The organism is Gillisia xinjiangensis, assembly GCF_046298265.1.
Classification (GTDB): Bacteria; Bacteroidota; Bacteroidia; order Flavobacteriales; family Flavobacteriaceae; genus Gillisia; species Gillisia xinjiangensis.
The window spans coordinates 173015-286328 of the sequence record NZ_JBKAHK010000006.1; the positions used below are offsets into that span (position 1 = coordinate 173015).

Genomic DNA, 113314 nt, shown 5'->3' on the forward strand with positions numbered 1-113314 from the left:
CACTATTAGGATCTTGTTCTTTTTCGCAAAAGCGACCAATTTTTCAAAAATCGTTTCATTTGCTGAAGCTCCGGTAGGCATATGGGGATAATTCACCCACATAAGCTTTACTTTGCTGAGATCTCTGCTTTCAATTTCTTCCAAATCCGGATTCCAGTTGGTTTCCTCTTTTAAATTATAATAAACAGGTTTCGCACCAACCAAATTGGTAACCGAAGTATATGTAGGATATCCGGGATTCGGAATTAAAACCTCATCGCCTTCATTTAAAAAAGCCATTGAAATATGCGTGATCCCTTCTTTGCTGCCCATTAAGGGAATGATCTCTGTTTCTGGATTAAGGTCTACGCGGTAATGATTCTTGTAAAATTCCTTAATCGCGTTCCTGAAATCCAGGGTTCCCCTATACGGCTGATATTGATGTGCGCCTGTATTGGTAAGCGCCAGGTTTAAAGCCTCTATTACCTGAGGTGGAGGCGGCAAATCTGGGCTGCCAATTCCAAGGTTTATAATATCCTTTCCGCTGGCTGAAAGCGAACGTACTTCCTGCAATTTTGTGGAAAAATAGTATTCCTGTACTAAATTTAATCTGTTTGCCTGCTCGATCATAAGCTGTTTTTATAAGTTCCCAACACATGTAATTGTTCTGTCATAACCTCAAGAATTTTCATCGCTTTTAGAAATTCTGAATGGTTTTCAAAGGTTACATCCACAAAAAATGAATATTTCCAGGGCGCTTCAATAATTGGCATACTCTGGATTTTGGTCATATCCATATCAAAATCCCGGATGATGTTCAATACCGAAACCAAACTTCCCCGCTTGCTTTCAAGTTCAAATTTCAAAGAAGCTTTATCGAGTTTATCTCCATTCGGTTCTTTCATTTTTTTACTGATGATCAAAAACCGGGTGGCATTGCTTTTTTTGGTATGGATTTCCTCAGCCAGTATTTCCAATCCAAATAATTTGGCTGCAGCTGTACTTGCAACAGCAGCAACATGTTTTAAGCTGTTTTGGGATATTCTTTTTGCCACTTCAGCAGTATCGGTATCTTCAATAAGTTTTATATGCGGATGTCCTTTAAAAAATTCCTTGCACTGCAACAATGCCATAGGATGCGAAAAAACCTTCTTAATCGTGGCAATACTTTGACCTGGCAATGCCATTAAATTCATATTGATGGGGATATAATGTTCTCCCACAATTTTTAAATTGTTCTCATCAATTAATGCGTAGTTAGGTAAAATGGAACCCGCAATTGAATTTTCGATTGCCATCACCGCCTCCTCGCATTCTCCTTTCACAAGACTGTCTACAAGTTCCCTGAAAGACATGAACTCCAGAACTTCCACATTTTCCCCATAGAATTCCTGGGCCACCAAATGATGAAATGAACCTTGTGCTCCCTGAATTCCTATAATTTTTTCCATTTTAAACATTTTAATAAAAAAAAATCCCGATGTTGCCATCGGGATTTGAAATATAATTTTTCATTTAATTACATGCCGCTCCCGATTCTATCTCTGTAATAGAAATAAAAGTAATAGAAAGCGTTCCAGGTAAGTAAATTGATCATTGTTCGTTTTGTATTTCGCTAATGTAGAATATAATTTTAAAAAATCGCAAAAAAATTTGTTTTTTATGCGAAACCGGTTTCGTTGGAACTGGTTTTTTTTCCACAGTTCATTCTGAACGAGCTTTTGGGCGAGGAAGAATCCATGCAGTGAGTGCACCGGGTAATCAAAAAATAATTTGATGGTTTATTGAAGTGTTTTCTGCTTTAGGTTCGAACAACTTTTCCAAAGTTTTAAACTTTGGAAAAGTTTCCGGGATTTCTTCCCTGCGTTCAGATGACATTTCAGGGTTGTTTTTGTTATTCTGAATGAGTTTTTGGATGGAGAATTAAACCCTCAATGACGGATTTATTATTACTTTTGAAAAAAAGCTTTCGCAATGTCAATTTCGGTTAAGGAATTATCTAAATTTTACGGGGATCAAAAAGCGCTCGACAAGGTTTCCTTTTCTATTCAGAAGGGTGAAATTGTTGGGTTTTTAGGTCCTAACGGAGCAGGAAAATCTACCTTGATGAAAATTCTTACCGGATTTTTATCCCCTTCAGAAGGGACTGCGAGTGTGAATAAATTTGAAATTCCGCAGGAGCTGGAAAAAGTTCAGCAAAGCATAGGCTATCTCCCGGAACACAATCCGTTATATACCGAAATGTATGTAAGGGAATATCTGGAATTTAATGCGGCTGTCTTTAAAACCGATAAAGCCAGAATTGAAGAGGTGATCCAACTTACCGGACTAACTCCTGAGGCAAATAAAAAAATCCATCAACTTTCTAAAGGCTATCGGCAACGGGTGGGTCTTGCCGCAGCTTTGCTGCACGATCCGGAAGTTTTAATCCTGGATGAACCCACCACCGGACTGGATCCAAATCAACTTATAGAAATAAGGAGTTTAATCCTAAACATCGCAAAAGATCTGCCAGATGGGCGGGCAGGAAAAACCATCTTTCTTTCCACGCATATTATGCAGGAAGTGGAAGCCATTTGTGACCGGGTAATCATCATCAACCACGGAAAAATTGTGGCCGATATGAAAATGAGCGAACTTCGGGATGACAGCATCCAGATTATCCACGTGGAATTTGATTACAGAATTGAGGAAGTCGCATTACAGGAAATGCCGCATCTTAGTTCTGCAAAGAATACCGGCGGATTTCATTACGAATTAAGATTTGATTCCAAAAAAGATATGCGCCCCGCGGTTTTTGACTTCGCCCATGATATGGGACTCAAAACCCTTCAGCTAAACCGGAAGACAAAAAATTTGGAAAACCTGTTTTCAGAATTAACAGCCCCTCCTTCCCCCTAACCCCCAAAGGGGGAACTTGTTTTTCACCTTCGGGAAAAGGAGAATTTTATTCCCCCTCGGGGGTTAGGGGGCTTTATTCAAAGATCAATTTCCCTGTATAAAATTCCTTCACCCGCACTATTGGAGGTCGGTTTTTAGAGATCACATCGCCGGTACTGCGTATTTCACCCTGAAGGGACTGCTGCGGATTGATGATCATTTTATTGGTGCCCCGGTGAAAGATATCATAATGTTGTACGATAAGATTTCCAGCTTCCAGCCTGGCATCTCCTGCCGCAAAAAACGCGTTGAAATTTTCAACCTTTCCGGAGAGAAAATAATTGGAAATATTATCGTTTGTGATCCTGAGATTTTCAACATCCAGTTCCAGGATAAAATCCCCATCGGTATGGATGGAAGAATCCCTTTCCTGATTTACAGATCGCAACCAGAGTTCTTCAAGCTTTAAAACACCTATGCTTTCAATGGCGCTTCCACTGCTGTTTTGCAACCATGTTAAATTAGGAACTGTTACAGTTACCTTTGTAATCCCATAATCCCTTATCAGGTTACAGGAATTTTCATCCCGGATACTCAAGCGCTTGTTCTCAACACTTACCGAAACATTCTTTCGTAAATTCTCCCCGGTTTCTATCTCCACACTTTGAACAGGTCCCTGCTTAATAAAGAGTTTCACCCTTTCATACACAATTATTTCCTCAAACGGAGCTACCTCAATCACTTCAGAAGTAATGGTTCCGGCCTTTTTGAAACAGCCGGGAGCATCTTCTGTATCACATCCCAGAAGTAGTAGCGACAGCATTAAATATCCAAATATCTTGTTCATAATCTGTATCCTAAAGTAAATTCAACGGCTTCTGCGTTGGCTGCATGAGACCTCACTGTTGCCGAAGCCCACCAATTTTCTGAAATCTTCCGTCTTAATCCCAGCCTGTTATAAATCCGCTCCACATAATCATCATACGGATAATAGGCATAGAATCCTACCTGGGTAATCAGGCTCAATTTATTAAAGGTGAGTTGATGGCCCACGAAAACCCCAACCCGTTTTGCATCTTCATCCCCACCGGTCTTTCCGGATGGAAAAGCTACAGACTGATAGTAAATAAATTCCTCCATGGCTTTGGATAAGAAAAACTCTGTCCCGGCCTGAAGCGTACTTTTCTTATTGATCACTTTATCGGCAAAAGCGGTTAAAGTAAGGAAAGGATATTGTTTGGATCCTATAATTCCGGTAGTATTGATCCCGCTTCTTAAGGCAAAGTTATAATGTACAGGTTCGGTATAGTTCTTTTCTTTTGGATCCTTCGGAATAAATTCGGGAATATTTTCGTGTTCCAACAAATAGTTTAACCCCAGGTTAAAGGTGAATGTATTAGCGCTGTTATTTGGAGATGTCATATCGGCATTAGAATAATGTATAAGGGAAACCCCGGCCTGCAATCCAAAACCTTTATAGATATTTTGCCTGTGATAATTTGCCATTAAATAGGTAGAACTCATCACGGAAGACCCAAAGGCATTGTTGATAAAATTATCGTCCGGATGATATGGATTGGTATTGTACGCCAATCCCTGGCCAATGCGAAACATTAAATTTCGTTTGAGGAAATAAAAATTAAAATGTGCATATAGTGCGTAAGTCTCGCCAAGAAACTGATTCTTCATATCCTGGTAGGTAAAGGAATATCCAAAATCGGGATAATTGTATCTGCGCTCCCAGGCTTCCAGGCCATAGGTTTTTTGGTTCAAACTCAAAATAACCCCGGTAGGATGCCCGGTGATTAGATGCGCAAGATTCGGACTATGCTCCATAATGGTTCCGTAAAAATAGTTGGCATCAAAAGCATAGTGTTTTTTGATCTCATTCTGGGAATGGGAAAAAGCATAGGAAAGCAAAAATAAGCAGAGAGTCATTTTTTTCATACGGGGCAAATCTACTATAAATACGACAAAATAATGCCTTTGGTTTAAACCTACCAAAAAAATCAATTCCCCCGGAGCAAGCTCAATAGCCCGATAAAAATTATACTACCCACTGGAGGGATTAAAATATAGCCGATGCTATTTTCTGAATATTAGTGCTTCTTCCCATCGAATAATAGTGCAGCACAGGAACCCCATTTGCTATTAATTCCCTGCTCTGATTGATACACCATTCAATTCCCACTTTATGCACCTCCTTGTTATCCCTGCATTTTTCTATTTCTGAAATAAGATCATCGGGAAAATCTACGTGGAATCTATGAGGAAGCACTGTTAATTGGTTTTTTGTCGCAATTGGCTTTAAGCCTGGTATAATTGGCACATTTATTCCACTTTTTCTGCATTTTTCAACAAATTCAAAATATTTACGGTTATCAAAAAACATCTGGGTTACTATATATTCTGCTCCGGCTTCCACTTTTTCCCTAAGGCGTTCAATATCCTTATCCAAATTAGGAGCTTCCATATGTTTTTCAGGATAGCCGGCAACCCCGATACAGAAGTCGGTTTTATTTCCGTTTTCCATCGCGTGATCGAGATATTTCCCGCTGTTCATCGCGCTTATTTGTTCTACAAGATCCCTGGCATAGATATTCCCTCCAGGCTCCGGACTAAAATAGGTTTCGCTCTTTACCGCATCTCCCCGTAATGCAACCACATTTTTAATTCCCAGGAAATCCAGATCGATCAAAAAATTCTCGGTGTCTTCCTTATTGAAACCTCCACATAAGATATGCGGAACTGCATCCACCTCATATTTGTTTTGAATAGCTGCACAAATTCCCACCGTACCGGGACGTTTTCTTACGATCTTCTTTTCAAGAAAACCGTTCTTCTGCTCGGTATAAACATATTCCTCCCTATGGTAGGTAACATCTATAAACGGTGGTTTGTATTCCATAAGAGGATCAATCGCATCAAAAATCGACTGAATATTCTGTCCTTTTAAAGGCGGTAGTATTTCAAAGGAAAATAAAGCTTTTCCATTTGAAGCTTGTATGTGTTCTGTAATTTTCATTAATCAGTTTTCTTTTTTTTCTAAACCAGACCTCACAGGTTTTTGAAACCTTTGAGGTCTTAAAATATTAATCTGCTATATTCGGACTCAGCCATTTTTCGGCAAATTTTAACGGCAAATCTTTTCTTTCGGCGAAATCCTTCACCTGGTCTGCAGTTATCTTTCCCAACCCAAAATAGCGGGCTTCGGGATTGGCAAAATAATATCCGCTAACACTTGAAGCCGGCCACATGGCAAGGCTTTCGGTTAATTTTACGCCGGTATTCTCCTCAACTTTCAACACTTCCCAAATGCTGATCTTTTCAAGATGATCCGGACAGGCAGGATAGCCTGGTGCGGGTCTAATCCCTTTATAACTTTCCTTGATAAGCTCTTCATTGCTAAGCTTTTCACTAGCATCATACCCCCAATCCTTTATTCTTATTTGCTTATGAAGATATTCGGCAAAAGCTTCCGCCAGCCTGTCGGACAATGCTTTTATCATAATCGAATTGTAATCATCGAGCTCCTTCTCAAATTCATCTGCCAGTTCCTGGGTTCCAAATCCGGTAGTAACACAAAAACATCCAATATGATCCTGAATTCCGGTTTCCTTTGGCGCTACAAAATCGGCTAAGGCAAAATTTGGCTTGCCCTCAAATTTCTTCAACTGCTGCCGGAGTGTCCTGAAAATCATCTTTTTTTCTTCGGAATTATCCTGATATGTTATCTCAATATCATCATCATTGACAGCATTTGCAGGAAACAATCCGTACACCGCTTTGGCTTTTAATAATTTCTCGTTCAGGATTTTTTGCAGCAGAAACTGTGCATCGCTAAACAAGGAAGTTGCCTGTTCGCCAACTACCTCATCTGTTAAAATAGCAGGATATTTCCCGTGCAATTCCCAGCTTCTGAAAAAGGGCGTCCAGTCGATGAATTCTTCAAGTTTTTTTAAATTAAAATCTTCGATTATTTGGATCCCCGGTTTTTTCGGATTTTTGATATTCGTGGTTTCCCAATCGATCTTAAATTTATTCTTTCGGGCTTCAGCTAAAGGAAGATACTCCTTCACTTTACCCCTTTTCAGAAAGTTATTTCTGAAAGTATCATACTCCATCTTGAGATCATCCATATATTTTTTCCGGGAGTTTTCCTTCAGCAAATTCCCCACAACGGTAACCGCCCTGGAAGCATCGTTTACATGGACTACCGCTTTTTTGTACTGCGGATCTATTTTTACCGCGGTATGCGCCCTGGAGGTTGTTGCACCGCCAATCAATAAAGGAACCGTGAAATTTTGTCGCTGCATTTCCCTGGCCAAAAAAACCATTTCATCCAGGGATGGAGTGATCAATCCGCTAAGGCCAATAACATCTACCTGTTCTCTTTTTGCTGTTTCAATGATCTTCTCCGGTGGAACCATCACTCCAAGATCTATGATCTCATAATTATTGCAGGCCAAAACCACGCCCACTATATTTTTTCCTATATCATGGACATCGCCTTTTACGGTTGCAAGAAGTATGCGGCCAGCCGAACCTGAACTTCGCCCTGAAACTTCTTCATCATAAGAGCCTTCGGCTCTTAAAATATCTTTTGCTTCCTCAATAAACGGAAGTAGGTACGCCACCGCCTTTTTCATCACCCTGGCCGATTTCACCACCTGTGGTAAAAACATTTTTCCGCTTCCAAAAAGATCTCCAACCACATTCATCCCTGTCATTAAATTGCCTTCAATAACTTCAATAGGTTGTGCGGCTTCCTGCCTGGCGGTTTCAATATCTTCCAGGATATAGGCGTCTATTCCTTTAACCAGTGCATGTGTTATTCGATCCTGCAATGGACTTTCCCTCCAGGAAAGATCCACCTTATTTTCCCTTGCAGTTCCCACCACCTGCTCTGCAAAGCTCAACAACCGCTCGGTGGCATCATCCCGGCGATCCAAAATCACATCTTCCACCCGCTCCAGCAAATCCTTTGGAATATTGTCATACACATCCAGCAAGGCAGGGTTCACGATCCCGATATTCATTCCCGCTTTAATCGCGTGATACAAAAAGACAGAATGCATAGCTTCCCGCACCGGATTATTTCCGCGGAAGGAGAACGAAACATTACTCACACCACCGCTTAAACTGCAATAGGGCAAATTTTCTTTTACCCAGCGAACAGCCTCAATAAAGTCGATGGAATTTCTTCGATGCTCATCCATACCCGTTGCCACGGGGAAAATATTAAGATCGAAGATGATGTCCTCCGGCGGAAAATTCAGCTTTTGAGTGAGAACCCTGTACGAGCGTTCTGCAATTTCAATTCTTCGCTCAAAATTATCAGCCTGGCCAACTTCATCAAAAGCCATCACCACAACTGCAGCACCATAGCGTTTTATCTTTTTGGCATGGCTTAAAAATTCCGCTTCTCCTTCTTTCAGACTTATAGAATTCACGATACATTTCCCCTGGACCACCTGAAGTCCGGCTTCTATAATTTCCCATTTCGAACTATCTATCATGATGGGAACGCGGGAAATATCAGGCTCGGCCATGATCAGGTTTAAGAACCTGACCATCGCTTCTTTTCCATCGATGAGGCCGTCGTCCATATTTATATCGATGATCTGGGCTCCGCCATCCACCTGATCTCTGGCAATATTCAGGGCTTCCTCAAAATTCCCTTCGTTTATGAGTCGGAGGAATTTTTTGGATCCTGCAACATTGGTGCGCTCGCCCACATTGATGAAATTGCTTTCCGGAGTGATAATAAGCGGCTCCAGACCGGACAACTTCAACGGACGCAATGCCCTTTTTTCTTCAGAAAAATCTGATGAATTTTTCGGTTGATTGCTATAGCTTTTTTGTTCCATTTCAGTCTAATATTTTTGAAGATTCCTGGCCTGAGAGTTTCCGTGGCTCGTAGCCTTCTGCCAAATCTGCCATAGCCTTAATATGCTCGGGGGTTGTGCCGCAACAGCCTCCCAGAATATTCACCAATCCCTTTTCCAGGTATTCTTTTATTTGATTCGCCATTTCCCGGGCAGACTCATCATATTCCCCAAAAGCATTTGGCAAGCCTGCATTGGGATATGCAGAAACATAAAAACCGGATTTTTGAGAAAGGACTTCAAGATGAGGGGTAAGTTGTTTTGCGCCCAAGGCACAATTAAAACCTACGCTCAATAAGTCCATATGGGAAATTGAAATAAGAAATGCCTCGGCGGTTTGGCCAGACAAGGTTCTCCCGGAGGCATCGGTAATAGTACCGCTTATCATCACAGGGATAGCACTGTTTAATTCTTCCTTGAGCTCATCTATTCCAAACAAGGCCGCTTTGGCATTGAGGGTATCGAATACGGTTTCTACCAGAAGAACATCTACGCCGCCGTCTATTAGCGCTCTTGCCTGTTGCTTGTAGGCGATTTTAAGTTCTTCAAAGGAGATCGCCCTGAAACCGGGATCATTCACATTTGGTGACATGCTGGCTGTTTTATTGGTAGGCCCGATTGCTCCGGCCACAAAACGAGGTTTTTGGGGATTTTCCTTAGTAAGTTCCTCCGCAACCTTTTTCGCGATCCTGGCCGATTCGTAATTGAGCTCGTGCACCAGTTCCTCCATTTTATAATCGGCCATGGCAATGGTGGTTCCTGAAAACGTATTGGTTTCCACAATATCGGCACCGGCAAGGAAATACTTGCGGTGAATTGTGGCAATAGCCTCCGGCTGGGTAAGGGATAACAGGTCGTTATTTCCCTTTAAAGAAACCGGCCAGTCTGCAAAGCGACTGCCGCGAAAATCTTCTTCAGAGAATTTATAGTCCTGCAGCATCGTGCCCATGGCACCGTCCAGAATAAGTATTTTTTTTGAAAGTATTTCTTCTAATTTTGACATTTTAAAAAAATTAAAAATTATCAAAAAAGAAGAGCGGGAAGAATTCTTTTTGTTATCTATCTGCACAATGCGTGCGGTAGAATGTAGCACCTTCTCCAGGGGAGGGTTGCCAAGGTTTCACAGGGTCTAATCCCTCAACCTTTCTTGATAACAGTATTATAAAATATAAATGAACTTAGTTTGGCAAATATAATGCTGGAACTTTAGAATGCAAGTTTTTTGTAGGAAAATTATGTTATTTAATGATTTCTCCGTTTAAATAAACATCATAACTGATCTCCGCAGTTTTTTCAAGCATCTTTGCCACCGAACAATATTTGTCTATCGAAAGATCTACCGCGCGTTTTGCCTTTTCAGGAGAAAAATCGCCTTTTAAAAATACATTAAGCTTAATGGCAGTAAAAACATTTGGAACAGCGCCATCTACCCTAAAACCTTCCACTTCCATTTGAAGGTCTTCCGGCTCTATATGTTGTTTCTTTAGAATCATCACAATATCGATCCCGCTGCAACCCGCGATTCCCATCAACAGCAGTTCCATTGGGCTTGCCCCCTGCGGATTCGGCTCCGATTTATTGTCTAAATAAACTACATCCCCGCGCTCATTTTTGGTTTCAAAATGATAGTGCTCGTTTAATCTTTTTAACCTGATCTTCATTTAACTGTATTTTGGGCAAAGTTAGGAAAAATCGCGCTTAAATGTGCTATGTAACAAACCCCCGACGTATTTAATTTTACGGTTTTCTGTAAGCGATATTAACATAATTTTAACAGATTTACTTAAAATGTAAAAAAGCTGATTTTAAACTGGACGTATTCCAAGAAAGAAAAGCTGGGATCCAACAAGTTGCCAATTATTATGACGAAATTTCTAGAATTAGCATATTACAATAACAGAGGTTTTATTTTTCCTAAATACCTTGAACCAACAACTGGCCCAAGTTTAGTCGGAATTCAAACTGACTACATTGATTTATCTGACAGCAAATATGGAGGAGAAGTTTTCCGAAAATCGGCAATGAATGTAACTCTCTTGATGAAATGTTTATTGATAATCGGTTATTTGGAAATAACATTAGTTCAATAAAGGAACCTTAATACCCCAAGCATTCAATCTTTAACAAATCTGGAAGAAGAAGAGCGGATTGGAAAGTTGATGATTACTACTCCAATTATTCGAATAGGAAATTCAAAAGGACTTCGTTTAAGTAAAACGATTCTGGAAAAATATCAAATAATCCTCAGGCCAATTGATTCCCCAAGAAAAAACTGGGAGGAAAAATTCAGGAAAATGGCTGAAAATGAAGATGATCAACTTCTTATGGACGATGTTTTTGAAGATGAAAATTTTGAGGAATGGAATTAAACCAATATTCCATTATTCTGGTTAATCTTGATCCCACGGTGGGAAGTGAGATTAAAAAAACCCTTCCCTGCGTTATCCTTTCTCCTGATGAAATGAATAGGTATTTGAGAACAGTTATCGTTGCCCCAATGAAGACAAATACCAAAAAATATCCAACTAGAGTTCCTGTTAAATCTTCCGGTAAAAAGGGAATGATCGCGATTGATCAAATTAGAACAGTTGATAAACAAAGAATTATAAAAGTCTTCGAATCCTTATCCAACGCTGAAATAAAGAAATGTAAAGAGGTGCTTAAAGAAACCTATGTAGATTAAGTATTCATTTCAATTACGGTTTACTTAAAATCCAATTTTTTAAAAAAAGAATTAACTTAGTTAGAAGCTTAGTTCCCCAAATTTGTTTCCTCCCTTTTGGGTTTAAATTTAACTCTTATGGAAACGCCATTTACAACAGAACAATTTTTTGAAGTATTTGAAAAGTATTTACTTATAATTCCAACTATTTGGTCATCATCGGCACCGGTGCAGCTATAAATTTTGGCGTTTATCAGGATTATTTTATGATATTTTTGGGATTATTGCTGATTTATACCTGATAAAAAGAAAAAAAATAGGTTATTACATCTAATAACTACACGCAATTTTTAATTCTATGGTTTCCCGTAAATAGTATTGGTAAAATTTTAATAGGTTTACAATACGTGTCTGCTTGATAGGTATAGATGAATGTTAAAACAAACAATTTAATAAATTGAAATGAAAAATAAATTTTTACTAATAATCTTATTACTTACATCCTCTCAGTATTCATTTTCCCAGGACAGGTTTGAAGGGGATTTAGATGTGATGACGTTTTTAGGAAGAGTTCCACAAAAAACGGAATCGAATTCTTTAGCCGATAATATTTTAACAAGATTATTCTATAATATTCAGCCTGAAAATTATCCGAAAATTGGATATTTAAATCTGAAAGGGGATATAGTTATTGAACCAAAATATAATTTTGGAACCGACTTTTATGGTGATTATGCCAATATAATCAAGGATTCTGTTTACGGTTATATCAACAAAGAGGGAGGTGAAGTTTTCATTAAAAAGTATGAAAAAACTTTCTTCTATTATGGAGATACTGGATATGCAATAAAAAACGGAAAATATGGCTTAATTAATAGAAAAGGTGATTCTTTAACCCCCTTTCAATACACAAACATAAGTAATTTTGGGTTTGAGCATTTCAGAGGTCAAACAGAGGTTAAAAGAGCTCATATTTTAGATGCTAATGGGAAAGTTATTTTTAATAGCGATTTGCAGTATGATATACGAAGTCACTATTTCGATTCCGATTCACTTTTTGTTTATCAGGAAATCATGGATGGCAATAAGATGAAAGGCCTTGTTAATATAAAAGGTGAAATTTTATGCAAACCCAAATATCAAGAAATCTACTTTATAAATGACAGTGAATTGTATGTAGCAAAACAAGACAACAAATTTGGTTTCATAAATAAAGTGGGGGAAGCTGTAATTCCGTTTATTTATGATGAGGTTGGACTTAATATCAATGAAAATCTCATAACAGCTCAAAAAAACGGGAAATGGGGTTTTGTTAACCGAAAAAATGAGGAACAGATTCCATTTATTTATGAAAAGGTCCATGCTTTTAAAGGTGGGAGGGCATTTGTTAAAAAAGGGGAATTTTATGGAGTTATTAATAAACAAAATATAATCAAAGTTCCCTTTAATTTAGAGAGAACTGGTTTTCAATTCTTTACAGAAAAATTAGCCCTGTTCAAGAAAGAAGAGAAATATGGTTTCATAAACAGAAAAGGAAAGATTAAAATTCCTGCAGTTTACGAGAAAGCCCTTCCCTTCTTTAATGATTTGGCTTATGTTGAATTAAATGGAGAAGCAGGATATATTAATAAAAATGGCGAAGAAGTAATTCCTATTAAATACAAACAGCTTTGGCTTGAAACCGAAGGAATAATAAGATTTGCCGAATAAAAGTTTGACTCAGTTGGGTAAACGGCGTCGACAAAACCTTAGGGAGCAAGCCCCTCACTAAGATTTTTGAATATGAATCGATTCATTTAAAGTATTCAAAGCCTTCTGCGCCTAAATCGGCAGCTTACAAACCTGAAAGCATACCTTTAACACAACATCACTTTACACGCCAAAGGCTTGAAACAGGAGGAAACAAAAAACCTGGTAAACAGCTAATTGTGAAAGCAAAACCACTTCAGGCCAGGGCCCGAAGTGGTTTTGATGTTTTTGAAGATTACCCAATACTTTGCACTACTTCTTTTTTTGCTTCTTTTTTGCTGCCATCAAATCCTTCTACGCCTCCAACAGTGGTATATTTCAATACATATTTTTTACCCGGATTGATAATTTGATAGGCGCTCTGGCACATGATCGCTGCTTCATGAAAACCGGAAAGGATCAGCTTTAGTTTTCCTTTATAGGTATTCACATCACCAATGGCATAAACACCGGGAATATTTGTTTGATAATCATAGGAATTATCCACTTTTATCGCATTTTTCTCAATTTTCAGTCCCCAGTCACCCATAGGGCCCAGTTTTGGTGAAAGTCCGAATAATGGAATAAAATCATTGATTTCCCTGAATTCTTCCCCACGTGCAACATCTTTATGCCGAATCACGACCCGCTCCAACCTGTCGGTTCCTTCCAAACCAACTACTTCAGCATTGGTTATGATCTCTATTTTGCCTTTTTTAGATAATTCTGAAACCCGTTCAACAGAATCCAATGCCCCGCGGAATTCGTTTCTTCGGTGCACCAGGACCACATCGGCAGCAACATCTGCCAGAAAAATCGCCCAGTCTAAAGCAGAATCTCCTCCTCCGGAAATGATCACTTTTTTATCCCGAAAAACTTCCGGATCCTTGATAAAATAGGAAACTCCTTTCTCCTCAAAATCGGTGATATTTGGGATAGGCGGTTTTCGTGGCTCAAAAGAACCAAGTCCGCCGGCTATTGCTACTACCGGGGCGTGATGCCGGGTGCCTTTATTAGTGGTTACTATAAAAGTGCCGTCCTCCTGTTTCTCAAGGGTTTCTGCGCGCTCTCCCAGGGTAAATCCGGGCTGGAAAGGTTTTATTTGTTCCATTAGGTTATTTACAAGGTCTCCGGCCAAAACCTCCGGGAACCCTGGAATATCATAAATGGGTTTCTTTGGATATATTTCTGAACATTGCCCACCCGGCTGGGGAAGTGCATCTATTAAATGGGTTTTTAATTTTAATAATCCCGCTTCAAAAACGGTGAACAATCCGGTTGGCCCGGCCCCTATAATCAGGATATCTGTCTTAATCATTTTATACTCTTTTTTACTTTTAATGCTTCAGTTATAGTATTCATCTGCTTAACTTTTTCTTCAAAATCACCCTTGATGGATTTTCGGTATTCATTTAAATTCTCTACCATCTCATTCACATTTTCAGGAATTACCTCTTCAAAGAATTCCCGAAGGCGCTTGGCCGTGGTAGGTGATTTTCCATTGGTGGAAATCGCGATTTTCACGTGGCCTTTATTTACGATGCCGCCCATATAAAAGTCACACAGCTCCGGGGTGTCGGCAATATTGGCAAGCAAATATCTTTTTTTAGCATGCTCATAAACCTTTTTATTGAGTTTTGAATCGTTGGTTGCCGCAATCACAAAATGCCGCTTCTTTAAATGTTTTCTTTTATACCTTCCTTTGGTCATTTTTATACCGTGCTTCTTTGCTAGGTCTGCGGTTTTCGGGAGGTACCAGGTTGCAATCATTTCCACCTGCGCATTCGGACTCGATTTCAGTAAAAAATGAAGTTTCTCATGGCCTACCTCACCACCACCCACGATGAGAATATTCAGCTTGTTAACCTTTAGAAAAACCGGGTATAATTCATTTCTTTCTTCCATAATTATGCTGATACGGTTTTTACTATTGGAAGGCATTTTAAATTCTTAAATACCGACCGAATTTGATGACTTTCCTTCACCACTGCTCCTATCACTATTATAGCAGGAGCTGTGAGTCCTTTTTCCTTCACCACTTTTTCAATGGTTTTAATGCTTCCAAAACCGGATTTTTCATTCGCAGTGGTTCCGTTCTGGATCACACCCACAGGAGTATCCTCTTTGCCAAACCGACTGAAAATTTTAACGATTTCCTGCAGTTTTGCCATTCCCATTAAAATAACCACTGTAGCGGTAGATTGTGCCGCAAGCTGAACGTCTTCTGAAAGTTTACGCCCGGAAGTGGTTCCTGTTATCACCCAAAAACTTTCTGAAGTTCCACGCTGGGTGAGCGGAATCCCGACGCTGGCCGGAACCGCGATAGAAGAGGTAATCCCTGAAACCATAGCCGTTTCCAAACCTTTACTCCTGGCAAAGTTGATCTCTTCAGAACCTCTTCCGAAGATAAAGGGATCACCTCCCTTTAATCGTACCACATGGCCGCGTTCCAGTGCATATTTAACGATGAGCGAATTTATCTCTTCCTGGGAATAGCTATGTTTACCCTTACGCTTGCCCACAAAAATATGCTCAGCCTGTGGCGCATATTCCAGCAATTCCCTGTTTATAAGCGCATCGTACAATACAACCTGCGCCGATTTCAAAGCATTTATTGCTTTTATGGTTATCAATTCCGGATCTCCCGGACCCGCTCCAACCACACTTAATTTTGGTGTATTATACATTTTGTACCTCCTTCGTTCTAAAGGCATCTGCTCTTTTAAGAAACAAATGCGCGTCATTTAAATATTTATTTGCAAAAACCTCCGATGGCTCATTTTCATTAAGCTGATATGCGAATTCTTTAAAAGTAGTGGAGAGTTCTATCTTTCCTGTTTCTACAAAAAACTCATCAAACTGTGCTATAATCCCGGCCTGGGTATTTGTACTTACATTTTCTGAAAGCAATAGTGCCTTGGCAGAATTCACAATGGAAGTATATGAGTGATAAATACTATCTGCCCATGCCTTTCGTTCCAGCGCACTTTTTGCATTATCAATTTTCTCCTCACTTTCAAAAAGCAGGGTTGCAATAAGATCTATTACCACTCCGGCGCATTCCCCAACTCCAACTGCCACTATATAATCCTCCTTATGACCCCAGTCCACAAATTCGTTCTCGGTAAGGTTTGAAGTGTCTGAGAGTTCTTTCAACAAATCGTAGAAATAGTTTTTTCCCTTGCGGTCATAATACGCTATGAATTTTTCTTCGGAAGTGGATTCAGCTTCAAAATCATTCAGTAAAATTCTAAGTGCCTGAGGTCCCCGTTTGCTGGGAACTTTAATAACTTTATCTGAAAATCGGCCCAGCCCATTTCCCAGCGTTCCTCCGCCCAGCAAGACCTGAAGTGCCGGAGCGACAGATTTTCCCACTTTTACAGACATTCCCTGGAAACCAATCTCTGCCATATTATGCTGGCCGCAGGCATTCATGCAACCGCTTATTTTAATAGTGATATCCTTCCCGTTTATAAATTGAGGATATTCCTCTTTTAAAACATCTTCCAGAACGCTTGCAATCCCTGTGCTGCTGGAAATTCCCAGGTTACAGGTATCCGTCCCCGGACAGGCGGTAATATCTACGGTTTTATTATATCCGGCTTCCACATAATCCAGTTTCTTTAATTCTAAATAAAAGAAAGGCAAAAATTCTTCCCGAACGTGGCGCACTAAAATATCCTGGCGTAAGCTAAACCTAAGTTCATTCCCGGCATATTTTTTAATCAAATCTGCCAGTTTTCTGGCTCCACCGGTGTAAAAATCCCCCAACGGAACCCGAATCCCAACAGCAAATAATCCCGCCTGTTTCTGCGGAAAAACATTGGTGCTTTTCCAGGTTTCGTATGCTTTAGTATCTATAATTTTTACCGAAGGAATCTCCACATCCTGAAGCGGAGGTGCGGCCTCAAAAAATTCCAAATCAAATTCCACTTTTTCCCTGGAAAGTGCTTGTTTCTGGTCTGCCACTAAATCCATAAAAGCATCTTTCCCGATGTCTTTTATTAAAAATTTCATTCGCGCTTTCAGTCGTTTAGACCTTTCACCAAACCGGTCAAAAACCCTTAACACCCCTTCAATAAGCGGAATTATTTTTTCAGCTTCAATAAAATCATATAACTCATCGGCATGTCTCGGCTGAGAACCCAATCCGCCACCCAGCATTACTTTAAATCCGCGTTTTCCATCCTTCAATTTGGCAATAAATCCAAGATCATGAATGTAGCTAAGGGCGGTATCCTCTTCAGAAGCAGAAAAAGAGATTTTGAATTTCCTTCCCATTTCCTGGCAAACCGGGTTTCTTAGAAAGAACTGAAACGCAGCATTAGCATAAGGAGAAACATCAAAAGCTTCCTCCACATCGATCCCGGCGGTGGGAGAAGCGGTAATATTACGCACGGTATTTCCGCAGGCCTCACGAAGGGTTATATCGTCTTTTTCCAGCTGTGACCATAGCTCCGGAGTCCTGTCCAGGCTTACATGGTGGATTTGTATGTCCTGCCTGGTGGTGATATGAAGTCTTCCGGTGGAATATTCATCAGAAACATCCGCGATGCGGCGTAACTGTTCTGAAGTCACTTTTCCAAATGGTAGTTTTATCCGTACCATTTGAACCCCGGCCTGGCGCTGTCCATAAACCCCACGCGCCAAACGAAGACTTCTGAATTTCTCTTCATTTGCCTTTCCTTCACGAAAAAGACGGATCTTTTTTTCCAGATCTATGATATCTTTTTCTACAATTTGATTTTCAATTTCGGTTCTGAAACTTTGCATAATCTTAATTTTTTAATCCCACCTGTGGGCTTACTTTTAATTTATAAAGCCTACTCCTGCGGTAGTATTGGTTTGAGTATCTATTAAAATAAACCGACCGTTTGCTTTATTGGAGGCATAGGAATCGGAAAAAATACTTTTGCTCAGGAGGATTGAAACCTTGCCTATTTCATTCATTTTTAGCACGGAAGAAGTATTCACCCCGGCATAATCTGTTGCGATGTGGGTTTCTATTTTGTCGATTTTCGCCAATATTTCATTGGTGTTATGCTGAAGCAGGTATTTATTTCCGGGCGAAAGTGCTTTTCCATCCATCCAGCAAATTGTTGCATTTAAGGTTTTGGACTGCTGCGGAATTTCATTTGATTTCACCAACATATCTCCCCGGGCCACATTGATATCATCTTTCAGGGTAATAGTTACTGAGCTTCCTGCCGGTGCTTCTTCAAACTGCTCATCAAAAAAATGAATTTTCCGGATAACAGAACTTGTAAGGGAAGGCAGGACGGTCACTTTATCTCCTACTTTTAAACTTCCGCCGGTAATTTTCCCTGCATAACCCCTAAAATCATGATGCTTCTCTGTTTTCGGACGAATTACGGTTTGTATAGAAAATCTGGTTTGTGCCTGCTCTTCAAAATTTCCAGAACTCACCTGCTCCAGGTGCTCCAAAATAGTATCCCCTTGATACCAGGGCATTTCCCTGGATTTTTCTGCTATATTCTCTCCCCAAAGCGCGCTTACCGGAATAAAGGTGAGTTGTTGCTCCTTAAATTCGCTTTTGGATTGGAGATCCTTTATATCTGAAACTATTTCATTAAAAACCCCTTCAGAATAATTCACAAGATCCATCTTGTTTACCGCCACGATCACTTCTTTTACCCGAAGCAGATTATTGATAAAAAAATGCCTGTAGGTTTGCTCAATAACCCCTTTTCTGGCATCGATAAGAATAATCGAAGCTTGTGAAGTGGATGCACCGGTAACCATATTCCTGGTGTATTCCACATGTCCCGGAGTATCTGCAATGATGTAGCTTTTATTTTTTGTTGAAAAATAGATATGTGCCACATCTATGGTAATACCCTGCTCGCGCTCTGCCACTAAGCCATCTGTAGCGAGCGAAAAATCAAGATAATCCAGACCATTTTTACGACTGCTTTTTTCTATAGCCTCAATTTTATCTGATGTAAGGGAATGGGTATCATAAAGCAATCTCCCTATTAAGGTGCTTTTCCCATCATCTACACTCCCGGCTGTTGCTATTTTTAATACTTCCATTAGGTTATTCTTTATATATTTATTACTTCCTGGCTTTTGAATGTTTTTAAATTAGCCACGAATGCACGAATGCTTATTATTCTTTACTTCAGATTTTCTTCGGAAAAAGTTTGCCACCAATGCACGAATGCTTTTTCGCTGATTTACTCCTGTCACTTGGCTCATCTAACTTTAAATTTTGAACCTTGAATTTTTTACTTTCTAACTTTCTAACTTTCTAACTTTTGAACTTTGAACCTTGAACTTTTTTATTCCCCCTTCGGGGGCTTGGGGGCTTTTAGAAATACCCCTGCTGTTTCCTGGTTTCCATAGCCGCTTCCGATCTTTTATCGTCTATTCGCGCTCCACGTTCTGAAATGGAAGAATCCCTTATTTCCTGAATAACCCGGCCTATGGTATCTGCATCCGATTCTACTGCGGCGGTACAGGTCATATCACCCACCGTCCTGAAGCGCACTTTTCGCTTTCTGGGAACTTCATCGGCCTCCCTGTACACATGCTCTGAAGCAGTCCAAAGAAATCCGTCCCGTTCAAATATTTCACGTTCATGTGAAAAATAGATGGAAGGAATTTCAATATTTTCCTGGGCTATATAATTCCAAACATCCAGTTCAGTCCAGTTGGAAATAGGAAACACCCGAACGTTTTGTCCAATCCCAATCCTTCCGTTAAGTATATCAAAAACTTCTGGTCGCTGGTTTTTCTCATCCCATTCCCCAAAATCATTTCTTACGGAAAAGATTCTTTCTTTGGCCCTGGCCTTTTCTTCATCCCTTCTGGCACCGCCAATACAGGCATCAAACTTATATTCTTCAATAGCGTTTAGAAGGGTAGCGGTTTGAAGCCCGTTTCTGCTGGAATACTTTCCCTTTTCCTCAATGGAATCCCCTTTGTCTATATCTGCCTGCACCTGTTTAACAATAAGCGTAAGGCCGAGTTCCTTTACCAGATTATCCCTGAATTCAATAGTTTCAGGAAAATTATGACCTGTATCTATGTGCATAAGCGGAAAAGGGATCCTGGAAGGATAAAATGCCTTTTGAGCCAATCGTACCAGGGTTATTGAATCTTTTCCTCCCGAGAATAAAAGCACCGGATTTTCAAACTGAGCAACTACCTCCCTGAAAATATAGATGGCTTCGCTTTCCAGCAGATTTTGATTTAATTTGATATTGGTTTTCATAGGTGTGATTTATTGTTTTAATGGCCATTGGTAAAATAGATTTTGGCATCGGGTTTTTCATTATGCTTATCGCTAATACTATTTTTTATGAGTGTAATCCACACTCTCTGTTGTCTTCTACTTTCGTGGGATCAAAATATTTAAACTCGTTAGGCAGTTTATGTGCTTTCAGGTATTCATCCAGCGCTTCATCACTCCAGTGATAAAAAGGACTTACTTTTAAAATTCCGTCGTTGCTGTAACTCAGGATATCAATACTATCCCTGAAAGCGGTTTGTCCTTTCCTTAAATTGGTAAACCAAACATCTGGTTTATGCTCACTCATCGCTCTGTGAAAAGGCTCCAGTTTTACCTGCTTTGTAAATTCTTCGTGCAGGGGATTATCCACCCGGGGAATACCTCCAAACAATGCATCCCTGTAAGCTGCTGTTTCCTTTGGGATATAGAGTTTCACATTTAAATCCAATATGTCAATCACCTTTTTTGCGTGAATATAGGTTTGAGGAGTATTATAACCCGTATCACACCAAATCACTTTTATTCCAGGTTCAAAACTGGAGCAGGCATGTAAAATGGCTGCTTCATAGGGTCTAAAATTCGTGGTAACAACAGGTTTTGAACAGTTATTTATAATCCACGGAATCAATTCTGAAGGGAGAATCCCTTTCAAATGCTTATTAAGTGAGTTTAATTCTCTTTCGCTAAATAGTTTCATCTGTAGATACTTATTATTTCGACTTCGCTCAATACAAGCGTTTTTTATTTATTGGTCTCCCGATAGCTATCGGGAGTAATTCGCATATCTTCATCGGTTTTTGCATCGGGTTTCCGTTATGCTCATTTCATGATTTCTCCTTTCCAAAATTTATCCTGTTCCATAGCCTTTCGTGCCCAAAATACAGAAGCATCTTCGTAATCAATTCTATAGAACCTATTGCCAGGGCTGTGTCGATCTCCCCGGTTAAAACCCAGGATATTATTATAGTGTCCAAAGTCCCTATAATTCTCCAACTAATCGCCTTTGTAATACTTCGCAAAGGATTTTCAGACGTTCTATCTGTTTTATATTTCTTGGTTGAACTGATATAATTTAAAAACATATACTATTATCTATTATCCTATAGGGTTACTATGTTATTGGCAAATATAATTCCCATACTAATGCAAAGCTTCCTTAATCGCCTAACATTTTTATTTTAACATTTCTATTAGAGTATTTTATGGAAGGTTTTTATTCTTAAAAGCCAGGTCAGCCAGGGTGTTATCTCCCAAAATTTTCAGGGTGCTATCCCTTACCTGGATCATTAAAAAATGTACTGAACAACTGGCCTCGTCCGGGCAATCTGCGCATTTTTCATAATAATTGAGGCTCACGCAGGGCAGCATTGCAATTGGACCTTCGAGCACCCTAATAACCTGTGTCATCCGGATCTCTGAAGGATCTTTGATAAGATAATATCCCCCGCCCTTTCCTTTTTTGGAGCCCAAAAAGCCCGATTTTCTCAAAATAACCAAAATACTTTCAAGAAATTTCAGAGAAATATTTTCATTTTGAGCGATTTCAGAAGTTTGCACCGGTTTAAGGTTTTGCTGCCTGGCAATATATGACAGCGCTTTGATCCCGTATTTTGTTTTCTTTGAAAGCATAAAGCGAATATAATTAATTAATCGTTTTATGGCCTGCTCTATAGTTCCCATTACTCTATTCTTTAAGTTAAACCCTCATTGAGGGTTTAAATCTCCGGGGCCGCTCTCTTTCCTCTTTCTTTTCAGGAATTTAAGGCCTGTTTCAAATCCCTAATAATATCATCCACATGTTCCAATCCCACCGAAACCCTCACCAAACCGGGATAAATCCCCGTTTCCTGCCGCTCTTCTTCACTCAGTTTACTGTGGGTGGTAGATGCCGGATGGGTTACTATACTTCGGGTGTCGCCTAAATTTGCAGATAAGGAGCAAAGTTTAATAGCATCTATAAAATTCCTTCCGGCCTCAATTCCGCCCTTTATTATAAATGAAACCACATTTCCACCTTGTTTCATTTGCCTTTTGGCTATTTCATAGTCTGGGTGCGACTTTAAAAAGGGATATTTTACACTTTCTATCCTTGGTTCCTTTTCAAGAAATTCGGCAACTTTTAATGCGTTTTCACAATGCCGGTCCAACCGTACCGCCAGTGTTTCCAAACTTTTGGAAAGTATCCATGCATTAAATGGCGATAAAGCCGGTCCCGTATTCCTTGAAAACAAATAGATTTCCCTTATCAAATCTGCTCTTCCCACTGTAACTCCTCCTAAAACTCTTCCCTGCCCGTCTATTAATTTTGTGGCAGAATGCACCACCAGATCTGCCCCGAATTTTATTGGATTTTGTAAATAAGGGGTCGCAAAACAATTGTCAATGATGAGTATAAGATTATGTTTTTTAGCAATCGCTCCCAGTTTCTCAAGATCCAGAATATCCAAACCCGGATTGGTAGGCGATTCTGCAAACAATATTTTGGTTTCAGGTTTAATTAAACTTTCAATTTTATCCACTTCGTCAACACTAAAATAACTGTGGCTTATCTTCCACTTTGGAAAATATTTGGTGAACAGCGTATGTGTAGATCCAAAAACCGATCTTGCCGAAATCACATGATCTCCGCTGTTAAGCAATGCTGCCAGGGTTGAAAAAATCGCCGACATTCCTGTTGCAAAGGCATATCCGGTTTCCGCACCTTCCATGGCCGCGATCTTATCCACGAATTCTGAAGTATTCGGATTGGAAAACCGACTGTAGATATTCCGCTCTTTTTCTTCTGAAAATGAAGCCCTCATGTCCTCTGCATCCTCAAATACATAACTGGAAGTTAGGTACATGGGAGCAGAATGTTCGAGATGCTGAGTCCTTTCAATCTGGGTACGAATAGCAGCTGTTTCAATGTTTTTGAACTCCATTATTTTTAGTTTTTACTGTTTTCAATAATTCCGGAAAGCTTCAGAATATCTGAAAGCACTCCACGTGCGGTAACTGCTGCCCCGGCTCCGGCTCCCTGGATCACTATGGGACGATCCCCATAAGATTCGGTATAAATTTCAAAGGAAGCATCGGCGTGTTGCAGGCTCCCAAAAGGGGACGTTTTCTTTTCATTTACCAGTTTTACCTCCAGGGAACCGGTTGCCACATCCAGTTCGCCAATATGCCGAATGACCTCATCCTGTTGCAAAGCTGATCTCAGATCCTGAAATCCGCTATTCAGATCCCCTTGATGTTTTCTGAAATTCTCCAAACTGCTGCCTCCATTCAAATGTACCGGCACCAGGTCCTGAATATTGATTTCTGAAAGTTCCTTTTTCAGCTGAAGTTCCCTCGCCAGGATCAATAATTTCCGTGCTACATCTTTTCCGGAAAGATCTATTCTTGGATCGGGTTCTGTAAACCCCTTCTCCCCGGCTTCGGTTAAAACAGCATCAAAGGATTTTTCAGATTCAGAAAAAGTATTGAAAATATAACTGAGGGATCCTGAAAATACTCCCCGGATCTTTGTTACTTTTTCTCCGGAAGCATACAGATTTTTTAAGGTTTCCACTACCGGCAATCCGGCACCCACATTGGTTTCATAAAAAAACTGCCTGTTGTACTTTTTCAAATCCTGCCTTAGTTTCAAATAGAATTCCGAAGAAAGTGTATTTGCCACCTTATTTGCGGCCACAATATTAAATCCATTCTTGATCAAAAGAGGATAATTCGCTACCAATTCATCACTTGCCGTAGCATCCACCGCTACCAAGTTTTCAAGTTCATGCCGCTGTAAATACTCAATAATATCCCTGAGTTTGTATGGCACTCCAAAGCTTTTAAAATTTGCTTCCCAGGAAGGCGTAACTCCCTTTTTCTCGAAAAACGCGGTATTGGAATTTACAATCACCGGTAAATTCAATTCGAGTTCCCCGTTCTCCCCAAGTTGTTTCTTTAAATTTAGTATTTGATTTATCAGCGTGCTGCCAACATTACCTACTCCAAAGAGCACGATGTTTATTGTCTTCATTTGTTGTTTTATTTGTGTGAAAAATCGGGTTTAAAAACCCTGCCAACTGGGCATTTTCGATTAAAAAGGCATCGTGTCCATGAACCGATTTGATCTCGTGAATGTGTACGTTTTTCTTCTGTAAAGAAAGATTCACAAAAGTTTCCCAGTTATCATCCGGCAGAAAAAAGCGATCGGAATTCACGGTAACTATATGAATATCAGATTCAACCTTAGCTGCAGCGCTTATATAGTCTCCGTTTCCGTTGCTTATATCAATGGTGGTAAGCAAATGGTTCATGAGTTTATAAGTCGCCAGTAGAAAACGTTCTTCCAGCTTATTCCCGTGATGCTCCAGCCAGCGTTCTATATTCCAGCTTTCATCATTTTGTCCAGACAAACTGCCAAATTTTGCTGTAAACGACTGCGGACTTCTGTAAAAGGTCATCGCATGCATCCTGGCATCTTTCACTGGTTCTGCCGAATTATTTAAAATCTGGTCCTGTACTTTACAAAGTGCCTTTACCCAATGCGTCGCCTTATAATCTGTGGCGATAGGAATAAGATGCCGAATCAAGGATGGCTTTAATACCGCCAGTTCCCATAATAATGCTCCGCCAATAGACCCACCAATTCCCGCAAATATTTCAGTTATTTCAAGCTGTTCAATTGTTATTGCAAATATTTTAGCGATATCCCGCAGCGTAAATTCCTTATAATTATGGAGCAAATGTGCCGACTTTCCGGTAAAACCATTCCCCGGCATATCCAGGGCTAAAATGGTATAATCCCGCGGATCTATACTTTTTCCATCCCCCACGATCTCATTCCACCATCCATTTTCCCCGGTTATTTCAGAATTTCCACTCAGGGAATGATTTACCAGAACGATAGGGGCTGTTCCGAATTCCCTTCCGAAAAACTGATAGCTTAAATGAATATTCTGGACAGTCCCTTTGCTATTCTCAAATTCTGATATTGTTATTTCCTGAAGCATGTTTATGTTTTTTACTGAAATTATTCCTGGCAAGGTACATCGAAAATCAAGCTTGGAATTGGTTTTCGTACTCTTTACCTCCTTCTTACAATACTACCTTTTTATCGATCTATGCAAAAGCCTGTTTCAACTCCAATTTCAGATCTTCCAGTCCTACCGAAAGGCGGTTTAAAATCCCTGTTGCGCTTCCCTAAGCTGCTGCCGGTTCTTTTAATTCCTGTACCAAATTTAGGGAAATTGGGGTTGGATTAAATAGGTTGTCTTGTACCGGGCAACGACTTTCAACAATCTCGATCCATTTTTTAATTTCTTCCCTGGACGCATCTGAGATAGGTTTTACAGTAACTTCAATCGCTTTAAAGCCTGCACGTTCTTTTGTGGAAGCACCAAGGTATTTATCGGCATCCAATGCTCCTGAAATTTCTATTTTCAGTGATTTAATTTCAATGTTCAGCTCTTTGGCAACGATACCACCAACTATATTTAGGCATCCGACGTAACCAGCCAAAATATACTCTACCGGGCATGGCCCTTCTAATTCCGGATTACTTTGGTTTTCGCCTATCCTTATTTCAAAATTTTGTGCCTTTACAACCAACTGCTCGGTTGGTTTTGAATTTCCTGACACTTTTATATTTACTACGTTCATTTTTAAATTGTTTTAAGGTTTTTAATATTTTTAAATGCTGCCTTTAAATCCGCTTTTAAGTCTTCAATATCTTCCAACCCCACCGAAAGCCGAATAAGATCTTTTGTAACTCCGGCAGCTTTTTGTTGTGCTTCGTCTAACTGCTGATGTGTTGTGCTGGCAGGGTGAATAATGAGGGATTTAGTGTCACCAATATTTGCAAGGAGTGAGAAAATTTTGGTTTCATCGGCCACCACTTTTGCCGATTCAAATCCGCCGTCTACTCCAAAGGTTACCACGCCACTTTGTCCTTTTGGCAAATATTCTTTGGCAAGATCGTAATACGGACTATCTTCCAGGCCTGGATAATTCACCCATTTAACCTCCGGTTGTTGCTTAAGCCAATGGGCCAATTCCAAAGCATTCTCACTATGTTTTTTGATCCTTAATTCCAGGGTTTCCAGTCCCTGTATGATTTGAAAAGCATTAAACGGACTCAAAGCCGCTCCGTGATCCCGCAATCCTTCGATACGCACCTTGGCAATAAAGGCAGCTTCCTTTAAAGCATCGTGGTATACAAGGCCGTGGTAACCGGCAGAAGGCTCTGTAAACTCCGGGAATTTTCCATTTGACCAGTCAAATTTCCCTGCATCAATGATCACTCCGCCTAAGCTTGTTCCATTTCCATTGATGTATTTTGTAAGGGAGTGGATCACGATATCGGCACCGTGCTCTATGGGATTAAGAAGGGAAGGAGTAGCTACGGTATTATCAACAAAAAGGGGAACTTTGTGCGCTTTGGCATGTTTGGAGATCGCTTTTATATTCAGCACATCCAGTTTTGGGTTCCCAAGGGATTCAATAAAGAACACCCGTGTATTTTCCTGGGCAGCCTTTTCAAAATTTTCCGGATTTGAAGGATCTACAAAAGTGGTCGTGATTCCAAATCTGGGTAAAGTAACGCTTAAAAGGTTATAAGTCCCACCATAAAGGCTGTTGGAAGCTACGATATGATCTCCAGATCTTAACAAGGTTAGCAGCGATGTATTTATTGCTGCCGTTCCAGATGCCGTCACTACCGCTGCAATACCACCTTCCAGGGAAGCAAGCCGCTGTTCCAGGATATCGTTGGTGGGATTGTTGAGTCGGGTGTAAATAAATCCGGGTTCTGCCAGTGAAAATAAATTAGCGGCATGATCGGAATCCTTAAATACATAGGAGCTGGTTTGATAAATTGGAACTGCCCTGGTTCCTCCGTTTACAGTTACATCGTGTCCTGCGTGCAGTGCATTTGTTGCAAATTTTTGTGTGCTCATGATTTTTAGTTTTAAAGGTTTGTGTTTAATTGATTTTTGATTTGTTGTTTATTAATTCGGTATTCGTTGATTCTGTTTATTTAGCCTCGAATGCACTAATTTTTTTCTTTTTTCTCCCCCTTCGGGGGTTGGGGGGCTTCAAAAAAAATCCCTTCAGCTGGATTGCCGAAGGGATTTAGAATTAAACTCTTTAGTTAATTACATCCTGAATTTCTGGCAATAGCGGGTTGGTGCGTACATCATACACATTTGCATCATACAACACATCATTTTTTCTATTGCGGAGTTAATTTTCATTTTTCAGTTTCTATTTTCGGTTTCCCGCTTTTTCTTATTTCGTTACTCTTTTCTCTATTTTCCTTTTCTCCCCCTTCGGGGGTTTGGGGGGCTTCAAAAAAAAAACCGCTGCGGTGGCAGCGGTTTTTTTTGCAATTCTTATAATTTAAGTTTTATGCAATTGAACGCGCTGCGGAATTTCTCCCCATCATACACATCATCATTTTGCAAATAAACTTGTACATTTTCTTGTTTTGAATTTTACAAATGTAACGACAGAAACTTTTAAAAAACAAATTATTTTTCAGAAAAATTAAAATAAAAATCAAAACTCCTTATAAACCTGGGCTTAGCGGGCATTAAAATTTTAAAAAAAATTCGCTCCTATTTTTTGAACTATATAAGTTCTTATAAAACGGGAATTTTTGTGCCAGGGATGGAGCGGTTGATGGAGCTCTCCCGGTTTTTTTTACCGGGAAGCGACCCGCGAGAGCCCGCCGTGAGCCGGCCTGACCGGATGGGAAGGCCTTTTGGCGAAACGGGGCGCCCAACACATTTTAAAAAGTTGCTAAAGGTGTATGCTATTCATTCAAATTTTATACATTTGCCCCTGATTGATTACAGGGTAATTTGACTGATTGCAACCCTTAAAAAAAGCTAAAGCAGTGTTATCTCCTCTAGCCTTTCACGTCAAATAGCCTTTTACTTTTAATTTAAAAATATTAAATGGCCTATTTATTTACTTCAGAAAGTGTTTCTGAAGGACACCCCGATAAAGTTGCTGACCAGATTAGCGACGCCCTTTTAGATAATTTCCTGGCTTTTGATGAAGATTCAAAAGTAGCTTGCGAAACCCTTGTTACTACCGGGCAGGTAGTTTTAGCCGGGGAAGTTAAAAGCAATACTTACCTGGATGTGCAGCACATAGCACGCGAAGTTATTAATGACATTGGTTACACCAAGGGAGCCTATAAATTTAGCGGGGATTCCTGTGGAGTGATCTCCCTTATTCACGAGCAATCCCAGGACATCAATCAGGGAGTAGACCGCGCCAACAAAGAAGAGCAAGGCGCAGGAGACCAGGGAATGATGTTTGGATATGCCACCAAAGAAACCGAAAACTACATGCCTTTGGCATTGGATATTTCTCATAAAATCCTGATTGAACTCGCAAAACTGAGAAGGGAAGAAAAGGATATCCCCTATCTTAGACCGGATTCAAAAAGCCAGGTGACTATAGAATACAGCGATGAAAATGTACCGCAGCGAATTGATGCCATCGTCGTTTCTACTCAGCATGATGAATTTGATGAGAATGATGAGCGAATGCTGGCCAAAATCAAGAAAGATATTATCGAGATCCTTATTCCGCGTGTGAAGGCTCAACTTCCGGAATACGTACAAAAATTATTCAACGATGAGATCACGTACCACATCAATCCTACCGGAAAGTTTGTAATTGGAGGTCCTCACGGCGATGCCGGACTTACAGGAAGGAAGATAATCGTGGATACCTACGGCGGAAAAGGCGCCCATGGTGGCGGAGCATTTTCCGGAAAAGATCCCAGTAAGGTCGACCGATCTGCAGCTTATGCGGCGCGACATATCGCCAAAAACCTTGTTGCGGCAGGGCTGGCAGATGAAATCCTGGTTCAGGTTTCCTATGCGATAGGAGTTGTACAACCAACTTCCATTTATGTTGACACCTATGGTAAATCCAATGTGAAAATATCCAATGGAGACATCTCCAGAAAGGTTGCTGAACTGTTTGACATGCGTCCTGCAGCGATAGAAAAACGTCTTAAACTACGAAATCCTATTTACCGTGAAACTTCTGCCTACGGACATATGGGAAAGGAACCACGTATAATTACCAAGATTTTTGAAAGTCCTTATAACGGAAAAATCACCCGGGAGGTAGAATTGTTTACCTGGGAGAAACTGGATTATGTAGATAAGGTAAAAGAAGCTTTTGGTTTAGCTTAAGATCCGGCTTAAAAAAACATACATAAACAATAAACCCCACAGTTTTAAAAACTGCGGGGTTTATTGTTATACACCTGTAATCCAGAGACTACATCCTGCTTGCCGGAGAACCTTTACGTTTGGAAATACGGCCTCTTTCCATTAATTTTTTAAATTCCTTAAGGTCGTTCTCAACGACTTTTTTAAAGGCAGGATTAAGCAATTTCGCTGCCATTTTTCCCGCTGTGCCTAAAGGTGGCCGGTACGTTATACTGGTTTCTACGATAGTGCTTTTCCTGTTTCCTGCATCGTGAAATCTCACTTCCCCTGAATTCTCTATTTCAGAATCTGGCAGTGATCTCCAGGCCAGCACCTGGTTGTCCTGCTCCCATATAATTTCGGCTTCCCATTCAATTTCCCCCATTCCACCCGGAACTTCGGCAACCCAATGAGATCTTTTACCGTTTATTTCATTAACCTCCTTAATATGACTCATAAAGTTAGGCAGGTTTTCAAGATTTCGCCAATATGCATACAGTTCTTCCTTTGGCTTTTTAATTACTAAAGTACTCTTAATCTCTACAATTTCTTTCTTATTTATGGCGTTTTTTCCTGAATTGGTGAGAGCCTTTGCTCCTTTATAAAGAAGTGCTCCCCCTGCAACAATTCCTAAAGCGGTAAGAAATTTGTTTTTGCTAACATCAAAATCTCCGTTTCCTTCATGATGTTGTCCCGTTGTTCCGCGGGATCCTTTAGATCCTCTCTTTTCATTTTGTGTTTCCATTGTTTCTGTTTTTAATTTATCCTTCTATTTTTTTTTAATTACCGAGGCAATTACATAGATTTTCGCAAGTGCATCTATCTAGAAAATCTGATTAGTTTAAATTTAAAACTCTAAGAATTAATGAATTACAAATTGATTATAAATTTTTATTAATGTTTCGGCTGTTTTCCTAAAAAATTAAAAGAAATATCCTTAGCAAAACCTGCTGTTCAATTTTAGAAGAGAGAAAAATTGACTAAAAACCCAAAATTTGTTCGGTTTTTTCTTCGGAAAGCTTTAACAAAAGTACCCGCTTTAAATACTTATTTTTAAGCAAATCTAAATAACCCCCTATGTCGCTATTCGGAAAAGTAAAAAATACGATCAGTTTATTAAAATCGGTTGATATGGATCAACTGGCAAATATCAGCAAGCACATTGATTTGCCGGAGGCCATGAATGCTCTTGGCGCCCTGGATGAGCGGCAGCTAAAGGGTTTGATGAAAATGCTGAAAACCAAAAAGAAAAAAGGAGAAAAGGACCTTCCTCCTGTCGATGGAGATTTTTATAACCTGGATCTTAAGCTTACACCAGAGCAACGGGAAATTCAGCTGAAAGTGAGGAGCTTTATGGAAGAGGAGGTGAAACCTTTGGTAAATGATCATTGGAACAGGGCTAAATTTCCATTTGAGATCATAGAGAAATTTGCGAAGCTCAATGTTGCCGGAGTGGCTTATGAAGGTTACGGCTGCCCAAATTATTCGTTCCTTATGGAAGGTATTATCGCCCAGGAAATCGCGCGGATAGATGTTTCAATTTCCACCTTTTTTGGAGTGCACAGCGGGCTTGCGATGGGATCTATTTATATATGCGGAAGCGAAGCACAAAAACAGGAATGGCTTCCGGCCATGCAGAAATTGGAAAAAATTGGTGCTTTTGGTCTTACCGAGCCTAATGTAGGTTCCGGAGTGGCAGGCGGAATGGAAACCACCTGTAGTTTTGATGGAGAGAACTGGGTGTTGAACGGACAGAAAAAATGGATAGGGAATGCCACATTTGCCGATGTGATCATTATTTGGGCAAGGGATGAAGACACAAACCGGGTAAAAGGATTTATTGTTCGAAAAGAAAATCCAGGCTTTAAAGCCGAAAAAATGGAAGATAAGATGGCGCTTCGTATCGTTCAAAACGCCCTTATTACATTAACCGATTGTAAAATACCCGAAAGTGATCGATTAAAACACGCCAATTCCTTTAAAGATACCGCAAAAGTGCTAAGAATGACACGTGCAGGAGTGGCATGGCAGGCTGTTGGATGTGCCCGGGGGGCTTATGAAAGTGCTTTGGGATACACTTTAAAACGCGAACAATTTGGGCGACCAATCGCTTCTTTTCAGCTTATACAGGATCATTTAGTGGAAATGCTTTCCAATCTTACCGCAATGCAAACCATGGTTTTCCGCTTATCTGAAATGCAGGATCAGGGAATTCTTACAGATGAACACGCCTCACTGGCCAAAGTGTTTTGCAGTATGCGAACCAGGGATGTGGTGGGCCGTGCCCGTGAGGTGCTGGGAGGAAACGGGATTCTGCTGGAATATGATGTAGCCAGATTTGTGGCAGATGCCGAAGCAATTTATAGTTACGAAGGAACAAAAGAAATAAACACACTCATTGTTGGACGGGCAATTACCGGATACAGTGCTTTTGTGAATTAATACGAATCCTACAAAAAAATAAAATGTCAGTACTAGTTATCAGTCCGGGAAGAGACCCGGAAGCCTGGGTTCAGGAATTAAAAAATCAACATCCCGGAATGCAAATATTCGCATATCCTGAAGAACATAATAAGGAAGACATAGAATATGCCATTGCCTGGAAACATCCGCGGGGTATTTTTAAAAATTATCCCAACTTAAAAGTAATCGCATCTATGGGCGCCGGTGTGGATCACATTACCAGTGATCCTGAAATCCCTAAAAATGTTACCATTACCCGTATCATAGACGATCAGCTTACGCTGGATATGAGCGCTTTTGTACTTGCTTTGGTGATGAATCATTTAAGAAACCTTTCTTTTCATCATAACCATAAATCCTGGGAACCAACAAATTATTTAAAAATTGAAGATCAGAATATCGGCGTAATGGGTGTTGGGGTTTTGGGAAGTGCCGTTGTTAAAACACTTACCAATGTGGGCTTTAAGGTTTCCGGATGGGCAACCCAACCAAAACCACAATCAGATGTAACAATATTTGGAAAAGACCAGTTGGATGAATTTTTAGGCCAAACAACGATAGTGGTTTGTCTTCTTCCGTTAACCCAACAAACCGAGAATATCCTGAACAAGGAATTGTTTAAAAAATTGCCAAAGGGAGCATATATCATCAACGTAGCCCGAGGACAGCACCTGGTGGAACATGATTTACTAGAAATGGTAGATACCGGACATCTTTCCGGCGCAAGCCTGGATGTTTTCCGAAAGGAACCGCTGCCGGAGGAACATCCGTTTTGGCAGCATCCGAAGATAAGTATCACCCCGCATATCGCCAGTGTTACCGACCCTAAAAAGGTAGTTCCCCAACTGGTTGAAAATTACATCCGGATGACAGAAGGAAAACCGGTAAAAAACATAGTGAAAAGAGAAAAAGGCTATTAAACTGTGAATTTTAAAATATAAACTATGAAAGAATTAAGGAATATTCTGGTCGCGGTTGATTTTAATGATGCCATTGGTGAATTGATGGGTTTTACTGAAAGTATCGCGTCAAAATTTGGGGCCAAGATCTGGGTTGTCCATGTAGCTGCCCCCGATCCTGATTTTGTTGGGTACGAACCGGGTCCGCAATACATCAGGGATTTTCGCGCAGATGAATTAAAAGAGGAACATCGAACCCTTCAAAAATTATCTGAGGCTTTTATAGACAACAATATAGAATCGGAAGCACTGTTAATACAAGGTTCTACCGTGGAAACCGTAATTGCGGAGGCCGAAAAATTAAAGGCAGATTTGTTGATCGTGGGAACACATAAACACAGTTTTTTCCACAATTTGCTGCAGGAGAGCGTTTCGCTGGAACTCTTAAAAAAGGGAAATATTCCCCTTTTGGCAATCCCTATAAGTGAAGCTTAAAAGAAGGTTTAGAAAATTTTTAATTTATATCTATAATTAAAGTGTTCTGAAAAAATAGAAATCAGACCTGAATGTTTCTCAGTTAATTAAAGTCTAGTCTTGCTTATTGGTTCTTGCCGTTACGCCAAAAGAGGAAGGATCCTGGCTCTTTACCGGACATTGCTGTTATTACTTTAATATAGGTAGCAACCCACCTTTTTTTAAACCGGTTTTTTTATCGATTTATACCATCATCAAAATTCAGTGAATTCCCGGAAATTATTTATCCTCTTTTAAAACACTAACCGTTACCAGTAACTGACCTACGTGGCGCTGAACATGCTCTGCAGCGTGAAAAAGCAACCCTATTACCGTAGAGGGCAACGCCTTTCTGCCAACTGTTCTGGACTGGGTTAACGTCGATGTATCAATAGATTTTAATTTGTTGATTGCGTATGCAATCTTCTCGTCTGAGATATCAACCAAATTTAACAGACTTGTTTGAATTTCCGGATTTCCTTCGTTTTTTAAGGCTGAAAACTGTGCTTCAGATAACTTTTTCCCTTCGGAATAGGTAAGCATTCTATCCATAACCCCGGTTATATGTTGAAGATGAAAACCCACAGAAGCCCTGCCGGCAGGCTTGTGCCAAAGTAATTCTTCGGGAAAATATTGTGTGTATTTTCGAATATCTTCACTGGCTTGCAATAACGCATGCGCTACTGGCTGCAGTAAATCTGGAATATCATCTATTTTTCCCCGAAGCCAGACTTCGGATTGGGAATTTGGTTTCATCATAGTTTTAATAGTTCAGAACGGTTTTATTACAAATTTAGAGTTTGAAAATTTAATCCGTCTTTGAGGGTTAAATTACGGAAAGTTCAAATCAAAATAACAGAATTTTATTTTTCAGAAATCCCGTTTTTTTTCATAAACAGGTATTTTATCATTTGCACAACCTATTAAGATTGATATATTTAAGACCCTTAAACATATAACATATGAAAAATTCAATCCTGATAATAATTGTTTTGCTCAACGGAATTTTAGTCCTGAATGCCCAAAACACGATCGAAGTTGAGGTCACCAATTTTAAATCAAATAAAGGCGCAGCTTATATCGGGCTTTATAACGCTGAAAATTCATTTTTGGAAAATGAATACAAGGGGCAAGTTGTGGAGATTAAAAACAAAAAAGCGGTTTTAATTTTTAATGATATTCCAGAGGGAACCTATGCAGTTTCAGTATTTCACGATGAAGATGATAATGGAAAACTCACCACCAACTTTTTAGGAATACCAAAGGAATCTTATGGTGCTTCCAATAATGCAAAAGGAATATTTGGACCCCCTAAGTGGGAAAACGCTAAATTTGAAGTCAGAAACGGAGTGCTTGTAAAACAGAAGATTTCTTTATGAAAGCGCCAGGGATTCTTCTGAAAAAAGCATTTTTAACGGCTACGGCAAACGGCTCGTTGCGGCTTGGTTATCTGAGTATTCCTCGGAAGTTAAAAATATAAATGGTAAAAAAACTTCCCGATACCAAAATGCAGCAATGACTTTTAGCGCAGGTTCCCAGCGATAATTAATCGTAGTGATGTCTACATTTTACTATTTGTATTTCCTCGTCAATAAATCGATAAATTAATCGATGTTCGCCATCAATCCTACGGGACCAAAAACCCGCATATTTATGTTTTAAAGGTTCGGGCTTTCCTATTCCTTCAAAAGGTGTACGGGAAATGTCTTTAAGTAAGTCATTAATTTTTTTGACTTTCTTTTTGTCAGTTTTTTGCCAATACAAATAATCCTCCCAGGATTCATCCACAAACTCATAACGCATATTATTCTTCAATTAAGTCTTGAGTGAATGATTTACCTTTTTTCAATTTCTCGAGCGCAGAATCCAGGCGTTTTTCATTTATACGTGATGAAAGTTCATAATTTGTTGCAATCAATGAGTTATATTCGTCAAGCGACATTATAACAACTCCAGAATCTTTACCCCGTTTTATGATAAGGGTTTCAAAGTTTTTGGCGACTTTGTCTAAATATGATTTGATATCTTTTCTAAAATCAGAAATGCTTGTAATCACCATAATATAAAATTTTGTACAAATATATGTACAAAATTTTATTATTTACGGCAATGTTGCGAGATTATTGCTGCTTGCCTAACCCCTTTTTTCTGTTACGTGCAAAGTTACCTTGCGTATTTTTAAATCTATTTTCTGCGCCAGGAAAAACGGCTCTCACAAATTCTTCAAAACATTCCCTATCTTTAGCCTTCTTAAAAATAATTATTATATGCTCCACAAAATTTTGATGACATTGCTACTCGTAATGTCCTCCGCAACCTTGCTCGCTCAGGAAAACACTACGCAAACAGACAGCTTAAAAAAAGATAAAAAGTGGGATGTTTCCAATCCGTACACCGATGACTGGAAAATAAACGAAGTTCCCTTAAATACCGATGAAGGAACCTGGATGAACCTGGATGTGAGTCCCGATGGAAAAACAATCGTCTTCGACCTTTTAGGCGATATTTACGCTATGCCGGTTTCCGGAGGGAAAGCCACTGCGCTTAGAAGCGGAATGCCTTATGAAGTCCAGCCCCGGTTTAGTCCGGACGGCTCAAAAATCTCCTTTACCAGCGATGCCGGTGGAGGAGACAATATTTGGGCGATGAATCCTGATGGCTCTGAAGCACAACAAATCACCAAGGAAGATTTTAGATTGTTGAACAATGCAGTTTGGACAGCCGATGGAAATTCCATCATCGCCCGGAAACACTTTACCTCCGGCCGGTCTTTAGGCGCGGGGGAACTATGGCAGTATCATCTTGCCGGAAGTGCAGGAATTCAACTTACAGAACGCAAAAACGATCAGCAGGATGTGAATGAACCATCTGTTTCGCCTGATGGAAAATACCTGTATTACAGTGAGGATATGTATCCCGGCGGGAATTTTCAGTATAATAAAGATCCCAACAAACAGATCTATGTAATTAAACAATACGATTTTGAAACCGGTGAAACCACTACGATTACCGGTGGACCTGGTGGAGCTGCAAGACCACAGGTTTCCGGGGATGGTAAAAAACTGGCATTTATAAAAAGGGTACGTACCAAAACGGTGCTGTACATTCACGATCTAGCTACCGGGGAAGAATGGCCGGTATACGATAAGCTTAGTAAAGACCAGCAGGAAGCCTGGGCGATCTTTGGTGTATATCCCGGATTTTCCTGGATGCCCGGAAATAAAGAACTCGTTATATGGAGTGAGGGTAAGATCAAAAAGATCAATATTGAGGATCTTAAAGTAACTGAAATTCCTTTTAGCGTTAGCAATACTATCAAAATTGCTGAAGCACATCATGCAGAGCAAGAGGTGTTTACCGAAACTTTCAATCCAAAAGTAATTCGTCAGGCGGTAACTTCACCTGATGGAAAAATACTTGTTTTCCACACGATTGGGTATCTGTGGAAAAAGAACCTTCCCAGCGGAAAACCTCAGCGACTTACCAAAGGAATTGATTTTGAATATGAACCTGCTTTTTCTGCTAACGGAAAAGAGATTGTATATGTAACCTGGGATGACGAAAATAAAGGAAGCATCAAAAAGACAGGGATTTCCGGTGGGAATCCTACAGATCTTATCACTGAAAAAGGGATTTACAGAAGTCCTTCTTTCTCCAATAACGGAAGTTTGATCGTATTTACAAAGGAATCCGGAAACGGAGATCTTGGCCAGACATTTACCAAAGAACCCGGAATTTATGTGATGAATTCAGATGGGAAAAATCTTCGGAAAATCAACAAACTGGGAGATTTCCCGGTCTTTAATAAGGATGGTTCCAGGATTATCTTTCAAACCGGGGGAACATTTTTTGGGAGCCTTGTAAAGAGTTTAAAAAGCATCGATTTAAGCGGGAATGATGAACGCACCCATTTCAACTCGAAATATGCCAATAGAATGGTGCCAAGTCCGGATAATAAATGGATCGTTTTTACCAATTTGCACAAGGCGTACGTGGCTCCTTTTGTATCAACAGGACAACCGGTGGATCTGGATGCTAAAACCAAGACTTTCCCGGTTACCCAAATTGCGAAAGATGCGGGGATGAATTTGCACTGGTCCAAAAACAGCAAAAATATTCACTGGACTTTAGGTGAGGAATATTTCACGAATGAAGTCGCCAATAGATTTACCTATCTGGAAAACTCACCGGATTCTATTCCGGAAATCACAGAAACCGGCCTGAAAATCGGCCTGGAAACCAAAACCGATGTTCCCTCAGGATCCATCGCTTTTACAAATGCCAGGATCATTACGATGGATGGCGATAAGGTTCTGGAAAATGGAACTATTATTATAACTGAGAATAAGATCGCCGCTATGGGAACTTCTCAGGAAGTTCAAGTTCCAAACAATGCAAAAGTGTACGATATGGCCGGCAAAACCATTATGCCGGGAATCGTGGATGTGCATGCACATGTAGGTGCTTTTCGTGAAGGCCTTACGCCAAAGAAACACTGGCCGGCTTATGCAAATCTGGCCTTCGGGGTAACAACTGCGCATGATCCTTCTGCTTTATCGGAAACCATCTTCGGAATTTCAGAAATGATCAAAACCGGAGAAATGGTTGGACCTCGTTTATTTTCAACCGGAATCATACTTTATGGAGCCGAAGGGGATTTTAAGGCGGAGATCAACAGTTTGGAAGATGCGAGATCGGCATTGAGAAGAACAAAAGCCTTTGGCGCGAATTCAGTGAAAAGTTACAATCAGCCAAGACGCGAGCAGCGTCAACAGGTAATGCAGGCTGCAAAAGAGTTAAACATGAATGTGGTTCCCGAAGGTGGAAGTACTTTTTTTCATAATATGAGTATGATCGTGGACGGACACACCGGAATTGAACATAATATTCCTGTTGCTCCCGTCTATAAAGATATTTATACGCTTTGGGGGAACAGTAAAACCGGTTATACTCCTACCCTTATCGTAAACTATGGCGGAATTAACGGAGAGTATTATTTCTACGAAAAAAGCAATGTTTGGGAGAATGAAAAACTGCTTAATTTCACGCCGCGATATATAGTAGATTCCCGTTCCAGACACCGTACTATGCTTCCGGAAGAAGAGTATCAACATGGTCCAATTTTGGTTTCTGAAACCGCAAAAGCACTTTCCGATATCGGTGTAAAAGTTAATCTTGGTGCCCATGGACAACTTCAGGGCCTTGGTGCGCATTGGGAATTATGGCTGCTTCAAATGGGTGGAATGACGAATATGGAGGCGCTTCAGGCTGCCACCATCAATGGCGCAGAATATCTTGGAATGCAAAAGGAAATCGGTTCTTTAGCCGAAGGGAAATTAGCCGATTTGATCGTGCTGGATAAAAATCCGCTGGAAGACATCAGGAATTCTGAAAGTGTTATTTACACCATGATCAATGGAAGGCTATATGATTCTAAAACCATGAACGAAATAGGAAATCACCCCAAAGAAAGAACAGATTTTTATTGGGAAAACAACAAATACAATGAGGCCTTCCCATGGTACAACAGTACCCAGAGTTTTACAGCTCCGGGGTGTACCTGCCAGGCAACGCATAATTAAAAAAATCAGCATTGATTGAAACCTTTTGTTCTAAAGAATGAATGCTTTCAATCAATGCTTTTTAATTTATACCTTTGAACCTAATTAGTTTCTACAATGATGAGACGCGTAAATATTAGAAACCCTTTTGGTTCCCAAAGAATAATAGATGAATCCCTTATCCGGGAACATTTGGCACTTGAACGTACGCGACTTGCAAACGAGCGTACCTTGCTATCATATACCCAGGCCTCGCTGTACTTTTTGCTGGGGGGACTGGCTTTATTGCAATTAAAGAAATATGAGGATTTAAAGTATATTGGATACCTCGCCCTTATCTTCTCTGGCTTGTTTCTTACAATTGGAATTTGGCGCTACATCTCCCTTAACCGTAAAATGAAAAAATTGTTACGGCCTGATAAAAGCAGGGACAAAAAGGAAAAAAAGGAACCAACCGGGGAAAATCAACGGTAGAATTTAGATACTGTGCTCCAAACAATTGTTCATTATTCGCTTCATTTTCTAGTAATTGGAGCCATCGCGTACTTCTACGATAAAAAAAACTGGAAACGTAACTGGATTATCTTACTTTCCACCATGTTGGTAGATGTAGATCACGTTTTTGCCGATCCTTTATTTGATGCAAACCGTTGCGGAATTGGATATCACCCTTTGCATGCTGGAATCCCGATCCTTATTTATTTCCTTGGAACCGTCTTTATAAAAAACAGCATTGTAAGGCTAATCTTTATCGGACTGCTTTTCCATATGTTCACAGACTTTATCGATTGCCTATGGATATTTTCCTATTGTAAAGAATGTTATACTTCTTCAGAAGTTTATAAATGGTTTAATTTCCTGCTGCAGTTTCAGCAAGGGCATTTAGCACCGCTGTGATTTGGGACACTATAGCTTCATTTCCCGAAATAGAATGACGTTCCCTTAAATATTCCGGATCGTTATAAGATATATTCACCGTTCCATCTTCATCTTCCCAAACCAGCATTTTTTGAGGAAGATCCAAACCTGTAGATTGCGAAGATTGCATCAATGGCGTTCCTAAATTTGGATTTCCAAAAATGATCACTTTAGTAGGTCTTAGTTCCAGGTCCACGCTCGCGGCATTTTCACGGTGATCAAGCTCGGCTACAAGCTGTAAATTTTCGTTGCCTGCAATTGCATTGCGTAAATTTGAATAGGTCGATTCAAAATCCTCATTGCTTATTTTTGTTATAATTCCTCCTTGCGGATCTGCAATGAGATTTGTGGCGCTTTTAATCTTCGCATTGGTTGCCGCCTTTACCAAATTTGAAAGAGCATTGGATATTTGACCTAATGTACTAACTTCACTCAACTCATACCTGGATTCCAGAAATTTAACACTGTTATATACGGCATAAACCACATCTTTTTCATTTTGAAAAAACAAGACCTTATGAGGCAGATCCAAACCAACAAGTTGATTTTCCTGCATTAACGGAGTTCCCAATACCGGATTTGCAAAAAACACAATTCTGGTTGGTTTAAGCACCCGCCCTACTGAAATTGAATTGGCAGTATGATCTACTTCTGCAATAATACTTATCGCCTCATTTGCTTCCAGGGCTGCTATAAAATTAGTGTAGGTGTTTTCGAAATTATTGGTGCTGGGAGAATATAAAGTACCTGGAATATCAAGGGTTTCCGCCGGAAGGACCACGTCTCCGGGTTCATCATTTGTGCAGGCTAAAAAGATCCAGAAAAAACTCAGCAGCAAAATCATCTTATACATAGAAATATAATTATAAAGCTGAAAGTTAAGGCCTCCCTTAACTTTCAGCAATTTTTTAATGAATCTTTAACCCAGGATCATAAGAATCCGCTGATTTTTATTTCAGAAAAACAAGGCTATTCAACCTAATCCCAACTGCTTTTTTTAGCTTAAAACTTGTATCTTTACCCTCGTTGAATTAATTTCTTCAAACTTAACCATCCGAAAAATCATTAATATGCATGTAGCCATTGCAGGAAATATTGGGGCGGGAAAAACCACCCTCACAAAATTATTAGCAAAACATTACAAATGGGAACCCCAATATGAAGATGTACTGGAAAACCCGTATTTAGAGGATTTTTATAACAAGATGGAACGCTGGTCTTTCAACCTTCAAATCTATTTTTTAAACAGTAGATTTCGCCAGATTCTGGAAATTCGGGAGAGCGGAAAGAAGATCATTCAGGACAGAACTATTTATGAAGACGCCCATATTTTCGCGCCTAACCTGCATTCTATGGGGCTTATGCCTAACCGCGATTTTGAAAATTACAAATCACTTTTCGACCTTATGGAAAGTGTTGTGAAGGGTCCGGACCTTTTAATTTATTTACGCAGCAGCATCCCAAACCTGGTTTCACAAATCCATAAACGAGGCAGGGAATATGAAAATTCAATTTCTATAGATTATCTTAGTAGACTCAATGAACGGTATGAAGCCTGGGTTCATCTTTATGACAAAGGGAATTTACTTATCATTGACGTTGATAATATTAATTTTGTTGATAATCCGGAGCATTTAGGGGAAATAATCACTAGAATTGACGCTGAATTGCACGGATTGTTCTAAACTCCATGTAACATGAATGCTGCAAAAAACCGCCCAAAACATAAGGGTTCTGCGGTTTTGATGAAGAATCCTTATTTAGAAAAATTAACCAGGACTCACATCCTGATTCCCCTCCTAATTTTTTCAGTGATCTCTGCCTTCCTAATCTATTATGGATTAGTAGAAAAAGGATTTCAGGTGCCTGGAATGGTACTGCTATTTATTTTCGGGTTCTTATTTTTCACATTTATTGAGTATTTAATGCACAGGTACTTATTCCACTTACCTGTTACCAATCCAAAGCGCGAAAAATTTGCTTACACCATTCACGGGGTACATCATGAGTATCCTAAAGATAAATCCAGACTTGCCATGCCGCCGGTGCTAAGTCTTATTCTGGCCACGATATTTTTTATAATCTATCGCAGTATCATGGGAGATTATGCCTTCGGATTTTTATCCGGGTTTTTGATGGGTTACACGGCTTATCTGGGAGTTCATTACTCGGTACATGCCTTCAGGGTTCCCCGGAATTTACTGAAAATCCTCTGGCATCATCACAGCATACATCACTACAGAGAACCCGATCGTGCTTTTGGCGTTTCATCTCCCTTATGGGATCTTATTTTTAGAACTATGCCCAGAAAATCTCCGGTGGAGCAACAGGAAACAGGCAAATAAAATTGAATAAAACACAACGACTCGCGCAGGATTTTCAAAAACCAGCTTTTCAGGCATTATAGGATAAACCCGCTTTCCCTGGCGTGTTCCTCTGCCTCTTTAGAAGAATCGGTCATTAAAACAGGCGTGGTCTCAAAATCATCTACTATGCTTTGCACACGCTGCATTTGTCTTTTATGATTAACGCTTCGTAAATAAATCGCGAGGATCCTTTCCGGATATTGCACTGCTATATCGGTATAAATGCTGGCATCATGCTCTCCGCTGTCCCCTATCAGAATAAAATTTAAATCGGGATATGTTTTCAGGATATTGATGATTTCTTTTTGCTTGTGAGGTTTTTCAGGTTTAAGACTTCTGTCAAACGGAGTCCTGAAATTCCGAAGTAAAATTGGTCCTTTGGGAAAATTATTGAAATCCAGGAATAGTTTTAAGTACTGGTACAAATTCCAGGGACTATTGCTTAGGTAAAACATTGGATTTTTATTCCTTCCGCTTTTCCCCAAATGCAGTTTTTGATAGAGCTCCGGAGCACCTTTTAAAGGAATTCTTTCGTATGCATTGGTTAGCAATGAGTTTTTAAGCAACCTAAGCTTGAAAAAAGATGTTACTCCCGTATGTAAAATCGTATCATCTATATCGCTTATCACGCCATATTCCGCTTCCGTTTCCGGAATTAAAAGTTCTCCCTGGAAATGATCTTTTTCCAATTTAGATTCTGGATTTCGTTCATCTGTATATCGAATATCCACTTTTACCCAACCCTCTGCATCTGCTGCCAAACTAAGGTCCTGGGGTACAGTTTTATCAAAGAGAAAATATCCTTCATCATCTGCTTTAGTGCTTAATTTTAGAAGATCCGGGATTTCAAGTTCAATTTGAGCATTTGCTATTTCGAAGGTATCAAACTGGCGAATGGTATTTTTAATGGTTTTAAAAAACGACTGATCTTCCACGATTTTCAAGGGAATGTCATCCAAAGCCCTGCCTAATAAATACAGGTGATTCCGGGTGCCGTAACTCCGGTATGGAGTAATTAGCACATTGTCTATTTCCTTATAGAAGCCCAGGGATTTTTTTAGGCGTTTACGCATCTCTTATGATTTGTTCAAGCCCCTAAAATACTTTTAAACTAATGATAACCCATAAAACACCTCGTTATTTAGCGGTATTTTAAGAATTAAGAGAGTTATTCCTGCCTTTCATAATTTCAGCTTAGTATCGGACTACTAAAAACTTTTTAAAAAGATCAATTTCACTTCCGAAGAACTTTTAATTGATTTTCAGGATAAAATTTCCGGCTGAAATTTTAATAAGTTAACAACAGACTTTTATCATTCATTTAACTCAATAACAACTCTTTAGATTCTAATTTTAACCAAAACCATTTTAATATAAAAATCATGAAAAAATTAGAAGATTTATTTGAGCACCAATTGAAAGACCTTTACAGTGCCGAAAACCAGCTTATTGAAGCATTGCCAAAAATGACCAAAGCCGCTAGTGATTCGAAACTTCAGGAAGCATTTAAAGGGCATTTGGAAGAAACCAAAATCCATAAAAAAAGGTTGGAAGAAGTGTGTGATGAACTGGGAATTAAGCCTACCGGGGAAGAATGTAAAGCAATGAAGGGGCTTATAAAAGAGGCTCAATCCATGATAGAGGAAGATGCCGAGAAAGCGGTGAAAGATGCTGGTCTTATCGCAGAAGCGCAACGTGTGGAGCATTATGAAATTTCCGGCTATGGTACTGTTGTAAGATATGCAAAGGAACTTGGGCATACAGCCATTGCAAAGAAACTTCAGAAAACATTGGATGAAGAGCACAGCGCCGATGAAAAACTGAATAAGATGGCCGAAAATCGGTTGAATAAAAAAGCGATATAATCACCTGATTCTTTAAATGGAAAAGAGCCCAATTTGGGCTCTTTCTTAGTTAATAGTAAAGGATATCCCTTTTACAGATTCTCAATTTGAGCTTTCACTTCAGCTTCTGTTCCTCTGAAAGTTTTCACCTGAACATCAGATTTTCCATTTTCCATAGTTGTAATCCTTACGCTGGCAACAGTTTGCTCACCTTCGGTAGTCATTTTCACCTGAACTTCTTTAGAAATGGATTGTTCTCCGTTTGAAAGAGAATTGAACTCACTGGTTTGAACCATTCCGGAATCCTCTGGAAGATTTGGAATATCGTCTACAGAATGATCTCCTAAAATTGGAGCAATCACCAAACCTATCAAGCAGGTAAGCTTGATAAGTATGTTCATAGAAGGCCCAGAGGTATCTTTAAAAGGATCTCCCACGGTATCTCCGGTAATGGCTGCCTTATGAGCTTCAGAGCCTTTGTAGGTCATTTCCCCATCGATCAATACACCTGCCTCAAAAGATTTCTTAGCATTGTCCCAGGCTCCACCTGCGTTGTTCTGAAAAATTGCCCAAAGCACACCACTTACAGTTACCCCGGCCATATATCCACCTAAGATCTCTGCGATCATTAAATTTTCAAATCCAAAAAGCATTGGAATAACTACAATAGCAATTGGAAACCCAATGGTTAAAACGCCTGGTAATAACATCTCCCTTAAGGCTGCCTTGGTAGAAATTGCAACACATTTATCGTATTCCGGTTTGCCGGTACCTTCCATAATTCCGGGAATTTCCCTAAATTGTCTTCGAACTTCATTCACCATTTGCATCGCTGCTTTTCCTACAGAATTCATTGCCAATGCCGAAAATACCACTGGCACCATTCCTCCTACAAACAACATAGCGAGTACAGGAGCTTTAAAAATATTGATCCCATCTATCCCGGTAAAGGTTACATAGGCTGCAAATAAAGCCAAAGAGGTAAGTGCAGCTGAAGCTATTGCAAATCCTTTTCCGGTTGCGGCCGTGGTATTTCCTACAGAATCAAGAATATCTGTACGTTCCCTAACTTCTGCGGGGAGTTCACTCATTTCAGCAATTCCGCCGGCATTATCAGAAATAGGACCAAAGGCATCTATAGCAAGTTGCATAGCGGTGGTCGCCATCATGGCCGATGCGGCCAGGGCAACTCCATAGAATCCTGCAAGTGCATAAGATGCCCATATCGCCGCGGCAAAAAGCAAAATAGAAGAGAAAGTTGAGATCATACCGGTTGCAAGTCCTGCAATAATATTTGTTCCGGCACCGGTACTGGATTTTTGTACGATCGATAAAACCGGTTTTTTACCCAGACCTGTATAGTATTCGGTCACGGCAGAGATAAATCCACCAACTCCAAGTCCTACCAAAGTAGCATAGAATACCCGCATGGAAGAGATGGTTTTATATTCAAATCCTTCTTCGCCACCAATGAAGAAGCCCATGGTCATTGTATTTGTTGGTAACATCCAGCGCACAAGAAAGAAGCAGGAAACCGCCACCAAAGCTATAGATACCCAGTTTCCAATATTGAGGGCACGTTGTACTTCAGCCTCTTTAGCGTTGTTATTGGAAATCTTAACCAGTAAAGTCCCAATGATAGAAATAATAATCCCTACCCCGGCTATAGACATTGGAAGTAATATAGGCCCAATTCCACCAAAACCTTCATTTACGATATTTCCACCCATATCCTGAATAACATAATTACCCAGAACCATAGCCGCTAAAACCGTAGCTACATAACTTCCGAAGAGATCGGCACCCATTCCGGCAACATCGCCAACATTATCCCCAACATTATCTGCAATAGTTGCAGGGTTACGTGGATCATCTTCGGGAATTCCAGCTTCCACCTTTCCAACAAGATCGGCACCTACATCGGCTGCTTTGGTATAAATACCACCACCCACTCTTGCAAAAAGCGCAATGGATTCGGCTCCCAGAGAAAAACCAGCCAGGGTTTCCAGCACAATAGTCATTTGAGCAGTACTGGTCCATTCTCCTCCCATAAAATAGTGAAAGAAAAATATAAAAAAGGCGGTAAGTCCAAGAACTGCAAGACCTGCAACACCCAATCCCATTACGGTACCACCACCAAAAGAAACTTTAAGTGCCTGGGGCAAACTGGTACGGGCGGCCTGCGTAGTTCTAACATTGGTTTGGGTGGCAATCTTCATCCCCATATTTCCGGCAAGCGCCGAAAAAAATGCGCCAAATATAAAGGCGATTACAATTAGCCAGTGTGTGGTAGGAACAATAACAGAAACTCCAGCCAAAACAATACTGGCGCCTATTACAAAAAAGGTTAACAATTTATATTCTGCATTTAAAAATGCAAGGGCTCCTTCATAAATGTGAGATGCAATATCCTTCATTTTTCCGTCTCCGGCATCTTGCTTCATTACCCAAGATCTTTTTATCCACATAAAAAGAAGACCTAATATTGCCAGTACCACCGGCAAATAAATAATCACTGAATCCATATTAGTTGTTAATTGTTAGTTAATACGGCTAAAGTAGTAAAACAGGGATAATTAAAAAAGCAATAACTATTAGGTTATTGCTTTAATCCCTCATTGAGGGATTAATACCCCGAGGTCTTTGATTTAAATTCTTTGCTTTTAAAAAATTATGGGATTATATTCCAAATCTGCTTTTATCCCCATCATAATTTTCATATCGCTCTATGCACTGCTTAATGATCTTTTTTGCTTCTGCAGCATCCCCAAATCCTCCAACATCGACCTTCTTTTTCTCAAGATCCTTATAAACTCTAAAGAAATGTTCGATCTCTTTCAATAAATGCCCATTGAGTTCATCCAAATCGTTAATGCGGTTCCAGATAGGATCTGAAATGGGCACACAAATTATTTTTTCATCCGGTCCTTTTTCATCGGCCATATGGAAAACACCAATTGGCTTCACTTCCATCACTATTCCCGGAAAGGTAGGCTCTGCAACCAATACCAATACATCCAGAGGATCGCTATCCAAAGCCAATGTATTAGGAATAAACCCATAATCTGCAGGATACATCATAGAAGAAAAGATCATCCTGTCATACCGGACTTTCTTCAATTCAAAATCATATTCATACTTGTTTCTACTTCCCTTCGGGATCTCTATCAACACATCAAAAGTATCGTTCATTTTCTTATTTTTTAATCTTTTTCAAGGCGGCAAATATAGGTATTTACAACCTTATTACTATTAATTAAAAGTGAAAACCGAAAGTGGCTGTAACCCCAAATTTTCGGGCATCGGGAATATCAAAATAATTCCCGCGAAAATGGGCATCGAGCCTCAGGAACTTAAAGATATTTCCCACCCCTAAACTATATTGCCAGTATGGCTCATCGTTTGGTGCTATCAACCGAATTCCTGATGCATTCAGGCGTTTGTTTTCTTCAGAAATTGATCCCAAAACCCCTTTTATTCCAACAATTTCACGTAGATTTAAATTCCGTAAACCGGGAATTCTCGCAAATAATCTTCCGTTAAAGTTGTGTTCCAAATGCACTGCCAGGTAAGTATCTGTTACAAATTCATAGAAATTCAATAGTGAAAATGAATTATACAGCGCAAAATAGGTCTGGTTTCCAGGCACAACACTTAATAAACCCAGGGGAACAGCGCCAAAAGTTATACCAGCTTCCAAGCTTACATTGGATTTACCAAATCCTCCAATAAAAATTGGCTGATCGTAAAAAAACTGAAGTCGTTTATAATCAAAATCACTGTTCAAAATATCCTTTACACCCAGGCTGTAACTTAAAAAAATGGTTGGAAAATCCCCTCCATTTACCACGGTTCTTTCTACGCCGTAGCTTGAAGTTTTTCGCCCTGGGGAATAATTTATAATCGTGGATATTTCGGTTTGATCGATCTCCGAAGCACTTTCAGTTCGGGCTTCATCTGTATAATAATCAAGGCTGAAACCTGGTGACGCCGGCTTTAAATTTCTGAAAGACCCCGAAACCCGGACCGTGAAATTTTGAAAGGGTTCCATTTCAACAGAAACAACCGAAAGATTTATCGAGCTTAATTTATCATTGTCCCCAACATTGATAAGAGAAGATGAAGCCAGACTTCTTCCCATAACATCTGTAGAATTGGTAAGACTGGTTCCCAACTGTTCCACGTCCCGACGGGTACCGGCAGAAACTATCAATCTGGATTTTTTATCCAACAACCAGCTTCCTAAAATTCCATATTTAAATTTCTGATCCCTGAAACCATAGGCACCATAGCCCTGAATTCTCCAGGGATCATTTTGTCCAAAATAAGTTCTTCCGCCCGCTCTCACTCTAAACCCTTCTACTGCATTGTACCCAAAAATGGAATAAACAGGACCAAAATCCCAGCCATTAAATTCTATATAACCAGATTCTGCAATTGTTGCGAGATTATATAGCCTTTTAAAAGCCTTAACTGTTTGCAGGGTATCTATCATTTTATAAACTGCCCGCTCCTGACCGCTTAAGGGTTCCATCCTGTTTTCAGCCCAAAAATCATCATCCCTGGTGTACACTTCTTTCTGAAATTCAATCACTTCCCTGCGGAAAAATTCGGAAGTGTTTTTAATGTTAAATTCATAATCATCATATAATATTGTCTTTTTCCCGGAGATCCCACGGGCATCGGCCTTCTCCTGAAAAGCAAAATCTGCCTGAAAAATATCCTTTGTAATAAGAAAAACAGAATCGTTCAGGACTTCAAATTCCTGCTCTATATAAACCCCGGTAATCCAATTTAAATTGGCACTTTCGGTCATTTCGAGATTAATTTTTCGAATGGCCCAGGTGGTATCATTTACCCAAAAATCCCCTTTAAAGGTGAGCTCGTTTTTCCTGCGGGGATAATATTGTATGTTGTAACACCAAGTATCTCCTATATAAGCACTGTCTTTCAGGACATAGTTGTAATTGTTGATTCCTGTTGTGGAAAGCGGACTGACAAAATTTTTATCGAAAAACTGCAAATAGTTTTTATAGATGTCATATTCGTCATAAATATCCTTTACCATGGCGATCAGGTTCTGATTTTCACTGAAACCGGAATTTTTGTTTCCCAAAAGATCCACGCGTTTTTTTCCGGTCTTGTTATCCCCATATACCTTAAGAGCCGATTCATTTATGAAGATGGGCAAATAGGCTTTTCCGGTGACTTTATTGGTATCGAGATTATCGAAAATGAATTCCATCCCATTGAAGATGGGATTTTTGATCACGGAGCTGTCGATGGAATTAAGTTTAAATTCTATCTTTTCGTATTTCCGGAACTGGTACTGTGCAAATTTATTTATTCCGTTCTCCCGTTTGTTCTCCCATATCTTCCGGAGAATATCCAGTGCCGGATTATTGGTTTTGGAAGTTTTTCCCTGATAGATCTTCACTTCCGATAATTGCTCTGAGGCTTCGGTTAAAACCACCTTCATATTTAGATTATCACCTTTCTTTAGAGGAATTATCAAAGTTTTATAACCTACATAAGAGAATTCTGCTGAATCCTGATCTTTTCCGGAGGTTAGATAAAACTTTCCCTCTTGATTCGTTGTGGTTCCTTCAGAAGAATTCAGAAAAACAACATTGGCAAAAGCTATTGAAGTTCCCGTCTTATCCTGCACAATTCCACTAAGTCGGGTTTGGGCATAAGAGCTGAAAAAAGCAGCAAAAACAACTATAAAAGGGAAGATCTTTTTCATAAAAGGGCAAAAAAAAACTTCACCTGTAAAAGATGAAGTTTCAAATATTAGTCTATAAACCTATTTGTAAAGCACTTTTTTAACCGCTTTTACAACATCGGTGCTATTTGGTATCCATTCTTTTAAAAGAACCGGAGAATATGGCGCCGGAGTATCGGCGGTATTTATCTTGATTATTGGAGCATCCAAATAATCGAAGGCATGCATTTGTACCTGGTAGGTAATTTCTGTAGAGATATTTCCAAAAGGCCATGCCTCTTCCAAAATCACAAGACGGTTTGTTTTTTTAACCGATTTAAGTATCATTTCACTGTCCATTGGACGAATTGTACGTAAATCGATGATCTCACAAGAGATACCCTCTTTTTCCAATTCGTCTGCAGCTTTATAAGCTTCTTTTATAATTTTTCCGAAGGAAACTATAGTAACATCGTTTCCTTCTCTTTTTACCTCGCCAACACCTATTGGAATGGTATATTCTTCTTCAGGAACTTCTCCCTTATCTCCATACATTTGTTCACTTTCCATAAAAATAACCGGATCGTTATCACGAATGGCCGATTTTAATAGCCCTTTTGCATCATAAGGATTGGAAGGCACCACTACTTTTAGACCCGGACAGTTGGCGAACCAGCTCTCAAATGCCTGGGAGTGTGTTGCTCCCAACTGGCCTGCAGAAGCTGTAGGCCCACGGAAAACGATTGGAATATTGAATTGCCCTCCGCTCATTTGTCTTAATTTAGCAGCGTTGTTTATAATTTGATCAATTCCTACCAAAGCGAAGTTGAAAGTCATATACTCAACAATTGGCCTGTTGCCATTCATTGCGCTTCCAATGGCGATCCCGGAAAAACCAAGCTCTGCAATTGGCGTATCTATTACTCTTTCAGGACCAAATTCGTCCAACATTCCTTTGGAGGCTTTATAGGCACCGTTATATTCTGCTACTTCTTCTCCCATTAAGTAAATGCTTTCATCTAATCGCATTTCCTCACTCATGGCTTGCTGTATGGCTTCTCTAAACTGAATTGTCTTCATTATCTCGTAAAATAGTTAAGGTCTCTATTAAAAAACAAAAATAGTAAATCAAAAACCTTGGGGCAAGCAATAAGGTATGAATTGGAAAATACTTTTAAAAATTCGTGACAATGCCTCGGGGAATTAAGCCCTCAGTGACAGAATCGAAAAAGTTTAGCTAATACTCCCTCAAGATATTTACTATGCGCGCATAGTAAATTTCGATTTAATTTCCTTATCTTCGTAATCCATAATTTTTTAAACTCTTAAAAAGACTCTATAAATGAAAATATTAGTGTGTATAAGTCACGTTCCGGACACTACTTCAAAAATCAACTTTACCGATGATAATACCCAGTTTGACACCAACGGGGTTCAGTTTGTAATAAACCCCAATGATGAATTTGGCCTTACCAGGTCTATGTGGTTCAAGGAAAAACAGGGTGCAACGGTAGATGTTGTAAACGTAGGAGGACCGGAAACCGAGCCAACCCTTCGTAAAGCCCTTGCAATTGGAGCCGATAGCGCGATTCGCGTAAACACTCCCGCAACCGATGGTTTCCAGGTAGCCAAACAACTTGCTAAAGTTGTAACAGATGGCGGTTATGACCTTGTTATTGCGGGGAGAGAATCTATAGATTATAATGGCGGGATGGTCCCGGGAATGCTTGCTGGATTGCTAAAAGCCAATTTCGTAAACACATGTATAAATTTAGAAGTTGAAGGAAACGAGGCAAAAGCCATTCGGGAAATTGACGGTGGTAAAGAAAGTGTTACCACTTACCTTCCATTGGTGATTGGTGCCCAAAAAGGGCTTGTAGAAGAAAGCGACCTTAGGATACCAAATATGCGCGGGATAATGCAGGCAAGAAAAAAACCTATGAATGTTGTAGAACCTGAAGAAGTAGCAGTTCAAACCAGCATTGCAAAATTTGAAAAGCCAGAACCAAAAGGTGCTGTTAAACTGGTGGATCCGGACAATTTGGATGAACTTATCAATTTGCTGCACAACGAAGCAAAAGTTATCTAATAAATTCAAAGTTAGCCTACTAAAGTTCTAAAAAAGTAAACATCACAGGTTTTCAAAACCAAAATAAAAAAATAAAATATGTCAGTTTTAGTATATATAGAATCCGAAGATGGGAAATTCAAAACAGCTTCCTTTGAGGTAGCTTCGTATGCCAGGGAAATTGCCCAAATGCTTGAAACAGAAGTTACCGCAGTGACTTTCAATGTTGACGATCCTTCAGAATTAGGGAATTACGGGATAGATAAAGTATTAAAAGTAAACAACGAGAAACTTAAGAATTTCAATGCTGAAGCCTATGCCGATGTATTGCACCAAGCTGCATCAAAGGAAGAATCGAAAGTGATTGTTGTAAGCCAAAGTGCAAACAGCAAATACCTCGCTCCGCTTCTTGCTGTTCATTTAAATGCAGGTTATGTATCAAACGTAGTTGCATTGCCGGAAAGCACCGGTCCATTCACAGTAAAAAGAACCGCTTTTACCAATAAAGCATTCAGTTTCACCAATATTGAAACCGATGTAAAACTTTTAGGATTATCTAAAAATGCATTCGGATTAAAAGAAAATAAAGCCGACGCTGCTGCTGAAGATTTTTCACCAAGTCTATCCGATGAAGATTTTTCTGTTCAGGTTACCAATGTAGATAAGGCCAAAGATAAAGTAACAATTGCCGATGCAGAAATAGTGGTCTCTGGTGGGCGTGGTCTTAAAGGCCCGGAAAACTGGGGAATGCTGGAAGAGCTTGCAGATATCCTTGGAGCGGCAACTGCCTGTTCAAAGCCCGTAAGCGATATGGGATGGAGACCTCACGGAGAACACGTTGGCCAAACCGGAAAGCCGGTTGCTGCCAATCTTTACATAGCTATTGGTATTTCCGGAGCTATTCAGCATTTGGCGGGAATTAATTCCTCTAAAGTAAAAGTCGTTATCAATAATGATCCTGAAGCACCCTTTTTTAAAGCTGCAGATTACGGAGTTGTGGGCGATGCCTTTGAAATAGTCCCTAAACTAAATGAAAAACTGAAAGAATTTAAAGCTAAAAACGCATAATTTTTATAACTTGCAAGCCTTTAAAGGGCTGTCTGAATTTGGTATATTGTCCTTATTTAGACAGCCCTTTTTAATTTTAGATAAATGAGTTTAGTACGCCTTAATATTAAAGGAATATCTTATAGTCAAACCCAAAATGGCGCCTATGCACTTATTTTAAGTGAAGTGGATGGCGATAGGAAACTCCCTATTGTGATTGGTGCATTTGAAGCCCAGTCTATCGCGATTGCGCTTGAAAAAGAGATTAAACCTCCAAGACCATTAACCCACGACCTGTTTAAGAATTTTTCCGACAGGTTTGAAATTGTGGTAAAACAAGTGATAATTCACAAACTGGTGGATGGGGTATTTTATTCCAGCCTTATTTGTGAGCGCGATAAAATAGAAGAGATTATAGATGCGCGAACAAGTGATGCCATTGCTTTAGCACTTAGGTTTAACGCTCCTATATTTACTTATAAAAATATACTTGACAAGGCCGGAATCTATTTAAAAGGAGAACAGGAATCTGCGACACCGAAATCTTCATCTCCAACTATAGAAAATATGGATGTAGATGATATCCTGCCTCAAAAGGAAGAAACACCAGATACAAATTACAAGAAAATGTCCCTGGACGAACTGGAAACCTTACTCTCTCAGGCAGTAAAAAATGAGGATTATGAGAAAGCTGCCCGCCTAAGAGATGAAATTTCCAAACGCAAATAGAATTTGTTCATGAAGAAATATAGGTTTACCCTGTTCTTTTTATTTTTTGGTATTTTTATAATTCAGGCGCAAACACTCTCAAAAAACTGGAGTTTTCAGAAGAGTGAAGACAGCGCACAAATTCAGAAGCATTTTTCAAATCAGGACCAACTTTTACTCAACGAGGGCAGGTTTGAGATTAAAGCTGCAAAAGGGGATTTTATAAAAGCCCAGGGAGATTATCTCTATCAAAATAATTTACTGATATTTTTCTACAATCCTCCCAATGATACCATCAGGAAATTTCGGGTTGCTGAATTGAGTGATACTTCGCTTACAATTTCAGACAATTACAATTCTTATACATTTAAGGAAACACCTCAATTAATTGAAGCCATTATTCCCGCTGAAGCTTCCAAAGAAATGATTCCCAGCGCCGGGCTTTCAATAGATAGTGTTTGGAGGGGCGTTTTAGGGATGCTCGTCCTTCTTCTTATAGCATTATTCTTCAGCAGCAATAAAAAAGCTATCAATTGGAAAACAGTTTTAATAGGACTTACCGCACAAATGCTGCTGGCTATAGGGGTTCTTAAGGTAACTTTCATTAAAAATATTTTTGAATTCGTAGGAAAAATATTCGTGCTTATCCTTGATTTCACCAGGGCAGGAAGTGAATTTTTACTTGGGGGAATGATGAATGTGGATAGTTTTGGATTTATATTTCTGTTCCAGGTACTCCCTACAATTATCTTCTTCTCTGCCTTAACTTCCGTATTATTTTACCTTGGAATAATACAAATAGTAGTAAAAGGCCTGGCAAAAATCATGACAAAACTGCTTGGAATTTCCGGAGCAGAAAGTTTGAGTGTTGCGGGAAATATCTTTTTAGGACAAACCGAAGCCCCATTGATGATTAAAGCCTATTTGGAACGAATGACACGTTCTGAAATTTTGCTGGTGATGATTGGCGGAATGGCTACGGTAGCCGGGGGTGTTTTGGCCGCATACATTGGTTTTCTTGGCGGGACAGATCCTGTATTACGCCTGCAGTTTGCCAAGCACCTTCTGGCAGCATCTGTAATGGCTGCACCAGGAGCGATCGTAATCTCCAAAATATTGTATCCGCAGCAGGAAGCCATCAATACCAATGTGGAAGTTTCTTCTGAAAAAATTGGATCCAATATTCTGGATGCCATAGCCAACGGAACTACCGAAGGATTAAAACTTGCAGCGAATGTTGCTGCAATGCTGCTGGTATTTATTTCTTTTATTGCGATGATCAATTATATCCTGGGTTATCTGGGAGGAATTACATCCCTTAACTCGGTTATGGCTGCATATACGCCCTATTCCAAATTTTCCCTGGAATCTATTTTAGGGACGATTTTCGCCCCGCTTATGTGGTTAATTGGGGTTGCCAAAGAGGATATGATGCTGATGGGACAACTGCTGGGAATAAAACTTGCCGCAAGTGAATTTGTGGGCTACATCCAACTCGCCGAGCTAAAGAACCCGCTGAACGCATTAAGTTTGAATTATGAAAAATCGGTGATTATGGCAACTTATATGCTTTGCGGTTTTGCCAACTTTGCCTCTATAGGAATCCAGATTGGCGGAATAGGATCGCTCGCCCCCGGAAAACGCAAAACCTTGTCGGAATTTGGAATGAAAGCATTGATTGGAGGAACAATAGCTTCCCTGTTGTCTGCGACCATCGCGGGAATGCTCATTGGCTAAATCGATTACCCAATAATTATTTTACCAGCTGTGCTAAGGAAGAAATATCAAGAATTTCGAGGCAAAAAGTTTCAATCTATCTCCCAATGCTATATTTTAGCTTTTGAAATTCTTTCAGATCTTTTATATTTGAAAGTCTATCTTCCGAATTTATTTTGCAGAAGCAAGATTGCATCAGCTAATAAAATTCACTGACCCGATTTAAATCAGAAAACACCTATGAAACAATATCACGATTTAATAAAACACGTTCTGGAAAACGGAGTTCATAAAGGAGACCGAACCGGAACAGGGACCAAAAGTGTTTTTGGTTATCAGATGCGTTTTGACCTAAGTGAAGGTTTCCCCATGGTAACCACCAAAAAGCTTCACTTAAAATCCATTATACACGAACTGCTTTGGTTTTTAAACGGAGATACAAACATTGAATACCTTCAAAAGAACGGAGTAAAAATATGGAACAGCTGGGCAGATGAAAAAGGAGATCTTGGACCTGTTTATGGCCATCAATGGAGGAACTGGAATAATGAAGAAATAGACCAGATAAGTGAACTTATAAAAGCTTTGAAAACCAACCCCAACAGCCGGAGAATGTTGGTTTCTGCATGGAATCCTTCGGTTTTGCCAGATACTTCAAAAACTTTTTCAGAAAATGTAGCTGAAGGAAAAGCCGCTTTACCACCCTGTCATGCCTTTTTTCAGTTCTATGTAAGTCCACCGCCGGAAGGTTCAGAAGCACATGCGAAATCGCGTTTATCACTTCAGTTATACCAGCGCAGTGCCGATATTTTTCTGGGAGTGCCCTTTAACATCGCCTCCTATGCCCTGTTTAATATGATGATAGCACAGGTTTGCGACTTGGAGCCTGGAGAATTTATTCACACTTTTGGCGATGCACATATTTACACCAATCATATTGAACAGGTGGAGCTTCAACTTTCAAGAGAACCCAGGAAATTACCTACAATAACCATCAATCCGGAGGTGAAAGACATTTTTGGCTTCAAATTTGAAGACTTCAGCCTGGAGAATTATGATCCGCATCCGCATATAAAAGGAAAAGTGGCTGTTTAGCAGAAACCTATATTTAATTGATCCGGATTCCACTCAAATTTTATACCCTAAACAAAATGAAAAAATTAATTTTGGTTGTCGCAGTTTTCTTTGTCACAGGCCTTGGTTTCGCCCAGGAAGGTGTAAAAGTCTCAGGAAATACAATTACGGTTAAGGAAATCGCACCGGTATGGCCCGGATGCGAAAAAAGCAATGCAGCTTCAGAAGACTGTTTTAACAAGATGGTCGCACAGCATATCAAGGAAAATTACAAATTTCCGCGCGATAAGGATGGAAAATTTATTAGAGGTAAAACAACCATAAGCTTCTTTATAGATGAAAATGGAGAAGTTTGCAAAGTTACCGCAGAAGGTTCTAAAAAGGAGATCAACCAGGAAGCGATGCGAATTGTAAAACTATTTCCAAAAATGACCCCCGGGAAAAGCGGAGGAAAACCGATTTCCGTTAAATATAAAATGCCCTTTACTTTTTAATCCCAACAACATTTTTATTCCCACGATGCTCATCCATCGGGTTTGCGCAGGATTTCATCTAAATCCTGATCAGTTTATACTTTAACTTTGCGTTAACGACGGTGTAACTCTAACATTCCTAAAAATTTGTAACTTTGATAAGCACTTAAGATACCACCGGATTTATGATCTCACCAGAAGAACTATTAAAGTTGTTTTCAGAAACACGGGCAAATTCTGAAAAAATCTGTTCCTATCTGGAGACAGAAGACTATGTGGTGCAGCCGGTAGTGGATGTCTCCCCTCCAAAGTGGCATTTAGGACATACTACCTGGTTTTTTGAGGAGTTTGTTTTGAAGAAATATCAAAAGGGCTATAAGCTGTTCGATGCAAATTCCGCTTATGTTTTCAACAGTTATTATGAGAGCGTAGGCGACAAAGTTGTTCGTACCGATCGCGGAAACCTTTCCCGGCCTACCGTTATATGGGTTTATAAATACAGGGTTTATGTTTCCAATGCCCTTTCCAAATTTTTAAACCCTTCTGAAGATCTTTCTGAAGAGATTTTAAAAGTGATAGAAATTGGTTGTCATCACGAAAAACAACATCAGGAATTACTGCTTACAGATATTAAATATATTTTAGGCAACAACCCGCTCTTACCGCAATATAATCAGCAATTTGAGGAAAATAGTATTCAGAATTTTTCAAAAGAATGGATAGAAATTTCTGAAGGAATTTATGAGGTGGGCCATAAAGGAGCATCTTTTGCCTACGACAATGAATTTGGAAGACACAAAACCTATCTCAACGATTTTAAAATTTCCAATAAACTGGTAACCAATGCAGAATTTCTGGAATTTATGGAAGCCGGTGGTTACGAAGATGTCTTATTATGGCACGCAGAAGGATGGGACTGGATAAATACCAATAACATAAAAGATCCATTTTACTGGCATAAAATAGATGGACAATGGCATCAATATACACTGCAGGGTCTTCTAAAAATGAATCCCGATGCTCCGCTGGCACATATTTCCTATTACGAGGCTTTTGCATTTGCACAATGGAAAGGAATGCGACTGCCCACAGAATTTGAATGGGAGATCGCACAGGAACATTTTGAATGGGGAAGCCGATGGGAATGGACAGAAAGTGCTTATACTCCTTATCCAAACTATCAAAAAGCCGATGGTGCCCTTGGGGAATACAACGGAAAGTTCATGGTGAATCAAAAAGTACTTCGTGGAAGCTCTGTGGCCACAGCCGCCCATCATTCAAGACCAACCTACCGCAATTTTTTCCATCCACATCTTCGATGGCAATTTACCGGCCTGAGACTGGTAAAATAACAAGATATTCAGAATGAAAAACACCATAAAAACCCGCTTTAAATCAGCTTTTGAAGAAGATGTTTATACAGGCCTAACCAGTAATCCCCGATACCTTTTATCAAAATACATTTATGATAAAAGAGGAGATAAGCTATTTCAGGATATTATGAACCTTCCGGAATATTATCTTACCAACTGTGAATTTGATATTTTGAGCAAACATACTGCTGAAATTGCGGAAAAATTTACAGGCCCCGAAGGTTTTGATCTTATAGAACTGGGAGCGGGAGACGGTAAAAAAACCAAACTACTGCTGAAATACCTGGTAGATCAAAAGCTGGATTTCAATTATCTACCCATCGATATTAGCCCGAATGCCCTGGAAGAATTAGAAAAATCGCTTAAAAAAGAGATCCCGGAAGTACCTATAAAAATTCAGCAGGGAACATATTTTGAAACTCTGAAAAAGCTGTCAGCCTTCAATACCAGGAAAAAAGTGATCCTTGTCCTGGGGTCTAATATTGGCAATCTTTTGCATGAGGATGCTATAGATTTTCTAAAACATATTCAGGAAGCGATGAGCATGGAAGACATGGTATTCATTGGATTCGATCAAAAAAAACATCCTCAAAAGATCCTTGATGCCTATAACGATGCTTCCGGTGTAACAGAAGCCTTTAACAAAAACCTGCTCGTTAGAATAAACGCAGAGTTTGGAGGGGATTTTAACCCGGATCAATTCCTGCATTGGGAGACCTATAATCCTGAAACCGGAACTGCAAAAAGCTTTCTGGTTAGTAAAATAGACCAGGATGTCCATATTGAAGGACTGGACCTTAAAATTCATTTCGATCCCTGGCAAACCATTCATACTGAAATTTCGCAGAAATACGATGATGCCGTTGTGGAATGGCTGGCAGAAAAAGCGGGATTAATCGTTGCCGACTATTTTATGGATGAAAACAATTATTATAAAAATTATATCTTCAGAAAAAAATAGCACGTTTAAGGTATTAAATAAAGAAACATCTAAATATGAAAGCAATTTGGAACAATACGGTAATTGCAGAAAGCAATGACACGAAAACTGTGGAAAACAATCACTATTTCCCGATCGAATCCATTAAAAGGGAATTTTTCAAATCCAGCACAACAACAAAGCGCTGTCCGTGGAAAGGAAAAGCTTCTTATTTTACTGTAAATGTGGATGGCATGCTTAACAAGGATGCAGCCTGGTATTATCCTCAGGCGAGTCATGCGGCCAAACCAATTGAAAATTATGTGGCATTTTGGAAAGAAATTAAAATAACTGAATAAAATCAGCTTTTTAAATATTCCCGAAGGGTTTTTACAAGGAATTCCAGTTCCTCTTCGGTATTAAAATAATGAAAGGCAATGCGGATTCCATCTCCTCTTTGAGAACAAATAATGTCTTTGCTTTTAAGGAACTCAAATAATTGAGCATCTCCTTTAATATTAAAAATAGAGGAGTGTTATTCCTTTTTAATATCATATCCGCGAGCAATCCCATTTCTGAAAATTCCTGCTTAGCCCGTTGACTCAAAGTTGATATTCGCTCCTGAACCAGTTCTATTCCAACATCGCTTAACAGTTCTAGTGCGGTTTTTAAACTACCGAAATTTAGCGTGTCCTGATGGCCGGGTTCAAATTTTCCAATTAAGTTTCCCTCATGTGCTTTATATTTTCCCTGCAGGGAATTAAAGCCTACAGTCTTGGGAGCGATTTTTCCCTGTACACTGGCATTTAAAAGGATAAAGGCATTTCCGTAACCAGCATTCAGCCATTTGTAGGTGCTGCAAATAAGTACATCCAGACCAGAATCATCAAAATCAAAAATTTCGGTGCCGCAATACTGGGTTCCATCGGCCACAAACAATATTTCCGGGAATTTTTGCTTTAAATTTTTCAAAAAATCTATAGAAAGTTTTATTCCACTTATATACTGTACAATGCTAAAGGCAAACACATCCGGATGATCCCTTTCCAGAGAGGTTTCTATATGCTGCTCCAGATTTTCATCTATTTGAGCATAACAAATCTCAAAATTACGGGAACTAACCGCCCAGGTTATGGAAGGATAATCCCCATTGAGTAAAAGCACTTTTTTAGATTTATCCAATCCTTCCAAAAGTGTATTGAATCCATACGAAAAGTTGGGTACTAGTGCTACCCGGTTTGGGGCACAATTAAAGAACTGCCCTACCGTTTCCCGTACTCCGGATAAGATCTCCCCCTGTTTATTTTTTAGGATACTGCCAGAAATCAAAAAATCCAGGTCGTGATCATGCCGAAATTCCAGAACTTTTTCTGATAAAAGCCCAGAGGCGGCCGTGTTTAAATAAGTATATTGCTGTAAAACCGGGAAAGGTTTTCTTAATTTTTCCATAGAACTTTAACATTTAAGCAAAAAAATATTTAAATTTGATCAAACACTAAAGTACCTCTTATTATGTTTTCCAAAAAGAAAAACACTTCCAAACTTGATACCGAACAAAGAGAAATGTATGAATATGCCAGAAAAAGAGCACTTCAAAAAAGAAGGTTATTTCAGCATTTTGTAGTTTTTCTTGTAGGTGCTGTTCTCCTGATTGTTATAAATGTGGTAATTGGGTATCGTGAAGACTTAAAACCATTGGGATATGACTGGTTTGTCTGGGCTATTTTATTATGGACTTTTTTCTTCCTTATCCATATGCTAAATGTGCTGGTTATCGATAGTTTTATGGGCAAGGAATGGGAGCAAAAACAGTTGGAGAGACTGGTTAGGAAGCAAAGAGACAGGATTGAGGAAATGCAAAAAAAGGTAGAAAAAGAGCATCCTGAGCCTAAAAAAAAGGAAGAATCTAAAATATATGAAGATCCCGCACCTATAAGAATTCAGGAAAATGATCCACGTAACCCAGACAAACCTTTAAACCACTAAATGGGAATGCTTACATTAATTGCTGCAGCAGGGGAGAACAATGAGCTTGGGAAAAACAACGATTTGGTCTGGCATCTTCCGGATGATTTTAAACGCTTTAAAAAAATCACCTCAGGACATCATATTATCATGGGGCGTAAAACCTTCGATTCCTTTCCGCAGCCCTTACCAAACAGAACGCATGTGGTAATTACCAGGCAGGAGAATTTCAAAAAACCCGGTATAATAGTAGTTCATTCTCTGGAACGGGCAATCGAATTAACCAAGGATGATCCTCAAGCTTTTGTAATTGGAGGCGGTGAGATTTACAAAATGACGATGGATGTTGCAGATAAAATAGAACTCACCCGCGTACACGGGGAATTTAAAGCTGATACTTTTTTTCCCGAAATTGATGAATCTCAATGGGATTTGGTTTCAGAGAAATTTCATGAAAAGGACGAAAAGCATCAATATGCTTTTACTTATCTTACCTATGAACGCAAATGAAGATTTTAAGGCAATTTTTGATCAATTAGCCGAAAAAAATAATTTTCAAATAGCCAATTTCACTCGATTGTCAGGAGGATCTATTAACGATGTCTTTTTGATCACTTCGCTTTCTTCTGAAAAATTCGTGATAAAATTAAATTCTTCCCATAAATTCCCAGGCATGTTCGATGCCGAAAAAGCGGGTCTGGAAATCCTGAAAAAAGCTAAAAATATAGATGTTCCAAAAGCTTTTGATGTTGGAGAATTTAAGAGCAAAGCCTACCTGTTGCTGGAATATAAAGCTCCAGCAAACCCAACTGAAAATTTTTGGGAACTCTTTGGAAAACATCTGGCCGGGCTACATAAAAACACCGCTTTAAAATTTGGACTTGCCAATGATAATTATATAGGAAGCCTCTCTCAACAAAACAATTTCTGCACTACTTCTGCAGAATTTTATATTAGTCAGCGGCTCGAACCTCAGCTAAAACTGGCAAAAGATAAAAATTATGATCTTGGAATATCCGGAAATTTCTTCAGAAATATTTCAGAAATAATACCCCAGGAACCGCCATCGCTTATTCATGGAGATCTTTGGAATGGGAATTATTTGGTGAATTCTTCCGGTCACCCCTGCCTGATAGATCCGGCAATAGCCTACGCCCCCAGGGAAATGGATTTAGCTATGATGCAGCTTTTTGGCGGATTCGATCAACAAGTGTTTGAGTCTTACCAAAGTGAATTTCCACTTTCAAACGGGTTTGAGGAAAGAATTCCCATCTGGCAATTATATTATTTACTGGTACATTTAAACTTATTTGGCTCCGGCTATAAAAGCGCCGTAATGGATATGATAAAACGATTTAGTTAATTTCACATTACTTAACAATGAGTCATTATCTTTTAAGAATTATTTGGCGCAAATCCGGTTAAAGAGACATTAACTTGTAAAGAAAATACGAAATGAGTACAAAAAATTTGACCAGTAAAGAAGCACTAAAAAAGATGACAGCCTTGGTTGATGACATTAAAACTGCCATGCTTCTTACCGATTTAAAGAAACAACCAATTAGCGCAATTCCTATGTCGACGAAGGAAGTGGATGAAGAAGGAGATATTTGGTTCTTAAGTGGATTGAAAAGTGGGCATAATTCGAATATTGTTAAAAACCCTCAGGTTCAACTGCTATATAGCGATCCCTCGGGAATGGAATTTATAAGTATTTACGGAGTGGCTTCGGTCATAACAGATAGGGAAAAACTAAAAAGACTTTACTCCAGCTCAGATGACGCCTGGTTTGAAGGGGAAGATGATCCAAATCTAAGCGCACTTAAATTCACTCCTAAGGAAGCTTATTATTGGGATACCAAACAAAATAAATATATCAGTCTATTTAAAATGGGACTTGCCGCTGCCACCGGAAAAAAAGCAGATGTAGGTGAAAAAGGTAAATTAAAATTGTAAAAAGAAGAATTTACACTAAAAAGGCCTTGTAACAAATTTATGTTATGAGGTCTTTTTTTTTATTTATACTTTAGCTGAACTAAATTAAATACATGAACGCTTACATATTCCCCGGTCAAGGGGCACAGTTTACAGGAATGGGATTAGACTTGTATGAAAAGTATCCTGAAGCTCAAAAATTATTTGAAAGAGCGAATGAGATCCTGGGTTTTTCAATTACAGATATCATGTTTGAAGGATCTGCTGAAGACCTGAAACAGACAAAAGTTACACAACCCGCTATTTTCCTGCATTCGGTAATCCTCACTAATATCATGGGTGAAGCTTTTAAGCCGGATATGGTTGCAGGACATTCCCTGGGGGAAATATCGGCGCTGGTAGCAAATAAGACCCTCGAGTTTGAACCGGCCCTAAAACTCGTAGCCCGAAGAGCGGTCGCAATGCAACAAGCGTGTGAGATGCAATCTTCTACCATGGCCGCAGTATTAGGAATGGAAGATGAATTGGTAGAAGCCATTTGCGCAAAAATTGATGGAACAGTGGTTGCAGCCAATTACAATTGTCCCGGGCAATTAGTGATTTCCGGAACTGTGGATGCCGTAGAAAAAGCCTGTGTAATGTTGAAGGAACGAGGAGCCAAACGTGCGATGATCCTGCCCGTAGGAGGAGCTTTTCACTCTCCACTTATGGAACCGGCTAGAAAGCAACTGGCTGAAGCAATTGAAGCCACAACTTTTAACATTCCCATTTGTCCGGTCTATCAAAATGTAAGCACCTTTGGAGTTACAGATCCTGAAGAGATAAAGAAAAATTTGATGTTTCAGCTTACCGCTCCGGTAAAATGGACGCAATCTGTTCAAAATATGATCAAGGATGGCGCAACACATTTTACAGAAGTTGGCCCAGGAAAAGTTTTACAGGGACTGGTAAAAAAAATAGACCGGACGGCAGAAGTAGGATCAGCAGTAGTTTAAATAATAAGCTATCTTTTTGTATACCTGCTTTCTGAAACAAAATTGAGACCATAAAAAAACCTGATCACTCGATCAGGTTTTTTTTTATGCTCAGGTTTGGGAAATTAATTCTTGTAAATTTTCCCTTCTTTCATCACAAACTCAACATTCTCAAGGGTTTTTATATTTTGAGTCGGATCTTCGTTCACAGCGATAATATCAGCGAAAAATCCGGGTGCTATTTGGCCACTTTGGGATTCCATATTTAAAATTTTTGCGGGAATAATGGTTGCGCTTTGAATAGCTTCCATTTCTGGCATTCCCACCTCTACCATATAACCGAATTCCTTTGCGTTCTTACCGTGTTCAAAAACTCCGGCATCTGTTCCAAATGCTATCATTACCCCACGTTTATATGCTTTTTCAAAAGTGTTCTGGATCTTGGGTCCAATTTCCTTTGCTTTTGGAACAACAAGGGCGGGATAATAGTTTTCAATTTTTGCCTTTTCACTTACCTCTTTTCCTGCAGTAATAGTTGGAACCAAATAAGCCTTATATTTTATCATAAGATCCATAGTTTCCTCACTCATGAGGGTTCCATGTTCAATGGTTAAAACCCCTCCCCTTATGGCGCGCTGCATTCCTTCATCACCGTGAGCGTGCGCCGCTACGTGAAACCCATAATCTTTGGCGGTAGTTGTTATCGCCCTTATCTCTTCCTCTGTAAACTGCGGGTTGGAACTGCTTTTAGCCACACTTAGCACACCACCGGTAGCGGTGATCTTGATAAGATCACCGCCATTTTTATAATTCTGCCTCACCGCTTTTGCGGCATCTTCTACACTGTTTACCACTCCTTCTTTGGGCCCGGGATCTCCAACCAAATTACGGTTATAACCATTTGTAGGATCGGCATGGCCTCCTGTTGTTGCAAGGGACTTCCCTGCCGTAAAAATTCTTGGGCCTGCTATTTTTCCGGAATTGATTGCATTCCGAAGCGCTATGTTTACCCCGCTTCCACCAAGTTCCCGTACTGTGGTAAAACCTGCCAGCAGTGTTGTTTTTGCAAATCCTACCGAATTAAAGGCGAAATCGGCTTCATTGAAAGTAAAGGTTTCAAGATATTTTTGCGGATTGGTCTCGCTTTCCAGGTGTACGTGCATATCTGTGAATCCAGGAAGCACGGTCATATTTCTAAGATCGATTAAAGAATCTCCTGAATTCTTCGGTTGTACATAGCCATTTTCAATGCTTTTTATCTTCTTTCCCGAAACTACAATCGTCTTTTCAGTAAGGACTTTTCCGTTTTTGGTGTCTACAAGTTTTCCGCTTTGAATATAGAGATCCTGGGCGTTTACATTTAAAGTGAAAATTATTCCAAAGAAAATCACTGCTATTTGTTTCATAATATCGGGGGCATTAGTTATTTAAAAAATCGATTATAGTCGTTGTGATCAATTCGATTTGATCTTCATCAAGTTCGGTATGCATAGGCAAAGAGATCACCTCCTTCACCAATTCATTGGTCACCGGAAAATCGGCTTCATTATATCTGGAATCCCTGTAAGCTTTCTGGCTATGCAGCGGAATTGGATAATAGATCCCGTGTGGAATCTGAAATTCCGCCAAATGTTTGGCCAGGGCATCCCGTTTTCCGTTTGTTATTTTCAAAGTGTATTGGTGAAAAACATGACAATCACAGGTAGCACAAATGCCCAAATCCTGGTTACAATTTTGGTTGGTTTCCACCTGTGGGATTTCAATGTGTTTACATTCCTGAAAAGCTTTGGTATATTTTCGTGCAGCTTCCTGCCTTGCCTTATTATAAGCATTCAAATGTGGCAATTTCGCTCTTAAAACCGCAGCTTGCATTGAGTCCAATCTGGAATTCACACCAACCACATCGTGGTAGTAGCGCTCATACATCCCGTGATTTACAATTCCCCGAAGTGTATGTGCCAGGGCATCATCATTGGTGAAAATTGCACCACCATCACCAAATCCTCCTAAGTTTTTAGATGGAAAAAAGGAAGTGGCCCCAACGTGACCTATAGTTCCTGCTTTTTTCTTTGATCCGTTTTTAAAGGTATAGTTGGCACCTATTGCCTGAGCATTATCTTCAATCACATATAAATTGTGTTCATGCGCTATTTCCAGAATCTCGTCCATATTTGCACATTGCCCAAAAAGATGCACTGGAACAATTGCCTTGGTTTTTGGGGTTATGGCCTTTCTAATGGCCTCGGTATTAATATTGAACGTATTGGGATATACGTCTACCAAAACCGGGTTAAGTTGTAATAAAGCTATGACTTCCACGGTGGCGGCAAAAGTAAAATCTGCAGTAATAACTTCATCCCCGGGTTGCAAACCAAGTCCCATCATCGCAATTTGCAATGCATCTGTTCCATTGGCACAGGGAATTACATGTTTTACATCTAAATATTCCTCTAATTCCTTCTGAAATTTTTGTACCTCAGGCCCGTTAATAAACGCTGAAGTTTCCATAATTTCATTTATTGAGTTCTGGACTTGATCTTTTATAGGAGCATATTGACCTTTAAGGTCAACCATTTGTATCTTTTTCATTTGATTTTTCTTGTAGTGCCACGAAAATACAAAATATAGCCCCTATCCCCAATGCAATTTTTAGGAAAGAGGTATTTTAGCAACTAAAATAATCAAGCTTGCAAGTATTATATAACATTACTGTAGAATTGGTGAATTTCCTGATCCCGGCAACAAGGTTTCTAAGTGAAAAAATGAAACTGTTTGTGAACGGAAGAAAAGAAACTCGTTCAATATTGGAATCAAAGTTGAATAAACAGGATCGTAGCATCTGGTTCCACATGGCATCTTTAGGTGAATTTGAACAGGGAGTGCCAATTATAGAGGTGGTAAAAAAGCAATATCCGCATCATAAAATAGTTGTGAGTTTCTTTTCTCCTTCGGGATATGAGGTCAAAAAAAATACTCCGTTGGCAGATGCGGTGGTATATTTGCCTTTGGACACCAGGAAAAATGCAATCAAATTTTTAAACCTGGTTCATCCGGAAATCGCCATTTTCATCAAATATGAATTCTGGCCGAATTACTTAAAGGAATTAAAAGCAAGAAATATACGCACGTTGCTGGTATCGGGAGGATTTAGGAAGGATCACTTGTTTTTTAAGACTTATGGAGGCTGGATGAGGAATTCCCTGCAAACCTTTGAACATTTCTTTGTACAGAATACCACTTCAAAAGAACTTCTTAATTCCATAGGCTTTCTAAATGTAACTTTAAGCGGCGACACAAGGTTCGATAGGGTTTCCCTTCAAATAGAACAGGATAATACGTTGGATTTTGCTGAAAAATTTAAAAATAACAAGCTATGTATTGTAGCAGGAAGCACCTGGCCGGAGGATGAAAGTCTTCTGGAAGATTTCATCAATCAATCGACGGTAGATGTGAAATTCATCCTGGCCCCACATCAGATAAAAACAGATCAAATAAACCGATTCAAGAAAAAACTGAATAAAAAAATCCTGCTTTATTCAGAAAGAAAAAACAAAAACCTGGCAGATTATAATGTACTTATAATAGACACTATCGGTTTGCTTACCAAAATTTATAGTTATGCAGATATTGCTTATGTAGGTGGAGCAGCAGGAACAACCGGTTTACACAACATTCTTGAACCTGCTACCTTTGGAGTTCCGGTGGTTATTGGAAAAAATTTCGACAAGTTCCCTGAAGCCAAACAACTTCAGCAATTGTCTGGGTTGTTCGCTGTAAAAGACAAGGCAGCGTTAAATGAAATTTTGAATAAATTGATTACTGATACCGGATTCAGAAAAAAAACGGGTATGATCACGGGTCATTTTATTAACAGCAATACAGGTGCAACGAGAATTTTTAATAGCTATTTAGAGCAAAATAAAAGTTAAATAATTTTTGAACCAAAAAAATATTAGATAAAATTTAAGATTTTTGATAAAAATTTACAAAAATTGCACCCTGCCAATTTATTTTACAGTAATTTCGGAAGTTAGAAACTAAACTAAATTAATTATGAAAAAAGTATTTTTAATGGTTGCCTTGGTAATAACTTCTGCAATATCATTAGTTTCGTGTAGAGAGACCAATGAAAAAGAGACTATTATTAGGGAGGTGAAAGTTGAAAAAAGTGAACCTGTTGAAGAAAAAAAGGGAATTTTAGAACGATCTGCTGAAAAAGTTGATAAAAAAGTAAATAAAGAAATTGACGAAGAAATTGATAAAATTGGAGACGATAATTAAGTCTGTTTTAAAATTTTTTAGTTTTTCAGATTATTTTATTTACATTTAATCAACAAAACCAATTTTTAAACAAAAAAATTAATTTATGAAAAAATCGATTTTGATTCTAGCCGCAGTATTTACCTTTAGCGCATTTTTCACTTCCTGCAGGGAAGTAAATGAGGAAAAAACCGAGGTAGAAATAAGCGATGATATGGATGATTTAGGAGATGATATTGAGGACGCCGCAGATGATGTGGGAGATGCTGTAAATGAAGGTATAGACGAAGTTAAAGAAAACACCGGAACCGGTGGAACCGATGACCTGTAATTTTCCAATAATAAGTTTGAACAAAAAATTAACCTAAATTTTAAAATTATGAAAAAACTATTGTTTTTACTGATGCTTACCTTTTCTACAAGTGTACTATTTACTTCCTGCAGGGAGGAAAAATCAGGTATTGAAAAAGCAGCCGATGATGTAGAAGATGCAGTTGAAGATGTTGCAGATGATATAGATTAAATAATGTTAACAAACTAAATCTTAAAATCCATCCATAACCGGGATGGATTTTTTTATTGTTTAAAAGTTTTGAATTCGCTTTTTAAATCATCCATGGATTGTTGAAGCTGCCTTAGCAGCCCACTCTCGGAAGTAGCATCAATACTGAAAGTAAGTTTGCTGTTCACCTGCCATAATTCCTGGATATCACTTACCAGAACCTGAACAGGCGGATATTCTTCATTAATGGAAACCAGTAAAATTTTGTAGGGATCCTCCATTTTCTGGATTTTTTTCACCAGTACGGAATCAAACAATACTACCACATAAATCTTACTATAACTCACTTCCTTAATACTGGGAACCGCTTTTCCCAACACCCACTCCCCCGGTCTTAGATTAGGCATCATACTATCGCCTTCCACCTGGAAGCCCCGGTAGGTAGCATTCCTGTATTCGGGTAAGGGAATGTCAAAAGCAGGCAGTTGCTGGTACCATGTCACATCCTGTACATTGTGAGGATAACCGGCAGCAGCCTTTTGGTTAACCAATATGATATTTTCTTCTTCACTGCTATTTACAGTAATTACTTTGGGACTCACATCTCCTTTGCTTACAGTCAAATGTTTTTGACTGCTCTCTCCAAAGAGCCATAGAGGGTTTACTTCGAACTGACGCAGCAATTCTGCTACGATCTTCCCGGATAATTTGGTACGGCCCCGCTCAATATCTGCTGTAGAATTCTTGATTCCAAGCAAGGTTGCAAACTCAGATTGTGTGAAATTATGATCGTCACGAATCTCTTTAAATCGTTTAATCTCGTTAGTGCTATCTGTTCCCATACACAAATATAAATTATTTCGGAATAATTCCAACTTTAAGTTTGGACTATTTCCTGTTTAGCGGAAATATTCCAAAATAATATGCAAATTCAGGAAATAAAATTCAATTAGCTCAGGTTCAACCTTTAGGTATTTAAAAGTAGAAAAATCGATTATTGTGAAGTACTCGTTTAAACTTAGTTAACCAACTGTTAGTTGGAAATCAAAAAATTCAGGGCAAGTAAAAAAATGTGAATTGGAAAGATAATTTTAAAAATTCTAGGCAAGCCTCGGGAAATAAAACCCTCAATGAGGGATTAAAGTTTTAAATTTGACCAGGATTCAGAAAAAATAAAAAATATCGGAAAACATGGCAAAAAAAGGAGTTGAAAAAAATACACGGAATAAAGCCAAACATACCAAACTTTTAAAAAAGAAAAAAGAGAAATTACGCCTTGAGAAAGAAGTGCATAAAGCCAAAATAAAAGCTATTCAGGATAGAGCTAAAGAACAAAAAGAGGAAAATCCTTTAACCAAAGAAGATCTTTAAAAACCACAAATTAAACCTATGAAACTTAATACAATAACCCGACTTTTAATAGGAATAGCCATTTTTGGCACGATTTCCTGCGACAATACTTCCGAAGAAAAAAACAAATACGATGCATTATACAATGAAGTCATCGCAGCACATGATGAGGTTATGCCAAAAATGGGGGAATTAAGCGGTTTATCCCAGCAGTTAAAACAACGGGTAGAAAGCACACAAACATCATCTGTTATTTTTGAAAAAGGCATTGAAGACCTGGAGAATTCTTATGATTTTATGATGGAATGGATGCGTGATTTCTCTGAAGAATTTGTGAAGGATCAAACTCCCTTTGAAGAACTTTCGCCTGAAGAAAGGAAGGTCAAAATAAAAGCGCTCGAGGAAGAAGTTACCAATGTTAATAAACTTAAGGATCAAATAAATGGAAGCATAGAAAGTGCAAAAGAATTAATTGAACAGTAATTTTTAATCCTGAAGGCTGCTCTACTTTTTAGGTTTCATGGATCTTTCCTATGGTCGCTTTGCTCAATAGCAACTAGTACCTAATGGCAGTGTTTTTCTAGAATGCTGAAAAACTAAACCACTCTGCACTTAAAGTGCAGAGGTTTTTTTTGCGTGGACTGAAAGTCCCTTAGTTTATTCCAATATAAAATTGGAATTATCTGTCTTATCCCGTCTATGATGCTCCAAGTATTCATTGACCATTTTATCTGTTATATTACCTGTGCTCCAAACTCCATATCCACTTGCCCAGAAAGGTCGACCCCAGTACCTTTCCTTTAAAGAGGGAAATTCTTGTTGAAGCTTTCTTGATGTACGTCCTTTTAGCTGCTTTAAAATATAGCTAACATTCATCTTTGGGGCATATTCAATATGCATGTGAACATGATCTGAACTTACCACTCCTTTCAAAATTTCTATACCTTCTGCTTCACATATCTGGATCAATAATTCCCGACAGCGATGCTGAATATCACCTCTTAAAACTTTATACCTATACTTAGTCACCCATACCACATGGCAGGTAAGCCTACTTACAGTATGAGAACCTTTTCGAACTTTATTACTCATAACAACGAAAATATGAATTTTTTCGCACCACTAAAGTTCTGCAATAAATTGCAGGGTTTAAGACCCATTACTGGGACCAATTAAGCATTAAAAAAGGCTGTTCGATTAAATCGAACAGCCTTTTTTTAAAATGATTTTGAAAACTGCTATTTTTTCTCAGCAATCTTCTTTTGGTCATCCTTTTTTTCAGTGACAGGTTCATTTAGTTTCGAGCTCATTTCCATAGAGATGGAAGATCGATCGAAGGTGATTTTACCTGCACCGGTTTCAATAATGACTGCATTGTTTTTTTCGCTAAAATCGATAATTTTTCCGTGCATTCCACTTTTGGTGACGATTCTGTCCCCTTTTTTCAACTCGGATGCAAAGGTTTTTTCCTTTTTAGCTCTTTTCATTTGTGGGCGTATCATAAAAAAATATACTACCACAAACATTAAAATAATTGGTGCAAACTGTGTTATTTGATCCATAAAGTAATTTAAAAGCGTGTTTTATCCTGCCGGAGTTGCCGGAGTTTCAACAAAAGCTTTGATTCTTAATAATTCTGTACCTTTTTCTGTATTAGCAGTTACAGTCACAGTTTTAGTTACCTGACCTTGTCCGGCACCATTAAATTTCACCAACATTTCTCCACCTTCTCCAGGTGCGATGGATTCATTCTTAGGATAAGTAGGCACTGTACAACCACAAGTACTGGTAGCATTTGTAATTACAAGCGGTGCTTTTCCTGTATTTGTAAATTTAAAAACATGTTCCTGCGGAGCATTTTGGGCGATGTTTCCAAAATCAAATTCTGATTCTTCAAAGGTTAATTCAGGATAATAAACATCTTGTGCATCACGCTCTGCAGCGGTTTCTACATTTTCGGCCTTTACCTTGCTTGAGGCATCATCCTTACAGGAAGTGAAGACCATAGTCCCCAAAGCCGCTATCATTAAAATTCCTTTTTTCATAATTATATGGTTTAAATTAAAGGTTAAAAATACTAAATTTTCTTTATTACATAAGGCCCCGGCCTATTTTATTTAATCGTTTCTCTTCCTGGTATTCTTTAGATATCTTATCCAGTACTCCATTTATAAAAATGCTGCTTTTGGGAGTGCTGTATTCTTTGGCAATTTCCAAATATTCATTGATGGTTACTTTCACCGGAATAGAGGAAAATTGAAGAAATTCACAAAGTGCCATTTTTATAAGTATGGTGTCAATTTCGGCAATTCTTTCCTTATCCCAATTGGGGGTTTTCCCTAGCATTTCATTCGCGAGTTCTTCATCATTTAAGTAAACTTTCCTGAACAAATCTATTGCAAACTGCTCATCATCCGGACTTTTATATAGTTTTGGCAATTTGGAATCCTGTGGAGTATTTTCTTTTAATTTATTTAGATACTTCATAATTGCCGTATTTACCAGTGGTAAATCATCCAGCCATGTTAATTTTGTATCTTCCAAATAATCGTACAATTTCTCGTTGGGGGCGATAACTTCTTTTAGAAGATTGATAATAAAATCCTTATCCTGCTTAAAGCTGCCGGTTCGTGTTGACATATAATTATGAAAAGCCTCACTATTCCTGATCTCCTCCCATAAAATCGCAACATATTCGCCATCCCGGTTCCAATGGGAAATCGCTCTTTCTTCCAGTGCATTTTGAAGTTCAATATTATCCTCCAGTATTTTGAGAACCATATTGTTTACGAACTTCATATTGGGATCCATCTCTTCCTGAGTGGCAAGAAATTTTTTCTGGGATTTACCCAGATATTTTTCTGAATAAGACTTGATCTCGATCATCAATTTCAAAATAAGCAGAAACAGATCATACATTTCTTTCATGCTTTTAAGAAGAAATTTTTCTTCAGCATTGAAATTTTGATTTTTGCTTTGATGGAATGCATAGAGGGATTGCATTACCTTAACTCGAATATGTCTTCTGGTTAACATAGGTGTAAAAGAACGTTTAAAAAATTAGCAAGGCGAAAGAAATTTCTTCCGCCCTGCAAAAATACTATTTATTTCAAACTACTTAGTTCAAATTCTCCCTTTTTCTGTCATCAATTCGCTGTTGTGCGATTTGAAGGGCAGCATTGTGGGTTGTGATGTTTTTTGCTTCAGCCGATTTTAAAATTTCCAGGGTAGTATTATAGATATTTTCTGTTTTTCGCATAATCTCTTTTCGGTCATATCCTTCCAGTTCAGCATACACATTTATAATTCCTCCTGCATTTATAAGGAAATCGGGAGCATATACGATCCCTTTATTTTTAAGGATCTTCCCATGAGTTCGTTCATCTGCCAGTTGATTGTTTGCTGCACCGGCAATTATGGATGCTTTAATCCTATCGATGGTATCATCATTAACAGAAGCACCAAGCGCACACGGGGCATAAATATCTACATCGGCACTATAAATATCGCCAACATAAATGGTAGCATTATATTTCCTACTTACTTCATCCAGTCTTTCCCGATTGATATCTGCAATAAATACCTGTGCCCCTTCATTGGTTAAATGTTCTACGAGCGATTCCCCTACGTGGCCAATTCCCTGAACCATCACTTTTATTCCCTCAAGGTCTTCGCTTCCGTATTTAAATTTTGCAGCAGCCTTCATTCCCATAAATACCCCAAAAGCAGTAATTGGAGACGGATTTCCTGCGCCGCCCATAGATTGGGAAATACCGGTTACAAAAGGAGTAACTTCCCGCACTATATCCATATCTTCTGTATCCATACCTATATCCTCTGCGGTGATATATTTTCCGCTAAGGGAATGAACAAACTGTCCAAACCTGCGCATTAGTTCCGGAGTTTTTTGAGTTTTTGCATCCCCAATAATAACAGCTTTTCCACCGCCAAGGTTTAATCCGGTAATTGCACTTTTATAAGTCATCCCACGTGAAAGTCGCAAAGCATCGTTCAAGGCCTCCCATTCTGAAGCATAATTCCACATTCTGGTGCCTCCCAAAGCAGGTCCTAAAACAGTATTATGAATACTTATTATTGCCTTTAAACCTGTATCTTTGTCGTTGCAAAAAACGACCTGTTCGTGATTGTCAAAAGACAATTGTCCAAAGACAGGGGCTGTTTTAATAAGATCGTTTGCGGTTAAAACCTCAACTTGCATAAATATAATTTTAAAATTAGATTTTTCTGATTTATCAAAATCAAGTTGCAAAATTAGGTATTATTTTAATTTACAGAATGAATTGGGATGTTAAATTGCGAATTCCCCAATAATTGAAGGATCCTGAGTATATGAAAGAATTACAGCATCTCAATAAATATTTTTATAAATACAAATGGAGGCTTATACTGGGTTTCCTTATTACCATTGCAGCCCGCATTTTTGCCATTTATCCCGTTCAGTTTATAGGAGATTCCACCAATGTTATTGAAAGTTATGTGAGCGGAGAAATTGGCAGTGCCGCCACTTTGCGGCAGGAACTTTTTTATTATATCGTTCTTATTATTGGAGCACAGTTAATTTCGGCTTTTTTAACTTTTTTAATGCGGCAAACCTTTATCGTGGTTTCCAGGTATATGGAGTTCGATCTAAAAAATGAGGTTTATGAGCAGTATCAAAGACTCTCACTTAGCTTTTATAAAAAGAACCGCACCGGAGATTTGATGAACCGCATAAGTGAAGATGTTTCAAAAGTGCGAATGTATTTGGGCCCTGCCATCATGTATAGCGTAACAACACTTACCTTATTTGTCATTGTTATTTGGTATATGGTGAATACAGCTCCAATGCTTACACTTTACACACTTGCTCCCCTGCCATTTTTGTCCTTTGCAATTTACAAACTAAGCGTTGCCATCCATAAACGAAGCACCGTGGTACAGCAGTATTTATCTAAGCTGAATACCTTTACCCAGGAAAGCTTCAGCGGAATTTCTGTAATTAAATCTTACGGACTCGAACCCCAAACCAATAAAAATTTTACAGAACTTTCCAATGGGAGCAAACAGAAAAATCTTGATCTTGTTAAAGTTCAGGCCTTTTTCTTTCCGCTAATGGTTCTTCTAATTGGTGTAAGTAACACACTTGTGATTTTTATAGGTGGAAGACAGGTTATATCAGGAGAGATCGAAAACATAGGGGTTATTGTTGAGTTTCTTTTATACGTAAATATGCTTACGTGGCCGGTAGCCACCGTAGGATGGGTAACCTCGATCGTTCAACAGGCAGAGGCTTCTCAAAAACGTATCAATGAATTCCTGAAAGAAGAGCCTCAAATAAAAAATCTAAATCCGGAAAGCACTCCCATTCTAGGTGATATCGAATTCAAAAATGTTAGTTTCACCTATGAAGACACTAATATCACAGCGCTTCAAAATGTTTCCTTTACGGTAAAGCGCGGAGAAACCTTGGCCATCATTGGGAAAACCGGTTCCGGGAAATCGACTATCCTTGAACTTATTGGAAGATTGTACGATGTACAAAGCGGAGTGATCGAAATAGATGAGAAAAACATACGCGACCTCAATTTGTATGATTTGCGCGACAGCATTGGATATGTGCCTCAGGATGCTTTTTTATTCAGCGATTCTATAAGGAATAATATACGCTTCGGAAAAACAAACGCCACAGATGAAGAGGTAATTGAAGCTGCAAAAAACGCTTCGGTACATCACAACATTATCGGCTTCAGCAAAGGATATGATACTGTTTTGGGAGAACGGGGAATCACGCTTTCCGGTGGGCAAAAACAACGGGTTTCTATCGCCAGGGCAATTATTCATGATCCACAGATCTTGTTGTTTGACGATTGCCTTTCTGCAGTGGATACCGAAACCGAAGAAGAGATCCTTAATAACCTCTTCAAAATTTCAAAAGACAAAACCACCATTATTGTAAGCCACAGGATCTCTTCAGCAAAAAATGCAGATAAGATAATAATCCTGGAAGACGGGCTTATCGTGCAACACGGAACGCATCAGGAGCTTATCAATGCAGGAGGATACTATAAAGAACTTTATGCAAAACAATTAAGTGAAAAAGAAATGTGAAAAATTGTTGGTATATGTTAAAAATTTTTAGATTTTTGAACAGGACTTTAAACAACCACTAAAGATTTAATTTTATGAGTGAAAATGGAATGATGGAGAAAGATGAAATCTTCTCTAAAGTATTACGAGCGGGAAGACGCACTTATTTTTTTGATGTAAGAGCCACCAAAGCGGAAGATTATTACCTTACAATTACAGAGAGTAAAAAGTTCACAAATGCCGATGGTTCTTTTCATTATAAGAAACATAAAATTTATTTGTACAAAGAGGATTTTGAAGGATTTTCTGAAATTCTAAACGAAATGACTGATTATATCGTTTCTGAAAAAGGAGAAGAAGTTATTAGTGACCGACACCAAAAGGATTTTAAAAAAGAATATGAGGACGGGGATGAAACTACAGAAACTTCTGAAAGCCCATCTGCCAAAAAATTTACAGACATCAATTTTGATGATATTTAACCCTCAATGAGGGTTAAATGCCCCGAGGTTTTTTTTTAATTCAGTAAATTATTAATTCAAGACCGTCCTAAGAAATTAGGACGGTTTTTATATATTAGGGGCTTGGATAAAACCCCCTAATATTTATGAAAAATTTTATTTATATCATAGCTTTCCTGTTTAGTTTTCAGGTAAGCGCGCAGGAGAATCTCGATCTTTCCTATTACCTCCCAGAAAATGTAACTTACAACCAGGATATTTCCACCCCACAGGAAGTATTGGGTTATGTTCCAGGAACCTGGCATGTAACCCACGATTTATTGATAAATTATATGCGTACCCTGGCAGATGAATCCCCCAGGATCTCCATAGAAAACAGAGGAACCACCTATGAAGGGCGGCCTCTGCTCCTGCTCACCATTACTTCTGAAGAAAATCAAAAGAAATTAGAAGAAATCCGAAAAAATCACCTGGAATTAACCCTTCCAGGTAGCGGGCAAATTAATACCGCTGAAATGCCCATTGTAGTTTATCAGGGATTTTCTATTCACGGAAATGAAGCCAGCGGTTCTAATGCCGCTCTTTTAGCCGCCTATCATCTTGCCGCCGGGCAGGGTGCGAAAATTGAAAATTTACTGGAGAATACCGTGATCCTGTTTGATCCTTCCTTAAATCCTGATGGATTGCAACGCTTTGCCTATTGGGCCAATATCCATAAAAGCGAAAACCTTAACCCCGATCCTCAGGATAGGGAATTTGACGAGGTATGGCCAGGCGGAAGAACAAATCATTATTGGTTTGACATGAACCGGGACTGGCTGCCCGTTCAATTGCCGGAATCCAGGGCAAGAATAGCCACATTTCACAAGTGGCAACCCAATATACTTACAGATCATCACGAGATGGGATCCAATTCCACCTTTTTCTTTCAACCCGGAATTCCGGAAAGAACGCATCCCTTAACCCCGCAAATAAACCAGGATCTAACAAAAGAGATCGGGACTTACCATGCAGCCGCTTTGGACAAAATTGGTTCGTTTTATTATACCGAGGAGAATTATGATGATTTTTACTACGGAAAAGGCTCAACTTTCCCGGATATTAATGGAGGCATAGGAATTCTTTTTGAGCAGGGAAGTTCCAGAGGGCACGTTCAGGAAACCGATAATGGCCTTCTAACCTTTCCTTTTACAATCCGAAATCAATTTACCACTGCCCTTTCCACCCTTGAAGCAGCGCAGAATATGAGGTCAAAAATCCTGGATTTTCAGCGAAATTTCTATAACAACGCTAGGAATTCTGCAGGAAAAGGAGCTTATATCTTCGGAAATTCAAAAGATCCAAACTCTGCATATCACCTTGCCGAAATATTAAAACGCCAGCAGGTAGAAGTTCACGAACTTGTAGAAGACCTTCAGGCCGATGGAAAATCCTATAAAAAAGGAACCGCTTATGTAATTCCAAAGAATCAGCGTCAGCACCGGCTTGTAGAGGCAATGTTTGAAAAACGAACCAAATTTGCAGATAGTTTATTTTATGACATTTCTGCCTGGTCTTTTCCCTATGCCTTTAACCTGGATTTTAATGACAATGTTGCCCTGAAATCTGCAGGAAATAAAATTGACAGTCTGCACAAACCTGAAATGGCACCGGTGAGCAAAAGCGAGTATGGTTATTTGATGGAATGGCATAATTACTATGCGCCGAAAGCCCTGAATATGATCCTTAAAGAGGATTTAAGAGCACAGGTAGCGATGCAGCCTTTTGAAGCTGCAGGTAAAATGTACGATTACGGAACTATTTTGATCCCAATCCAAAATCAGGAATTAAATTCCACGGAACTTTTCGAATTGGTTACTAAAATCTCCAAGGAAGCCAATATAGAATTCAATGCGGTAACAACAGGACTCACCAAGGGAATATCTTTAGGAAGCAATGAATTTAGAGCCCTAAAACCTCAAAAGGTCGCGATGATTGTTGGGGAAGGAATCACTCCTTATGATGCTGGGGAAATCTGGCATTTGTTTGATCAGCGTTATGAAATGCTGCTTACAAAACTGGACACACGTAATTTAGGGAGAGCAAATCTAAACAAATACACCGATATTATTTTGCCGAATAGCTGGGGTAATGCCCTGGGCAAGACCGAAATTGACAATTTAAAAGACTGGGTTAGAAATGGTGGAACTCTTATAGGTTATAAAAATGCAGCAAACTTTTTTAAACAGAATGATTTCATGAAGTTGGAATTTTTGGAAAATGATGTGAAACCAAAAAATGTAACTTTTGAAGAACGTCGTGATTTCCGCGGTGCTCAGGGAATTGGAGGCGCTATTTTCCGCGCTAAACAGGATCGTTCCCATCCAGTCAATTTTGGATATGTGAATAATGAAATTCCATTATTCCGGGACACCACCATTTTCGTTAAAGCAGATTCTACCAGCTATAACAATCCAATTCAGTATACAGCAAACCCATTGATAAGTGGATATATAAGCGATCCAAATCTAAAACTAATCGCGAACACCGTTCCTTTTAAAAAGGTGAGTATGGGAAGAGGAAATGTGATTTTGTTCACAGATAATACAAACTTCAGGGCATTCTGGTATGGAACCAATAAGCTTTTGATGAACGCGATCTTCTTCGGGGACGAAATGTAGAAAGCGATATTTTATAAATGAAAGGGATTTAGTTTCGGAAACTAAATCCCTTTTCTATTTGCTAAACTGAATTTTTGAACTGCTGTACCTTTACTAGCCTATACGCAGTCCATTCTCTACAGGAAATCCAGGATTCAAAAGAACGATATCATTCTTAGCTCCTACAGCTCCAAGTATAAGACATTCACTCATGAAATCGGCGATTTGTTTCTTCGGAAAATTAACTACCGCTACAATTTGCTTCCCAAGAAGATCTTCTTTAGAATACCGGGATGTGATTTGCGCCGATGATTTTTTCAATCCTATTGCTGCCCCAAAATCTATTTTAACCTGATAGGCAGGAACTCGTGCTTTAGGGAAATCATTTACCTCAACAATAGTTCCCACTCTCATTTCAACTTTTTCAAAATCACTCCAGCTTAATTCCATCTGTTTATATTTATTGTTTTTAATTATGTTTTATAACATTGTGGATTATTTTTTTTGATCTCAGTTAAGAATTGTTGTTTTGATTCGTTCCTAAATAACCACAAAGCACACCAAGAAAAACGCCGAGAGCATAAAGAAAAAAAATGATATTTGAAAATGAACCAATTGGACAATTATTGAATTGAAAATTAGAAAAAAATTACTTGACAGAAGTGCCGAATGAAATGGCAAGACTTTGCGAACTTTGCGGAAACTTTGTGCCCTTGGTTGTAAAAAAGTTCATAGTTGAAAAATTCAAAAGTTAACCGCTAAACGGAAAGCCTTTTTTTTGGTAAAAAAATTTAACTACAGAAAGCTCAAGAAAAATCCGCGCATAGAAAAGAGAACTGAAAACGCGCTGGAAAAGAGAATTTCTCTGTGACCTTTGTGTAAAACTTTGCGACCTTTGCGGCTAAAGAAGGCACCTTTCTACAATTTCCTAAAACATAACCTTGTTTTTTAATGGTCATATGCAATTCGCATTTCTTCATGGGTGTTTGTATCTCATTTTAGATATGCTCATTTCATAGGATAATTAAATGTTCAATAAAGATAGAAAAACTGTGCAAACTCCTGATTGTATTGTAAATTTATCTCAAAAATTTATGTCGAAAACAGCTTCAAATATGCTCCCCCTCGGAACAAAAGCACCAAATTTCAGGTTGGTAGATGCAATTTCAAACAGGATGATGTCCCTTGAGGATCTTAAAGGGGAAAAAGGAACTGTGGTTATGTTTATTTGCAATCATTGCCCATTTGTAAAACATATAAATGATGAAATCGTAAGAATTGCAAACGATTACAGGGTGTCCGGATTCAGCTTTATAGCCATTATGAGTAATAATGTTGAAGAGTATCCGGATGATCATCCCGACCACATGTGGAAATCTGCAAGAAAAAATCATTATCCCTTCCCCTACCTTTATGATCAAACCCAGGAAGTAGCGAAAGCCTATGATGCCGCCTGCACTCCCGATTTTTATTTGTTTGACGCTGAATTAATACTTATCTACCGCGGTCAACTGGATGATTCCAGGCCTGGAAATGGAATCCCTGTAAACGGAAGAGATCTTAGGGAAGCCCTTGATGCTGTTTTAGGAAACAGAAAGGTTTATGAGCCTCAAAAACCAAGCATAGGTTGCAACATAAAGTGGAAAAATAATTAGTGGATTTCTTATAACCCCATCGATTTATTTGATATATTATTAACAGGTATTCAATTTTATATTGGTTAATTTTAGATTGAAATTTTAAAATAAAGATACAATGGGCACACTTAGACTAGGAGATAAAGCACCAAATTTTGATGCTGAAACTTCAGAAGGAAAAATAAATTTTTATGATTATTTAGGAGACAGCTGGGGAATTTTATTCTCTCATCCTGCAGATTATACACCCGTTTGCACCACCGAGTTAGGTGCGGCAGCAAAATATAAAGACGAGTTCGAAAAACGAAACGTTAAAATGCTCGCGCTTAGTGTAGATGGTCTAGAATCTCATAAAGATTGGATCAAAGACATCAACGAAACTCAAAATACCACCGTGAATTTTCCTATCATTGCCGATGAGGATAAAAAAGTATCAGACCTATATGATATGATACATCCGAAGGCGGATGATACTTTAACGGTAAGATCGGTTTTTATAATAGCGCCAGATAAAACCATCAAGTTAATGATCACCTATCCCGCGAGTACCGGAAGAAATTTCGCCGAATTATTAAGAGTTATAGATTCTTTGCAACTTACCGCATACCATAAAGTTGCTACTCCTGCAAACTGGAAAGAAGGAGAAGATGTGGTAATTAGTCCTTCAGTTTCAAATGAAGATGCTAAAAAGCTTTTCCCAAAAGGTTTCAAGGAGGTAAAACCATACTTAAGATTGACTCCGCAGCCAAATTTGAAATAGATAAGCCGTTTCAACAGCCAGGTTTTTCAAAATAAAACCAACTCCTTTCCCAGATTATTTCCCCGGAGAGGAGTTATTTTTTTACCATTTCCAAACGATCATGACTAAAAGTCACCTCGTAATTTTTATCCTGATGTTCAAATTTTATTCTGAAATCTGATCCAAAAGCCTCATCTCCTGTTGGAAACCAATCCTTAAGATTTTTATCTATGGTGATCAATAAGCCTTTATCATCACCGATGGCACAAAAATTCTTAAAATTTCCGTCAAAGACTTTCAAACCGCATTTTTGATGCAAAAACTGGTATTTCTCTTCAATAAAGGCTGTAGCCAAACCAACTTCAGCAATGCCCAAAATATTTTTTTCTGAAAAATCCGGGGATTCAGGTTTATTGAAATCTTTTCTTGAGATCAGTTCCAGAATATTGAAATCTACATCGTAAAAATAAATAGATTTGGCATTCCACCCACTAAAATCAATGATCTCATCCTCGTTATTCTTTAATATTTCCACACGGGATTTTAACCATTTTAGAGCCAGATGCTCCTGCCTGTCTGGAATATGAAAAGCGATGTGATACGGGGTGGCATCTTCACTTTCCTGAAATTTTAAAACAGAATATCCAAGGCTTACCTGGAAGGAATCTTCCTCTTCATTTTTAATTACCAGGCCCAAAGTATCCCTGTAAAACCGAAGTTGTTTCAGCAAACGGGAGGTCGATATTTCAAGTTCTTTAATTTTCATAAAAGATTTAGGGATTTATAATTTTCAAGTGCTAATGGAATAGTGAGCCCAATCTTTAGATCGAATTTAAGTCTGATTTTTATTCATCCATTTTGGAACAGGCATAGGTTTAAAATAAAGCATTTTTTCAAACAGCATTTCCATGGTTTCCGAAACCAAAACCAGGTTCATATTCTCTTCCTTCAACAAACCTTTACGAACCATTTTGTGCAGCAATTCAATCAAATCATCATAATAGCCATTAATATTTAAAATCCCAATAGGCTTTTTGTGGAGCCCAAGTTGTCCCCAGGTTAAGATCTCAAACAATTCCTCCAGCGTCCCAAAACCACCTGGCAATGCTACAAAACCATCGCTAAGATCGTGCATTTTAAGCTTTCGCTCGTGCATATCCTTCGTGGTAATTAAACTTGTTAACCCCGTATGCACAACTTCTTTGGTTTTCAGGAAATCCGGGATCACACCGGTTACTTTTCCATTATTGAATAATACTCCTTTCGCAACCTGCCCCATAAGGCCGAGTTTACTTCCACCGTAAATGAGTTCTATTTCCTTTTTGGCCAAAAAAGCTCCCACCTCATAGGCATCCTCATAAATCTTATTATCCAGACCATCACTGCTGGCACAAAAAACTGCCAGACTAAAAATATTATTTTTTGATTCCTCCATATTATTCATTTTAATCAAAAACCTCTAGGTAAACCCACAAGGTATGAATTGAAAAATACTATTAAAAAATTCGAGGCAAGCTTCGGCGAATTAAACCCTCCATGAGGAAAAAATTTAATCCCTGGTTCCTTTCAGCATTCGGTCATTCCCGAAAATATCCTTTCCGGGAATAGATTTAAAACCAGAGCAGCTTAAAACTTCAGCAGTTTCTACTCCCAAATATTGATTGATCTCAAAATACAAGCTTCCGCCCTGCTTTAAACCGGTCTCTGCTAATTTCGTTATTTTTTGGTAAAAAATTAAAGGTTCCAGATCTTTTACATACAAGGCCATTTCAGGCTCATTTTCCAGTACATTCCGGTGCATTTCCTTTTTTTCCAACTCCCGAACATAGGGTGGATTTGAAACTATAAGGTCGTATTTTTCGGGTAATTCAGTTGTTTTCAGAATATCCTGTAAAATAAAATCTACTTCTACATCATTCATACTAGCGTTGGAAGTGGCAATTTTCAAGGCCTCTACAGAAATATCAATTGCTGAAACCCTGGCTTTGGGAAGCGACTTCGCCAGGCTTATGGCAATACATCCACTTCCGGTTCCTATATCCAGAATAGAAAGTTCCTCTGTTTTTGAACTTTTGAGATCTTCCAGGATCCACTGCACCAGTTCCTCAGTTTCAGGCCTGGGGATCAAAACATTATTATTCACTTTAAATTTTAATCCGAAAAATTCGGTTTCCCCAATGATATATTGAATTGGTTCGTGTTTCAGCAATCGGAGAAGTGCTTCTTCAAACTTTTTTTCTTCAGAAGCTGATAGTTCTCTTCCGTGATCCAGTGCAAGATCAAGTCTGCCCATTTTGAGATAAGATTCTGTCAACAGATTGAAAAACGATTGTATTTCCCCGGATGGATATTCCTTTTTAAGCCGATCGAAAAATTTTGTTTTTATTTGGGAAACTAACACATTTCAGGTTTTAAAAAATTGAATTCAAAACTTATAAATCATTTAGCATCCACATGGTACAATTATAATGTCCGGTATCTCCCATAGGTTTCTCCAGGGATCGAAATCCTGTGCGTGCATATAATTTCCTGGCATGCTCCATATATGGAAGCGTTTCCAGGTAACACTGTTTGTAGCCCTCTGTTTTTGCATAATCAAGGCAGGTTTTCATCATTTCTGCGCCAATACCTCTTCCCCTTGCTTCGGGGATGAAATACATTTTTTGCAATTCACAAATACCTGGGTCTGCACCTAATAAAGGTGCTATTCCGCAACCTCCAATAAGTTTCCCGTTTTCTTCAACAACAAAATAACTCATCCCGGGATGATCATAGGTACTGAACATATCGTCCAGGGATTTATCCTCGTATGCGGTTCCAACTTTTGGTACACCCATTTCCACTAAAACTTTTCTCACAACCTCTGCAACCTGCTGATTGTCTTTTGGTTGAATTTCACGTATTTTATAACTGCTCATTTCTTACTAATAAATCCTATTTTTGTGATGTGAAGATACACGAAAAATATATAAAAAGGTGCATTCAGCTGGCTCAAAACGGACTTGGAACCACCTATCCAAATCCATTGGTGGGAAGCGTTTTGACCTATGAAAACAGAATTATTGGGGAAGGCTGGCATCGAAAGGCAGGAGAGCCTCATGCCGAGGTAAATGCTATAAAATCTGTAAAAGACCAATCTCTTTTAAAAAAAGCAACCATCTATGTGAGTCTGGAACCTTGCAGCCATTATGGAAAAACTCCGCCCTGCAGCGATTTAATCATCGCTTCGGGGATAAAGAAAGTGGTTATAGGCATTGTTGACCCCTTTGCAAAGGTTAAGGGAAGAGGAATAAAAAAATTACTGGATGCCGGATGTGAAGTCAGTGTTGGAATTTTAGAGGATCATTGCAGGGAATTGAATAAACGTTTTTTTACATTTCACGAAAAAAAACGCCCCTATATTATTTTGAAATGGGCTCTAACCGAAAATAATTTTATTGCTCCCAGCTCAAAGGAAGCGCGGGCACCGGTTTGGATAACCAATAAATATTCCAGGCAAATAGTTCACAAATGGCGCAGTGAGGAACAGGCTATTTTAGTGGGTACAAATACAGCTGTAGCAGATAATCCCAAACTTAATACCCGGTTATGGGAAGGATCAAATCCCGTAAGGATTTTACTTGACCAAAACCTTAGAACCCCAATAGACTCTGCTTTGTTGGATGGGTCGGTAAAAACCATTATCATCACTTCACAGGCTTCTAAAGACTCCTTTTCACAAGATGAAAAAGGGGAAAATGAACTGATCCTGGAGGGCATCGATTTTAAAAAAGAAATAGCCTCCCAAATAGTTGAAGTGCTTTACACTCATGAACTTCAATCGGTTATAATTGAAGGTGGTGGCAAAACCCTGCAAACATTTATAGATGCCGGCCTTTGGGATGAAGCCAGGATATTTACGGGAGAAACCCTGTTCCCGGAAGGAGTAAAAGCTCCAGCTTTTAAGGGGAAATTAGCAAGGGAACAAAATTTAGGATCGGATAAATTAAAGATTTACATCAATGATTAAAACTATTATATTCGATTTTGGGGATATTTTTGTCAATTTGGACAAACCAGCTACATACAGGGAGTTGGAAAAATATGGTATTAAAGATTTGCCTGAAGTTATCAGGGATAAAAATCTGGAGCTTGAAAAAGGGCTGATCTCTTCAGAAGATTTTCTCAATTCCTATAAAAAGGAATTTGGCCTGGACCAGAACGATATCGTAAATTCCTGGAATTCAATCCTGATCGATTTCCCTGAATACCGCTTCAACTTCATCAAAAAACTTTCCGAAGAAAAGAAGTACCAACTTATTTTGCTAAGTAATACCAATGAGATCCATATTGAATGGATTATAAAGAACGTTCCCTTTTTCGGGAAATTCAGGAACTGTTTTGATGCATTTTACCTTTCACATGAGATAAACTTAAGGAAACCGGATTCCAATATTTATGAATTTGTACTGAAAATGCATAATCTCAGTCCTGAAAATTGTTTGTTTATTGATGATACCCAAGAAAACACGGAAGCGGCTTCAGCAATGGGAATACAAACCTGGAACCTAAATCCTGCCGGAGAAGATATTATTAACCTGTTCTCTATTAAAAAAGATTTATTTTGATCTATCTTCTGCTTAGTGTACTTGCCTCAAGTGTAATTTTCGTCATCTTCAAACTTTTCCAAAGGTTTGAAGTAAACACGATGCAGGCAATCGTGATAAATTATTTTTTTGCCTGTCTGGTTGGATTTTTCGGCTTTATGCAAAAAACCGAAATTTCCCTTATCCCAACAAAATTATGGTTCCCCGGCACTTTAATCCTTGGAGCGCTGTTTATTATCGTTTTTAATCTGGCAGCGATTACCACACAACGCAGCGGACTTTCAGTAGTAGCCGTAGCAACAAAAATGTCGGTGGTTATTCCGGTAATTTTCGGAGTAATTCTTTATAAAGAAAGTACAGGAATTTTAAAAGTTACAGGGATTATCCTTGCTTTAATAGCGGTTTATCTAAGTTCTATAAAAACCCGGGAAGGCATCGCCATCAAAACAAAAAACCTGATATTCCCTCTTTTGGTTTTCCTGGGCAGCGGAATTATAGATACGATGATAAAATATCTGGAGACCTCGTATGTTGCCAAAGATGATGTAGCACTGTTTTCAACCACCATTTTTGCTATTGCCGGCACCATAGGAATTTCTATTTTAGCAGGACAGGCCGCCCTGGGGAAACTTAGAATTACCGGTAAGAATATTTTGGGCGGAATCGTACTTGGAGTTCCAAATTATTTTTCCATTTATTTCCTTGTCCTGGCATTACGAAGCGAAGGCTTTGAAAGTTCAACCGTTTTCACCATCAATAATGTAGCAATTGTCCTTGTTTCTACACTTCTGGGGATAGTTTTATTCAAGGAACATTTACTACGAAAAAACTGGATAGGAATCATCCTGGCGATTATCAGTATTTTACTGGTAGCAAACAGTTTAAACTTTTAATTTTGAAGGACACCTATAAAACTATTGTAAAACCAAGTAATGAGGTCCTTTTTAAGGATAAAAATTCCAAATTTTTTGGGTATGCATTTCCTGTAATTTCCGAAGATGAAGTTAAAGTACATCTGGAGGATTTAAAAAAGAAACATCATCAGGCGCGACATTGGTGTTATGCCTGGCAAACTGGAAAGGACGAAGAACACAGGCAGTTTAGGGCAAATGATGACGGCGAACCCTCAAATTCTGCAGGAATGCCAATTTATGGCCAGATACAGTCCTTTGATGTTACCGATATTCTGATGGTGGTTGTGCGATATTTTGGAGGGGTGAAATTGGGGGTTGGCGGATTGATTAGGGCATATAAAACGGCTGCCCAAATGGCGTTGGAAAACAGCAAAATCGTAAAAAGAACCATTGATGAAAATTTTGAGATCCATTTTGATTACCCGGAGATGAATATCGTAATGAGGATTATTAAAGAATACGATCTTTCTATCACGAGTCAAAATTTGGGGTTGGACTGCAAAATTTATATTTCGGTACGAAAGAAAGAAGCCGAGAATATTTTTGAGAAATTCCAGGCTGTCTATAAAGTGGAAATAAAAAAAATTGAGGGCTAGTTTTTTATTTTATTAAGAATAAATTCCGGACATCGAATAGGTCTTTTTGTTTCAGAATCCATAAAAACCAAAATAGTATAAGCGGTAGTTATAAGTTCATCGTGTTGGTTAAAAACCTGATAGGAAAATTCTATTTTAACACGTGGCAGCTCCTTGAGTTGTGTTTCAATTCTCAGGACATCATCAAAGTAGGCGGGTTTAATAAATTTCGTATTCAACTCATAAACAGGTAACATGATCCCCTCCTTTTCAAGTGATTTATAGGATACTCCCAATTGATCAAGCCAGTCTAAGCGGGCAATCTCAAGGTATTCTGCATAATTCCCATGGTGCACTACGCCCATTTGGTCGGTTTCGGCATATCTAACTTTAACAAAAGCATGATGTCTTTTCATGAAATATTTCGGGTATTATTTAAACAGGTTTTGTACTTTCATAGCTGAAATCAAGTATGCACAAAATTTTCTTAAAATTCAAGACCTAAACCGTTTTTTTATTAGATATTTTGTTCACATATTTGTTCCACAGAAAATTTAGACAGAAACATTGTTTTTCTAAATTCAAGTAATCTACTAACCGACAAATAACCAAATATAAAGCATGTCAAAAACTGCGCAATCAGTTTGGAATAGCTGTCTAGCTTTTATCAAAGATAACATAACCCCACAAGCCTATAAAACATGGTTTGAGCCGATACAAGCAGTAAAACTTACCGATTGTGCGTTGAGCATTCAAGTTCCCTCTAAATTTTTTTACGAATGGCTGGAGGAGCACTATGTAAAACTGCTAAAGGTCTCCCTAACAAAAGAATTGGGTGAAAAAGCGAAACTGGTGTATGTTATTAAGATGGAGAATACCTACGGCAACAAACTGCCTTTTACCGAAAAAATCCCAAGCACCCAACGAAGCCATATGGCTTCACAGGAAGTAGATGTACCTGTTAAAAATAAAAATCCGGAACTACGAAATCCCTTTATAATTCCAGGAATACGGAATGTAAAGATCGAATCACAATTAAATCCAAACTATAATTTTGAGAATTTCCTTGAAGGAGATTCTAACAGACTTGCAAGATCTGCAGGGATGGCTGTTTCCAATAAACCTGGTGGAACTTCATTTAATCCCCTGCTCATTTTTGGTGGAGTAGGTTTAGGAAAAACACATTTAGGCCACGCCATTGGAGTTGACATAAAAGATAAATACCCTGAAAAAACGGTTTTATATATCTCTGCGGAAAAATTTACCCAACAGTACATTGAATCGGTAAAGAAGAATAACCGAAATGATTTTATTCATTTCTACCAGATCATCGATGTTCTTATCGTGGATGACATTCAGCTTTTATCCGGAAAAGCGGGAACTCAGGATGTGTTTTTTCACATTTTTAACCACCTGCACCAAAACGGTAAACAGGTTATTTTAACAAGTGACAAGGCTCCTGTAGATATGCAGGATATCGAGCAAAGATTGTTGTCCAGATTCAAATGGGGACTTTCAGCAGAATTGCTTCATCCCGACTTTGAAACCCGGGTATCCATAATACAGAGTAAACTATATCGGGATGGTGTTGAGATGCCGATAGATATCATCGAATTTTTGGCCAACAATATAAAAACAAATATCAGGGAACTGGAAGGAGCTATAATTTCGCTTATTGCCCATTCCTCATTTAACAAGAAAGACATTACCCTGGAACTTGCTAAAAAGATCGTAGACAATTACGTGAAAAACACCAAGCGCGAAGTCTCCATTGATTTCATTCAGAAAATTGTAAGCGATTATTTCCAGATGGACGTGGAAACACTTCAATCCAAAACACGGAAGCGACATATTGTTCAAGCCCGTCAATTGGCGATGTTTTTCGCCAAAAAGTTCACAAAGGCATCTCTGGCAAGTATTGGAAGTCAAATAGGAAAAAGAGATCATGCCACTGTTCTTCACGCCTGTAAAACAGTAGATAATCTCGCTGCGACAGATAAACAATTTAAGAAATTTGTTGAGGATCTTAACAAAAAACTGACATTGTAACTCCTGTAAATAAGTTAAGCAATAACTCCTGAACCTTTGGGAGAAAAATAAAAAAACAACAAAATACATATGAAAACCAAAGTTTTGATGGTGTGCCTTGGAAACATTTGCAGATCACCATTAGCCGAAGGAATTCTAAAATCCAAACTGAATACGGATAGTGTTCATATTGATTCTGCCGGTACCGGAGATTATCATATAGGCGATCCTCCCGACCCAAGATCCATTGCTATTGGCAAAAAATATGGTCTGGATATCACCAATCAGCTTGGAAGACAATTTGAACCTGCAGATTTTGATCGTTTTGACCACATCTATGTGATGGACAATTTCAATTTTTCTGATGTGATTTCCCTGGCAAAAGATGAGGAACAAAAAAAGAAAGTGAAACTTATTCTTAATGAGGTTTTCCCGGGAGAAAATGTAGATGTTCCCGATCCTTACCAGGGAGGACAGCAAGGTTTTGAAAATGTTTACCAAATGCTGAATGAAGCCTGTGAGATCATCGCAAAAAAATTAGAAGAGAAATAAATCAATTCCCCCAGAAGAACTCCAGGCGTAAGAATCCGGATTTCTTTAAGCAATCCATCTAAAAAATGTCACAAAACCCTTTTCAATATTCCGGTAAATTATATTTGATCCCAACAACTTTGGGAACCTCAAATCCAGAAGAAGTCCTACCGGCGAGTATTAAAGGAATTATTGAAAAGATAGATCATTATATAGTTGAAAATGAAAAAACCGCCAGAAGGTCAATAAAACAAGTAGATCAGGAAAAAAATCAATCTTCATTAAAGCTTAGTCTTCTTAATAAATTTACAGATCCTGCGGATTTAAGCAGCTTTTTAACTCCATGCAAAGAGGGCATTAATGTAGGCTTGCTTAGCGAAGCGGGCTGCCCTGGAGTAGCAGATCCCGGGGCCGAAATCGTAAAGCTTGCTCATCAAACAGGAATACAGGTAGTTCCATTGGTTGGACCTTCTTCAATTTTACTGGCTATGATGGGAAGTGGAATGAACGGGCAAAGTTTTACATTTAACGGATACCTTTCTATAGATAAGAAAGAGAGAAAACAAGAGCTCAAAACCCTGGAGCGAATTTCAGCTGAAAGAAATCAGGCGCAGCTTTTTATTGAAACACCCTACAGAAATAATAATTTACTGGAGGACATGAAGCAAATCCTGAATCCTGCTACCAGACTTTGTATCGCATGTGACTTAACACTTCCTTCAGAATTTATTTTGACCATGAGCATTATGGACTGGGATAAAACAAAAGTAGACCTTCATAAAAGGCCTACTATTTTTATCATTCAAAAAGATATTTAAACTTTAAGACTTGCTTTGGCTTTTCGTTCAGGTTTAACAAACGAGGTATCGTAGCCCTCAAAACGTTTCATATAATAGCCAATAGTAGTGCCAAAGGCATCACTAAAGGCATTGGCTCCCCAACTTCTTAAATATTTTTTCACACTACCGGGACCGGCCAAATGAGCTGCTGCCAGTATTCCGGATTCGGTAATGGTGATTCCATTGATCTTTTTACCGGAAAAACGTTTTATGTCCCTGATCAGTATCCATTTATTCCTGGATGCATTGGCATAAAAAGCGGATTCCTGAAGTTCCGGAGAATTTAAGAAATTTTTGGTGTTATAGATTCCAATTAATTCCAGGGTACCTTTTCCAAACTGGTACTTCCCCATATAACCAAATTCATTTACAACCTGATAATCACCACGGGACTCCTTAAAAGCCACTGCTTCCTTGAAACCTATATAAGATTTCCCCAATTGGGGAACAGCCTTTAAAGGCAATTCCAACAAAAGACTGTCGCTAAAAGCACTTACAGTATATTCTATACTATCTAAAGAAGATGTTTTATACATCTCTAAATTTGCAGCCTCTTTAGTTGAGAAACTAAAAAATAAACACCCGGCTACAACAGGCAAAATTGAAAATTTTGCAACTTTCCTTTTCATAAAATTTTGATTCTGAGAAGCAAACCGTCAAAATGACCCTTCTCAATTTCGCCGTGCAAAGATACAATAATTTTTATTAAATTGATTTACAGGCTGTTAATGATTTCCCAACTATTTTTCTAAACCCTTAGAGCCAGGTTTTACAGTTTTAGGGCTAAAGGAAAATGTGAGAAAATTAGCCGAAGACTTCTAATGAAGATTACAGTTTTTCTCCCGCTATAGAAATAAATGAATTAACTTATATACCATACTAAACCTATAATTAAAATTGAAGACCTGGTTCCTGATATTATTTTCGATTTCCTTGTGCTGTAACGCGCAATTTTATGAATTTGAAAAAGAAAACTATTTTTTCGTTAGTACCGGAGTTGATCTCCGGAATGCTGTTTACCGGGGCACAGTAAATTCCCGGGCGTTGGATATAGTATTTGGAATGGGTGCCAGAACGGGGAATTTTCAGGCTGAAGCCTGGTATGAGTCTTTTACAAGAATTAAATACGGAGCCTTTGGTATGAACCTGAATTATGTTTTTCGGCCGGAAAGAAGATGGGTTCCAATGGCAGGGATGGAGCTGGGATTTATAAGAAGACCAAAACATATCCATCCTTCTTTGGCTTTTATTGCACAATTGGATTATAATTTCTCCAGATTTTTTGTTTTCATAAGAGGTCAGGGAAAACTTCGTACCGACCTGGAACATCTTACCAAAGGATCTGTTTATGGAGGAATAGGTTACAAATTCTGAATTCTAATAAGCCTTACCTTTTCACTCCCTGTTTATTGATCCAGCGAATATAAGCCTGCTTGTTGCGGTTGTGCTGAGCTAAATTTTCCGCAAATTTATGATAACCGAAATTTTCAACATCTGCCACGAAAAAGAAGTATTTGTGTTTTTCATAATTTAAAACCGCATCTATAGAAGAAATATCCGGCATCGCAATAGGTCCGGGAGGCAATTCTTTATACAAATATGTATTGTACGGGGAGTCTATGGTAAGATCTTTATATAAAACCCTTTTAATTACGGTGTCAAAATTTTGTGATTTCTTCTTAATCGCAAATATCACAGTAGGATCTGCATCGAGTTTCCAACCATTTTTATACCGGTTCATATAAACCCCGGCAACTTTGGCCCGTTCGTCTACTTTAGCGGTTTCCTTTTGAACTATAGAAGCGATCACTGTAACTTCATTTGGTGTGAGGTTGATTTCTGCAGCTTTACTCAATCGCTCGGGAGTCCAGAATCTGTTGTACTCCTTCAGCATTCTGTCCCGAAATCCTTCAGCTGAAGTATTCCAGAAAAATTCATATTGATTTGGAATATACATCGCCAGAGCGGTTTCAGCATTAAAATTATTCTGTTTCAAAAATGCTTCATCTTTCATCATCTTCAAAATCGAACTGCTGTCTGCCTCAATCTGATTGGATATTCTACCTGCAAGATTTTCCAGGCGTTCCTGATTATTGTAAACAACCCGAACTGGTTTGTTGCCACTTCTTAAAACATTTATAATTTGATTGTTGTTCATGTTCTTATCAAGAATATACTTCCCCGCCTTTACATTTTGTGCATAATCCTTTTTTTGGGCAACTACATCAAATGCAGAAAGATCTTTTAAAAGAGGCTTTAAACTATCCATAACTGTAGCATAGGAAGCTCCTGTAGGAATATATACCGTGCTGGTATCATTTTTAAAACTTGTATTGGGAGAGAAAATGTAATTGTAGATATTATAACTAAAAACACCTAACACAACAAGTCCAAGAATGGCAATAACAATAAGAATTTTTTTAATGTACATTGTTTATTAATTGGTATAAGATCTCATCTTTGAATTTTCCGTTTACCAGGATCCAGTCTTTTTTGATTCCTACCTTCCGGAAATTATTTTTTTCGAATAAATTGATACTCGGCTGATTGTCTGCTGTTACACCTGAATACAACTGGTGAATCCCCAAATGACTGAAACAATAATCGGCGATCAAAGAAAGCGCTTCAGCTCCATAACCCTTACCCCTGTTTGATTCATCAACAATAAGAATTCCAAGTGCTGCCCTTCTATCTTTTGGTTCAAGATCAAAAACATCGATTAACCCAACAGGTTCTTGATCATTACTACAAATCATAAGCCGCAATTGTTTCACTTCATAAATATCCCTGTGTGAGTTCTGAAGATATTTTTTTATTAAATATCGGGAATAAGGAACTTTGGTAGCACTTATCTCCCAAAATTCCTCTGTATTTTCTACCTCGAAAATAAAATCGAGGTCTTCAGGTTCCAGTGCCCTTAGATAAATTTTTTCTCCTTTTAAGGTCAACATTTTATTTCGCCTTTAAAAACATTTTCTGTTGGCCCTGTGAGCCAGATATTATGATAGCCACTTTCAGACTTTTCAAATGAAACTTCCAATTTTCCGCCGGGAGTTTCCAGATAAATGATGGTAGACTTTGTTTTTCCAATGGCATTTACGGCCAGTGCAACTGCAGTTACCCCTGTTCCGCAGGAATAAGTTTCATCCTCTACTCCCCGCTCATAGGTTCTTACCAAAAAGGATTCGGCGCCTGTTTGCTGAACAAAATTCACATTTGTTCCACCATCACTTTCATATTTTTCGGAATAACGGATTTTCGATCCATCCTTTTTTACATCAATATCGCCAACATTATCAGAAAAAATGATTTTGTGGGGTGAACCCGTATCCAGAAAGAGCTCATTTTCATTTAGATCCTCTGCATTAACATCCATCATTTTTAAACTGACCTTTCCATCATTTATAAACGCCTGATGCTGCCCGTCAATAGCATTAAATATAGTTTCAGAACCTATCATCCCAAGATGATTTGCAAATGCGACAATACATCTGCCACCATTTCCGCACATACTGCTTTGATTCCCGTCTGCATTAAAATAAACCATCTTAAAATCCTCATTTTCAACATGGGACGACTCCAGCAAAATCAAACCATCTGCTCCAATTCCAAACCTGCGGTGACATAAATGATGTATGAGATTGGTATTATTTTTGGGGAATATATCTCCCCGGTTATCTATCATTATAAAATCGTTTCCTGTTCCGTGGAATTTGTGAAAGTTAACCATCATAAATTTGAAATTGGTGCTTGTAAAGATACAATAATATGAAGAAATTAACTCTTGAAAAGCACAGGTTCCAGACACAGAAGAAGAGAGATATAAATTAAATACAAACTTAAAATGAAAAAATTCGCGACTTTATTAAGTGTTTCTGTCTTAGGCGGCATTATGACATTGGGTTCATATAAATTATTCGTTGAGGAAGGGGATTTTTTGGATCCTGAAGAACAACGAATTGAAGCTCCCAGCAACCGGGTCCTTCCGGTTTCAAACAATACTGCTATTTATGGCACCAATGCCGATTTTACCGAGGCTGCTGAGAAAACTGTAAATGCGGTTGTTCACGTAAAAAATGTAGCGATTTTTGATCAACCAAGAAGTGTCTGGGAGCAATATTACCGGGGCGGAACTTCAGGAAAAGCAATTCAGGGCGCGGGATCCGGCGTAATTATAACTCCCGATGGCTATATAGTCACCAATAATCATGTGATTAAGGATGCTAATGAAATTGAGGTTACCCTCAACAATAATAAAACATATAAAGCAACAGTTATTGGTACCGACTCCAAAGCCGATATCTCCCTTATTAAAATAGATGCCACCGATCTTGCATATATTCCGTTTGGAAATTCCAATAATATGAAAATTGGGGAATGGGTATTGGCCGTGGGAAATCCTTTTAATTTAACTTCCACCGTTACAGCGGGGATTGTAAGTGCAAAAGCACGGGATTTAAACGCCGGAGATGGATCACCACAATCATTTATTCAAACCGATGCTGCCATTAATCCGGGAAATAGCGGTGGTGCTTTGGTAAATATCAATGGAGAACTTATTGGTATAAATACCGCTATAACCTCTCAAACCGGGAGTTATATAGGATATGGTTTTGCGGTGCCTTCCAACAATGCACGGAAAATCGTGGAAGATCTTATCGAGTTTGGAAATGTACAACAGGGAATTTTAGGAATTCGTGGAGAGGATGTAAGCCCTCCAATTTCACAAAAATTTGAGCTCAATGTTTCTCAGGGCGTTTATGTGCATGATGTAGATTCGGGAAGTGGAGCCGCAGTCTCCGGAATTAAAACAGGAGATGTTATAAGACAAATTGACAATATCGAGGTAAGAAAAATGTCCGATCTTACTGGATATATCAATACAAAAAGACCGGATGATGTGGTTGAGGTAAAAATTATAAGAAACGGAAAAGAGCGCTCGCTGAAAGTTCCCTTAACCAAATATGAAACATATGTAATAAAACCAATAGGACTTGAAGTAGCAAATGCCTCTAAAGCCGAACTTAATAATTTCAAAATACAAAGTGGCGTTAAAATAATAAGGACGCTTTCCAAGGATAAACAATCCCAGGCTTTGGTAGGAATTATTATAACCAGGCTTGATGATCAAAAAGTTTCAGATGTTTCTGATGTAGAAAAGATCTTAAACAAGAAAGATTCATCGGAACCCATAAGTGTAACATTTGTAAATGCTCAGGGCGAAGAACAAACCTATATCTGGAGGTAATTTTTTGAAAAGTATAAAGACCCCCATTGTTTAAAAAACAACGGGGGTCTTTTTTTTATAAAATACTTTACGAAAACGATTGAATTCTATACTTTTGCCGCGTTTTAAAACATGAACCTAAAATATAAAAATGGGATTTAACGAAGTTTACGAAAAGGAACTTGCCTTTCAAGCCGATCGCAGACGTGCATCGGTTGAATTTATTAAAATTGTAAGTGATTTATGGTATGATAAGTCGATTGAACTGGTCCTTTTCAGGAATCAATTGATTAACCTTAATGTAAGTGACATTTTAAACCTTCATGAATATGCAGGTGAATTTGTTCAAAAACCTATTTCCATTTTTGATTCTGTTGAGATCGCCCAGGCTATAAAAAATCTTGACCTCCCTCCTGCCAAACTGGACATTGGAAAATTAACCTACGAGTATCACATTGAGGATGTAGATTACAATAACGCCACCGCTTTTATATCGAAAAAACTCAAAGATGCAAAGGAAAATCAGGAAGTGAAACCCAAGGATGTTGTGCTTTATGGCTTTGGTAGAATTGGCAGATTACTCGCTCGGGAATTGATGACCCGCACGGGAAAAGGGAACCAAATGAGACTAAGAGCCATCGTTACAAGAGGCTCAATAGATGCTAATGTTCTGGAAAAAAGAGCTTCTCTTCTAAAAAATGATTCGGTACATGGAGATTTCTCAGGCACAGTTTCCATAGACGAAGAAAATTCAGCATTGATAATTAATGGAACTACCGTACATATGATCTCCGCGAACAATCCGGAAGAAATAGATTATACAACATACGGCATCAACGATGCACTTGTTATAGACAACACAGGTGCGTTTAGAGATAAGGAAGAATTAAGCAGGCATCTTAAAAGCAATGGTGCTTCCAAAGTTTTATTAACGGCTCCGGGAAAAGGGATTCCAAATATAGTTCACGGGGTAAATCATAAAGAGTATAATCCGGATACCGAGGATATTTTCTCTGCAGCTTCCTGTACCACAAACGCTATAGTTCCTGTGCTTAAAGCCATAGAAGACACCCTTGGAGTAGTTCATGGGCATCTGGAGACTATTCATGCATATACCAATGATCAAAACCTTGTAGACAATATGCACAGCAAATACCGAAGAGGCCGTGCTGCGGGGCTGAATATGGTGATTACGGAGACCGGCGCAGGAAAAGCGATAGCGAAAACTTTGCCCGTTTTTGAAGGCAAACTTAGCTCCAATGCAATACGGGTTCCTGTTCCCAACGGCTCCCTCGCAATACTGAATTTACAGGTAGAGAACCCAACATCTGTCAACGATGTGAATGATATTTTGAAAAAATATGCGCTGGAAGGTGATTTGGTAGAACAAATTAAATATTCCATTGATAATGAACTGGTGTCTACAGATATTGTAGGGTCTTCCCAACCTTCCATTTTTGACAGCAAAGCAACTATTGTTTCAAATAAGGGTGAAAATATTATTTTATATGTGTGGTATGATAATGAATATGGGTACAGCCAGCAAGTTATACGACTTGCAAAATACATTTCCAAAGTAAGACGTTATACCTATTATTAGAACAATCAAATTGCACCTTTTTAATAGTCCGTCATTTGATGGGCTATTTTTTTTCTGAATAATGAAAGATCAAAATTTGGTATTCATAAAATGAAGGGGGATTTCTATGTATCCTACTTTCAAATAATAAACTATTTTTGAAATATAATTTAGATTCATAGCAGAAATACCATTTTTCGGCAATAAGTTTTTTTCCTTTGCGTTTTTAAGTTAATTTAACCCAAAAGCATACCAATGAACAAACCATTAATTTTAAGTATTTTATTACTTGCGTTTAACTTCAGTCTTAATGCCCAGGACTTTAACAGTGGTGAAAGCCCGGTTGAAGAGGAATTCACGAACCTTATCGAGAAGTCAAATGACTACCAGGGTTTTAAAGTGGTGGATTATAATGAACTAATCACCTTAAAGAAAAATACTTCTGAGTTTATTTCCAAATTAAATGACGAGATAACTACCCAACAAAATACTATAGATCAACATCAACAGGAAATTTCAGAATTAAAATCGGAATTGGAAACTACCCGGCAAAATCTTGAAAAAGTAACTGCAGAGAAAGATGCAATTACATTTTTAGGAGTCCCTTTCAGCAAAAGTGGATATATGTCATTAATGTGGGGAATAATTACAGTGCTTATTATCGCTTTGGTGTTTTTTATCTTCAGATTTAAGAAAGGCCATGCTCAAACTTCAGAAGCACGCCGAAATCTATCGGCTACCGAAAAGGAATTTGAAGTTTATCGTACAAAAGCACTTGAAAAGGAACAACGTTTAGGCAGACTTCTTCAGGATGAGCGAAATAAAGCCAGTGACAAATAAGCATCCAGGTATTATTGCGAAACTATTATTATAAAGATATTCGCATCTTTGGAAAATAAATTTTTACAGAAAAATGCGAATAGATATTATTACAGTAGTTCCTGATATATTAACCAGTCCGTTTGAAGTCTCTATTTTAAAAAGAGCGATTGAAAAAGGTTTGGTTGAAATTCACCTGCACAATCTTAGGGATTATGTAACCGACAATTACAAGCAAATTGATGATTATCAATTTGGAGGCGGCGCGGGAATGGTGATGATGATAGAACCTATTGATAAATGCATCTCCGCTTTAAAGTCAGAAAGGAATTATGATGAGATCATTTATATGACACCAGATGGGGAACGTTTTAATCAAAGGATGGCCAATTCCCTCTCTCTAAAGGAAAATATCATCATACTTTGCGGACACTACAAAGGTGTAGACCAAAGGGTTCGGGATCATTTTATAACCAGGGAAATTTCCATTGGAGACTATGTGTTATCCGGCGGCGAGCTTGCAGCAGCCGTGGTTTGTGATTCCATAATACGATTGATCCCCGGGGTATTGGGAAATGAAACTTCTGCTTTAACCGATTCCTTTCAGGATGACCTGCTGGCACCACCTGTATACACAAGGCCAGCCGAATATAAAGGATGGAAGGTTCCTGAGATTTTAACCTCCGGGAATTTTCCGAAAATAGAAACCTGGAGAGAGGAACAATCTTATTTAAGAACAAAAAAGCTGCGCCCGGATCTTCTTGGTGAATATTAAACCCTCAATGAGGTATTAAATAATTTTCTTGCTTGTTTATACCATTAAATTTCATAATTTTGCACTCGTTTCTGAATCAACCTCTGGCGAAATCCGTGAATGTTGGTTTAGACCAGCTATTTAAAATATCAAATTATGGAAGCGTTAATTAAATTCGTTCAAGACGAGTTCGTTACTAAAAAAGATTTTCCTGAATTTTCTGCCGGTGACACCATCACTGTTTACTATGAAATTAAGGAGGGAGCAAAAACCCGTACTCAGTTTTTTAGAGGGGTAGTTATTCAGGTTAAAGGAACAGGAAATTCAAAAACATTTACCATTAGAAAAATAAGTGGTACTGTTGGAGTGGAACGTATATTCCCTGTAAATATGCCAGCCTTACAAAAAGTTGAAATCAATAAGCGTGGTGCTGTAAGAAGAGCACGTATTTATTATTTCAGAGGACTTACAGGTAAAAAAGCCCGTATCAAGGAAGAAAGAAGATAATACTTCATTCCTCAAAAATTTAAAAGCCCCTTTTTGGGGCTTTTTCAATGGATATAATCCAAGTAAAAATATAGTGTTTTCCCCTAAAACACTTCCAAACAGAAATTCAAATCACAAGAAATCAAATACAAGAAACTGGTTATCAAAAAGTTAAAGTCATTGATATATTAATTTTCTTGTTGTAAATTGAAGTGTTCTTAAAACTTTTACGGAATGATACGATGATTTCCGGAGTTTTAATGAATGTAAAGCAATATACTTTACCACGGTTTTTATCTTTTAGAAATGAATCTTTTGCACACAAAAATCATTCAGAGCGATAAAGACCAATTTGATATAATTTGGGTGCGTTTGTAAACAAATTGTATCATGTGAACTAATGCACGTATTAAGTTCTATTAACAGACTTATATAGATTTTAAAAGATCTTGCGGTAAAGCTTTAGTTCATCAGAAGCCATTTCAATATACAATGTATGTTGAAATGGCTTTTTATTTAAATATTTCCCAAAACCATTCCAGTTCCAGGTTCCCAGACTATGATAAAAGATTGAAAAATCTTATCTTCGCGACACAAAGTATTGAGACATTCTTCATACCTTTTATAGCTTTCATCAAATATCAGGACTTATTTTATTAAATGCATGATTTTTAAAATTTTGTCCCTAACAACGTAAAACAAAATACACGATATGACACAGCGATCTAAAATTTATTACACCAAAACTGATGAAGCGCCAATGCTGGCTACTTTTTCTTTTTTACCAATAGTAAGAAGCTTTACAGACACCTCAAATATTGATGTTGAACCCACTGACATTTCTTTAGCTGCAAGAATTCTGGCTAATTTTGCTGATTATCTTCCCAAAGAACAACAAGTTCCTGATGCCTTGAAGATGTTGGGAGACCTTGTTAAAAATCCCGAAGCGAATATCATTAAATTACCGAATATCAGTGCTTCCGAGCCACAATTGGAAGCTGCCATAAAAGAACTTCAGGCAAAAGGATTTGATTTACCAAATTACCCCGGTGAACCTAAAGATGAAAAGGAAAAAGACATCAAAAAAAGGTACGATAAAGTAAAAGGAAGCGCTGTAAACCCTGTATTAAGGGAAGGTAATTCTGACCGAAGGGCACCAAAAGCCGTAAAGAATTACGCAAAAGAAAATCCGCATTCTATGGGCGCCTGGGATCCTAATTCCAAAACCCATGTTTCCACAATGAGCGAAGGAGATTTTTACACAAATGAAAAATCACTCACCCTGGAAGCTGCAGATAGCATCAAAATAGAACTTGAAAGCACTTCAGGAAAAAAGACTTTATTAAAGGAAAATCTGGATCTTTTAAAAGGAGAAATTATCGATGCAACTGTGATGAGCAAAAATTCACTTATCAAATTCCTTGAAGCCCAAATAAAGGATGCCAAAGAAAAGGATGTTCTTTTCTCGTTGCATATGAAAGCCACCATGATGAAGGTTTCAGATCCCATCATTTTTGGACATGCTGTAAAGGTTTATTTCAAAGATATTTTTGAAAAATACGGCCAAACCCTGGAAGAGGCTGGTGTTAATGTAAACAGTGGACTGGGAGATTTATTGAATGCTTTACCAAAATTACCTTCGGAGAAAAGAAAGGAAATTGAAACCGATTTAAAAAACGGTTTCGATAAAGGACCCGATCTTGCCATGGTAGATTCTGATAAAGGAATAACCAATTTACATGTTCCCAGTGATGTAATTATTGATGCTTCTATGCCTGCCATGATAAGAACCTCCGGACAAATGTGGAATGCCAAAGGAAAGCAGCAGGATACCAAAGCGGTAATTCCGGATAGCAGTTATGCCGGGGTTTATGATAAAACAATCGAGTTTTGCAAAAAGAATGGGGCCTTTGATCCCACCACTATGGGTACAGTTCCAAATGTAGGTTTGATGGCTCAAAAGGCTGAAGAATACGGATCACATGATAAAACATTCGAAATTCAGGAAGACGGAGTTGTTCGCGTAATAAATTCAAACGGAAAAATCCTTATTGAACATAAAGTTGAAACAGGGGATATCTGGAGAATGTGCCAAACCAAAGATGCACCTGTACAGGACTGGGTAAACCTAGCAGTAACCAGAGCAAGAACCTCAGGAATGCCAACGATATTTTGGTTGGATGAAAAACGCAGCCATGATGCCGAGATCATTAAAAAAGTAAACTCATATTTAAGTCCGCTCGATACCTCAGGCCTGGACCTTCAGATTATGAACCCGGAAGATGCCACTGAATACACATTAAAACGCGTAAAGGAAGGAAAAGATACCATATCTGTAACCGGAAACGTATTGCGTGATTATTTAACAGACCTATTTCCTATCCTTGAATTGGGAACCAGTGCGAAAATGCTTTCTATAGTGCCACTTATGGCCGGCGGGGGATTATTTGAAACAGGTGCCGGAGGATCTGCCCCAAAACACATTCAGCAGTTTCTTAAGGAAGGTCATTTACGATGGGATTCGTTAGGAGAATTTTTGGCCCTTGCAGTTTCTTTGGAGCATTTAGGCGAAAAACTAAACAATAAAAAAGCCTTGATCCTTTCTGAAACTCTAGACCAGGCTACAGAAGAATTCCTTAGAAACGATAAATCACCTTCGCGTAAGGTAAATGAACTGGACAATAGGGGAAGTCACTTTTACCTGGCACTTTATTGGGCACAAGGTCTTGCTAAACAGGATAAGGATGCCGAATTGAAAAAACACTTTACGGAAATCGCTGAAAAATTGTCTTCCAATGAAGAAAAAATATTAAAGGACCTCATAAATGCCCAAGGGAAACCGGTAGATATTAATGGATATTATTATCCTAAAGAAGATCTTACCAGTAAAGCGATGAGACCAAGCACAACATTAAATGAAATTTTAGGGTATTAAACCACTTTCTAAGAATGAATTTAAGGCCGGGTCTTTCATGATTCCGGTCTTTATTTTTTCTGGCTAAAGGCTGGGGAATATTTTACTTTTGTTGAATCATATTAAGTATATGGATCAATTCAGCAAAATTAAAAATCCTGATCTTATCAATCAGGCTATGGCAAAAAAATAGATTATTTCTCAGCTGCTTATAAATGGAAAAAACTTTGAATGAACTATTCTTAAAATTGGGTTTAGGTTTTTTATAAACCCCCATCTGCCGTATATTTAAACAAAAATTCAAGCTTGAATAAATTTCTTTCCCTGGTGTTCCTATTGTTTTTTTTAGTAACAAATGCTCAGGATAAACTGGTTCTAAATGGTGTGGTAAAAGATGCATCCAGCAATGAAACCCTATACGGCGTAAATATATTACTGCCAACTTTAAATACCGGAACGATAACAAATGAATATGGGTTCTATTCCATTAGACTGCCCAATGGCACACACCAACTTAAAATTTCATATCTGGGTTACCAGGAATTGGTTACAGAAGTTACTATTGAAGAAAACCAAACACTGAATTTTGATTTAACTCCAACTTCCGAATATCTGGATGAAGTTGTATTGACCGAGGATATTGAACGTTTAAATATCAAAAAACCGGAAATGAGTGTCAATAAACTCGATATAAATACAATTCAAAAGCTGCCTGTGGTATTTGGAGAAGTAGATGTTGTAAAATCCTTATTATTACTGCCCGGGGTTTCCAATGCCGGGGAAGGATCTTCCGGATTTAACGTTCGGGGTGGAGCTGTAGATCAAAATTTGATCTTACTGGATGAAGCAACCATTTATAATGCCTCCCATTTATTCGGATTATTTTCGGTTTTTAACCCGGATGCTATCAAGAATTTGAAGCTGTACAAAGGTGGGATTCCTGCCAAATACGGAGGCAGAGTATCTTCTGTTCTGGAAATCTACCAAAAAGACGGAAACAGCAAAAAGTTTGAAGCCAATGGCGGAATAGGTGTTATTTCAAGCCGTTTATTGGCGCAGGGACCTATTATTAAAGATAAAGGTTCTTTTCTTGTAGGTGGAAGAAGCTCCTATGCGCACCTGTTTCTTAAACTTACCGACAATCCAAATTCTGCCTATTTCTATGATTTGAACACTAAATTGAGCTATAGGATTGATAAGAGCAATAGTATTTTATTCTCAGGATACTTTGGCAGGGACGTATTTAACATCAATGAAAGTTTTAAAAACACTTACGGGAATGCCGTTTTTAATTTACGCTGGAATCACGTTTTAACCAATGATATTTTCACCAATCTATCTGTTATCTACAGCGATTATTATTATGGATTAACTCTCGATTTCGTTGAATTTAACTGGAACAGCGGAATAAAAAACCTGAATCTGAAATACGATTTCAATCACTATTTAAATGAAACTATCAATTTTGATTATGGAGTTCATTCTACCTATTATGAATTCAATCCTGGAGAAATCGAACCCAGCACAGAAAGTTCGGGGATAAATAGTTTTAACCTTACCAAAAAATATGCGTTTGAAAATGCGGTCTATTTTTCTGTAGAACATAAAATATCAGAAAACTTCTCGGCTGTATACGGCCTTAGGTACAGTACATTTCTTAGGTTAGGACAAAAGGAACTCAATTTATATGAAAATGATCAGGCCGTTATCTTCAATGAGGATTTTGGCATCTACGAAGAAGCCAATCCAATTGGCAGCAAGGAGCTTTCCAAAAACAGTATAGAGCGATCCTTTGGGAACCTGGAACCAAGATTGGCACTGGCGTATAGCTTTAACGATTTCCAGTCGGTGAAAGCCAGTTACAACAGAATGAGCCAGTATTTACATCTCATCACTAACACCAGCTCCCCTACTCCTTTAGATATTTGGGCTCCCAGCGGGAAATACATCAAACCTCAGTTATTGGATCAGGTTGCCCTGGGATATTTTCAAAATTTCAATAATGAAAAATATTCATTGGAGCTGGAGGGATTTTATAAGTTCATTAAAAAGCGATTGGATTATATAGACGGCGCGAATTTAGTTGCCAATAATGCCATTGAACAGGCTATTCTTCCTGGTACTGCCCGTGCATATGGTTTGGAATTATTGCTTCGGAAAAATACAGGTCGGTTTACAGGATGGCTGGCTTATACCCTGTCCAGATCTGAACAAAGAACTCCGGGAAGAACTCCAGAGGAATCTGGGTTAAATAACGGCAACTGGTATAGTACAGGATATGATAAACCACATGATATTTCATTTACTGGAAGCTATGAGATTTCTGAAAAATGGCAAATAAATACCAATTTCGTATATCAAACAGGGCTGCCTACAACCTATCCCACAGGCCAATATAGATTTGAAAATTTAAACATTCCAGTATATTCTCCAAGAAATAGCAATAGGTTGCCGGCATACCATCGGTTAGATATTTCAGCGACTTATATACCCAAAAGGAAAACCAAAAATTTCGAATCCTCATGGAATTTCGGCATCTACAATGTGTACAATAGGATGAATGCTGTGTCATTAAGTTTCAGAAAGAATGAAGATTCAGGAAATAATGAGGCCGTAAGATTGTCATTGTTCGGAATAATTCCCTCGGTCACTTATAATTTTAAATTTTAAAGCTATGCCAAATTTAAAAATCCCTATGCTACTGTTAATTCTCCTTGGAATCTATTCCTGTGAAGAAGTAGTAGATGTAGACCTGGAAGAATCTGAACCAAGGTTGGTAGTGGAAGCATCTATCCTTTGGAAAAAAGAGTCCACAGGAAATTTTCAAATAATCCGGTTAACCACAACAGCTCCATTTTTTGCTGATTCCACTCCACCGGCAGAAGGAGCCGAAGTTTCAGTAAAATCTGAAAATGGAATTCTTTATGTTTTTGAGGAACTGGAACCTGGGTTTTACATTAATGATGTTTTTGAACCTGAACTTAACAGGTCCTATAATTTGGAAATAATTTATAACGACGAAGTTTATACCGCAACTGAATCTTTGATGCCAGTAAGTTCCCTGGAATATGTGGAACAGTCAACAGGTGGAGGATTTGGAGGGGAGGATATAGAATTGAGGGCTTATTATAATGACCCTCCGGATGTTAAGAATTATTACTTCTTTAGATTTTTATTTGAGGATCTTTCTATTCAAATCTCGGAGGATGAATTCACCGATGGAAATTTAACTTTTGCATATTTTTCAAATGAAAATCTGGTTCCTGGAGAAGATGTTGAATTCGAAATCCAGGGAAGCTCAAAAAGATTCTATGAGTATATGTTCATATTACGATCACAAGCCGGCACAAATGGTGGAGGCCCTTTTCAAACCCAACCTACAACTGTTAGGGGAAACATTATAAATACAACCAATTCTGAAAATTTCGCATTTGGATATTTCCGGTTATCAGAAACCGATTTCCTATCTTATACAATTCAGTAAAACTGTCTTTTTATACATTTTATCCTAACTTTTAATTTCTGAAACTCAAAAAATGAAACATACTAATAAAGAATTGCTGGGAAAAGGATTGAGATACCTTGCCGGAGCGCTCCCCTTGATAATAATAGGACCTTCAGTGTTATATACCGCCTTTAACAACCGGGAGCATCCATTATACATTGCGGTTCTTATTTTAGGGCTTCTGGCGTGTGCAGGGGCTATCTTTTTAATGTTCAAAGGAATTGGCACCTTGATGAAATCATTATTTGACTGATCACTGAAATAATGCTTCAAATTAAGCTTTTGCACTTCATATAATTGCGGTAAAACGAATTCATTCTTTTTAAAATTAAGTCAAAAAAAAATCCCCATTTTTCAATGAGGATTTTTTTTGAGCGGGAGACCGGGTTCGAACCGGCGACATTCAGCTTGGAAGGCTGACGCTCTACCAACTGAGCTACTCCCGCAAGGACACTGCAAATATAACCGTTAAATTTTTTAACTTCCAAAAAAATTATAGCTTTTTTAAAAAATGATAGCCCTTGATCACATAACCATGATTCATATAAAATTTGTGCGATTTAAAATTTTGCACGTAACTATTTAGTTCTGAAGTCTCACAGCCTTTTTTTCTGGAATAATCAAAGATGAATTCGAATATTAGTTTCCCAAATCCACGATTCTGATATTCAGATTTAATAAAAACATGGTCCGGTTCACAGGATTTTCCGGCGTAATGACGTGTCATAAACCAAAGTCCGAAAACACCTATTAACTCTGCCCCTAAATACACCCCAAAACACTCATAATTTTGATCAAACATCTCCAAAAAACGAGCTTTAAGCAGTGCTTCATCTGTTTGAAAATCACCAAGTTCCATCACAAATGGTAGTACCAGATTTAGGTCTTTTTTTAAAATCTTGTTAAATGCCAATTCCATCCTAGGGTTTTCTGCGAAAATAGTCATAATTTTAGCTATTCAAATAATTTATAATTAACACACCTGTTACAAGCGTATAATTAAAATTTGATTTGCAAAAAGACTGATTCAAATGCACAGTAAACAGGTCAATAATAAAATAAAAATTACTATGAAATGAGCATAACGGAAACAAAATACAAACACCGATGAAGATATGCGAATTACATACGACCAATTAAAAACAATAAAAAATTACTTATGAAAGTTAAATCCGGAAAAGCCCAAGACCTTATAGATACTAAATTTTTAGAAGATCGCAGAATATTTTTATGGGGCGAAGTGGACAGTAAAACGGCAAAACATGTTGTAGAGCATTTATTATACTTAGATTCTGAATCGGATAAGGAAATCCAGTTTTTCATAAATAGCCCGGGAGGTTTTGTAACCGACGGTTTTGCTATGTATGACACCATGGTTTCTTTGAAAAGCCCGGTTTCAACTATTTGTTCCGGCCTGGCAGCATCTATGGGCTCTATTCTTCTTTCAGGAGGAACCAAAGGACGAAGGTTTATTCAACCTATGGCAAAAGTGATGATTCATCAGCCAAGTGGAGGAGCACGAGGACAGGCTTCCAATATTGAAATTCAGGCAGCCGAAATTTTAAAGATCAGGGATTTAAGCGCTAAAATACTTGCGGAAAATTGTGGACAGAGCATCGAGAAAGTTTTAAAAGACTTCAACCGGGATTATTGGATGGATGCAGAAGAATCCATAAAATATGGAATTGTGGATGGCATTTTTAAAAATTAAAAACTGATGAGTCGGGAAATCAAACATAAAGAAAATTCCAACAGGGGAATGATCTACATGGAAGATGAATCTGGCATTACTTCAGAACTCACTTATACAAAAAAGGATAAAGGGATTTTAATCATTGACTATACTCAAACCAGAAAATCATTGGAAGGAAGAGGATTGGCATCCATTCTTGTTAAATACAGCGTGGAATTTGCCCGTAAAAACAATTATAAGATCGATCCTTTGTGTCCTTTTGCCGAAGTTCAATTCGATTTAAACAGGGATTTTCGGGATGTGCTGGTTAAATAAAATTCAATTTTAAATTGAGCAGCGCTGTAAAGATCCGAAGGATACCGGCTTCTGAAACCTACGCGGTTCGTCAACCGGTTTTACGCCCTGGTAGACCTTTGTTGGAATGCATTTTTGAAGGAGATTTATCCCCGGAAACCTTGCATCTTGGATACTTTTTTGATGAAGATTTAAAAGGAGTTGCTAGTTTTATGAAAAAGCAAAATCCTATGTTTTTTCAGCCATTTCAATACCAATTAAGAGGAATGGCTGTTTTACCAAATTTTAAAGGTAAAGGCATAGGTGCTGCCTTATTAAAAGCAGGGGAAGCGGAACTACAAAAACTTGATGCTTCCGTATTTTTATGGTTTAATGCCCGTAATTATGCCGTCGGTTTTTATAAAAAATTTGGATATCAAACCAAAGGAACAGAATTTGAGGTTCCTGGAGTATGCCCCCATATTGTAATGTTTCAGCAACTAGGTGAAGAAGAAATTATTGATCATGAAACTTTCATTCCTCATAAATAGATGGATCCTTATATCAGGACTAATTTTTCTGATAATATCGGTATGTGGATGCAGGATGGAAAGTAAGGAAGAGCAGGATTTTTCAGAAGATCTAAGAAACGGAATTGTGATCTCCATGGGTTCTTCCAAGGAACTCGAACCAATACTTTATGATGCAACAAATGTTCGGTTATTCAATAAAGATTCGGTGACCGCATTTTATCTTGCGCGCGACTTCAAGCCGGCCTGGACCCATATCAATTTCAGAAATTCACTTATTGACACCTTAAAATCTGCTCATTCTCAAGGTCTCTACTTCAAGGATTACCATGGAGAAGAACTGGAGAAACGACTTCTGCAAGTAGCCAACCTTGATGAAAAGCAGTTGAGTGAATTGGATATGTTACTTACAGATGCTTTTTTTAAATTCATGGATCATTTATATAATGGGAAAGTTGATCCTAAAAGTTTGCATAGAATATGGGATGTTCCCAAAAAACAGCCTGACAAACTAAAACTTCTGGAAGAGGCTGTAAAAGAAAACAACCTCGAACTTGCTCTAAGCCAATTAAGGCCGGTTCATCCTGTATATAAAGGCTTAATAGCTGCCGAGAAAGAATACCGGGGGCTTAAAGAAGATGCTGAAAATCTTAAGAAGATTAAGCAAGGAGCGATGATAAAACCCGGAAAGCAGGATCAACGTCTGCAGGAAATTCAATTCCGACTTTTACATCTGGGCTATTTAAATTCCCTTAAAATAGGCGGCTCGCTCTACGATACTGAAACAGTTGATGCAATAAAACAAATCCAGAAAGATAATGGGCTTTTGGCAGATGGAATAATTGGGAATAAAACCATTGACCTTCTCAATAAAGGCTATGACGATCGTTATGACCAAATCCTGGTCAATCTCGAAAGATGGAGATGGTTTCCGCGGGACTTGGGGTCGCATTATATTCTCGTTAATATCGCCAATTTCAGGCTTCAGGTTGTAAGAGAAAAGGATACTATTAGCACCCATAAAACCATAGTTGGCAGAGTGTCCCGGAAAACACCAATATTTTCAGAAGAAATCGATCATCTTATATTTAATCCCAGTTGGGCAATTCCCCCAACGATCAAGAATGTAGATGTGATCCCCGGAATTCGAAAAAATCCAAATTACCTAAGAAACAAAAACATCCAGGTTTATAATAGTAGAGGAGAGAAACTGGATCCTTCAACAATAGACTGGACGAAAAATGAAGTAAGATCTTTTAGCTACAGGCAACCACCGGGAAGCTCTAATCCCCTGGGAAGAGTGAAAATCATGTTTCCCAACAGGTATTTGGTATATCTTCATGACACTCCATCTCAATCCATATTCGACCAGAATTCAAGAGCACAAAGTTCAGGTTGCGTGCGGGTAGAAAATGCCATTTATTTGTCTAAATACCTACTGCAGGACCAGCCCAATTATACTTCAGAAGTAATAGATTCCATTATTAAAAGGGGGAGCATCAAAAGGATTGATATGAAACAAAAGGTTAATATCCATCATTTTTACTGGACGGCATGGCGGGAAACTGGAGAAACAATTTTTACAGACGATATTTATAATTATGACGATGCTATTCTAAACGCCTTAAGAAAGGCATCCTAAGCCTTGATCATTTCAGATTTTTCAGCATAATTCTTATCGGAAGAATGAATGTATAAAACCGATTTATCTTTAATCACATCGATAATTTCCTGGGTTAATCCGGTTGGTAAAGCAGGGCAGCCGTAACTTCTCCCCAACCTTCCTACATTGCTAATAAATTCTGGGTTTGCATATTTTGCTCCGTGAACTACAACATAGCGATCACGCGCATTGGAATTAAACTTCTCCTCCATACCATCAATGAACATAGAATACCCGTTTCCACCGTAATAAGTTTCGGCGGTCACAAAAAATCCCAGTGAGCTTTGTAAAGAATTTACAGTATTGGAAAATTTGGTAGCAAACTCCCCACCGGTATTTTTACCGTGAGCAACAAGGTTATGAAAAAGCACTTTATTATTTTTCATATCAAGAACCCACATTCTTTTTTTGGTAGAAGAAAGACTAAAATCTATAATAGTAAGAATTTCTTTTTCGAAAAGTTTTTTATCTGAAAGTTTATAATATCCCATCATTCCGTTTTTAAAACTTTTAAGGTTGGGAACGTTGGGGTTATTTTCCACAAAAACATCATACAATTGATTGATTTCCACATCAAGTGTACTATTTTCTTTTGTAGTTTTAAGAAGGGTTTCCGTTATTACCGGAATTTCAGAATTGTTATGACCGTCTGTGGTAGTGTAGGCAAAAGAGGCAGTTAAAACGGCAATCACGGTTAAAATCTTATAGGTCATATTTGGGAAAAAATTTAATTATTTGTTAATTAACTGCAAAGAGGATACCAACTTACAAAAAATTAATTTCACACTGACCCCTGATTAAAAACAAATTCATTTTAAATCCACTATGGATGTTAAATATTAGAAATCAGGGATTTAAATAAAAAGTTCTTTCAGCTAACCTAATAAGAACGAGCATAATTTTATTTTATTTCTTTAATTAGATGAAAATTTCAGGAATTTGTAATGCAAAATATTTTTTAACAATTTTAAGTTTCCATAATAATTTGGACCGAAAGGAATGGAAGAAAAAAGAGCAGCTTTCAAAAGCTATGAAAAATGGCTATTGACAAAAGAATTATCAAGGTTATTAATTACTGCAAATTATAGTTTATATATTTACAGCTTATAAAAATATTGATATGGATAAGAAAGTGATATTATTGATTTTAGATGGATGGGGAATCACTCAGGACCCAAAAGTTTCTGCGATTGCACAGGCCAATACTCCTTATTTTGATTATTTGATGAAAACCTATCCCAACGCCCAACTTCTTACCCATGGTAAAAATGTTGGTTTGCCAGATGGACAGATGGGAAATAGTGAAGTTGGACATATGAATCTGGGTGCGGGCCGTATAGTTTACCAGGATTTGGCAAAAATAAATATGGCTGTAGAGAATAACAGCCTAATCAATGAACCTATCCTGGAACAAGCATTTAATTATGCGGTTCAAAACAATAAACCCATCCACTTTATGGGACTACTAAGCGATGGTGGCGTGCACTCGCACATCGATCATTTAAAAGGTTTATTAACCGCTGCATCCGAATTTGGGGTAAAAGAGAAATATGTTCATGCCTTTACAGATGGTCGGGATGTTGATCCAAATTCCGGTAAAGGATTTGTTGCAGAATTAGAGGAACATTTAAATAAAACCGGAAGCAAATTAGCCAGTGTTATAGGTAGGTATTTTGCAATGGATCGTGATAAGCGCTGGGAACGTATACAAAAAGCGTATGATTTGATAGTTTCAGGAAAAGGTAAAAAAACCCAAAATGCGCTGGAAGCTATTCAGGAAAGTTACGATAATAAGGCAACCGATGAATTTATAGAACCTATTGTACTCACCAAAGAGGATGGAACCCCGGTTGCTACCTTAAAAAATGATGAAGTGGTGATCTTTTTTAATTTTAGAACCGATCGCGGAAGACAACTTACCCAGGTACTTACTCAGGAAGATTTGCCGGAATTCAACATGAAAAAGCTGCCCTTATATTTTGTAACACTTACAAAATATGATGACACGTTCACAAATATCAATACTGTTTTCAAAAAAGATAATATAAAAACCACTTTAGGAGAGGTATTGGAATATATGGGGAAAACCCAAATTAGAATTGCGGAAACAGAAAAATATCCACACGTAACCTTTTTCTTTTCAGGCGGAAGGGAAAAGCCATTTAAAGGTGAAAAACGAATCATGTGCAGTTCTCCCAAAGTAGCAACTTATGACATGCAACCTGAAATGAGCGCTAATGAAATCGTGGAGAAGATCGTTCCGGAAATAAAATCACAGGCGGCCGATTTTATTTGTCTGAATTTTGCCAATCCGGATATGGTAGGCCATACAGGAGATTTCCAGGCCGCAGTCAAGGCTGTGGAAGCGGTAGATAAGTGCACCAAGGAGGTTGTGGAAGCGGCAATTGAAAATGATTATAGCGTATTGGTTATTGCCGATCACGGAAATAGTGAAATGATGATAAACCCGGATGGGTCTGCCAATACTGCCCACACAACAAACCCGGTTCCCCTTATATTGGTAGACAAGGATGTGAAATCTATCCAAAGCGGTAACTTAGGAGACGTTGCACCGACTATTTTAAAACTGATGGGAATT

General features: G+C 38.5%; 115 protein-coding genes, 1 tRNA gene and 1 riboswitch (2 of these 117 cut by a window edge). Of the genes, 62 read left to right on the forward strand and 54 right to left on the reverse strand.

The genetic code is table 11. The annotated features are described in order from the left end of the window. Together ACKGJN_RS11840 and ACKGJN_RS11845 are read right to left on the reverse strand one after the other, a co-directional pair. Positions 1-609: the 5' portion of a pyridoxal phosphate-dependent aminotransferase gene (locus ACKGJN_RS11840; RefSeq protein ID WP_409539717.1), read on the reverse strand. 540 nt of this gene lie to the left of the window's left edge; only the first 609 of its 1149 coding nucleotides appear in the window; the start codon lies at positions 607-609; its stop codon lies off the left edge, out of view. After that, positions 606-1430: a prephenate dehydratase gene (locus ACKGJN_RS11845; RefSeq protein ID WP_409539718.1), complete on the reverse strand. Its 825-nt coding sequence runs from the start codon at positions 1428-1430 to the stop codon at positions 606-608. The genes ACKGJN_RS11840 and ACKGJN_RS11845 overlap by 4 nt, the downstream gene beginning before the upstream one ends. A 523-nt stretch (positions 1431-1953) precedes the next feature. Between ACKGJN_RS11845 and gldA the strand changes: the two genes are divergently transcribed. Next, on the forward strand, positions 1954-2880 hold the full coding sequence (gene gldA, locus ACKGJN_RS11850) for a gliding motility-associated ABC transporter ATP-binding subunit GldA (RefSeq protein ID WP_409539719.1): 927 nt from the start codon (positions 1954-1956) through the stop codon (positions 2878-2880). 73 nt (positions 2881-2953) lie between these two features. Here the strand turns inward: gldA and ACKGJN_RS11855 are convergent, their stop codons facing one another. The 6 genes from ACKGJN_RS11855 to ACKGJN_RS11880 all read right to left on the reverse strand — a co-directional run bounded on the left by ACKGJN_RS11855 (position 2954) and on the right by ACKGJN_RS11880 (position 10408). Further along, positions 2954-3706 (reverse strand): head GIN domain-containing protein, encoded by a 753-nt coding sequence (locus tag ACKGJN_RS11855; protein ID WP_409539720.1) that lies wholly within the window; start codon positions 3704-3706, stop codon positions 2954-2956. Beyond that, on the reverse strand, positions 3703-4806 hold the full coding sequence (locus ACKGJN_RS11860; RefSeq protein ID WP_409539721.1) for an acyloxyacyl hydrolase: 1104 nt from the start codon (positions 4804-4806) through the stop codon (positions 3703-3705). The genes ACKGJN_RS11855 and ACKGJN_RS11860 overlap by 4 nt, the downstream gene beginning before the upstream one ends. A 121-nt stretch (positions 4807-4927) precedes the next feature. Next, positions 4928-5884, reverse strand: a complete 957-nt coding sequence (metF, locus tag ACKGJN_RS11865; protein WP_409539722.1) for a methylenetetrahydrofolate reductase [NAD(P)H] — start codon at positions 5882-5884, stop codon at positions 4928-4930. Between the two features lie 67 nt (positions 5885-5951). Next, a complete protein-coding gene (gene metH, locus ACKGJN_RS11870; protein ID WP_409539723.1) occupies positions 5952-8729 on the reverse strand; it encodes a methionine synthase in 2778 nt (925 codons plus the stop codon). 1 nt (position 8730) lies between these two features. Continuing rightward, complete coding sequence (locus tag ACKGJN_RS11875; RefSeq protein WP_409539724.1) at positions 8731-9750, reverse strand: homocysteine S-methyltransferase family protein; 1020 nt, start codon at positions 9748-9750, stop codon at positions 8731-8733. 49 nt (positions 9751-9799) lie between these two features. Further along, a riboswitch (SAM riboswitch) is annotated at positions 9800-9904 on the reverse strand. 81 nt (positions 9905-9985) lie between these two features. Continuing rightward, positions 9986-10408, reverse strand: a complete 423-nt coding sequence (locus ACKGJN_RS11880) for an OsmC family protein (RefSeq protein ID WP_409539725.1) — start codon at positions 10406-10408, stop codon at positions 9986-9988. A 501-nt stretch (positions 10409-10909) separates the two neighbouring features. Between ACKGJN_RS11880 and ACKGJN_RS11885 the strand changes: the two genes are divergently transcribed. The 3 genes from ACKGJN_RS11885 (at position 10910) to ACKGJN_RS11895 (ending at position 13119) form a co-directional block, all read left to right on the forward strand. Continuing rightward, positions 10910-11116 (forward strand): AbrB/MazE/SpoVT family DNA-binding domain-containing protein, encoded by a 207-nt coding sequence (locus tag ACKGJN_RS11885; protein WP_409539870.1) that lies wholly within the window; start codon positions 10910-10912, stop codon positions 11114-11116. Further along, complete coding sequence (locus tag ACKGJN_RS11890; protein WP_409539726.1) at positions 11107-11430, forward strand: type II toxin-antitoxin system PemK/MazF family toxin; 324 nt, start codon at positions 11107-11109, stop codon at positions 11428-11430. The genes ACKGJN_RS11885 and ACKGJN_RS11890 overlap by 10 nt, the downstream gene beginning before the upstream one ends. A 441-nt stretch (positions 11431-11871) precedes the next feature. Beyond that, positions 11872-13119: a WG repeat-containing protein gene (locus tag ACKGJN_RS11895; RefSeq protein ID WP_409539727.1), complete on the forward strand. Its 1248-nt coding sequence runs from the start codon at positions 11872-11874 to the stop codon at positions 13117-13119. Positions 13120-13393: 274 nt separating this feature from the next. Here the strand turns inward: ACKGJN_RS11895 and ACKGJN_RS11900 are convergent, their stop codons facing one another. The 14 genes from ACKGJN_RS11900 to ACKGJN_RS11965 all read right to left on the reverse strand — a co-directional run bounded on the left by ACKGJN_RS11900 (position 13394) and on the right by ACKGJN_RS11965 (position 27324). Then, a complete protein-coding gene (locus ACKGJN_RS11900; protein WP_409539728.1) occupies positions 13394-14455 on the reverse strand; it encodes an NAD(P)/FAD-dependent oxidoreductase in 1062 nt (353 codons plus the stop codon). Beyond that, on the reverse strand, positions 14452-15042 hold the full coding sequence (locus ACKGJN_RS11905; RefSeq protein ID WP_409539729.1) for a precorrin-2 dehydrogenase/sirohydrochlorin ferrochelatase family protein: 591 nt from the start codon (positions 15040-15042) through the stop codon (positions 14452-14454). The genes ACKGJN_RS11900 and ACKGJN_RS11905 overlap by 4 nt, the downstream gene beginning before the upstream one ends. Positions 15043-15044: 2 nt before the next feature. After that, the gene (gene cobA, locus ACKGJN_RS11910) at positions 15045-15824 is read right to left on the reverse strand and encodes a uroporphyrinogen-III C-methyltransferase (RefSeq protein WP_409539730.1); all 780 of its coding nucleotides are present in this window, start codon (positions 15822-15824) and stop codon (positions 15045-15047) included. Further along, positions 15817-17910: a HEPN domain-containing protein gene (locus tag ACKGJN_RS11915; protein ID WP_409539731.1), complete on the reverse strand. Its 2094-nt coding sequence runs from the start codon at positions 17908-17910 to the stop codon at positions 15817-15819. Before ACKGJN_RS11915 ends, cobA begins: the two co-directional genes overlap by 8 nt. A gap of 36 nt (positions 17911-17946) precedes the next feature. After that, the gene (locus ACKGJN_RS11920; protein WP_409539732.1) at positions 17947-19191 is read right to left on the reverse strand and encodes a sulfate adenylyltransferase subunit 1; all 1245 of its coding nucleotides are present in this window, start codon (positions 19189-19191) and stop codon (positions 17947-17949) included. Between the two features lie 277 nt (positions 19192-19468). Continuing rightward, complete coding sequence (gene cysD / locus ACKGJN_RS11925; RefSeq protein ID WP_409539733.1) at positions 19469-20374, reverse strand: sulfate adenylyltransferase subunit CysD; 906 nt, start codon at positions 20372-20374, stop codon at positions 19469-19471. Between the two features lie 85 nt (positions 20375-20459). Then, on the reverse strand, positions 20460-21089 hold the full coding sequence (locus tag ACKGJN_RS11930) for a phosphoadenosine phosphosulfate reductase domain-containing protein (RefSeq protein WP_409539734.1): 630 nt from the start codon (positions 21087-21089) through the stop codon (positions 20460-20462). A 127-nt stretch (positions 21090-21216) separates the two neighbouring features. Next, on the reverse strand, positions 21217-21474 hold the full coding sequence (locus ACKGJN_RS11935; protein ID WP_409539735.1) for a DUF2061 domain-containing protein: 258 nt from the start codon (positions 21472-21474) through the stop codon (positions 21217-21219). A gap of 118 nt (positions 21475-21592) precedes the next feature. Continuing rightward, entirely contained in the window at positions 21593-22021 is a 429-nt protein-coding gene (locus ACKGJN_RS11940; protein ID WP_409539871.1) for an RrF2 family transcriptional regulator, read from the reverse strand. 122 nt (positions 22022-22143) lie between these two features. Then, entirely contained in the window at positions 22144-23313 is a 1170-nt protein-coding gene (locus tag ACKGJN_RS11945) for a trans-sulfuration enzyme family protein (protein WP_409539736.1), read from the reverse strand. A 5-nt stretch (positions 23314-23318) separates the two neighbouring features. Next, the gene (locus tag ACKGJN_RS11950) at positions 23319-24404 is read right to left on the reverse strand and encodes a homoserine dehydrogenase family protein (RefSeq protein ID WP_409539738.1); all 1086 of its coding nucleotides are present in this window, start codon (positions 24402-24404) and stop codon (positions 23319-23321) included. Further along, positions 24367-25380 (reverse strand): alpha/beta fold hydrolase, encoded by a 1014-nt coding sequence (locus ACKGJN_RS11955; RefSeq protein ID WP_409539739.1) that lies wholly within the window; start codon positions 25378-25380, stop codon positions 24367-24369. Before ACKGJN_RS11955 ends, ACKGJN_RS11950 begins: the two co-directional genes overlap by 38 nt. A gap of 190 nt (positions 25381-25570) precedes the next feature. Further along, positions 25571-26029, reverse strand: a complete 459-nt coding sequence (locus ACKGJN_RS11960) for an OsmC family protein (protein ID WP_409539740.1) — start codon at positions 26027-26029, stop codon at positions 25571-25573. Between the two features lie 2 nt (positions 26030-26031). Continuing rightward, positions 26032-27324, reverse strand: a complete 1293-nt coding sequence (locus ACKGJN_RS11965; protein WP_409539741.1) for an O-acetylhomoserine aminocarboxypropyltransferase/cysteine synthase family protein — start codon at positions 27322-27324, stop codon at positions 26032-26034. Between the two features lie 1002 nt (positions 27325-28326). Here ACKGJN_RS11965 and metK point away from each other — a divergent pair. Further along, entirely contained in the window at positions 28327-29586 is a 1260-nt protein-coding gene (metK, locus tag ACKGJN_RS11970; RefSeq protein WP_409539742.1) for a methionine adenosyltransferase, read from the forward strand. Positions 29587-29674: 88 nt separating this feature from the next. On the opposite strand, the gene ACKGJN_RS11975 is transcribed toward metK, so the two are convergent. Then, complete coding sequence (locus ACKGJN_RS11975) at positions 29675-30349, reverse strand: SRPBCC family protein (RefSeq protein ID WP_409539743.1); 675 nt, start codon at positions 30347-30349, stop codon at positions 29675-29677. A 332-nt stretch (positions 30350-30681) separates the two neighbouring features. Here ACKGJN_RS11975 and ACKGJN_RS11980 point away from each other — a divergent pair, with 332 nt between their 5' ends. The 3 genes from ACKGJN_RS11980 to ACKGJN_RS11990 are packed head-to-tail and all read left to right on the forward strand — an operon-like array spanning position 30682 to position 33461. Beyond that, positions 30682-32046: an acyl-CoA dehydrogenase family protein gene (locus ACKGJN_RS11980; protein WP_409539744.1), complete on the forward strand. Its 1365-nt coding sequence runs from the start codon at positions 30682-30684 to the stop codon at positions 32044-32046. A gap of 23 nt (positions 32047-32069) precedes the next feature. Then, positions 32070-32987, forward strand: a complete 918-nt coding sequence (locus ACKGJN_RS11985) for a 2-hydroxyacid dehydrogenase (protein ID WP_409539745.1) — start codon at positions 32070-32072, stop codon at positions 32985-32987. A 24-nt stretch (positions 32988-33011) separates the two neighbouring features. Continuing rightward, complete coding sequence (locus ACKGJN_RS11990; RefSeq protein WP_409539746.1) at positions 33012-33461, forward strand: universal stress protein; 450 nt, start codon at positions 33012-33014, stop codon at positions 33459-33461. A 258-nt stretch (positions 33462-33719) separates the two neighbouring features. On the opposite strand, the gene ACKGJN_RS11995 is transcribed toward ACKGJN_RS11990, so the two are convergent. Beyond that, positions 33720-34238: a DinB family protein gene (locus ACKGJN_RS11995; RefSeq protein ID WP_409539747.1), complete on the reverse strand. Its 519-nt coding sequence runs from the start codon at positions 34236-34238 to the stop codon at positions 33720-33722. Between the two features lie 203 nt (positions 34239-34441). Here ACKGJN_RS11995 and ACKGJN_RS12000 point away from each other — a divergent pair, with 203 nt between their 5' ends. Next, entirely contained in the window at positions 34442-34858 is a 417-nt protein-coding gene (locus ACKGJN_RS12000; RefSeq protein WP_409539749.1) for a DUF2141 domain-containing protein, read from the forward strand. Positions 34859-35024: 166 nt separating this feature from the next. Here the strand turns inward: ACKGJN_RS12000 and ACKGJN_RS12005 are convergent, their stop codons facing one another. Together ACKGJN_RS12005 and ACKGJN_RS12010 are read right to left on the reverse strand one after the other, a co-directional pair. Next, positions 35025-35282, reverse strand: a complete 258-nt coding sequence (locus ACKGJN_RS12005; RefSeq protein ID WP_409539750.1) for a Txe/YoeB family addiction module toxin — start codon at positions 35280-35282, stop codon at positions 35025-35027. A gap of 1 nt (position 35283) precedes the next feature. Continuing rightward, entirely contained in the window at positions 35284-35538 is a 255-nt protein-coding gene (locus tag ACKGJN_RS12010) for a type II toxin-antitoxin system Phd/YefM family antitoxin (RefSeq protein ID WP_409539751.1), read from the reverse strand. Between the two features lie 208 nt (positions 35539-35746). On the opposite strand from ACKGJN_RS12010, the gene ACKGJN_RS12015 reads away from it, so the two are divergent. The 3 genes from ACKGJN_RS12015 (at position 35747) to ACKGJN_RS12025 (ending at position 39937) form a co-directional block, all read left to right on the forward strand. Continuing rightward, entirely contained in the window at positions 35747-39061 is a 3315-nt protein-coding gene (locus ACKGJN_RS12015) for an amidohydrolase family protein (RefSeq protein WP_409539752.1), read from the forward strand. Positions 39062-39157: 96 nt separating this feature from the next. Beyond that, entirely contained in the window at positions 39158-39514 is a 357-nt protein-coding gene (locus ACKGJN_RS12020; protein ID WP_409539753.1) for a DUF202 domain-containing protein, read from the forward strand. Between the two features lie 12 nt (positions 39515-39526). Further along, the gene (locus ACKGJN_RS12025; protein ID WP_409539754.1) at positions 39527-39937 is read left to right on the forward strand and encodes a DUF6122 family protein; all 411 of its coding nucleotides are present in this window, start codon (positions 39527-39529) and stop codon (positions 39935-39937) included. Here ACKGJN_RS12025 and ACKGJN_RS12030 read toward each other — a convergent pair. Next, the gene (locus ACKGJN_RS12030; RefSeq protein ID WP_409539755.1) at positions 39891-40811 is read right to left on the reverse strand and encodes a DUF302 domain-containing protein; all 921 of its coding nucleotides are present in this window, start codon (positions 40809-40811) and stop codon (positions 39891-39893) included. The two genes, ACKGJN_RS12025 and ACKGJN_RS12030, sit on opposite strands and share 47 nt — an antisense overlap. Positions 40812-41028: 217 nt before the next feature. Between ACKGJN_RS12030 and ACKGJN_RS12035 the strand changes: the two genes are divergently transcribed. After that, positions 41029-41643: a deoxynucleoside kinase gene (locus tag ACKGJN_RS12035; protein WP_409539756.1), complete on the forward strand. Its 615-nt coding sequence runs from the start codon at positions 41029-41031 to the stop codon at positions 41641-41643. Between the two features lie 12 nt (positions 41644-41655). After that, complete coding sequence (locus tag ACKGJN_RS12040; RefSeq protein WP_409539757.1) at positions 41656-42303, forward strand: sterol desaturase family protein; 648 nt, start codon at positions 41656-41658, stop codon at positions 42301-42303. Between the two features lie 56 nt (positions 42304-42359). Here the strand turns inward: ACKGJN_RS12040 and ACKGJN_RS12045 are convergent, their stop codons facing one another. Beyond that, on the reverse strand, positions 42360-43397 hold the full coding sequence (locus tag ACKGJN_RS12045; RefSeq protein ID WP_409539758.1) for an App1 family protein: 1038 nt from the start codon (positions 43395-43397) through the stop codon (positions 42360-42362). 309 nt (positions 43398-43706) lie between these two features. Here ACKGJN_RS12045 and ACKGJN_RS12050 point away from each other — a divergent pair, with 309 nt between their 5' ends. Further along, a complete protein-coding gene (locus ACKGJN_RS12050; protein ID WP_409539759.1) occupies positions 43707-44189 on the forward strand; it encodes a YciE/YciF ferroxidase family protein in 483 nt (160 codons plus the stop codon). Positions 44190-44260: 71 nt separating this feature from the next. On the opposite strand, the gene ACKGJN_RS12055 is transcribed toward ACKGJN_RS12050, so the two are convergent. The 4 genes from ACKGJN_RS12055 to ACKGJN_RS12070 form a co-directional block, all read right to left on the reverse strand. Further along, entirely contained in the window at positions 44261-46693 is a 2433-nt protein-coding gene (locus ACKGJN_RS12055; protein WP_409539760.1) for a sodium-translocating pyrophosphatase, read from the reverse strand. A gap of 154 nt (positions 46694-46847) precedes the next feature. Continuing rightward, positions 46848-47360, reverse strand: a complete 513-nt coding sequence (locus tag ACKGJN_RS12060; RefSeq protein WP_409539761.1) for an inorganic diphosphatase — start codon at positions 47358-47360, stop codon at positions 46848-46850. 64 nt (positions 47361-47424) lie between these two features. Then, on the reverse strand, positions 47425-49914 hold the full coding sequence (locus tag ACKGJN_RS12065) for a DUF5686 family protein (protein WP_409539762.1): 2490 nt from the start codon (positions 49912-49914) through the stop codon (positions 47425-47427). A gap of 60 nt (positions 49915-49974) precedes the next feature. Further along, positions 49975-50952, reverse strand: a complete 978-nt coding sequence (locus ACKGJN_RS12070) for a pyruvate dehydrogenase complex E1 component subunit beta (protein WP_409539763.1) — start codon at positions 50950-50952, stop codon at positions 49975-49977. 262 nt (positions 50953-51214) lie between these two features. Here ACKGJN_RS12070 and ACKGJN_RS12075 point away from each other — a divergent pair, with 262 nt between their 5' ends. The 9 genes from ACKGJN_RS12075 (at position 51215) to ACKGJN_RS12115 (ending at position 59609) form a co-directional block, all read left to right on the forward strand. Then, positions 51215-51961, forward strand: a complete 747-nt coding sequence (locus ACKGJN_RS12075) for an electron transfer flavoprotein subunit beta/FixA family protein (RefSeq protein WP_409539765.1) — start codon at positions 51215-51217, stop codon at positions 51959-51961. 78 nt (positions 51962-52039) lie between these two features. Then, positions 52040-53008: an electron transfer flavoprotein subunit alpha/FixB family protein gene (locus ACKGJN_RS12080; protein WP_409539766.1), complete on the forward strand. Its 969-nt coding sequence runs from the start codon at positions 52040-52042 to the stop codon at positions 53006-53008. 84 nt (positions 53009-53092) lie between these two features. Further along, positions 53093-53716 (forward strand): bifunctional nuclease family protein, encoded by a 624-nt coding sequence (locus tag ACKGJN_RS12085; protein WP_409539767.1) that lies wholly within the window; start codon positions 53093-53095, stop codon positions 53714-53716. Positions 53717-53725: 9 nt separating this feature from the next. Continuing rightward, complete coding sequence (locus tag ACKGJN_RS12090) at positions 53726-55432, forward strand: NupC/NupG family nucleoside CNT transporter (protein WP_409539768.1); 1707 nt, start codon at positions 53726-53728, stop codon at positions 55430-55432. A 219-nt stretch (positions 55433-55651) separates the two neighbouring features. Then, complete coding sequence (locus tag ACKGJN_RS12095) at positions 55652-56506, forward strand: thymidylate synthase (RefSeq protein WP_409539770.1); 855 nt, start codon at positions 55652-55654, stop codon at positions 56504-56506. Between the two features lie 56 nt (positions 56507-56562). Then, positions 56563-56979, forward strand: a complete 417-nt coding sequence (locus ACKGJN_RS12100) for an energy transducer TonB (protein ID WP_409539771.1) — start codon at positions 56563-56565, stop codon at positions 56977-56979. A gap of 164 nt (positions 56980-57143) precedes the next feature. Then, positions 57144-58310 (forward strand): ergothioneine biosynthesis protein EgtB, encoded by a 1167-nt coding sequence (gene egtB / locus ACKGJN_RS12105; protein ID WP_409539772.1) that lies wholly within the window; start codon positions 57144-57146, stop codon positions 58308-58310. Between the two features lie 13 nt (positions 58311-58323). Further along, on the forward strand, positions 58324-59292 hold the full coding sequence (locus tag ACKGJN_RS12110; protein WP_409539773.1) for an L-histidine N(alpha)-methyltransferase: 969 nt from the start codon (positions 58324-58326) through the stop codon (positions 59290-59292). Positions 59293-59327: 35 nt separating this feature from the next. Next, positions 59328-59609, forward strand: a complete 282-nt coding sequence (locus tag ACKGJN_RS12115; RefSeq protein WP_409539774.1) for a DUF427 domain-containing protein — start codon at positions 59328-59330, stop codon at positions 59607-59609. 31 nt (positions 59610-59640) lie between these two features. Here ACKGJN_RS12115 and ACKGJN_RS12120 read toward each other — a convergent pair whose 3' ends face one another. Then, positions 59641-60699 (reverse strand): aminotransferase class V-fold PLP-dependent enzyme, encoded by a 1059-nt coding sequence (locus ACKGJN_RS12120; protein WP_409539776.1) that lies wholly within the window; start codon positions 60697-60699, stop codon positions 59641-59643. A 63-nt stretch (positions 60700-60762) separates the two neighbouring features. Here ACKGJN_RS12120 and ACKGJN_RS12125 point away from each other — a divergent pair, with 63 nt between their 5' ends. The 5 genes from ACKGJN_RS12125 to fabD all read left to right on the forward strand — a co-directional run bounded on the left by ACKGJN_RS12125 (position 60763) and on the right by fabD (position 64145). Next, on the forward strand, positions 60763-61236 hold the full coding sequence (locus ACKGJN_RS12125; RefSeq protein ID WP_409539777.1) for a 2TM domain-containing protein: 474 nt from the start codon (positions 60763-60765) through the stop codon (positions 61234-61236). A gap of 6 nt (positions 61237-61242) precedes the next feature. Continuing rightward, positions 61243-61725 carry a dihydrofolate reductase gene (locus ACKGJN_RS12130; protein ID WP_409539778.1) on the forward strand — a complete coding sequence of 161 codons (483 nt, stop codon included), beginning with the start codon at positions 61243-61245 and terminating at the stop codon, positions 61723-61725. After that, positions 61691-62578 carry a fructosamine kinase family protein gene (locus tag ACKGJN_RS12135; protein WP_409539779.1) on the forward strand — a complete coding sequence of 296 codons (888 nt, stop codon included), beginning with the start codon at positions 61691-61693 and terminating at the stop codon, positions 62576-62578. The genes ACKGJN_RS12130 and ACKGJN_RS12135 overlap by 35 nt, the downstream gene beginning before the upstream one ends. Positions 62579-62670: 92 nt before the next feature. Further along, positions 62671-63171 (forward strand): pyridoxamine 5'-phosphate oxidase family protein, encoded by a 501-nt coding sequence (locus ACKGJN_RS12140; RefSeq protein WP_409539781.1) that lies wholly within the window; start codon positions 62671-62673, stop codon positions 63169-63171. 92 nt (positions 63172-63263) lie between these two features. Then, positions 63264-64145: an ACP S-malonyltransferase gene (fabD, locus tag ACKGJN_RS12145; protein WP_409539782.1), complete on the forward strand. Its 882-nt coding sequence runs from the start codon at positions 63264-63266 to the stop codon at positions 64143-64145. A gap of 104 nt (positions 64146-64249) precedes the next feature. Here fabD and ACKGJN_RS12150 read toward each other — a convergent pair whose 3' ends face one another. Together ACKGJN_RS12150 and ACKGJN_RS12155 are read right to left on the reverse strand one after the other, a co-directional pair. Continuing rightward, complete coding sequence (locus tag ACKGJN_RS12150) at positions 64250-65530, reverse strand: metal-dependent hydrolase family protein (RefSeq protein WP_409539784.1); 1281 nt, start codon at positions 65528-65530, stop codon at positions 64250-64252. A gap of 13 nt (positions 65531-65543) precedes the next feature. After that, complete coding sequence (locus tag ACKGJN_RS12155; protein ID WP_409539785.1) at positions 65544-66713, reverse strand: DegT/DnrJ/EryC1/StrS family aminotransferase; 1170 nt, start codon at positions 66711-66713, stop codon at positions 65544-65546. A gap of 98 nt (positions 66714-66811) precedes the next feature. On the opposite strand from ACKGJN_RS12155, the gene ACKGJN_RS12160 reads away from it, so the two are divergent. The 4 genes from ACKGJN_RS12160 (at position 66812) to ACKGJN_RS12175 (ending at position 68907) form a co-directional block, all read left to right on the forward strand. Continuing rightward, positions 66812-68053 carry a 3-deoxy-D-manno-octulosonic acid transferase gene (locus tag ACKGJN_RS12160; RefSeq protein ID WP_409539786.1) on the forward strand — a complete coding sequence of 414 codons (1242 nt, stop codon included), beginning with the start codon at positions 66812-66814 and terminating at the stop codon, positions 68051-68053. 124 nt (positions 68054-68177) lie between these two features. After that, positions 68178-68405: a hypothetical protein gene (locus ACKGJN_RS12165; protein WP_409539787.1), complete on the forward strand. Its 228-nt coding sequence runs from the start codon at positions 68178-68180 to the stop codon at positions 68403-68405. An 85-nt stretch (positions 68406-68490) separates the two neighbouring features. Next, a complete protein-coding gene (locus ACKGJN_RS12170; protein WP_409539788.1) occupies positions 68491-68715 on the forward strand; it encodes a hypothetical protein in 225 nt (74 codons plus the stop codon). Positions 68716-68763: 48 nt separating this feature from the next. Further along, complete coding sequence (locus tag ACKGJN_RS12175) at positions 68764-68907, forward strand: hypothetical protein (protein WP_409539789.1); 144 nt, start codon at positions 68764-68766, stop codon at positions 68905-68907. A gap of 53 nt (positions 68908-68960) precedes the next feature. Here the strand turns inward: ACKGJN_RS12175 and ACKGJN_RS12180 are convergent, their stop codons facing one another. Then, positions 68961-69728 carry an XRE family transcriptional regulator gene (locus ACKGJN_RS12180; RefSeq protein ID WP_409539790.1) on the reverse strand — a complete coding sequence of 256 codons (768 nt, stop codon included), beginning with the start codon at positions 69726-69728 and terminating at the stop codon, positions 68961-68963. A 349-nt stretch (positions 69729-70077) separates the two neighbouring features. On the opposite strand from ACKGJN_RS12180, the gene ACKGJN_RS12185 reads away from it, so the two are divergent. Next, the gene (locus tag ACKGJN_RS12185) at positions 70078-70257 is read left to right on the forward strand and encodes a hypothetical protein (protein ID WP_409539791.1); all 180 of its coding nucleotides are present in this window, start codon (positions 70078-70080) and stop codon (positions 70255-70257) included. Positions 70258-70275: 18 nt separating this feature from the next. After that, the gene (locus ACKGJN_RS12190) at positions 70276-70719 is read left to right on the forward strand and encodes a hypothetical protein (RefSeq protein ID WP_409539792.1); all 444 of its coding nucleotides are present in this window, start codon (positions 70276-70278) and stop codon (positions 70717-70719) included. Between the two features lie 174 nt (positions 70720-70893). Here the strand turns inward: ACKGJN_RS12190 and tnpA are convergent, their stop codons facing one another. The 5 genes from tnpA to ACKGJN_RS12215 form a co-directional block, all read right to left on the reverse strand. Further along, positions 70894-71328: an IS200/IS605 family transposase gene (tnpA, locus tag ACKGJN_RS12195; protein ID WP_409539793.1), complete on the reverse strand. Its 435-nt coding sequence runs from the start codon at positions 71326-71328 to the stop codon at positions 70894-70896. A gap of 146 nt (positions 71329-71474) precedes the next feature. Next, a complete protein-coding gene (yajC, locus tag ACKGJN_RS12200; protein ID WP_409539794.1) occupies positions 71475-71798 on the reverse strand; it encodes a preprotein translocase subunit YajC in 324 nt (107 codons plus the stop codon). A gap of 21 nt (positions 71799-71819) precedes the next feature. Further along, entirely contained in the window at positions 71820-72281 is a 462-nt protein-coding gene (locus ACKGJN_RS12205; RefSeq protein ID WP_409539795.1) for a DUF1573 domain-containing protein, read from the reverse strand. Between the two features lie 46 nt (positions 72282-72327). After that, positions 72328-73272 (reverse strand): transcription antitermination factor NusB, encoded by a 945-nt coding sequence (gene nusB, locus ACKGJN_RS12210; protein WP_409539796.1) that lies wholly within the window; start codon positions 73270-73272, stop codon positions 72328-72330. 82 nt (positions 73273-73354) lie between these two features. Beyond that, positions 73355-74455, reverse strand: coding sequence for a Glu/Leu/Phe/Val family dehydrogenase (locus ACKGJN_RS12215; RefSeq protein WP_409539797.1), 1101 nt, complete (start codon positions 74453-74455; stop codon positions 73355-73357). Positions 74456-74586: 131 nt separating this feature from the next. Between ACKGJN_RS12215 and ACKGJN_RS12220 the strand changes: the two genes are divergently transcribed. The 3 genes from ACKGJN_RS12220 to ACKGJN_RS12230 all read left to right on the forward strand — a co-directional run bounded on the left by ACKGJN_RS12220 (position 74587) and on the right by ACKGJN_RS12230 (position 79444). Further along, complete coding sequence (locus tag ACKGJN_RS12220) at positions 74587-76344, forward strand: ABC transporter ATP-binding protein (protein ID WP_409539798.1); 1758 nt, start codon at positions 74587-74589, stop codon at positions 76342-76344. Positions 76345-76418: 74 nt separating this feature from the next. Beyond that, a complete protein-coding gene (locus ACKGJN_RS12225; protein ID WP_409539799.1) occupies positions 76419-76805 on the forward strand; it encodes a PUR family DNA/RNA-binding protein in 387 nt (128 codons plus the stop codon). A gap of 125 nt (positions 76806-76930) precedes the next feature. Then, complete coding sequence (locus ACKGJN_RS12230; protein ID WP_409539800.1) at positions 76931-79444, forward strand: M14 family zinc carboxypeptidase; 2514 nt, start codon at positions 76931-76933, stop codon at positions 79442-79444. A gap of 93 nt (positions 79445-79537) precedes the next feature. Here the strand turns inward: ACKGJN_RS12230 and ACKGJN_RS12235 are convergent, their stop codons facing one another. Next, a complete protein-coding gene (locus ACKGJN_RS12235) occupies positions 79538-79873 on the reverse strand; it encodes a tRNA-binding protein (RefSeq protein WP_409539801.1) in 336 nt (111 codons plus the stop codon). Positions 79874-80517: 644 nt separating this feature from the next. On the opposite strand from ACKGJN_RS12235, the gene ACKGJN_RS12240 reads away from it, so the two are divergent. Together ACKGJN_RS12240 and ACKGJN_RS12245 are read left to right on the forward strand one after the other, a co-directional pair. Then, positions 80518-81078, forward strand: coding sequence for a thioredoxin family protein (locus ACKGJN_RS12240; RefSeq protein ID WP_409539802.1), 561 nt, complete (start codon positions 80518-80520; stop codon positions 81076-81078). 100 nt (positions 81079-81178) lie between these two features. Then, a complete protein-coding gene (locus ACKGJN_RS12245; RefSeq protein ID WP_409539804.1) occupies positions 81179-81820 on the forward strand; it encodes a peroxiredoxin in 642 nt (213 codons plus the stop codon). A 73-nt stretch (positions 81821-81893) separates the two neighbouring features. On the opposite strand, the gene ACKGJN_RS12250 is transcribed toward ACKGJN_RS12245, so the two are convergent. From ACKGJN_RS12250 to ACKGJN_RS12265, 4 genes are all read right to left on the reverse strand, one after another. Further along, a complete protein-coding gene (locus tag ACKGJN_RS12250) occupies positions 81894-82565 on the reverse strand; it encodes a VOC family protein (RefSeq protein ID WP_409539805.1) in 672 nt (223 codons plus the stop codon). Between the two features lie 66 nt (positions 82566-82631). Continuing rightward, positions 82632-83243 carry an LOG family protein gene (locus ACKGJN_RS12255; protein ID WP_409539806.1) on the reverse strand — a complete coding sequence of 204 codons (612 nt, stop codon included), beginning with the start codon at positions 83241-83243 and terminating at the stop codon, positions 82632-82634. Positions 83244-83348: 105 nt separating this feature from the next. After that, the gene (gene prmC, locus ACKGJN_RS12260) at positions 83349-84200 is read right to left on the reverse strand and encodes a peptide chain release factor N(5)-glutamine methyltransferase (protein ID WP_409539807.1); all 852 of its coding nucleotides are present in this window, start codon (positions 84198-84200) and stop codon (positions 83349-83351) included. A gap of 31 nt (positions 84201-84231) precedes the next feature. Further along, the gene (locus tag ACKGJN_RS12265) at positions 84232-84717 is read right to left on the reverse strand and encodes a GNAT family N-acetyltransferase (protein WP_409539809.1); all 486 of its coding nucleotides are present in this window, start codon (positions 84715-84717) and stop codon (positions 84232-84234) included. 29 nt (positions 84718-84746) lie between these two features. Between ACKGJN_RS12265 and ribD the strand changes: the two genes are divergently transcribed. From ribD to ACKGJN_RS12285, 4 genes are read left to right on the forward strand one after another with little or no spacing between them, the layout of a single operon-like run. Then, positions 84747-85808 (forward strand): bifunctional diaminohydroxyphosphoribosylaminopyrimidine deaminase/5-amino-6-(5-phosphoribosylamino)uracil reductase RibD, encoded by a 1062-nt coding sequence (gene ribD, locus ACKGJN_RS12270; RefSeq protein ID WP_409539810.1) that lies wholly within the window; start codon positions 84747-84749, stop codon positions 85806-85808. Then, positions 85801-86406 (forward strand): HAD family hydrolase, encoded by a 606-nt coding sequence (locus ACKGJN_RS12275; protein WP_409539811.1) that lies wholly within the window; start codon positions 85801-85803, stop codon positions 86404-86406. The genes ribD and ACKGJN_RS12275 overlap by 8 nt, the downstream gene beginning before the upstream one ends. After that, on the forward strand, positions 86403-87278 hold the full coding sequence (locus ACKGJN_RS12280; RefSeq protein ID WP_409539812.1) for an EamA family transporter: 876 nt from the start codon (positions 86403-86405) through the stop codon (positions 87276-87278). Before ACKGJN_RS12275 ends, ACKGJN_RS12280 begins: the two co-directional genes overlap by 4 nt. Positions 87279-87280: 2 nt before the next feature. Then, positions 87281-87895 (forward strand): IMPACT family protein, encoded by a 615-nt coding sequence (locus ACKGJN_RS12285; RefSeq protein ID WP_409539813.1) that lies wholly within the window; start codon positions 87281-87283, stop codon positions 87893-87895. Here the strand turns inward: ACKGJN_RS12285 and ACKGJN_RS12290 are convergent. Then, positions 87892-88290, reverse strand: a complete 399-nt coding sequence (locus tag ACKGJN_RS12290) for an acyl-CoA thioesterase (protein WP_409539814.1) — start codon at positions 88288-88290, stop codon at positions 87892-87894. The genes ACKGJN_RS12285 and ACKGJN_RS12290 overlap by 4 nt on opposite strands. A 205-nt stretch (positions 88291-88495) precedes the next feature. Between ACKGJN_RS12290 and dnaA the strand changes: the two genes are divergently transcribed. The 3 genes from dnaA (at position 88496) to ACKGJN_RS12305 (ending at position 91251) form a co-directional block, all read left to right on the forward strand. Next, complete coding sequence (dnaA, locus tag ACKGJN_RS12295) at positions 88496-89923, forward strand: chromosomal replication initiator protein DnaA (RefSeq protein WP_409539815.1); 1428 nt, start codon at positions 88496-88498, stop codon at positions 89921-89923. Between the two features lie 69 nt (positions 89924-89992). Beyond that, entirely contained in the window at positions 89993-90454 is a 462-nt protein-coding gene (locus ACKGJN_RS12300) for a low molecular weight protein-tyrosine-phosphatase (RefSeq protein WP_409539816.1), read from the forward strand. Positions 90455-90519: 65 nt separating this feature from the next. Then, complete coding sequence (locus ACKGJN_RS12305) at positions 90520-91251, forward strand: SAM-dependent methyltransferase (RefSeq protein WP_409539817.1); 732 nt, start codon at positions 90520-90522, stop codon at positions 91249-91251. Here the strand turns inward: ACKGJN_RS12305 and ACKGJN_RS12310 are convergent. After that, on the reverse strand, positions 91248-91901 hold the full coding sequence (locus ACKGJN_RS12310) for a peptidoglycan-binding protein LysM (RefSeq protein ID WP_409539818.1): 654 nt from the start codon (positions 91899-91901) through the stop codon (positions 91248-91250). The genes ACKGJN_RS12305 and ACKGJN_RS12310 overlap by 4 nt on opposite strands. A gap of 415 nt (positions 91902-92316) precedes the next feature. On the opposite strand from ACKGJN_RS12310, the gene ACKGJN_RS12315 reads away from it, so the two are divergent. Beyond that, a complete protein-coding gene (locus ACKGJN_RS12315; RefSeq protein ID WP_409539820.1) occupies positions 92317-92646 on the forward strand; it encodes a hypothetical protein in 330 nt (109 codons plus the stop codon). A gap of 13 nt (positions 92647-92659) precedes the next feature. Here ACKGJN_RS12315 and mltG read toward each other — a convergent pair whose 3' ends face one another. Genes mltG through dapF form a run of 3 tightly spaced genes read right to left on the reverse strand, consistent with a single transcriptional unit; the run spans position 92660 to position 95005 of the window. Next, entirely contained in the window at positions 92660-93703 is a 1044-nt protein-coding gene (mltG, locus tag ACKGJN_RS12320; protein WP_409539821.1) for an endolytic transglycosylase MltG, read from the reverse strand. Next, positions 93693-94223 (reverse strand): GNAT family N-acetyltransferase, encoded by a 531-nt coding sequence (locus ACKGJN_RS12325; RefSeq protein WP_409539822.1) that lies wholly within the window; start codon positions 94221-94223, stop codon positions 93693-93695. The genes mltG and ACKGJN_RS12325 overlap by 11 nt, the downstream gene beginning before the upstream one ends. After that, positions 94217-95005, reverse strand: a complete 789-nt coding sequence (gene dapF, locus ACKGJN_RS12330; RefSeq protein WP_409539823.1) for a diaminopimelate epimerase — start codon at positions 95003-95005, stop codon at positions 94217-94219. Before dapF ends, ACKGJN_RS12325 begins: the two co-directional genes overlap by 7 nt. A gap of 111 nt (positions 95006-95116) precedes the next feature. On the opposite strand from dapF, the gene ACKGJN_RS12335 reads away from it, so the two are divergent. From ACKGJN_RS12335 to ACKGJN_RS12375, 9 genes are all read left to right on the forward strand, one after another. Next, entirely contained in the window at positions 95117-96520 is a 1404-nt protein-coding gene (locus ACKGJN_RS12335; protein ID WP_409539825.1) for a S1C family serine protease, read from the forward strand. A gap of 130 nt (positions 96521-96650) precedes the next feature. Next, entirely contained in the window at positions 96651-98099 is a 1449-nt protein-coding gene (locus ACKGJN_RS12340) for a glyceraldehyde-3-phosphate dehydrogenase (protein ID WP_409539827.1), read from the forward strand. A 234-nt stretch (positions 98100-98333) separates the two neighbouring features. Further along, on the forward strand, positions 98334-98918 hold the full coding sequence (locus tag ACKGJN_RS12345) for a hypothetical protein (RefSeq protein ID WP_409539828.1): 585 nt from the start codon (positions 98334-98336) through the stop codon (positions 98916-98918). Between the two features lie 73 nt (positions 98919-98991). Continuing rightward, complete coding sequence (trmD, locus tag ACKGJN_RS12350) at positions 98992-99672, forward strand: tRNA (guanosine(37)-N1)-methyltransferase TrmD (protein WP_409539830.1); 681 nt, start codon at positions 98992-98994, stop codon at positions 99670-99672. 135 nt (positions 99673-99807) lie between these two features. After that, positions 99808-100158, forward strand: a complete 351-nt coding sequence (rplS, locus tag ACKGJN_RS12355) for a 50S ribosomal protein L19 (RefSeq protein ID WP_409539831.1) — start codon at positions 99808-99810, stop codon at positions 100156-100158. A gap of 691 nt (positions 100159-100849) precedes the next feature. Next, complete coding sequence (locus ACKGJN_RS12360) at positions 100850-103072, forward strand: NADP-dependent isocitrate dehydrogenase (protein WP_409539832.1); 2223 nt, start codon at positions 100850-100852, stop codon at positions 103070-103072. A 285-nt stretch (positions 103073-103357) separates the two neighbouring features. Further along, complete coding sequence (locus ACKGJN_RS12365) at positions 103358-105721, forward strand: TonB-dependent receptor (protein ID WP_409539833.1); 2364 nt, start codon at positions 103358-103360, stop codon at positions 105719-105721. 4 nt (positions 105722-105725) lie between these two features. After that, a complete protein-coding gene (locus ACKGJN_RS12370) occupies positions 105726-106535 on the forward strand; it encodes a DUF4249 domain-containing protein (RefSeq protein WP_409539834.1) in 810 nt (269 codons plus the stop codon). A 52-nt stretch (positions 106536-106587) separates the two neighbouring features. After that, positions 106588-106809: a DUF6095 family protein gene (locus ACKGJN_RS12375; protein WP_409539836.1), complete on the forward strand. Its 222-nt coding sequence runs from the start codon at positions 106588-106590 to the stop codon at positions 106807-106809. Between the two features lie 120 nt (positions 106810-106929). On the opposite strand, the gene ACKGJN_RS12380 is transcribed toward ACKGJN_RS12375, so the two are convergent. Together ACKGJN_RS12380 and ACKGJN_RS12385 are read right to left on the reverse strand one after the other, a co-directional pair. Beyond that, a tRNA-Gly gene (locus ACKGJN_RS12380) sits at positions 106930-107002 on the reverse strand. Between the two features lie 47 nt (positions 107003-107049). Beyond that, on the reverse strand, positions 107050-107502 hold the full coding sequence (locus ACKGJN_RS12385; RefSeq protein WP_409539837.1) for a GNAT family N-acetyltransferase: 453 nt from the start codon (positions 107500-107502) through the stop codon (positions 107050-107052). A gap of 213 nt (positions 107503-107715) precedes the next feature. Between ACKGJN_RS12385 and ACKGJN_RS12390 the strand changes: the two genes are divergently transcribed. Genes ACKGJN_RS12390 through ACKGJN_RS12405 form a run of 4 tightly spaced genes read left to right on the forward strand, consistent with a single transcriptional unit; the run spans position 107716 to position 110694 of the window. Next, entirely contained in the window at positions 107716-108267 is a 552-nt protein-coding gene (locus tag ACKGJN_RS12390; RefSeq protein WP_409539838.1) for a ClpP family protease, read from the forward strand. Between the two features lie 6 nt (positions 108268-108273). After that, on the forward strand, positions 108274-108564 hold the full coding sequence (locus ACKGJN_RS12395; protein WP_409539839.1) for a GNAT family N-acetyltransferase: 291 nt from the start codon (positions 108274-108276) through the stop codon (positions 108562-108564). Positions 108565-108578: 14 nt separating this feature from the next. After that, positions 108579-109073: a GNAT family N-acetyltransferase gene (locus ACKGJN_RS12400; RefSeq protein WP_409539840.1), complete on the forward strand. Its 495-nt coding sequence runs from the start codon at positions 108579-108581 to the stop codon at positions 109071-109073. Then, entirely contained in the window at positions 109048-110694 is a 1647-nt protein-coding gene (locus ACKGJN_RS12405) for a L,D-transpeptidase family protein (RefSeq protein ID WP_409539841.1), read from the forward strand. Before ACKGJN_RS12400 ends, ACKGJN_RS12405 begins: the two co-directional genes overlap by 26 nt. Here ACKGJN_RS12405 and ACKGJN_RS12410 read toward each other — a convergent pair. Then, positions 110691-111428 carry a murein L,D-transpeptidase catalytic domain family protein gene (locus ACKGJN_RS12410; protein ID WP_409539842.1) on the reverse strand — a complete coding sequence of 246 codons (738 nt, stop codon included), beginning with the start codon at positions 111426-111428 and terminating at the stop codon, positions 110691-110693. The two genes, ACKGJN_RS12405 and ACKGJN_RS12410, sit on opposite strands and share 4 nt — an antisense overlap. Before the next feature lie 407 nt (positions 111429-111835). On the opposite strand from ACKGJN_RS12410, the gene gpmI reads away from it, so the two are divergent. Next, positions 111836-113314: the 5' portion of a 2,3-bisphosphoglycerate-independent phosphoglycerate mutase gene (gpmI, locus tag ACKGJN_RS12415; RefSeq protein ID WP_409539843.1), read on the forward strand. It continues 39 nt past the right edge of the window; only the first 1479 of its 1518 coding nucleotides appear in the window; its start codon is at positions 111836-111838; the stop codon falls past the right edge of the window.

What these genes read in the sequence shown, in the direction of transcription:
- ACKGJN_RS11845 (WP_409539718.1), bottom strand. Translation starts at nt 1,430, where the DNA reads ATGGAAAAAATTATAGGAATTCAGGGAGCACAAGGTTCATTTCATCAT.
- gldA (WP_409539719.1), top strand. Translation starts at nt 1,954, where the DNA reads ATGTCAATTTCGGTTAAGGAATTATCTAAATTTTACGGGGATCAAAAA.
- ACKGJN_RS11855 (WP_409539720.1), bottom strand. Translation starts at nt 3,706, where the DNA reads ATGAACAAGATATTTGGATATTTAATGCTGTCGCTACTACTTCTGGGA.
- ACKGJN_RS11860 (WP_409539721.1), bottom strand. Translation starts at nt 4,806, where the DNA reads ATGAAAAAAATGACTCTCTGCTTATTTTTGCTTTCCTATGCTTTTTCC.
- metF (WP_409539722.1), bottom strand. Translation starts at nt 5,884, where the DNA reads ATGAAAATTACAGAACACATACAAGCTTCAAATGGAAAAGCTTTATTT.
- metH (WP_409539723.1), bottom strand. Translation starts at nt 8,729, where the DNA reads ATGGAACAAAAAAGCTATAGCAATCAACCGAAAAATTCATCAGATTTT.
- ACKGJN_RS11875 (WP_409539724.1), bottom strand. Translation starts at nt 9,750, where the DNA reads ATGTCAAAATTAGAAGAAATACTTTCAAAAAAAATACTTATTCTGGAC.
- ACKGJN_RS11880 (WP_409539725.1), bottom strand. Translation starts at nt 10,408, where the DNA reads ATGAAGATCAGGTTAAAAAGATTAAACGAGCACTATCATTTTGAAACC.
- ACKGJN_RS11890 (WP_409539726.1), top strand. Translation starts at nt 11,107, where the DNA reads ATGGAATTAAACCAATATTCCATTATTCTGGTTAATCTTGATCCCACG.
- ACKGJN_RS11895 (WP_409539727.1), top strand. Translation starts at nt 11,872, where the DNA reads ATGAAAAATAAATTTTTACTAATAATCTTATTACTTACATCCTCTCAG.
- ACKGJN_RS11900 (WP_409539728.1), bottom strand. Translation starts at nt 14,455, where the DNA reads ATGATTAAGACAGATATCCTGATTATAGGGGCCGGGCCAACCGGATTG.
- ACKGJN_RS11905 (WP_409539729.1), bottom strand. Translation starts at nt 15,042, where the DNA reads ATGGAAGAAAGAAATGAATTATACCCGGTTTTTCTAAAGGTTAACAAG.
- cobA (WP_409539730.1), bottom strand. Translation starts at nt 15,824, where the DNA reads ATGTATAATACACCAAAATTAAGTGTGGTTGGAGCGGGTCCGGGAGAT.
- ACKGJN_RS11915 (WP_409539731.1), bottom strand. Translation starts at nt 17,910, where the DNA reads ATGCAAAGTTTCAGAACCGAAATTGAAAATCAAATTGTAGAAAAAGAT.
- ACKGJN_RS11920 (WP_409539732.1), bottom strand. Translation starts at nt 19,191, where the DNA reads ATGGAAGTATTAAAAATAGCAACAGCCGGGAGTGTAGATGATGGGAAA.
- cysD (WP_409539733.1), bottom strand. Translation starts at nt 20,374, where the DNA reads ATGAAAACCAATATCAAATTAAATCAAAATCTGCTGGAAAGCGAAGCC.
- ACKGJN_RS11930 (WP_409539734.1), bottom strand. Translation starts at nt 21,089, where the DNA reads ATGAAACTATTTAGCGAAAGAGAATTAAACTCACTTAATAAGCATTTG.
- ACKGJN_RS11935 (WP_409539735.1), bottom strand. Translation starts at nt 21,474, where the DNA reads ATGTTTTTAAATTATATCAGTTCAACCAAGAAATATAAAACAGATAGA.
- ACKGJN_RS11940 (WP_409539871.1), bottom strand. Translation starts at nt 22,021, where the DNA reads ATGCTTTCAAAGAAAACAAAATACGGGATCAAAGCGCTGTCATATATT.
- ACKGJN_RS11945 (WP_409539736.1), bottom strand. Translation starts at nt 23,313, where the DNA reads ATGGAGTTCAAAAACATTGAAACAGCTGCTATTCGTACCCAGATTGAA.
- ACKGJN_RS11950 (WP_409539738.1), bottom strand. Translation starts at nt 24,404, where the DNA reads ATGAAGACAATAAACATCGTGCTCTTTGGAGTAGGTAATGTTGGCAGC.
- ACKGJN_RS11955 (WP_409539739.1), bottom strand. Translation starts at nt 25,380, where the DNA reads ATGCTTCAGGAAATAACAATATCAGAATTTGAGAATAGCAAAGGGACT.
- ACKGJN_RS11960 (WP_409539740.1), bottom strand. Translation starts at nt 26,029, where the DNA reads ATGAACGTAGTAAATATAAAAGTGTCAGGAAATTCAAAACCAACCGAG.
- ACKGJN_RS11965 (WP_409539741.1), bottom strand. Translation starts at nt 27,324, where the DNA reads ATGAGCACACAAAAATTTGCAACAAATGCACTGCACGCAGGACACGAT.
- metK (WP_409539742.1), top strand. Translation starts at nt 28,327, where the DNA reads ATGGCCTATTTATTTACTTCAGAAAGTGTTTCTGAAGGACACCCCGAT.
- ACKGJN_RS11975 (WP_409539743.1), bottom strand. Translation starts at nt 30,349, where the DNA reads ATGGAAACACAAAATGAAAAGAGAGGATCTAAAGGATCCCGCGGAACA.
- ACKGJN_RS11980 (WP_409539744.1), top strand. Translation starts at nt 30,682, where the DNA reads ATGTCGCTATTCGGAAAAGTAAAAAATACGATCAGTTTATTAAAATCG.
- ACKGJN_RS11985 (WP_409539745.1), top strand. Translation starts at nt 32,070, where the DNA reads ATGTCAGTACTAGTTATCAGTCCGGGAAGAGACCCGGAAGCCTGGGTT.
- ACKGJN_RS11990 (WP_409539746.1), top strand. Translation starts at nt 33,012, where the DNA reads ATGAAAGAATTAAGGAATATTCTGGTCGCGGTTGATTTTAATGATGCC.
- ACKGJN_RS11995 (WP_409539747.1), bottom strand. Translation starts at nt 34,238, where the DNA reads ATGATGAAACCAAATTCCCAATCCGAAGTCTGGCTTCGGGGAAAAATA.
- ACKGJN_RS12000 (WP_409539749.1), top strand. Translation starts at nt 34,442, where the DNA reads ATGAAAAATTCAATCCTGATAATAATTGTTTTGCTCAACGGAATTTTA.
- ACKGJN_RS12005 (WP_409539750.1), bottom strand. Translation starts at nt 35,282, where the DNA reads ATGCGTTATGAGTTTGTGGATGAATCCTGGGAGGATTATTTGTATTGG.
- ACKGJN_RS12010 (WP_409539751.1), bottom strand. Translation starts at nt 35,538, where the DNA reads ATGGTGATTACAAGCATTTCTGATTTTAGAAAAGATATCAAATCATAT.
- ACKGJN_RS12015 (WP_409539752.1), top strand. Translation starts at nt 35,747, where the DNA reads ATGCTCCACAAAATTTTGATGACATTGCTACTCGTAATGTCCTCCGCA.
- ACKGJN_RS12020 (WP_409539753.1), top strand. Translation starts at nt 39,158, where the DNA reads ATGATGAGACGCGTAAATATTAGAAACCCTTTTGGTTCCCAAAGAATA.
- ACKGJN_RS12030 (WP_409539755.1), bottom strand. Translation starts at nt 40,811, where the DNA reads ATGTATAAGATGATTTTGCTGCTGAGTTTTTTCTGGATCTTTTTAGCC.
- ACKGJN_RS12035 (WP_409539756.1), top strand. Translation starts at nt 41,029, where the DNA reads ATGCATGTAGCCATTGCAGGAAATATTGGGGCGGGAAAAACCACCCTC.
- ACKGJN_RS12040 (WP_409539757.1), top strand. Translation starts at nt 41,656, where the DNA reads ATGAATGCTGCAAAAAACCGCCCAAAACATAAGGGTTCTGCGGTTTTG.
- ACKGJN_RS12045 (WP_409539758.1), bottom strand. Translation starts at nt 43,397, where the DNA reads ATGCGTAAACGCCTAAAAAAATCCCTGGGCTTCTATAAGGAAATAGAC.
- ACKGJN_RS12050 (WP_409539759.1), top strand. Translation starts at nt 43,707, where the DNA reads ATGAAAAAATTAGAAGATTTATTTGAGCACCAATTGAAAGACCTTTAC.
- ACKGJN_RS12055 (WP_409539760.1), bottom strand. Translation starts at nt 46,693, where the DNA reads ATGGATTCAGTGATTATTTATTTGCCGGTGGTACTGGCAATATTAGGT.
- ACKGJN_RS12060 (WP_409539761.1), bottom strand. Translation starts at nt 47,360, where the DNA reads ATGAACGATACTTTTGATGTGTTGATAGAGATCCCGAAGGGAAGTAGA.
- ACKGJN_RS12065 (WP_409539762.1), bottom strand. Translation starts at nt 49,914, where the DNA reads ATGAAAAAGATCTTCCCTTTTATAGTTGTTTTTGCTGCTTTTTTCAGC.
- ACKGJN_RS12070 (WP_409539763.1), bottom strand. Translation starts at nt 50,952, where the DNA reads ATGAAGACAATTCAGTTTAGAGAAGCCATACAGCAAGCCATGAGTGAG.
- ACKGJN_RS12075 (WP_409539765.1), top strand. Translation starts at nt 51,215, where the DNA reads ATGAAAATATTAGTGTGTATAAGTCACGTTCCGGACACTACTTCAAAA.
- ACKGJN_RS12080 (WP_409539766.1), top strand. Translation starts at nt 52,040, where the DNA reads ATGTCAGTTTTAGTATATATAGAATCCGAAGATGGGAAATTCAAAACA.
- ACKGJN_RS12085 (WP_409539767.1), top strand. Translation starts at nt 53,093, where the DNA reads ATGAGTTTAGTACGCCTTAATATTAAAGGAATATCTTATAGTCAAACC.
- ACKGJN_RS12090 (WP_409539768.1), top strand. Translation starts at nt 53,726, where the DNA reads ATGAAGAAATATAGGTTTACCCTGTTCTTTTTATTTTTTGGTATTTTT.
- ACKGJN_RS12095 (WP_409539770.1), top strand. Translation starts at nt 55,652, where the DNA reads ATGAAACAATATCACGATTTAATAAAACACGTTCTGGAAAACGGAGTT.
- ACKGJN_RS12100 (WP_409539771.1), top strand. Translation starts at nt 56,563, where the DNA reads ATGAAAAAATTAATTTTGGTTGTCGCAGTTTTCTTTGTCACAGGCCTT.
- egtB (WP_409539772.1), top strand. Translation starts at nt 57,144, where the DNA reads ATGATCTCACCAGAAGAACTATTAAAGTTGTTTTCAGAAACACGGGCA.
- ACKGJN_RS12110 (WP_409539773.1), top strand. Translation starts at nt 58,324, where the DNA reads ATGAAAAACACCATAAAAACCCGCTTTAAATCAGCTTTTGAAGAAGAT.
- ACKGJN_RS12115 (WP_409539774.1), top strand. Translation starts at nt 59,328, where the DNA reads ATGAAAGCAATTTGGAACAATACGGTAATTGCAGAAAGCAATGACACG.
- ACKGJN_RS12120 (WP_409539776.1), bottom strand. Translation starts at nt 60,699, where the DNA reads ATGGAAAAATTAAGAAAACCTTTCCCGGTTTTACAGCAATATACTTAT.
- ACKGJN_RS12125 (WP_409539777.1), top strand. Translation starts at nt 60,763, where the DNA reads ATGTTTTCCAAAAAGAAAAACACTTCCAAACTTGATACCGAACAAAGA.
- ACKGJN_RS12130 (WP_409539778.1), top strand. Translation starts at nt 61,243, where the DNA reads ATGCTTACATTAATTGCTGCAGCAGGGGAGAACAATGAGCTTGGGAAA.
- ACKGJN_RS12135 (WP_409539779.1), top strand. Translation starts at nt 61,691, where the DNA reads ATGCTTTTACTTATCTTACCTATGAACGCAAATGAAGATTTTAAGGCA.
- ACKGJN_RS12140 (WP_409539781.1), top strand. Translation starts at nt 62,671, where the DNA reads ATGAGTACAAAAAATTTGACCAGTAAAGAAGCACTAAAAAAGATGACA.
- fabD (WP_409539782.1), top strand. Translation starts at nt 63,264, where the DNA reads ATGAACGCTTACATATTCCCCGGTCAAGGGGCACAGTTTACAGGAATG.
- ACKGJN_RS12150 (WP_409539784.1), bottom strand. Translation starts at nt 65,530, where the DNA reads ATGAAACAAATAGCAGTGATTTTCTTTGGAATAATTTTCACTTTAAAT.
- ACKGJN_RS12155 (WP_409539785.1), bottom strand. Translation starts at nt 66,713, where the DNA reads ATGAAAAAGATACAAATGGTTGACCTTAAAGGTCAATATGCTCCTATA.
- ACKGJN_RS12165 (WP_409539787.1), top strand. Translation starts at nt 68,178, where the DNA reads ATGAAAAAAGTATTTTTAATGGTTGCCTTGGTAATAACTTCTGCAATA.
- ACKGJN_RS12170 (WP_409539788.1), top strand. Translation starts at nt 68,491, where the DNA reads ATGAAAAAATCGATTTTGATTCTAGCCGCAGTATTTACCTTTAGCGCA.
- ACKGJN_RS12175 (WP_409539789.1), top strand. Translation starts at nt 68,764, where the DNA reads ATGAAAAAACTATTGTTTTTACTGATGCTTACCTTTTCTACAAGTGTA.
- ACKGJN_RS12180 (WP_409539790.1), bottom strand. Translation starts at nt 69,728, where the DNA reads ATGGGAACAGATAGCACTAACGAGATTAAACGATTTAAAGAGATTCGT.
- ACKGJN_RS12185 (WP_409539791.1), top strand. Translation starts at nt 70,078, where the DNA reads ATGGCAAAAAAAGGAGTTGAAAAAAATACACGGAATAAAGCCAAACAT.
- ACKGJN_RS12190 (WP_409539792.1), top strand. Translation starts at nt 70,276, where the DNA reads ATGAAACTTAATACAATAACCCGACTTTTAATAGGAATAGCCATTTTT.
- tnpA (WP_409539793.1), bottom strand. Translation starts at nt 71,328, where the DNA reads ATGAGTAATAAAGTTCGAAAAGGTTCTCATACTGTAAGTAGGCTTACC.
- yajC (WP_409539794.1), bottom strand. Translation starts at nt 71,798, where the DNA reads ATGGATCAAATAACACAGTTTGCACCAATTATTTTAATGTTTGTGGTA.
- ACKGJN_RS12205 (WP_409539795.1), bottom strand. Translation starts at nt 72,281, where the DNA reads ATGAAAAAAGGAATTTTAATGATAGCGGCTTTGGGGACTATGGTCTTC.
- nusB (WP_409539796.1), bottom strand. Translation starts at nt 73,272, where the DNA reads ATGTTAACCAGAAGACATATTCGAGTTAAGGTAATGCAATCCCTCTAT.
- ACKGJN_RS12215 (WP_409539797.1), bottom strand. Translation starts at nt 74,455, where the DNA reads ATGCAAGTTGAGGTTTTAACCGCAAACGATCTTATTAAAACAGCCCCT.
- ACKGJN_RS12220 (WP_409539798.1), top strand. Translation starts at nt 74,587, where the DNA reads ATGAAAGAATTACAGCATCTCAATAAATATTTTTATAAATACAAATGG.
- ACKGJN_RS12225 (WP_409539799.1), top strand. Translation starts at nt 76,419, where the DNA reads ATGAGTGAAAATGGAATGATGGAGAAAGATGAAATCTTCTCTAAAGTA.
- ACKGJN_RS12230 (WP_409539800.1), top strand. Translation starts at nt 76,931, where the DNA reads ATGAAAAATTTTATTTATATCATAGCTTTCCTGTTTAGTTTTCAGGTA.
- ACKGJN_RS12235 (WP_409539801.1), bottom strand. Translation starts at nt 79,873, where the DNA reads ATGGAATTAAGCTGGAGTGATTTTGAAAAAGTTGAAATGAGAGTGGGA.
- ACKGJN_RS12240 (WP_409539802.1), top strand. Translation starts at nt 80,518, where the DNA reads ATGTCGAAAACAGCTTCAAATATGCTCCCCCTCGGAACAAAAGCACCA.
- ACKGJN_RS12245 (WP_409539804.1), top strand. Translation starts at nt 81,179, where the DNA reads ATGGGCACACTTAGACTAGGAGATAAAGCACCAAATTTTGATGCTGAA.
- ACKGJN_RS12250 (WP_409539805.1), bottom strand. Translation starts at nt 82,565, where the DNA reads ATGAAAATTAAAGAACTTGAAATATCGACCTCCCGTTTGCTGAAACAA.
- ACKGJN_RS12255 (WP_409539806.1), bottom strand. Translation starts at nt 83,243, where the DNA reads ATGAATAATATGGAGGAATCAAAAAATAATATTTTTAGTCTGGCAGTT.
- ACKGJN_RS12265 (WP_409539809.1), bottom strand. Translation starts at nt 84,717, where the DNA reads ATGAGCAGTTATAAAATACGTGAAATTCAACCAAAAGACAATCAGCAG.
- ACKGJN_RS12275 (WP_409539811.1), top strand. Translation starts at nt 85,801, where the DNA reads ATGATTAAAACTATTATATTCGATTTTGGGGATATTTTTGTCAATTTG.
- ACKGJN_RS12290 (WP_409539814.1), bottom strand. Translation starts at nt 88,290, where the DNA reads ATGAAAAGACATCATGCTTTTGTTAAAGTTAGATATGCCGAAACCGAC.
- dnaA (WP_409539815.1), top strand. Translation starts at nt 88,496, where the DNA reads ATGTCAAAAACTGCGCAATCAGTTTGGAATAGCTGTCTAGCTTTTATC.
- ACKGJN_RS12300 (WP_409539816.1), top strand. Translation starts at nt 89,993, where the DNA reads ATGAAAACCAAAGTTTTGATGGTGTGCCTTGGAAACATTTGCAGATCA.
- ACKGJN_RS12305 (WP_409539817.1), top strand. Translation starts at nt 90,520, where the DNA reads ATGTCACAAAACCCTTTTCAATATTCCGGTAAATTATATTTGATCCCA.
- ACKGJN_RS12310 (WP_409539818.1), bottom strand. Translation starts at nt 91,901, where the DNA reads ATGAAAAGGAAAGTTGCAAAATTTTCAATTTTGCCTGTTGTAGCCGGG.
- mltG (WP_409539821.1), bottom strand. Translation starts at nt 93,703, where the DNA reads ATGTACATTAAAAAAATTCTTATTGTTATTGCCATTCTTGGACTTGTT.
- ACKGJN_RS12325 (WP_409539822.1), bottom strand. Translation starts at nt 94,223, where the DNA reads ATGTTGACCTTAAAAGGAGAAAAAATTTATCTAAGGGCACTGGAACCT.
- dapF (WP_409539823.1), bottom strand. Translation starts at nt 95,005, where the DNA reads ATGATGGTTAACTTTCACAAATTCCACGGAACAGGAAACGATTTTATA.
- ACKGJN_RS12335 (WP_409539825.1), top strand. Translation starts at nt 95,117, where the DNA reads ATGAAAAAATTCGCGACTTTATTAAGTGTTTCTGTCTTAGGCGGCATT.
- ACKGJN_RS12340 (WP_409539827.1), top strand. Translation starts at nt 96,651, where the DNA reads ATGGGATTTAACGAAGTTTACGAAAAGGAACTTGCCTTTCAAGCCGAT.
- ACKGJN_RS12345 (WP_409539828.1), top strand. Translation starts at nt 98,334, where the DNA reads ATGAACAAACCATTAATTTTAAGTATTTTATTACTTGCGTTTAACTTC.
- trmD (WP_409539830.1), top strand. Translation starts at nt 98,992, where the DNA reads ATGCGAATAGATATTATTACAGTAGTTCCTGATATATTAACCAGTCCG.
- rplS (WP_409539831.1), top strand. Translation starts at nt 99,808, where the DNA reads ATGGAAGCGTTAATTAAATTCGTTCAAGACGAGTTCGTTACTAAAAAA.
- ACKGJN_RS12360 (WP_409539832.1), top strand. Translation starts at nt 100,850, where the DNA reads ATGACACAGCGATCTAAAATTTATTACACCAAAACTGATGAAGCGCCA.
- ACKGJN_RS12370 (WP_409539834.1), top strand. Translation starts at nt 105,726, where the DNA reads ATGCCAAATTTAAAAATCCCTATGCTACTGTTAATTCTCCTTGGAATC.
- ACKGJN_RS12375 (WP_409539836.1), top strand. Translation starts at nt 106,588, where the DNA reads ATGAAACATACTAATAAAGAATTGCTGGGAAAAGGATTGAGATACCTT.
- ACKGJN_RS12385 (WP_409539837.1), bottom strand. Translation starts at nt 107,502, where the DNA reads ATGACTATTTTCGCAGAAAACCCTAGGATGGAATTGGCATTTAACAAG.
- ACKGJN_RS12390 (WP_409539838.1), top strand. Translation starts at nt 107,716, where the DNA reads ATGAAAGTTAAATCCGGAAAAGCCCAAGACCTTATAGATACTAAATTT.
- ACKGJN_RS12395 (WP_409539839.1), top strand. Translation starts at nt 108,274, where the DNA reads ATGAGTCGGGAAATCAAACATAAAGAAAATTCCAACAGGGGAATGATC.
- ACKGJN_RS12405 (WP_409539841.1), top strand. Translation starts at nt 109,048, where the DNA reads ATGAAACTTTCATTCCTCATAAATAGATGGATCCTTATATCAGGACTA.
- ACKGJN_RS12410 (WP_409539842.1), bottom strand. Translation starts at nt 111,428, where the DNA reads ATGACCTATAAGATTTTAACCGTGATTGCCGTTTTAACTGCCTCTTTT.